The sequence below is a fragment of the Allobosea sp. P4_C6 genome (assembly GCF_056402015.1).
This window is the reverse complement of sequence record NZ_JBFUIF010000020.1, coordinates 1-98745: the sequence shown is the minus strand read 5'-3', so window position 1 is coordinate 98745 and position 98745 is coordinate 1. Positions and strand designations below refer to the sequence as shown.

Genomic DNA, 98745 nt, shown 5'->3' with positions numbered 1-98745 from the left:
CGCTTCGAACGTCGAGGTCTACTTCTGCGATCCCAGGTCACCCTGGCAACGTGGCTCGAACGAGAACACCAACCGGCTCCTGCGCCAGTATCTTCCCCACGGAACCGACCTGTCCCTGCAAAGCCAGGCCCAGCTCAGCGCCATCGCCCGTCAGCTCAACGAACGGCCCAGAAAGACCTTGCTCTATCAAACCCCAGCCGAGAGGTTCGCCGAGTGTGTTGCGGCGATCAGTTGAGCCCGCCGCCAGCTCCGGAAGCTCAGGTTCCCAGAAATGAACGTGCTCATCGCTGCTCGCCCGGCCATTGAGAGCGGTAGATTGGTCGTCGCAACTGTCGGAGTTCCGCTCGCGAAGCCGATAGACGGGACGCGGGGAGGGGCGCGGGCACCGGGCAATCAACAATAGTTCGACAGGAGGCCACTCGATTTTCGAACGAGCTTTGCCGAAGTGGCGCCCTTGCAGAGGGCGGACTGGATTGCCAGCTGGCAGGAAAACCGAGCTTCTTGGCCTGTTTGAAAACGAAGTGACGCCCGGCAGGGCCGGGCGTCAAAAATCAGATTGCGGAACTTCTCCTACAATCGCGGCAACACTATGCCTCGTTTTTCAATTGTCAAAAAGGCGAACTGTGGTTCCACTCACACTCGTATCCCCGCACCTCCCACGACTCAAACAGGTGCCAATACGCAGCAGTGCCAATCTTTGTGCGTATCGGTGCCATGTTTACGCTTCGCGGTGCCAATCTTTGTGCGCCTGAGAACCGGGCACCCCGGAATAATCAACTACAGCCTGTCGTGGATCCGCAGGTGTTGCATTTCAGGCAGGTGCCGTTGCGGACCAGGGTGAAGTTGCCGCATTCGCCGCAGCTGTCGCCGACATAGCCCTTCATGATCGCCTCGGCCCGGCGCTCGGACTGCGACGGCTGGGCGGCCGGGGCCGCGAAGCCGAGCTTGGCGATCTCCGCCTCGCCATAGGCTTCCGGTTCTTCCTTCAGCGCGGTAGCGCCGGCTGTGGCGAGCGCCGTCACCGATGAAACCGACCGGGCGACCGCATCGTTGGCGGCGCCGCCGCCCTGGATGGCGAGCAGGTTGATCGGCTTGCCGCGGCGGAACCCGGTGGAGGCCAGCGGGGTCGAGGTGATCGGAGCCGTTGCGTCCGGCGCCTTGTCCTGGCCGACGCCGCCGCCGATCACGTCATGGCCGATCTCGGAGGGATCGACATGGGCGAGGTCGTTGCGGCCGAGATAGGAGATCGCGAGCTCGCGGAAGACGTAGTCGAGGATCGAGGTCGCGTTCTTGATCGACTGGTTGCCGGCGACGAAGCCCGAGGGCTCGAAGCGGGTGAAGGTGAAGGCCTCGACATACTCTTCCAGCGGCACGCCGTATTGCAGGCCGAGCGAAACCGCGATGGCGAAGTTGTTCATCATCGCCCGGAAGGCAGCGCCCTCTTTGTGCATGTCGATGAAGATCTCGCCGAGGCGCCCGTCCGAATATTCGCCGGTATGGACATAGACCTTGTGGCCGCCGACCACCGCCTTCTGGATGTAGCCGGTGCGGCGGTCGGGCAGCTTTTCGCGCTCGCGCTTGCGCTCGATACGCTCGACGATGCGCTCGACGATCTTCTCCGAAATCTGGGTGGCGCGCGCCGCCATCGGCGCCGCGACCAGTGCCTCGATGGCGTCGTCGGCGTCCTCGTCCTCATCCGAGATCAGCGCCGAGTTCAGCGGCTGCGAGAGCTTGGAGCCGTCGCGATAGAGGGCGTTCGCCTTCAGCGCCAGCTTCCACGAGAGCATATAGGCGCTCTTGCAGTCCTCGACCGTGGCTTCGTTGGGCATGTTGATAGTCTTGGAGATCGCGCCCGAGATGAAGGGCTGCGCCGCCGCCATCATGCGGATATGGCTCTCGACCGAGAGATAGCGCTTGCCGATGCGGCCGCAGGGATTGGCGCAGTCGAACACGTTGTAGTGCTCGGTCTTTAGGTGCGGGGCGCCTTCCAGCGTCATCGCGCCGCAGACATGGACGTTCGCCGCCTCGATCTCGGCCTTGGTGAAGCCGAGGAAGGGCAGGAGCTCGAACGACATGTCGTTGAGCTTCTCGGCCGGGACCTTGAGCGTGCCGGTGAGGAAATCCTCGCCCAGCGTCCACTTGTTGAAGACGAACTTGATGTCGAAGGCGCTCTTCAGCCCCTTCTCGATCGCCTCGATCTTCTCGTCGGTGAAGCCCTTGGAGCGCAGCGTCGAGGGATTGACGCCCGGCGCCTGCTTCATCGAGCCGTGGCCGACGGCATAGGCCTCGATCTCGGCGATATCAGCCTCGCGGTAGCCCAGCGCCCTGAGCGCGTCCGGCACGGCGCGGTTGATGATCTTGAAGTAGCCGCCGCCGGCGAGCTTCTTGAACTTCACCAGGGCGAAGTCGGGCTCGATGCCGGTGGTGTCGCAATCCATGACGAGGCCGATCGTGCCGGTCGGCGCGATCACGGTCGATTGGGCGTTGCGGTAGCCGTAGCGCTTGCCCTGCTCGAGCGCCTGGTCCCAGACGGCCCGCGAGCGCTCCGCCATGGTGACGGCCGAGCCGCCGAGGCGGGCGAGGGTCGCATGGTCGAGCGGAACCGGGGTGACGCTCAGGCCCTCATAGCCATCGGCAAGGCCGTGGGCCGCGGTGCGATGGTTGCGGATGACGCGCAGCATGTGGCTGGCGTTCTTCTTGTAGCCGGGGAAGGGGCCGAGTTCGCCCGCCATTTCGGCCGAGGTCGCATAGGCGACGCCGGTCATGATCGCGGTGAGAGCGCCGGCGAGCGCACGGCCTTCGTCGGAGTCGTAGCCGAGACCCATGGTCATCAGCAGGCCGCCGATATTGGCGTAGCCGAGGCCGAGCGTGCGGTACTCGTAGGAGAGCTCGGCGATCTCGCGGGACGGGAACTGCGCCATCGTCACCGAGATCTCGAGCACGACCGTCCAGAGCCGGCAGAGATGCTCATAGGCCGCGACGTCGAAGCTTTTGGTCTCGTTGTCGTAGAACTGCAGCAGGTTGGCCGAGGCCAGGTTGCAGGCCGTGTCGTCGAGGAACATGTACTCGGAGCACGGGTTGGACGCCCGGATCCGGCCCGAGGCCGGGCAGGTGTGCCAGTCGTTCATCGTCGAGTTGAAGTGCAGGCCCGGATCGGCCGAGGCCCAGGCGGCGTAGCCGATCTTCTCCCAGAGGTCGCGCGCCTTCAGCGTCTTTCCGACCTTGCCGTCGGTGCGGCGGATCAGGTTCCAATCCGCATCCGTCTCGACGGCGCGCAGGAAATCGTCGGTCAGCGAGACCGAGTTGTTCGAGTTCTGGCCGGAGACGGTGAGGTAGGCGTCGGAATCCCAATCGGTGTCGTAGGTGTCGAAGGAGATGTCCTTGTAGCCCTGCTTCGCGAACTGGATGACGCGCTTGATGTAGTTGTCCGGCACCAGCGCCTTGCGGGCGAGCTTCACCTCGCGCTTGAGGGCCGGGTTCTTCTCGGGATCGAAGCAGGAATCGCCTTCGCCCTCGCAGTTGATGCAGGCCTTGAGCACGGCCTTCATGTGCTTCTTGACGGTCTTGGAGCCGGTGACGAGGGCGGCGACCTTCTGCTCCTCCTTCACCTTCCAGTCGATATAGGCCTCGATGTCCGGGTGGTCGGCGTCGACCACGACCATCTTGGCGGCGCGGCGCGTCGTGCCGCCCGACTTGATGGCGCCGGCCGCGCGGTCGCCGATCTTGAGGAAGGACATCAGGCCCGAGGACTTGCCGCCGCCGGCGAGCTTCTCGCCTTCGCCGCGCAGCATCGAGAAGTTCGAGCCGGTGCCGGAGCCGTATTTGAACAGGCGAGCCTCACGAACCCACAGGTCCATGATGCCGCCCTCGTTGACGAGGTCGTCCTGCACGCCCTGGATGAAGCAGGCATGCGGCTGCGGATGTTCGTAGCTCGACTTCGACTTCACCAGTTTGCCGGTCTTGAAGTCGACGTAGAAATGGCCCTGGCTGGGGCCGTCGATGCCATAGGCCCAGTGCAGGCCGGTGTTGAACCATTGCGGCGAGTTCGGCGCGACGCGCTGGGTGGCGAGCATGAAGCGCAGCTCGTCATGGAAGGCCTGCGCATCCTCTTCCGAAGAGAAATAGCCGCCCTTCCAGCCCCAATAGGTCCAGCAGCCGGCGAGGCGATCGAAGACCTGCTTCGACGAGATCTCGGAGCCGTAATGCTCGCCTTCCGGCAGCTCGGCGAGAGCGGCCTCGTCGGCGACGGAGCGCCAGAGGAAGGAGGGAACGTCGTTCTCCTCGAACTTCTTCAGGCGGGCGGGGACGCCGGCCTTGCGGAAATACTTCTGGGCGAGCACGTCGCTCGCGACCTGGGACCAGGCCTCGGGAACCTCTATGCCCTCCAGCCGGAAGACGACGGAGCCGTCCGGGTTCTTGATCTCGCTGACGGCCGATCGGAACGGGATCGCGGCGTAGGGCGACTGTCCGGCGGTGGTGTAGCGGCGCTCGATGCGCATGATCTTCGTCCCTTGATCTGCCGCGGGCTCGCCTTGAAGCCTCGCGCGGCCGGTTGATCACCGGCTCCTGATGTCAGCCCAAACTCGGTTCGACGCCCTGTGGGTCCTCGGCGGTGTCGCCCCGCTTGCAGGCCCGGTCACGCCTAAAATGCCCGCGCAATCCCGTTCGCTTCCACGTTAGGCGCGGATGCGGCGGCAGGCCCGGAACACTCTGGAAAACTAGGGTTCCGCAGTCATCCAGAGGGGTTGCCACCGGCTGTCATGCGATGGTCAAAATCTAGCGCCGATCGCTACCGTTCGTCAAGGAATAGTGCTCTGCCATCCCTGTGGACACGACATCTGGTAGGTATGTGTGAGTTATGGGGATAAGTTTCAAGGCGCCGGCTAAGCCTTGGAAATAGCGACGAGAATCGCCGGCCCGCGGCAAGATTGCCACAGAGCCGAGCGAAGCGCAGTCCGTAAAATCCCCACTATTCATGGTTGACGAGGCGTGAATCCTGGCGTGTCGCAAGCGTGCCACATAGGGCGGTTTCGAGGAGCGGGCCAAGTGCTTGAAGTCGGTGCGCTTCGGCCCGCGCATCATGGCGGCGGGCAGGCCGAATCACGGCGAAAATCCGGCAAAGCGTTCCTGACAGAATCWGGCATTGGCGCGACGAGATTGGATGGAGATCGCTCTTCCTTATATGGGCCGCCATGATTCAAGTCGCATCGAAGGCGAGTTCGCTTGCCGCCGCGGATACCGTTTTCGAACTCAGGCGCTACCTGCTGAAACGAGGGCAGCGTGAGACGCTGATCGCCCTGTTCGATGCGGAATTCGTCGAGACGCAGGAAGATGTCGGCATGAGCGTCGTCGGACAGTTCCGCGATTCCGGCCAGCCCGATCATTTTGTCTGGTTCCGCGGTTTTGCCGATCAGGCGGTGCGCAGTGCTTCGCTGCCGCGATTCTATGGCGGGCCGGTCTGGGCCAAGCATGGCCCTGCCGCCAACAAGACCATGATCGATTCCGACGATGTGCTGATGCTGAAGCCGGCGGGGAGCGAGTCGGCTTTCGCCGGTCTGCCGGAGCGGCCGACCGGCATCTTCCCGGATGCAGGGAGGCTGATCCTCGTTTCGACCCATCACGTCCCCGCGATCTCAGCCGAAGACGAGCTGCGGCAGGAGGCGGCTCGGATCGCGGATACGGCTCTCGCCGCGGGCGCGACCGTTCTGGCAAGCCTGATCAGCGATCACAGCCCGAACGGCTTCCCCCGATTGCCGGTGCGGGCGGAAGCGAATGTCGTGGTGACGGTCGTTCGGCCGCCAGAGGGCGGGAGCCCTGCCGTCGCCGCGGCGCTGGGCACGATTGGCGCTGGAGCGGCCGCGACCTCAGTCGAGGTGGCGGAGCTGATACCGACGGGGCGCTCGCGCCTGCGTTAGCGCGGCGTGACGCTAGGCCGCCTTGCTCCGGGCTGGACAGGGCAGGGCGCTGCCGCCATAAGTCAGGCCGAGACGCGCCCGCATATCTGCGCGGCGCCGCAACTGCACGGACTGACGACGATGAAGGACTGGCTGCTGCAGATCTTCACCTGGTGGAACGGCCAGACCATCGGCACGCGCTTCCACACCTGGCGCTTCGGCGAAAAGGTGGGCGAGGACGAGTTCGGCAATGTCTATTACCGCACCGCAGGCGGGGTGAAGGACAAGGCGCTCGGCTTCCAGCGCCGCTGGGTGATCTACAAGGGCGAGGCCGAGGCTTCCAAGGTCCCGCCCGGCTGGAACGGCTGGCTGCACCACACCGTCGACGTCGCGCCGTCCGAGGAAAGCTATCAGCCGCGCGAATGGCAGGAGCCGCACCAGCAGAACTGGACCGGCACGGCCCTGGCCTATCGCCCGCAGGGTTCGACCCTGGCCGAAGGCGAGCGCCCGGCCGCGACCGGCGACTACCAGGCCTGGACGCCCGGCCGCTGAGGCGAAGGCTCCGAGACACAGGGCCGCTCGATTCGGGGCGGCCTTTTTCATGGTCGGTGGGGCAAGATACCCGGCGGACCGGTTTCTTCAGGCGGGCGGGAAACAGAACCGGCTCGGCTGTTATTCGGCGTGCTCAGCGTTCCATGTCGCCGCATATTCGGCGCACATGCGGTAGACCGCATCGCGATCCGTACAGCCCGCTGGTTTTAAGCGCGTTGGCAGAGCGGTCTGAAACGGCACGTAACCCTGATGGGCAAGCCGCCAGAGGCGACGAAGCTCTTTCAGCGGCTCGGGATGGTCATCGACCCGCAGATCGAAGCTTGGAAACGGAGCCTCGGTCCATATGCGGATGGCGCAGGACTGGCGGCCCCTCTTGTCGCCTCCTGCGCGTTCGCCGGCTTCCATTGCGACGATGAGGCGCTCGTCAAAACTCAAGGCGGAGGCCGAGATATAGGCATTCAGGCTTTCATCGACGACCTGCTGCCCCGTCAGCATATTTCCCGCGACGGAGACTTGTGGGCCTTCGACGTTCCCGCTCCAGCCGATACACGCCGAACCCGTATAGGCGGACACCCCGCCTTCGCGGTCGACCAGATGGATTTGTCGGTGGTCGCGACCTTCGTCCAAGGCTGACAGTGCAGCCACGACGTCACGCGCGGAGCAGCCTTCCTGCAGCAGCCTCACCCCGTCGACGCCGAAAAACGGGTTGGCGAGGGCTTGGGTCGCTATCGCACCGGTGCGGCCGGCTCCATACGGAACCACAGCTCCGACAGCCAGCGCCTTCGATGCGCACAAGATGCCAAACGCGCCGGTTTGCGCATCTCTTGCGACAATCGACCAGGTCATGGAGCGTTCCTCGTCTCGGCAGTGAGGGGCAATAGGCGCCCATTCGACTTTTTGCAAAGCGCGCTCTATCGCGAGACGTGAACCGGCGGTCCTGGCAGACCGCACCAGCCATCGATGTCTGTGCAGCTTAGGTTGCTGGCGGCATTTCAGGCGCGATGCCCTTTTTCCGCTGCGTTTGCCGTGTTACTGCGCCTCGTCGCGGTCCTTCCGCGCTGTCGAAGAGATTCGCGCCAGCATGCCGTCGTTGTTCCGTTTTCCGATCCTGGCAGGCCTCGCCACGAGCGCCGTCGCGATGCTGGCCGCGATGGGGCCGGCACAGGCCGACCGCATCCGCAACCCGACCGCCGTCTTCGCCGGGCTCGACAAGATCACCGGCCGCATCATCTCCTTCGAGGTCGCGGTCGACGAGACCGTGCAGTTCGGCGCCCTCCAGCTGACGCCGCGCGTCTGCTGGACCCGGCCGCCGACCGAGGCACCGCAGACCGACTCCTTCGTCGAGGTCGACGAGGTCACCTTCAAGAACGAATACCGGCGCATCTTCACCGGCTGGATGTACGCGGCGAGCCCCGGCCTGCATGGCGTCGAGCACGCGATCTATGACGTGTGGCTGACCGACTGCAAGGGCGGCACCGAGCTCGTCGTCGATCCGAAGGAAGCCGAGCCTCCGCCGGCGCCGGAAGACCCGCGCCGGCCGCGCACCCCGCCGCGCGATCCCAACCAGCCGCCATCGCTGCAGCAGCCGGCGCCGCTGCCCGGCGGGCGCATCGATGTCGAACCGCCGCGCGGCGTGCCGGTGCAGCCGCAGCGCCCGAGCCAGCGCTTCTTCCCGACCAACCCCGGGCAGGGTCGCGACCCGACCGGCGGCGGCTGATCCGTGTCGCCCGACGGCGCCGATAAAGGGGCCGGGCGCGAGACGACTCGCATCAGGCGCCTGCGCCGGCGCCTCTCAGAACTGCGCAAGCGGCTCTCGGCCGGGCAGCGCTTTCGGGACGGTCTCGAACACGCATTGATGTCCAGCGCAGCGGCACTCGCCGCCTATCTCCCGACGCAGGCGCTGGGGCTGCGCGAGGGCTTCTGGGCGGCGATCACGGCCATCGCGGTGGTGCAGACCGAATTCGGGGCGACGCGGACGACGGCGCGCGACCAGTTCGTCGGCGCGGCCATCGGCGGCGGGATCGGCGTCGCGGTGGTGCTGGTCACCGGGCAGAACATTCTGAGCTACCTGCTGGCCGCGGCGCTCTCGGTGCTTGCCGCGTGGATGCTGAACGTCGCCAGCGCCGCGCGGCTGGCCGGTATCACCGCCACCATCATCCTGCTCGTTCCCCATCCCGGCACAAGCGCCCAGCAGATGATGCTCTCGCGCGTCGTCGAGGTGGGCTGGGGCGTCAGCGTCGCGATCGCCGTGGTCTGGCTGGCCGAGCGCCTCGATCCGCGCCGGCCGGCCTGACAGCGGCTGCTCAGAGTTCGGCGAGCGCCTGGCTGCCGCTCAAGATCGCCCGCGCCGGCCAGGCATGCCAGTTGCCCCGGTGGCGCAGCGCATCGTCGAGCCTGGGCCTGTAGGCGTCGCGCGGAATCTCGATCGTGCCGAACTGTGCGAGGTGTCCGGTCTGGAACTGGGTGTCGAGCAGCCGATAGCCGCCGCGCCTGAGCCGCGCGACGAGATGGACGAGTGCGACCTTGGAGGCGTCGGTCTCGCGGTGGAACATGCTCTCGCCGAAGAAGGCGCCGCCGAGCGACAACCCGTAGAGACCGCCGACGAGGCGCCCTTCGCGCCAGCATTCCACCGTATGGACATGGCCGAGCGCGAAAAGCTCGCTGAAGATCGCGCGGATGCGGCCGTTGATCCAGGTCTCGGGACGGTCCGGGCGGGCTTCGCCGCAGGCGGCGATCACCGCGTCGAAATCGCTGTCGATCCTGATCTCGAAACGGTCCGAGCGGACGGTGCGCGCCAGCCGGCTGGACAGATGGAATCCGTCGAGCGGGATGATGCCGCGCAGTTCCGGCTCCACCCAGAACAGGCTCGGATCGTCGGCGCTCTCCGCCATCGGAAAAATGCCGGCGGCATAGGCGCGCAGCATGATCTCCGGCGTGATCGCGGGCGAGCGGACGGGCACGGAACGGGCCTTCATGCGTGGATGGGAGCGCGGCGTGGGCGGGGAGTCAAACAGAAGCTGCCGTGCTCGCAAAGGAGCTGATCGTCACGTCAGGCGGTCGCCGGTCTCCGCATCGGAGTAGCGGAATGGCAAGCGTCATTCTCGGGCGGAGCGAAGCGCAGGCCCGAGAATCTCAGGACCGGAGGGAACTGGTTTCCGAGATGCTCGGGTCAAGCCCGAGCATGACGAGATTGATCATGCATGGCTCCTGCAGGCAGGACGGGCGGTGGCCTCAGAAACGACCTGAAAACACCGCCGCAACACGCTGAAAGATCAGCTTTCCGCAGCTTCCTCGCCGGGTGCGCTGTCCTCGACTTCGGCATCGCCCTCGCCATCGTCGTTGATGCACTCCACCGAGACGACCTTCTCGTCCTTGGCGGTGTTGAACACCGTCACGCCTTGCGTCGAGCGGCCGGCGATGCGGATGCGGTTGTCCGGGCCGGCATCCACCGGCACGCGGATGACCTGGCCGCCATCGGTGACGAGCATCAGCTGGTCGCTGTCCACCGCCGGGAAGGAGGCGACGAGCTTGCCGTTGCGCTCGTTGACCACCATGGCGACGATGCCCTTGCCGCCGCGTCCGGTCACCCGGTACTCGAAGGACGAAGTGCGCTTGCCGTAGCCTCGCTCCGAGATGGTCAGGATGAACTGCTCGGCAGCCCCCATCGCCGTGTACTTCTCGAGCCCGAGCTCGATATCCCCGGCGCTCTCCTCGGCATCGGCCTCGACGGCGGGTGCTGCGTCCGCTCCCTCGTCGGCCTCGCCATTGAGGGCGCGGCGGTTCGCGGCGGCGCGCTTGAGATAGGCGGCGCGCTCGTCCGGCGTGGCATCGAGATGGCGCAGGATCGCGAGCGAGATGACCTCGTCGCCCTTGGCCAGGTTGATGCCGCGCACGCCGGTCGAATCGCGGCCCTTGAAGACGCGCACCTCCGGCACCGCGAAGCGGATGCACTGGCCGTCCGCCGTGGTCAGCAGCACGTCGTCGTTCTCGGTGCAGATCTGCACGTCGACGATATGGTCGCCCTCGTCGAGCTTCATCGCGATCTTGCCGGCGCGATTGACGTTGACGAAGTCGGAGAGCTTGTTGCGGCGCACCCCGCCCGAGGCGGTGGCGAACATCACGTCGAGCGTTTCCCAGCTCGCCTCGTCCTCAGGCAGCGGCATGATCGTGGTGATGCGCTCGCCGGTTTCGAGCGGCAGCATGTTGACCAGCGCCTTGCCGCGCGCGTTCGGCGCCGCCAGCGGCAGCCGCCAGACCTTCTCCTTGTAGACCTGGCCTTCCGAGGAGAAGAACAGCACGGGCGTGTGCGTGTTGGCCACGAACAGCCGCGCGACGAAATCCTCGTCCTTGGTCGCCATGCCGGAGCGGCCCTTGCCGCCGCGCCGCTGCGCCCGATAGGTCGAGAGCGGCACGCGCTTGATGTAGCCGCCATGCGAGACGGTAACGACCATGTCCTCGCGGGCGATCAGGTCCTCGTCGTCGAGATCGGAGCCCCAGTCCTGGATGACCGTGCGGCGCGGCGTCGCGAAGGCGTTCTTGACCTCGGCGAGCTCGCTCTTGACGATCTCCTGGATGCGGGCACGCGAGCGCAGGATGTCGAGATAATCCGCGATCTCCTTGGCGAGCTTCTCCAGCTCGTCGCCGATCTCGTCGCGGCCCAGAGCCGTGAGGCGGGCGAGGCGCAGCTCGAGGATCGCCTTGGCCTGCGCATCCGACAGGCGATAGGTGCCGTCCGGATTGATCGGGTGCCGCGGATCGTCGACCAGCGCGATCAGCGGGGCGATGTCTTCGGCCGGCCAGTCGCGCGCCATCAGCGATTCATGCGCCGCCGCCGGGGTCGGCGCGGTGCGGATCAGGCGGATGACCTCGTCGATATTCGCGACTGCTGTAGCGAGACCGCAGAGCACATGGGCGCGTTCGCGGGCCTTGTTGAGCAGGTAGCGCGTGCGCCGCGAGACCACTTCCTCGCGGAACTCGACGAAGGCCGAGATGAAGTCCTTGAGGTTCAGCACCTCCGGCCGCCCGCCGGTCAACGCGACCATGTTGGCGCCGAACGAGGTCTGCAGCTGGGTGAAGCGGTAGAGCTGGTTCAGCACGACATCGGCCAGCGCGTCGCGCTTGATCTCGATGACGACGCGGACGCCCTCGCGGCTGGATTCGTCGCGCAGGTCGGAGATGCCCTCGATACGCTTCTCGCGCACCATCTCGGCGATCTTCTCGACCATCGACGCCTTGTTCACCTGGTAGGGAACCTCGGTGACGATGATCGCCTCGCGCTCCTTGCGCAGCTCCTCGATATGCGTCTTCGAGCGCATCACGATCGAGCCGCGGCCGGTGTGATAGGCCGAATGGATGCCGCTGCGGCCCATGATCGAGGCGCCGGTCGGGAAATCCGGGCCGGGCACGATCTCGATCAGCTCGTCGATGGAGATCTCGGGGTTGTCGATGAAGGCGACGCAGGCATCGATGACCTCGCCGAGATTATGCGGCGGGATGTTGGTCGCCATGCCCACGGCGATGCCGCCGGCGCCGTTGACCAGCAGGTTCGGATAGCGCGCCGGCAGGACGGTCGGCTCGTGCTCCTTGCCGTCGTAGTTCGGCTGGAAATCGACCGTATCGAGATCGAGGTCTTCCAGCAGCGGCATCGCCGCCTTGTCGAGGCGCGCCTCGGTGTAACGGTCGGCGGCGGGGCTGTCGCCGTCCATCGAGCCGAAATTGCCCTGGCCGTCGATCAGCGGCAGGCGCAGCGAGAAGTCCTGCGCCATGCGCACCAGCGCGTCGTAGACCGCGAGATTGCCGTGCGGATGGTACTTACCCATCGTGTCGCCGACGATGCGGGCGCATTTGGTGTAGGGCCGCTCGGGCAGGTTCTTGTTCTCGTGCATCGAGAACAGGATGCGGCGGTGGACCGGCTTCAGGCCGTCGCGGACATCGGGCAGAGCGCGGCTCACGATCACGCTCATCGCGTAATCGAGATAGCTCTTCTTCATCTCGTCGGTGATCGCGATCGGCTTGATGTCGCCGCCGAATTCCGGGGCGCCGTCGCGCTTGTCGTCGGTGTCGTCGCTCAAAGGGAAATGTCCCGATTCCTGCTAGTTTTTCAGGCTTCTGGCTACCCGATTCCGGCCTTTGGCGCCAGCAAAAGCGGGCTCTGTCCCGGCAAAAATAAAGCCTGCGATATCAATCGCTTGCAGGGGGTTTTCTGAGCCGTCCACAAGCGCTGCCACAATCCCGCCTTTCTTGACGGGTGACGGCGGGCAAAAGCCGTGGTCAAGTCGGCGCCGCATGTTCATCGAATTCGCCACTTCCGCGCTCGTCACCATGCTGGTGACGCTCGATCCGCCCGGCCTTGCGCCGATCTTCCTGTCGCTGACCCGTGGCATGTCGTCGGGCGAGCGTCGGCAGGTCGCCGTGCGCGCCTGCATCATTGCCTTCGGCATCATGGCCTTCTTCGGCGTGGCGGGAGACGTCGTGCTGAAGGCGCTCGGAGTCTCGCTGCCGGCCTTCCGCATCGCCGGCGGGCTTCTGCTGTTCTGGATCGCCTTCGAGATGGTGTTCGAACGCCGCAACGAGCGCAAGCAGCAGACGGCCGAGACGGCGATCACGCAGGACCATATCCGCAACGTCGCGGCCTTCCCGCTGGCGATCCCGCTGATGGCCGGGCCTGGCGCGCTGACGGCGATGATCCTGCTCGCCGGCCGCGCCGGCGGCGACCCGCTTCTGCTGGTGACGCTGGCGCTGATCTGCGGGCTGGTGATCCTGTCCTGCCTCGCCGTGTTCCTGACCGCGACGCCGATCGCGAAGCTGCTCGGCGTCACCGGCAATGTCGTGTTGACGCGCCTGCTCGGCGTGATCCTGGCGGCGCTCGCCGTTCAGTTCGTCATCGACGGGATAAGGGCGGCGATGCTGGCGGGGTAGGGGGCGAGGCGGAGTGTTCCGCTTCCGACCCTTTCCGGACTCACACGCCTAAACTGCGAGGGCAGGGATTTGCTCCGGCTTGCAAGCGGCTCTAACACTTGCGGCCCTAACACTCGGGCGCAGTCGACAATGCAGCTGCGCGACGAGCACAGGAGCAGGATTTGACGGGGTTCGCGAGGGCCGTACAGGTGTCGATCGTCTGCACGGTCCTGCTGTCTGCACGCCCGTGGCCGCTCGGAGCCTTCTGGGTTGTTTCGCTCGGACTTATGATGCCGCCCATCTTCACCTGCATCTTGACCAGCAGGTTCAGCGCCTATGGCTTCGCGTCGAAAAGTCCCGCTACGATCCGGGCAAGATCGATTTCGGCATGAATCTCTGGATCAGAGGACGGCAACAGATCTGGCGCGCAGGCGGCCGCTGCGAACAGAGCGCCGAAGGATTGAGCTGCCAGCCCGACACGGACGGCGCCTCCGGACTTCTACTATCGCTGGAGGGTCGCAACCTCAGACTCACGAACCCCGGCAAGCTGAAGATCTTCGACGATGAGACCGGGCCCGATTTGAACGAAAAGCTCATCGGCGGTCCCAACGACTCGACTTTCTTGCTCAGGCCGGCGAGGGGCGCTGTCTGCAACGCCTCCCGCTGACGAGCGCTCCGTTGCAGGTCGCCTGACCTCGACGGCGCGATGCCGGGACGCAGGCTTTGCATCCCGGTATCGCGAAGACGTTCATGCCTTACGGCACGGCAGTGCTCAGAACTCCGACCAGCCGCTCTCGTTGACCGCGCGGCCGCGCACCGGTGCGGACGGTGCCATGGCACGGCCGATCCTGCGCAGGTCGCGGGCCTGTTGCGCCGCGGCGTCGTGCACGATCACGGGCTTGGCCGCAAAGCCAGAGTCGCCTCCGCCGGTGCGGAAGGTCGAGACCAGCCCGTTGAGCTGGGCGATCTTGTCGGAGAGCGAGGCGGCGGAGGCCGCGCTCTCTTCCGCAAGCGCTGCGTTCTGCTGGGTCATCTCGTCGAGATGCGCCACTGCCTGGCTCATCTCGTCGATGCCGTTGGCCTGCTCGCTGGCGGCTGACGAGATGTCCGAGATCGTTGAGGACACCCGCTGCGACGCCTCCAGGATACGCTGCAGGGCGTCGCCGGCCTGGCGCACCAGCTTCACGCCCTCGCCGACCTCGATGTTCGAGGACGAGATCAGCCCGGAGATGTCTTTGGCCGCCTCGCCGGAGCGTTGTGCCAAAGTGCGCACCTCGGAAGCGACGACCGCAAAGCCCTTGCCGGCATCGCCGGCGCGGGCCGCCTCGACCGCCGCGTTCAGCGCCAGCAGATTGGTCTGGAAGGCGATATCGTCGATCACGCGGATGATGTCGGAGATCTTCTGCGAGGCGGTCTCGATGCGAGCCATGGCATCGACCGCCTGGCCGGCGATGGTGCCGCCGCTTTGCGCCGCTGACATCGCCTCCTCGGCGATCTGGGTCGCCTGGCGCGACGCCTGGGCCGACGCCTTGACCGAGGCCGCCAGCTGCTCGGTGGTTGCCGCCGTCTCTTCCAGCGATGAGGCCTGCTCTTCCGTGCGCTTCGAGAGGTCGTTGGCGCCCATGTTGATCTCGCGGGCGGCCAGGCCGACATCCGACGAGGTCACCTGGATCGTGCGCACCGTCGCCGAGAGGCGCTCGACAGTGTCGTTGATCGCGCCCTTCAGGTCGGCGAAGCGGCCGCGATAGGCCGTCGCGATAGTCTGGGTCAGGTCGCCGGCCGCGACGGCGGACAGCGTGCCGGCGAATTCGGTCGTCGCCGAATCGACCACGGCATTGATCTCGTTGATGCCGGCGACGAGCTGCTGCATCTGCTCGTCGGCCTGCTCGATCTCGAGCCTGGCCGAGAAGTCACCGGCGGCGGCGGAGGCGACGACCTCGCCGATGTCGCTGACGATGCGGGCCATCGAGTCGGCGCGTTCGAGCCTGGCCTTGGCCTCGGTGCGCTCCTGCTCCTCGAGAGCGCGGATCTTCTGCAGGTTGCCCTGGAAGATCTGCAGCGCCGCCGCCATCGCGCCGACCTCGTCCTTGCGGTCGGCATGCGGCACGGCGGGCTGAAGATCGCCCTCGGCGAAGCGCGTCATGATGCCGGTCAGTTCGCGCAGCGGGCTGATCGCCTTGAGCGACCACCAGGCGATCGTACCGCCGACCAGCAGGCCGACACCGCACAGGATCATCGTGAGCAGCGTGAAGCTCTGTGCCACGCCGCGCACGTCGTGTCCGAGCGCCTGATTCTTCGCCTCTTCCAGATCGATGAACTGGTTGATGCGGCCGAGCCATTCGGTGAAGAGCGGCTTCGCCTGCGTCATCAGCGCGGTCTTGGCCTGCTCGCCATCGCCAGCGCGCTGCAGATCGATCACCTTGGCGATCAGCGGCATCGTCTTGGCCTCGGTCTCCTTGATGCTGGCCAGGATGCGCTGCTCGTCGGAATTGCCCGCCGCGCTGCCGGCATAGAGCGCATCGAGCGCGACCGCCGACTTGCGGTAATTCTCGGCCAGCCTGGCGATGTCGTCGACATTAGCCTGAAGATCGCGCGCACCGCCGAGGCTGACGTCGCGCAGGCTGATCGCACGGTCGTGCACGCTGCCGCGGAAGTTGATCGCGAAGCGCTGCTTCACGGAATTGACGTCGTTGATGGTCGTCAGGCCGTCATTGATGACACCGACACGGTCGACGCTGACGACCGCGAGCGCGATCAGCATGACGAGAATGATGCCGAAGCCGACGACGAGGCGTTGGCCGATCTTGAGCTTCTTGATCATATCCGTCTTGCTCTTCTGCGTGGGGCTTAGGCCGGGGAGGGCTTGGCAGGGATAGTCGGCTCGACATCTCGGGGAGCGACGCCGACCACGCCGGGTTCGGGAGAGAACGAACGACCCTGGGCCGCCGTCAGCTGCGCACGCGGGTAACCCCTGCCTGCAACCGGGCCCATATCATTCCCCCTCCGCTCGGATCGCGATACGGCGCCTGCCGACCTCCGATCCGCTTCTTGCGCGGTCGGGTTCACCATGGTCATTTGTGGTAAATATTCGGTGAAACGCTGGGGCATGCGGCCGATGATGGCGCGTCGCCAAAGATGCACCCGACGACTTCTGATGCGTTTTACAATTAATCTAAAACGACGCTCGGTCGAAATTAAGTATTATCGAAGACATAACTCTGGGGCACCACGATCTGCCCAGATCAAGCAGCGGTTGCCGCGGCGCAGGGTGCCGGCGCGTTCGCATGGTCACGCGCGGCGGGCGGCTCTCGGCCCGCCGGGGAATCGGGCTGGCCTGTGAGGCGAATGCCGCGAATCGATGCGGCGTTCGCCTCGTCGCACCAGCGTTCGCGGGTCACTTCGCCAGAAACGCCCGGATCGCGCCTTCGGCCTGCTTCATCGACATCACGCCGTCGAGATGGCCACGCGAGCCGTCGATGGTGACATGGGTGATGTCGCGGCCGGCATCCTTGGCCACCTTCACCGTGCGCTCGACCGCGTCCGGCGTGAAGACGAGGTCCTTCGGCTGGGTGATGTAGAGCATCGGCGCCCTGATCTTCGCCATGCCATCCGCGAGCGAGGTGCCGCCGGCGGTGAAGAGCTGGTTTGCCTTGATCAGGTAGAGGAAGTGATTGGCGTCCGAGACCTTTGCGCGGGCGGCGCCGGCATTGTCGAGCACGCTCTGGAACTGGAACCTGTTGAGCAGCGCCTTGGCCGGATCGTCGCCCTCCTTGGCCGGCCTGCGGCCGAAGGTGGCGTTGGCCCAGTCCTGATGGTTGGCCTGTAGCGTCACGGCCGCCAGCGCCTTGGCGAGCCCGGCTAGCGGCGGCGCCTTGCCGTAGTAGTTCCCGCCGTTCCAGTTGGCGTCGACCAGGATCGGAGCGGCCCAGACGTCGAGCCAGCCGATCAGCATGGCGTCGGCTTCGGCCGCGCCGATCACCGGCATCGCCTTGGCAACCATCTCGGGGTGGCTCGCTGCCCATTCGAAGGTCTGGAGCGAGCCCATCGAGGGGCCGGCGACCAGTGCAAGCTTCTTGATTCCAAGGCTTTCGACCAGAGCTTTCTGAACCTCGACGAAGTCGCGGATGCCGACGATCGGGAAATCCAGCGCATAGGGCTTGCCGGTAGCGGGGTCGATCGAGGCCGGGCCCGTCGTGGTTGTCTTCGGGTCGCCGGTGTTGAGGTTCACCAGTGTGTCGGAGGCGATGACGAAATACTTGTCGGTGTCGATCGCCTTGCCGGGGCCGATGATGGCATCCCAGTATCCGGGCGCAGCGTCCGAGGCCGCGTATTTGCCCGCAGCGTGCGAATTGCCCGAGAAGAAATGGCAGATCAGCACCGCATTGGATTTGTCGGCGTTGAGGGTGCCGTAGCTCTCCCAGCCGACGCGGACCTGCTTCAGCGTGCGGCCGGACTGGGTCGTGAAGCTCGGCAGCTCGAAGACCTTCTTCTCGACCATCAGATCCTGTGCGCCGGCCATTCCCGCTGCAACCCATCCCGCAAGGGCGAGAACGCCCGTGATCCAAATCCGCATCGCCGCTTCCTCCCTCGGCCGTCATGCGGCCGTTGCCGCATCAGAGCGGATTTCCGCGCCCTGTGGAAGCGGCTTCGCTCAGCGGGTGAGGAGGGCCGGAAAGGCCGTGCCGCTGGCAGGGCTTACGAAGGCCTCGGTCTCCAGCTCGAAGAGCGGGGAAGCCACCGGCCCCTTGAGACTGAAGGGCAGCTTCAGCGCGCTGCTGGTCGAGGCGAGCGAAGCGACCATGTCGAGAGTGCGGCTGCGCAGCGAGGCATTGCCGCTCAGGTTGAAGCGATAGGTTTGGCCGTTCATCTGGGCTTCGGTCAGAACCAGCAGCCCGCCGGCGATGCCTGCATTGGCGGTCAGGCTCTCGAAGGGCGTCTTGCCCTGGCGCCAGTCGCGCAGGGCCTGTGCGGGGTTGCGCTCGGCGCGGCGCAGCAGATCGGAGAAAGCGGCTCCGGCGAGCTCGCCCTGCTTCACGGAGAGGTTGGCACGCCCGGTCAGCGACCCCAGCATCTCGTCGAAGGTGCGGCCGGCACCGTCGAGCGCCAGCTGGAACGTGCCGTTGCCGCTCAGGCGCCCAAGCTGCGGAATATCGCTGCTGGCCTGCCCGATATTCACCTTCTCGAGCCCGGCCTGGAGCTTGATGTCGACGCCGGCAGGGGCGCTGACCGCCAGCAACCGCGTCTTGACGCTGCCGCCATAGGCGCCGGCGCGCAGCAGGCCGGTTTCGAAACGCCCCTTCTTGATCAGGAGGTAGGTCGCGACGTCGTTGAGGCGGGCGCCATTCAGCCTGGCGGCATCGACGGAGATCCTGAGATCGATCTCGCGCGCCGTCCAGGCGTCGAGATCGAGCGGGCCGGTGTCGGCGGCATCGATGGCCGGGATCGGCAGGCGGTTGACGAGACGGCCGATGTCGAGGGTCGCGCCTGCGAGAGTTCCGGAGAGCGCGGCGCGCCCGCCCGCGCCCTCAGACAGCTTGATGACGCCGTCGAGGCGTTCGCCGTCGAGGCTGGCGATGGCGTTGTTGAACGAGGCTTCGTGCGGCTTGAGCTGCAGATCGGCCGAAAGCGTGAGCGCGCCGAGGGCCGAGGCCAGTCGCGAATCCTCGCCGAACCAGCGCAGCAGCTCGGGAACCGACGGCGAGGAGAGGGCGAGAAGACCGTTGACGACAGGCTCCTCCGGCCCCGAGCGCGTGCCGTCGAACCGCAGCTTCAGCAGCGGCGAGGTGACCGAAAGCGCCGCCTTGGCGCTCCCGCCGACCATCGGCCAGCGCAGGTTCACTTCGGTCGGGACGCCGCGCCAGGTGAGGGAGCCGGCCAGGTCGAGCGGCTCGTTCAGGCTGCGCTCGTCGATGACGAGGCTGAGATCGCGCACCACGCTCTGGATGACGCCATTGGCACGCAGGAAGATCGAGCCACCCTGGACGACGATCTTGCTCTGGCTGCGCAGCCTTTCGAGCTCGGCCAGCGGCGCCGCGAGCCATTCGGTCACACCGTCGCTGCCGGGTGCGACCGAGACGTCGATCTGCGGCGCGACGAGGTCGATCCTGTCGAAGCTCAATCGGCCGGTCAGCAGGGGCAGGAGACGCAGATGGGCGCGCACACGGACAGCCTCGCCCGAGAGCGCGCTATCCCGCTGGCTGAAGCCGACGCGGGACAGGCTGATGCGCGGGAACGGCAGGAGCGCGATCTCGGCGCGCTCGATACCTTTGACGACGAAGCCCGTCTTCTCCTCGACCGCGGCGATGGCGCTACGCTCCACCCGGCCGAGCGCGAGATCCCAGGACTGCAATCCGAGCAGCAGGCCGATGACGACGGCAAGGCTGAAGGCGAGGATCGCTGTGCGTCTGGTCATGGACTTCCGAATCGGACGGGCCGAAAGTCAGCCAGCCCCCTGGCGGCGCTTGGTTTAGGCCGATGCGGGCGGGTTGTCGAGGCCGGGAAACCAGCTATCCCACACGATTTGCACCGGTTTTGGCCAGAACGATGGCCGGATAGAGGCCAGCGAGGATGATCAGCAGGGCAGCGAGCGCGCCATCCTCGAAGACCCCGCGCGAGGCGTGGCCGTAGACCACCGTCGCCAGCGTATCGAGGTTGAGGGGGCGCAGCAGCAGCGTCGCCGGCAATTCCTTCAGGCAATCGACGAAGACGAGCAGCGCCGCGCCGGCGATGGCCGGGCGCATCAATGGCCAATGGATGCGGCGCAGAATCTCGGGCTGGCCGGCGCCGAGCGCACGGGCTGCGTCGTCGATCCGCGGCGAGACGCGGCTGAGGCCGCTCTCCACGCCGGAAACGCCGATGGCGAGGAAGCGCACGACATAGGCGATCACCAGCGCCGCGCCGGAGCCGATCAGCAGCAGGCCCGCCTTGATGCCGAACAGGGCCGTGACGGCATTCGCCAGCACATTGTCGAAGGCGGCGATCGGGATCAGGAGGCCGAGCGCGAGCACGGTGCCCGGCACGGCATAGCCGAGCGAGGCAAGGCGGGCGAGGGGCCTCAGCCAGGATTCGCGGCCGGCGCGGCTGGCGGTGGCGATACCGAGCCCGAGCAGCAGCACGATGGCGGATGCAATGCCCGCGAGCAGCACGGCATTGCCGAGGAGCCGCAGCAGCGCGATGTCGAATTGCGCGAGCAATCCGCGCTGCAGGATCTCGCTGGCGAGGTAGCCGATCGGCAGGATGGCGCCGAACAGGACGGGCAGGGCACAGGCGCCGGTCGCAATGACGGCGGCGCGGCCGCGCAGCGGCTTGCGGCCGGCGGGGCGCGGCTGGCGCACCGGCAGAGCGAAGCGGCGCTGGCCGCGCAGGCGGGCCTCCGTCAGGATCAGCAGGAAGACGACGAGCAGCATCACGCAGGCGATCTGGGCCGCGCCCGGCAGCGAGCCGCGATTGACCCAGGTGGTGTAGATCGAGAGCGTTAGCGAGCGGACGCCGAGATATTCGGTCGCGCCGATATCGTTGAGCGTCTCGAGCAGGACGAGCGTCAGCCCGGCGGCGAGCGCCGGCCGCGCGAGCGGCAGCCCGATGCGCCAGAACAGCCGGCTCGGCGTCGCGCCGAGGCTGCGCGCCGCCTCGACGATCGTCGCACCCTGAATGCTGAAGAGCGCGCGGGTGGTGAGATAGACATAGGGGTAGAGGACGATCGCCATGATCGCGATGGCGCCGGGCAGGTTGCGCGGATCGGGGAACCAGTAGTCGCGCAGCGTGCGCCAGCCGGTGACGGCTCTCAGCCCGCTCTGCAGCGGCCCCTGAAAGCCGAGGAACTCCACATAGATGTAGGCCGTCAGATAGGTCGGCAGGGCCAGCGGCAGCACGAGCAGCCATTCGAAATGGCGCCGGCCGGCGAACTCATACTGTGTCACCAGCCAGGCGGTCCCGATGCCCAGAACGGCGCTGACGACGCCGACGCCGCCGAGCAGCAGCGCGGTCTGGACAAGCGCCGTCGGCAGCACGTTGGCCGCGAGGTGCGGCCAGATTTCCACCGCCTGCGACGATGACAGGGCCGTCGCGACGAGGGCCAGCAGGGGCGTCAGGACAAGGGCGGCGCCCAGCAGCGAGGCCAGGGCAAAACGCGTCGACGGCCGCCACGCGAATGGCGACCGTCCGGAGATTGCGAGCGACGTGCTCGGGCTCAACTGTCGAAGCCGACCTTGTCGACGAGATTGGCGGCGGGCTTGCGCTGCTTGGCGACCTCGGAGAGCGGCAGCTTGTCGGGCGTGATCGTGCCGAGCAGCTTCACCGCGTCGGATTCGGTGACGGCGGGGTTGACCGGAAACTCGAAGTTGCCGTTGGCATAGAGGGCCTGCGCCTTCTCGCCGAGCATATACTCGACCAGCTTGACGGCGTTGTCCTTGTTCGGAGCGTTCTTGGCCAGCGCCGCGGCCGAGACGTTCACATGGGTGCCGCCATTGGCGAAGGTCGTCTTGAGCGGCTTGATCGCGTCGAACCAGCCCTTCTGCTCGTTCTTCGCCTGGCTCATCAGCCCGATATAGTAGGTGTTGATCACGGCGACGTCGCAGAGGCCGGACTGGATGTCGCGGGCCACGTCGCGGTCGCCGCCGCCGGGCTTGCGGGCGGCGTTGGCGCGCAGAGCCTTGAGATAGGTTTCCGCCTTCTCCGGGCCGTTATGCGCGATGAAGGCCGCGAAGAACGCATTGTTGTAGGGGTGCTGGCCGGCGCGGATGCAGAACTTGCCCTTCCACTTGGGATCGGCGAGCTCCTCATAGGTGATGGCATCCTGGGCCACGCGGTCCTTCGAGGCGACGACGATGCGGGCGCGCTTGGTCAGCGTGACCCAGTTGTTGTCCGGGCGAAGCTGCGCGGGGACGATCTTGTCGACCGTCGCCGATTGGATCGGCTGGGTGATGCCGGCCTCGACCGCGGCGTTGATCTCACCGACATCGACCACCAGCATGACATCGGCGGGGCTGTTGGCGCCCTCGGCGCGGATGCGCTCCTGCAGGCCGTCCTTCAGGAAGACGGCATTGACCTTGATCCCGGTATCCTTGGTGAAGGCTTCGAGCGCGGGGTTGAGCAGGGCCGGCTCGCGGGTGGTGTAGAGATTGACCTCCTGGGCGAGGGCCGGCGCGGCCAGCAAGCAGGACGACAGCGCCAGGGCGTGGAGATGGGCTTTTCTGATCATTTTTACGCTCCGTCGGTGAAGGCGCCAAACGCGCGACGACCGAGCGTTAATGCGCCCCCGGCGAGGCTGTCAACGAAATCGTCCTTTTAAATCAGCGTGTTATAAGAATGTGAGCATAGTCTTTATTTGGACTAATTATAATAACACCGCCATGACCTTGGAAAGGCGAGAAGATTTCTCGATGAACCAGGTCGTACGCCTTTAGTCCAAGCCCTCTCTCAGCGTCAGCGTGACGCAGTCGTGATGGGGATCAGGCGCACTGGCGCATGCGAAGTCGGATCGAGAGACCCGCGCAGCACGGCATCGCTGACAACGTCGTCGTCCTGAAGCCTGGCCTCGCGAACCCGCATCTGCCGACGAAGGCTGCTGGCATCGGCCTCCATGCGCGAAATGCCGACCCGTTCGTCGATCTGCTGGCGCTGGCCCTTGGTCAGCTCGGAAGCTGTACGGAAGTCGCGGAAGTCGCGCCGGCTATAGGGCCAGCTCGATCCGCCGGCGAAAGTCGACACCTTGCCGTCGAGGACGACGCTGTCGCCCGGCCGCAAGGTGATGTCCCGCAGCAGCGAGATGCGGCGCTCCCCGGCCTGCACGATGGCGGGGCGGCAGGCGCGATCGGCCGCCTTCTCATGGCTGTAGGCCATGGGCAGCGCAGCATAGCGCTGCCCATCCGCGGCGACCGCATTGTCGATGCTGGTCGAGCCGGCGGCGGCCCGAAACACCTTGACCGGAATGCCGGGGTTCATCGCCTTGCACAGGGCGTCGTGGGCGCCGATGTCGCTCGCCGAACGCAGAAGGCCGAGCGGGGCATGGAAGCCGTCGCAGAGCCGCACGCAGAAGGTCTGCGCGTTGTTGGCGGAAACCAGGGCGGCTCCGGCATCGGCAGGCTTATGCTGCCGGTTCGCGACCTTCTTCGGAGCCTGCCGGAATGGGTTGATCTGGATCGGCGGGTGAGCGATGCGTCCGTTCGGCTGCATCTGCAGCAGGGGGAGGCGCCAGCCATTGCCGGCGGGAGCATAGGCAGTCGGGCGGGCCGATGCGTAGGAAGCGCTCTGCGCCGGGGCGCGTGCCGCCTTGCGCGCGGCTTCTTCCAGAAAGAAGGAGCGGATGCCGGCGTCGTCGTCGGCCTGGACCAGCGAGGCCGTCAGCACCATGCCGCCGGAGCCGATCGCGATGCCGAGCACGGTTACCGCGGCCCAGCGGCCGGCTCGCGACCGAGCGGACCTTGCCCTCTTGGCCGAGCCGACAGGGACAGCCTCGCCGTCACGGGGCAAAGCCCGCACGGGGACCTCACGGACTCGCAACATCGCGTCACTCCAACCTACGCTTGTTCCACCGTCCGCCGCCTTTTGGATGTAGTTTACTTTTCGTTAAGCTTCAACGCTTCCGCCCCGCTGGCGGGGGGAAACCCGCAGGATGATTAACGCCGGGCTGGGGTCTGCTGGTGGTCGCGCTCGCGATCAGAGTATGGCGAGCAGGACGCCGATCCACATCCCGAACAGGGCGATGACGCCGACGCCGTAGATCGCTCCGCGCAGCGGAAGCTTGTTGGGGCCGATATGGATGAGCGTGTGGACGACGCGGGTCGCGACGAAGAGCCAGGCCAGCGCGGCCATGACATAGCTCGTCGCATTGACCTCCATCGCCAGCATGATCAGCGCGAAGAAGACGACGGGCGTTTCGAACTGGTTCGAGAAGTTCGCGGAGGCGAGGCGGGCCGGGACGGGATAGCGCTCGGTCGAAACGTCGACGTCACCCGGGCGCACGGCGCCCGAGGTGAAGGCATCCTTCCGGCGCATGGCGAGGATGAGGCCGACCACGAAGATCCAGAGGATCATGGCCAGCGCCGGATAGACCAGCTTCAGTGTCATGTGTCGTGCTCCGCCCCGGCCGTCCGGCCCGCTTGTCGGGGCCAGACTGCACAAAGGCGCGAAAGGCTCAAGACCGGGTCGGGTAGTTCGGGCTCTCGCGCACGATCGTCACGTCATGGACATGGCTCTCGCGCAGGCCGGCGCTGGTGATGCGGATGAAGCGGGCCTTGTTGCGGTAATCCTCGAGGGTGCCGCCGCCGACATAGCCCATGGCGGCGCGCAGGCCGCCGGCGAGCTGGTGCAGCACGTTCGAGACCGGGCCCTTATAGGCAACCTGGCCCTCGATGCCCTCGGGCACGAGCTTCAGCGCGTCCTTGATGTCCTGCTGGAAGTAGCGATCGGCCGAGCCGCGCGCCATCGCACCGACCGAGCCCATGCCGCGATAGGCCTTGTAGGAGCGGCCCTGGTACAGGAAGGTTTCGCCCGGCGTCTCGTCCGTGCCCGCCAGCAGCGAGCCGACCATGGCGCAGGAGGCGCCGGCGGCGAGCGCCTTGGCGAGGTCGCCCGAATACTTGATGCCGCCATCTGCTATGACCGGAACGCCCGCCTTGCTGGCGGCCGAGGCGGCATCCATGATCGCGGTCAGCTGCGGCACGCCGACACCCGCGACGATGCGGGTGGTGCAGATCGAACCCGGGCCGATGCCGACCTTGACCGCATCCGCGCCGGCATCGATCAGGGCCTGCGCCCCGCCGGCGGTGGCGACGTTACCGGCGATGACCTGCACCGAATTCGAAAGCTTCTTCACCCGGCTGACCGCGTCGAGAACCTTCGACGAATGGCCATGCGCCGTGTCGACGACGATGAGGTCGACGCCGGCATCGATCAGCATCTCCGAGCGCTCGAAGCCCAGATCGCCGGTCGTGGTCGCGGCGGCGACAAGGAGGCGCCCCTGCGAGTCCTTGGCCGCGTTCGGATGGGCGACCTGCTTCTCCATGTCCTTGACGGTGATCAGGCCGATGCAGCGATAGTGATCGTCGACGACGAGCAGCTTCTCGATGCGGAACTGGTGGAGCAGGCGGCGGGCTTCTTCGGGATTCACGCCCTCGCGCACCGTGATCAGGCGCTCCTTGGTCATCAGCTCGGAGACGGGCTGGGCCGGGTTGGCGGCGAAGCGCACATCGCGGTTGGTGACGATGCCGACGAGCTTGCCCTTATGGCCCTGCGGCCCGCGCTCCACCACCGGAATGCCGGAGATGCCGTTGTTCTTCATCAGCGCCAGCGCGTCGGCCAGCGTCTCGTCCGGGTGGATGGTGATCGGGTTGGCGATCATGCCCGACTCGAACTTCTTGACGAGGCGCACCTGCGCCGCCTGCTGATCGGCTTCGAGATTGCGATGGATCACGCCGAGGCCGCCGGCCTGCGCCATGGCGATCGCCATGCGGGCTTCCGTCACCGTATCCATCGCCGAGGCGATGATCGGCAGGTTGAGCGAGATCGACTTGGTGAGCTTGGTGCGGATGTCGACATCGGCCGGCATGACCTCGGACGGGCCGGGCTCAAGCAGCACGTCGTCGAAGGTGAAACCGTCGCGAATCAGACCGTCGAGGGAAAGCGTCATCGTCAACTCCGACGCCGGGCGAAACCGGCTTTTCAAAGGGGCAGGGCGAAAGGCCCAATGCCGAGTTGACGAGGCCCGTTAGCATGCGCGCGTTGCCTCGGCTAGTGCGCGGGGCGGGATTCTTTTGCAGTGCAGAAACGACGCCGGCTCATGGCGGCGCCGTTTCGGTGTCTTTGCCCCGGTTCAGCGGGAAGGGCGCTGCGTGATCGGGGCAGCCGGCGCGTCCGGGGCAGCGCCGAAACAACCCGCCGAGTACATCGTGGTGCCTGCGGCATTGGCCATGCGCTGGCAGTCGGACTGATGCATGCAGTTGTTGTAACGGATGCTGTCGCCATAGCCCTGAGGGGCCGCCTTGTAGTCGCAGCCCGCGCGCCAATCGTTCGAGGCTGCGGACGCCGGACCCGTCATGGCTGCGCCGTAGGTAAGGCCGGCGAGTAGGGCGAGAGCTGCCATCCGGACGCTCATGGGCACCCGGCGCGAAAGGGTGGAAACACTTGAAACAGGGGTCATGTCAGCTTCTCCGGAAAGTTACGCCGCGCGCCCCTCGCGACGATCCGGACAAGGCCGGATGTCCGGAAAATGGGGCTTCCCGAGTGCGTCTAGGAGTGAGGCAAACGCATGGCAGATTTGTGCCATCCGACGGGCCATAAGCTCAGCGCATGACGGAAGCGCGTGACGAGCCGGCGAAACCGCCGGAAAATGCGACTCCGCCTCTCGTCAGACCGTAACCATCGCATTAATAGCCGAGCTTATGATTTCCACGCGCGCTCGCTTCACCGCGAGCGCGAAAGGTCACAGCCTTGCAACGCGCCAAACTGCTCCCCCTCATCGTCGCCTGCGCGTTGTTCATGGAGAACACGGACTCCACCGTGATCGCGACCTCGCTGCCGGTGATCGCGAAGTCGCTGGGCGAGGACCCGATCGCGCTCAAGCTCGCGCTGACCTCATATCTCGTCAGCCTCGCCGTCTTCATCCCGATCTCCGGCTGGATGGCCGACCGCTTCGGCGCGCGCACGATCTTCCGCTCGGCGCTCTGCGTCTTCATGCTCGGCTCGATCCTCTGCGCGATGTCGAATTCGCTCGGCGCCTTCGTCGGCGCGCGCTTCGTCCAGGGCATGGGCGGCGCGATGATGGTCCCGGTCGGGCGCCTCGTGATCCTGCGCAGCGTCAGCAAATCCGAGATCGTCGGCGCGCTCGCCTATCTGACGGTTCCCGCGCTCGTCGGCCCGGTAGTCGGGCCGCCGCTCGGCGGCTTCATCACCACCTATTTCGACTGGCGCTGGATCTTCTTCATCAACATCCCGATCGGCCTTATCGGCATCGTGCTGTCGACCCTGTTCTTCGAGGATATCCGGGAGGAGGATGTCGCGCCGCTCGACGTCAAGGGCTTCATCCTGTCGTCCTTCGGCTTCGCCAGCCTGATGCTCGGCCTCGCCACGGGCGGGCGGCATCTGGTGCCGCAATTCGTGTCCTATGGCTGCGTATTGGCCGGCGCGGCAGCGCTGCTGGCCTACTGGTTCCATGCCCGGCGCGTGCCTTACCCCGTGCTCAACCTGTCGCTGTTCCGGATTCCGACGTTCCGGATCGGCGTGATCGGCGGCTCGATCTTCCGCACCGGCATCGGCGCGATTCCCTTCCTGCTGCCGCTGATGCTGCAGCTCGGATTCGGGCTCGATGCGCTGCAATCGGGCCTGATTACCTTCGTCTCGGCGGCGGGCGCGCTGATCATGAAGACGTTGGCGAAGACGATTCTGGCGCGCTACGGCTTCCGCCGCGTGCTGACGTTCAATGCGGTGATCGGCGCGGCCTTCCTCGCGGCATCCGGCCTGTTCACGCCGACGACGCCGCACGCGATCATGCTGTCCGTGCTGCTGATCGGCGGCTGCTTCCGCTCGCTGCAGTTCACCGGCATCAACGCGCTGAGCTATGCCGACGTCTCCAACCGGGACATGTCGAGCGCGACCAGCCTGTCGAGCGTGGCCCAGCAGCTCTCGCTCAGCATGGGTGTGACGATCGGCGCCTTCGCGCTGGAGAGCGTCAACGCCTTCCACGGCGGCCAGGCCTTGGGAGCCGGGGATTTCTGGCCGGCCTTTGCGCTGGTGGGGCTCGTCTCGGCCTCTTCGGTGCTGTGGATGGTGCAACTCGCGCCAGATGCCGGCGCCGAGGTCTCGGGCCATGTCCCGGTCAGCGCCCGCAAGGTCACCGCCGAGGCGATCGCCGATCAGAAGCCGCTCGAATAGCACTTGGATCAAGTCCGTTGCTGGCTTCGATTGTCGGCAAGCCTTTGATCATGAACGTTCTAACGACGCGCGGCAGTCAGGTGTGTGCCACGGGCGCCTTGCTTTGGCGGCCGAATACAATCAGCCAGAACACAGCGCCGCCTAGCGCGCCTGCCGAAAATTTTTCCACGTAGGATCTGATTTTGTAGATTCGGCCGGCGGCAGTCAGAACCCCGTCTTTTACCAGCCAGACATTGTCGAACTTGGCACTGAAGCCGTCTGACGATGACAAAAGCTCTAGGAGCAGCCAAGGTAAGATTGCGGCGAGGCCAGCCGTCGTGCAGACGAAAGCAAGGCTGAGACGCCCGCAATCTCTTACGACCAAGTAGATAGGCAGCGCCAAGAACAGCGTCGCCGGGTAGGCGCCCACCGTCAACACAACCATAAATCTTCGGAAAAAACGGTCGTCGAGGCCGAACGCGTAAACGGCATACAGCGCACTTGCCGCAAGTGGTCCCAGCGCCATCGCGAACAAAACGCGCTTTAGTGAGGGCAAGTCCACCCCTTTCAAGCCCCGGTCTCAGCGCCAAGACCGGGCTCATCCGCCTTGCGCCTATACCCCGTGGCCAACACGTAGAGCTCCGACGAGTCGGAGCGGCTCGCAGCCGGCTTGACGTTGCGCACCGTGGTGAAGTCGCGCTTGAGCTGGGCCAGCAGCTCGGCGCTCTCGCCACCCTGGAAGAGCTTGGCGAGGAAGAAGCCGCCGGGCGACAGCACGCTGTGCGCGAATTCGACTGCCGCCTCGGCCAGCGCGATGATCTTGAGATGGTCGGTCTTCTTGTGGCCGGTGGTGTTGGCTGCCATGTCGGACATCACGCCATCGGCCGGTCCGCCGAGACGCTCGGTCAGCAGGGCCGGGGCTTCCTCGGCCATGAAGTCCATCTCGATCAGGTCGACGCCGGGGATCGGGTCGACCGGCAGCAGGTCGATGCCGACGATGCGCCCCTTGCCGTTCTCCAGCCCGATGCGCTTGGCCGCGACCTGGCACCAGCCGCCCGGAGCGCAGCCGAGATCGAGCAGGCGCTGCCCGGGCTTCAGAAACTTGTAGCGGTCGTCCATCTCCTCGAGCTTGAACGCGGCGCGGGAGCGATAGCCCATTTCCCTGGCGCGCTTCACATAGGGGTCGTTGAGCTGGCGCTCGAGCCAGAGCTGCGAGGAATGCTTGAGCTTGCCGGCCTTCTTCACCTTGACGCGCATGTCGCGCGCGCCGGCGGATTTTCCGCCGCCGGTCTTGCCGCCCGATTTTCCGGTACTCATGGTCTCAACCTATTTCCGCCGCCACCAGGCGCGGTCCTCGTGCATCATGCGCAGCAGCATGCCTTCGCGCAGTCCGCGATCGGCGATGCGCACGCGCTCGCTCGGAAAGGCACGGCGGATAGCCTCGAAGATCGCGCAGCCGGCCAGCACCAGATCCGCGCGCTCGCGGCCGATGCAGGCATTGGCCGCCCGGGCGGCATAGTCCATCTCGATCAACCGGTCGATGACGGCGAGGATGTCGCGCTGCTGCATCCACAGCCCGTCCACCTCGCGGCGGTCATAGCGCGGCAGGTCGAGATGGATGCCGGCGACGGTCGTCACAGTCCCTGAGGTACCGAGCAGGTGGAAGCCCTTGGCGCTACGCGCCGCTGCGGCCTTTTTCGCAAAGGGCTCAAGCGCCTGCGCGCTGTCCTGCACCATCCGCTCGAAGAGTTCGCGGCTCACCTGGATGCCGCCATAGCGTTCCGCGACGGTGACCACGCCGATCGGCAGCGAGGCCCATTCGCGGATGCGGGCGGCCGGGTCGCGCGCCTCGCTGCGCCCGCCGAGCCAGACGATCTCGGTCGAGCCGCCGCCGATGTCGAAGACGATGACGCTTTCCGCCGCAGGGTCCGTCAATGCCGCGCAGCCGGAGACGGCGAGAGAGGCCTCGGTGCGCTGGTCGATGATCTCGAGCGAGAGCTCGGCCTCCGCCGCGACGCGGCGGATGAAGTCGAGCCCGTTGGTCGCAGCGCGGCACGCTTCGGTGGTGACGAGCCGGGCGCGGGTAACCCCGCGATTCGCCATCTTGCCGCGGCAGATCTTCAGCGCCTCGACCGCGCGGTCCATGGCGGCATCGGCCAGCTTGCTGCTGGCGGCCAGGCCTTCGCCGAGGCGAACGATACGGGAGAAGGCATCGACGACGCGGAAGCCGTGCTGCGCTGGGCGCGCGATCAGAAGCCGGCAGTTATTGGTGCCGAGATCGAGCGCCGCGTAGGTCGCGATGGTCCGCGGATCGATCGAAGCCGGATCATAGGTCTTGAAAGCCGCGCTAACCGAAGCGGCGCCGGCCCGTTGCGGATCGGCGTTAGGTCTACGCGGCGGCGTCACATGCGTGACGTCCCGTTGCTGCCGGTCCTCGACCGCCACCTTTTCAATCCCTTGACCTGCCGGGCGCATCGGTCCGGCAGGGGCCGCGACGCAGCGCAGCCCGTTGCTTCGATGTTGAGCTAACTACAGCGCAAGCCCCATGCCAAGCGGAACCTTGCCGCGGCACCCTGCCGGCCTTGCGCGAGCGGGGGCTGATCGGCAGTGTCCGCCGGCCGGCATGCCGGCCAATCCAGATGAGGGCAGGGAATCGCCATGGCCGCCAGACACATCCTCGCCATCGATCAGGGCACGACTTCGTCGCGCGCGATCCTGTTCAACGCGTCCCTTTCGGTCGTCGCCACCGCCCAGCAGGAGTTTCCGCAGTATTTCCCCGCTTCGGGCTGGGTCGAGCATGAGCCGGAGGATATCTGGGACAGCGTGCTGGCGACGGCCCGCGAAGCGATGTCCAAAGGCCGGCTGGGCGCGAGCGACATCGCCGCCATCGGAATCACCAACCAGCGCGAGACGACGCTGATCTGGGACCGGCGGACGGGCCGGGCCATCCACCGCGCCATCGTCTGGCAGGACCGGCGCACGGCGCAGACCTGCGCGAATCTCGTCGCCGCCGGCCATGAGGAGTTGGTAGCTGCGCGCACCGGCTTGCGCATCGACCCCTATTTCTCCGCCACCAAGATCGCCTGGCTGCTCGACAATGTTCCCGGAGCCAGGCGCCGTGCGGAGGCCGGCGAACTCGCTTTCGGCACGGTCGACGCCTTCCTGCTCTGGCGTTTGACCGGCGGTGCCGTCCACGCGACGGACGCGACCAACGCCGCGCGCACCATGCTGTTCGATATCGGCCGCGGCGTCTGGGACGCCGAACTCCTCGCTCTCTTCGGAATCCCCGCCGCTATCCTGCCTGAGGTGCGCGATTGCGCCGCCCATTTCGGCGACACGGTGCCGGAGCTCTTCGGCTCGCCGATCCCTGTGCGCGGCATTGCGGGGGACCAGCAGGCGGCGACGATCGGGCAGGCCTGCTTCACGCCGGGAATGGTGAAATCGACCTACGGCACCGGCTGCTTCGCGCTGCTCAACACCGGCGACAAGCCGGTTCGCTCGAAACACCGCCTGCTCAGCACCGTGGCCTATCAGCTCGGCGGCAAGCGCACCTATGCGCTCGAAGGCTCGATCTTCATCGCCGGCGCGGCCGTGCAGTGGCTGCGCGACGGGCTCGGCATCATCGAGAAGGCGAGCGAGACCGGCCCGCTCGCCGAGGCGGCCGATCCCGAACAGGACGTCTATCTGGTGCCGGCCTTCGTCGGCCTGGGCGCACCGCATTGGGATGCGCATGCCCGCGGCGCGATGTTCGGCCTGACCCGCAATTCCGGGCCGCGCGAGTTCGCCCGCGCGACGCTGGAAAGCGTCTGCTACCAGACGCTCGACCTGATCGAGGCGATGCACGCCGATTGGCCGGAGGCCGGGCAGGGCGGGCGCTCGGTGCTCAGGGTCGATGGCGGCATGGTCGCCTCCGACTGGACGATGCAGCGCCTCGCCGACATCCTCGACCTGCCGGTCGACCGGCCGACGGTGCTCGAGACGACGGCGCTCGGCGCGGCCTATCTCGCCGGTCTCGATGCGGGGTTGCTGCCGGAGCCGGAGCGCTTCGCCGATCAGTGGCGGCTGGAACGGCGCTTCTCGCCGGCCATGGCTGCGAGCCAGCGCGAGCACAAGGTCCGGGGCTGGCATGACAGCGTAAGGCGGACGCTGAGCGCAAGGTGACCGAAACGCCAGCGCAGATCAGTAAGGCTCGGGAGACCATCGCCGACACTGTGGGCCGGGGCGAACTGCTCCAGCACGGAACCACGCCGTCATCCCGGGCCTGACCCGGGATCCATGCCGGAGCGTTTGCGAGGGATGGTCCGGCGGCCATAACCGTCGTCTTCTCGCCGGCGTTTGCCTCTCCGAAACGACTATCGGCGCATGTTCGGGAAGACTGTCGGCGAGGTGCGATGTGGAAACGTCTCTTTATGGACCCGTCAAGCGCTTCCTCGAAGGCTTGGGTTATACCGTCAAGGGAGAAATAGGCTCCTGCGATCTCGTCGGGCTTCGGGACAATGACCCGTCCGTGGTGGTGATCGGCGAGCTGAAGCTGACGTTCAATCTCGAACTCGTTCTGCAGGGCGTCGACCGACTGAGTCTCGGCGACGAGATCTGGCTGGCCGCCGAACTCTCCGCCAAGGGCAGGGGCCGCGAAAGCGATCCGCGATATCGCAATCTCTGCCGGCGGCTCGGCTTTGGAATGCTGGGCGTTTCCAAATCCGGCCGCGTCGACATCCTCGTGTCTCCGACCGCGCCGATACCGCGAAAGGATTCGCGCCGGCGTTCGAGATTGGTGGAGGAGCACAAGCGGCGTCAGGGCGACCCCGTCGCTGGCGGAGGTACGCGCAAGCCGATCATGACGGCCTATCGCCAGCAGGCGCTCGCCTGCGCCGCGGCGATGTCATCGGGGCCGCAGCGGCCGCGCGACCTCAAGCCATCCTTTCCCGACGCCCAGAAAATCCTGCGCCGCAATGTCTATGGCTGGTTCGAACGCTCCGGTCGCGGCGTCTACGCGCTAACCGAGACGGGCCGCAGCGCATTGGCAACGTGGCTGCCCCAGCCTTCGCCGCGGCAGGAGGAAAGCGTGGTATCCGCTTAGGTACTGACGATCAGCGCGCGAAAGGCGTGGGCTGGCGCAATTGTCAGTCTCAGAGATCTCTTGTGCGATCGGTCAGCGAGTCGATCGCCTCGTCCGCACCCTGATCCGTTTTCAGCACGCCCTCGCGCAGCACCTTCGTCGCCGCGTCGGCCTTCTTCGCCGGGTCGTCCGGTAGCGGCTTCGTTTCGGCGGTCGCTTCGAGCCCGATATCGTCGGGCTTCTTGCCATCCTTGCGTGCCGCTGCGGCGAAGGTTGCGAGAGCTTCCGGTTGCTTGGCCATATCAGCCTCCTGACTGCATCGGGAGCAACTCAGGCGCCGGATACGAAGTTCCGGAAACATTTAGGCTTCGTGCAGGAACGGATCGGCAAATGAGGGGTTGGGCTTCCACGAACCCCTCATTCTGGAGATGCGCCATGGCTATGACACCGAAGCCGCTGGACGAGATGTTTCTCGACATGCTCAAGGACGTCTACTACGCCGAAAAACAGATCCTGAAGGCGCTGCCCAAGATGGCCAAGGCCGCGACGGCACCCGAACTGAAGAAGGCCTTCGAGACCCATCGCGAGGAAACGGAAGGGCAGGTCGAGCGGCTTGGCCAGGTCTTCGAGATCATCGGCAAGGCGCCCCGTGCCAAGACCTGCGACGCCATTCTCGGGATTCTCGAGGAAGGCAAGGCGGTCATGGAGGATTACGCCGACAGCCCGGCTCTCGACGCCGGCCTCGTCGCCTCCGCCCAGGCGGTTGAGCATTACGAGATGGCGCGATACGGCACACTGAAAGCCTGGGCCAAGCAGCTCGGCCACAACGACGCTGTCACGCTCCTCGACGCCACGCTTGCCGAGGAAACCAAGACCGACAAGGCCCTGACGCAACTCGGCACGCCTGCAAATACCGCCGCCGTCGCCAAGGCCGCTTGAGGAATCGATCGCTCCGGCAACGGAGCCAGAGCGATCACCATCTCCGCGATCCCGGATCCTGCACCGCGCCAGTGCTTACCTCATAGCGGGCATCAGAATCAGATAGCGCGCACGCGGTGCTCGCCGCTCCGCCGTGAAGCAAGCCGTAGGTTCCCTTCGAGAGGCCGAGACGTAGGCGACCGCCCTACGGTCGGACCGAAATTTACAGGGTTTGGCCGCAAACCGGCGATAGCGCGGCGTGTGCGAATTTACCCCCACAATCGCGGCACGCACCGCAACGGCAGAAGCTCTAGCGATGTATCGACGATTTATCAGGCTGTGCGTCGCCACTGGATGAGTGGCTGGGGGACTAGGATTCGAACCTAGACAACCAGAGTCAGAGTCTGGGGTCCTACCGTTAGACGATCCCCCAACGACGAGGGCGCTGCAGTGGTGCGCCGCGTTGGTGAGCCGGGGTCTAATCAATGCGATCCGGCTTGGCAAGAGGCGAATTCACGACAAGTGTGAAACACGTCGCGGCATGATGACGATCACTCCGCGCGTCGGGACTGAGCAGGGCTCGGCAGGAGTGGCGTCGCGCTGTTTCGACCGTGGAGGCGGCAGAGGCGGCTATGGCGGGCCACCCTGCCGGGAAGCCAGGCACCCGGCCACACGCTCTGCCGGCCTGTGCCCAGCGCATGGAAACCGCCTTGCGCGGCGAGGGCCTCTTCGGAGAACATCGCGCCATGAATCAGAACGATGCCGCCGCCGCGCTCTCCGTTTGGGTTGCGCTTGAAAGCCCCACCAGCCATGCCGCCGGGCTGAACGGCATGATGGACCTTGTGCAGAAGGAGGTCGACGGACTTCCGATATCGGTCGAGCGCATTCCGGGACGTGACGGCCTCGGCGACATGGTCGTGCTGCGCGCCGGGCTCGACAACGGCCAGCCGACCGTCGCGCTGATGTCGCATCTCGATACGGTCCATCCGGTCGGCACCAGCGCCAAGGACCTGCCGGTGCGGATCGAGGGCGACAGGCTCTATGGCCCCGGCGTCTACGACATGAAGGGCGGTGCCTGGCTGGCCCTGCAGGCCTTCAAGCAGGTCGCCGTCGCCGGCAGCGCCAGGCGGCCCATGGTCTTCCTGTTCACGCCGGACGAGGAGATCGGCTCGCCGACCAGCCGCGGCGTGATCGAGGAGCTTGGCCGGGGATCGGCGGCGGTCCTCGTCACCGAGCCGGCGCGGCAGGGCGGCAAGATCGTCACCGCCCGCAAGGGCGTCGGCCGCTTCGATGTCAGGCTGGAAGGGCGGCCTGCCCATGCCGGCTCGCGCCATGCCGACGGCCGCAGCGCGATCCGCGAGGCCGCTCACCAGATCCTCACCGTCGAGGCGATGACAGACTATGCGCGCGGCATCACCACCAGCGTCGCGCTCGTCGGCGGCGGGACGGCGGCGAATGTGATCCCGCAGCACGCCTGGTTCAGCGTCGATTGCCGCGTCACTACGCTGGCCGATGGCGTGACGATGGAGAACCGCATCCTCAGCCTGACACCGCGAGATCCGGACGTTCAGCTCAAGATCACCGGCGGCATGAACCGCCCGCCCTATGAGAAGTCGGCGCCGGTGGCGGAGCTGTTCGAGACGGCGCGCCAGGTCGCCGCCAGGGTCGGATTAGATTTGCAGGACTGCCCGATGACGGGGGGTGGCTCGGATGGCAACTTCACGGCCGCACTCGGCGTGCCGACCCTCGATGGGCTCGGCATTGATGGCGACGGCGCGCATACGCTCCAGGAATATGCGCTGATATCCTCGATCGCGCCGCGTCAGGCGCTGATCAAGGGATTGCTGGATGCGATTTGAGGCGTTCCGGGTCGCGTCATTCTCGCGCGCCAGAGCCTGGGTCCTTTCCTTCTCCCCTTGCGGGAGAAGGTGGCAGCGCGTCAGCGCTGACGGATGAGGGGTCTCGGCGACGTGGTCGGTGAGGGCGGCGCGACCCCTCACCCCAGCCCTCTCCCGCAAGGGGAGAGGGGGCAGGGCGGGTTTCAGGCGCTCACCTGTCTCGGTCAGGCATCAAGTCGGATTTGAGAGTATGCCGGCCTTGTTCACGCTTCCGGTTCGGCCATGCCGCCGGCGGCGAGGAATTTCTCGAGCCAGTGGATGTTGTAATCGCCGTTCAGGATGTCCGGGTTGCGGACGAGCGTGCGAAACAGCGGCAGCGTGGTGTCGACGCCGTCGACGACGAACTCGTCGAGCGAGCGGCGCAGGCGCATCAGGCATTCGTCGCGGTTGCGGCCGTGGACGATCAGCTTGCCGACCAGCGAGTCGTAATGCGGCGGGATCGTGTAGCCCTGGTAGGCCGCGGAATCGACGCGCACGCCGAGGCCGCCCGGCGTATGGAACGAGGCGATCTTGCCGGGCGAGGGGCGGAAGGTCGCGGGATGCTCGGCATTGACCCGGCACTCGATGGCATGGCCCTCGATGACGATGTCGGACTGCTTGAGCGAGAGCGGCGCGCCGGCCGCGATCCGGATCTGCTCGTTGACGAGGTCGATCCCGGTGATCATCTCGGTGACCGGATGCTCGACCTGGATGCGGGTGTTCATCTCGATGAAGTAGAACTCGCCGTCCTCGTAGAGGAACTCGATCGTGCCGGCGCCGAGATAGCCGAGCTTGGCCATCGCCTGGGCGCAGACCTCGCCGATCCGGTCGCGCTCGCCGGCGTTGAGCGCGGGCGAGGGGCCTTCTTCCCAGACCTTCTGGTGGCGGCGCTGCAGAGAGCAGTCGCGCTCGCCGAGATGGATGGCATGGCCGCGGCCATCGCCGAGAACCTGGATCTCGATATGGCGGGGCTTCTCGAGATATTTCTCGATATAGACGGCGTCGTCGCCGAAATTGGCCTTGGCCTCGGTGCGCGCCGTCGAGAGCGCGACCGACATCTCCTCGACGCTGCGCACGACCTTCATGCCCTTGCCGCCGCCGCCCGATGCCGCCTTGATGATCACGGGGAAGCCGATCTCGGCGGCGATGCGCAGCGCTTCGTCGTCGTCGCTGACGCCGCCCTCGGAGCCGGGCACGCAGGGGATGCCGAGGCGCTTGGCGGTGCGCTTGGCCTCGATCTTGTCGCCCATGCTGCGGATATGCTCGGCCTTGGGGCCGATGAAGGTGATGTTGTGCCGCTCCAGGATCTCGGCGAAGCGGGCGTTCTCGGAGAGGAAGCCGTAGCCGGGATGGACCGCATCGGCGCCCGTGATCTCGCAGGCGGCGATCAGGGCGGGGATGTTGAGATAGCTCTCGCGGGCCGGCGGCGGGCCGATGCAGACGCTCTCGTCGGCGAGGCGCACATGCATGGCGTTGGCGTCGGCCGTGGAATGGACCGCGACGGTGGCGATGCCGAGCTCCTTGGCGGCGCGCAGCACGCGCAGCGCGATCTCTCCACGGTTGGCGATCAGGATCTTGTCGAACATCTTGAAACCCAGCCCGGCCCCAGCAGCGCCTTGCGCCCCGCTCACTCGATCACCAGCAGCGGCTCGCCGTATTCGACGGGCTGGCCGTCTTCGACGAAGATCGCGGTCACCTTGCCGGCGCGCGGGGCGACGATGTCGTTGAAGGTCTTCATCGCCTCGACCAGCAGGATGCGCTCGCCCTGCTTCACGACGCTGCCGATCTCGACGAAGGGCTTGGCCTCGGGCGAGGGGCGGCGATAGGCGGTGCCGACCATCGGCGAGGTGACGGCGCCGGGATGGGCGGCGGCCGGCGTCGGAGCTGCCGCTGCGATGGCCGGGGCGATGGCGGCCACCGGCAGCGGCGCTGCGGTCGGGACCTGCACGGTCGCGGTGATGCTGCGGGCGACGCGTACGCGCAGATCGCCCTTCTCGACCTCGATCTCGGTGAGATCGGTCTGGTTCAGGAGCTCGGCCAGCTCGCGGACAAGTTCGGGATCGATCGGGCTCTTGGTCGCCATGGCGGATATCACCGTCTTCTTCGGATTCTCGGATGGGCCGGCCGCAGCGCCGCCGCCCCGTTCATTTCGGTTTCAAGCGGCCTTCGCCGCCCGCTTTTCCAGCAGCGGCACGATGGCGTCGAAGGCCAGCTCGTAGCTCGCGACGCCAAAGCCGCAGATCACGCCGACGCAGACCGGCGCCATGTAGGAATGGTGCCGGAATTCCTCGCGCGCATGCACATTCGAGATATGGACCTCGATCGTCAGCGCATCGACGCCCTTGATCGCATCGCGCAGCGCCACGGACGTATGGGTATACGCCCCGGCATTGATGACGACGCCGGCGCCGGCCTGCCCGGCCTCCTGGATGAAGGTGACGAGCTCGCCCTCGAAATTGGTCTGGCGGAAGGTGAGGTCGACGCCCGCGGCCTCGGCCCGGCGCCGCAACCTTTCCTCGACGCCGGCCAGCGTGACCGCGCCATAGGTTCCCGGTTCGCGGGTTCCGAGAAGGTTGAGATTGGGTCCGTTCAGGACGTGGACGGCGACCATGGAAGGCGTTGATTCCGGCGCCGCGCCCGGGCGGCAGGTGCCGCCCTCATAAACGTTGCGGGGCGGCAGGGGAAGCCTGAACGGCGCCTGCCGGCCCGGCGTGTCTCGTCTCGCGGCAGCCCTGGGGCGATCAGCCGGCGCAGTCGGTCTTGCCGCAGCGGCGCACGGAGTCGATCTTCTGCTTCAGCGCGGCCTGGCCGACGGCACCGAACACGATCTCCTCGCCGACGATGAAGGCGGGCGTGCCGGTCAGGCCGAGACGGTCGCCGAGCGCGACGGTGTCCTCGATCGCGGCCTTGGTCGCAGGCGCTTCCATGTCCTTCTTCAGCAAGGCGACATCGGCACCGGCTTCCTTGGCGATCTCGAGCGCCTTGGCCGCGTTGACCTTGCCCTTCACGGCCATCAGCTTGTTGTGGAAATCGAAGTACTTCTGGCCCTGGAGCTGGTTCTTCGCGGCGACGGCGACGCGGCTGGCCTCGACCGAATCGGGTCCGAGGATCGGGAAGTCCTTCAGCACCACGCGCAGCTTCGGATCGGCCTTGGTGAGCGCGGTCACGTCCTCCATCGCCCTTTTGCAGAAGCCGCAATTGTAATCCATGAACTCGACGAGGGTGATGTCGCCCTCGGGGTTGCCGATGATCACGGAGGTCGCGGGATCGGTGATCCGGGCCTTCTCGGCGGCGACGGCGCTGCGCTGCGCCTCGGCCTGGGCCACCGTGTTGCGGCGCTCCAGCTCGACCAGCGCGTCCTGGATGATCTCGGGATTCTTCAGGATCGTCTCGCGGATCAGATCGGTCACCGCCTTGCGCTGCTCGGGTGAGAGAGGCTGGCCCTGCGCCATGGCCGGCGCGGCGGAGGCCGCGAGCCACAGGCCGAGCACGAGGCCGGCTGGCCGCAAGCAGGCTCGCGCCAGGCTGGTGAGGGTGCGGAAAGCCATCTCATCTTCCTTTCAAGGCCGCCGGCGGGAAAGCGGCGACGGAACAAAGCATTTCTGAGCGCGAGCTTGTGTGCCTTCGCCCCTTCAAGGTCAAATCACAGCTCTGACAGCAGCTTGCGGCAGCCATGTGGCTTTTGGACGCGCTGGTCGCGTTCTTGCTGCGGTCTAACAGGCCGGTGTGGCGCCCCTGTGATGCGATCGGGCTTGAAAGCCGCGCGTTTCGCGGCCAAACACGCCGCCGACCCCGACGCTCTTCAGCGAAAGCCTGCCATGATCGACCTCAAGACTCCGATCATTCCCGCGCTGGCGGCGCGGGCCGAACGTGTCGCGCCCTTCATCGTCATGGACGTGATGAACCAGGCGGCTGCGATCGAGCGGCGCGGCGGCTCGGTGGTGCATATGGAAGTGGGCCAGCCCTCGGCGCCGACCCCGGCCTCCATCCGTGCCGCGACCGCCCGCGCCCTGGAGCATGGCCGCATCGGCTACACGCAGGCGCTCGGGACGGATTCGCTGCGGGCCCGGATCGCACGTCACTATCGCGAAGCTTATGGCGTCGAAGTGCCGGCCGAGCGCGTCGTGGTCACGACCGGCTCGTCGGGCGGCTTCATCCTCGCCTTCCTCGCCTGCTTCCAGCCCGGCGCGCGGGTCGCGATCACGGCGCCGGGCTATCCGGCCTATCGCAACATCCTGATCGCGCTCGGCCTCGAGCCGGTCGCGATCGAAGTCGGCCCGGAGACGCGCTTCGCTTTGACGCCGGAGCTGATCGAGCGCGCTCATCGCGAGAAGCCGCTCGCCGGCGTGCTGACGATGAGCCCGGCCAACCCGACCGGGGTCGTGATGGCGCCCGAGGCGATCGCCGACGTCGCCGCCTGCTGCCGCAAGCTCGGGCTCTGGTACATCTCCGACGAGATCTACCACGGCCTGACCTATGAGACGCCCGCGACGACCGCGCTCGCGGCCGATCCGGACGCGATCATCGTCAACTCCTTCTCCAAATACTACTGCATGACCGGCTGGCGCGTCGGCTGGCTGGTGGTGCCGGAGCGGCTGGTGCGCACCATCGAGCGCCTGCAGCAGAATTTCTCGATCTCGGTGCCCTATCTCAGCCAGGTGGCGGGCGAGGCGGCCTTCGACGCGACGCAGGAATGCGAGGCGATCAAGGCCGGCTACGCCGAGAATCGCTCCTTCCTGCTGAAGGCCTTGCCGGAGATCGGGCTGGGGGACTTCCTGCCGGTCGACGGCGCCTTCTACATCTATCTCGACATCGGCCGATATTCGAATGATTCCATGAGCTTCTGCCGAAGCGTTCTGGAGGAGGCCGGGGTCGCGATCACGCCGGGGCTCGACTTCGACGAGGCGCGGGGTGCGCGCACGGTGCGTCTCTCCTTCGCGGGCTCGCTCGCCGAATGCGAGGATGCTGTCTCCCGCATCGGCGGCTGGCTCAAGAAGCGCTGAGGCTACAGCCCGGCACGCCACTTGCCAGAATCCGCGGAAGCTCCGCATTCTGCATCGTCGAGGACGAGCCGGAGGTAGGCCATGGACGTCGCAGCAGCTGGCGGGGCTTCTCCGAAGCGGGCTTCAGCCCGTCTCATCGGCGCTGTTGTCTTCGCCACGACCCTTCTGGCCAGTGCTTTTCTCGGCATCTCCAGCCCGGCGCGGGCCGAGACGCAGGCGCCCGTCGTGCTCAACCTGCGCGGCGACGAGACTCCCGAGACGATCCGCAAGATGGTCGATGCGCTGTCTGCTCCGGGCCGGCAGGTCGAAATCCGAGTTGGCGGGGTAGCCTCCACGGTCGAGCCCGCTGCCGCTCCGCAGGAGCCCGCCGCAAAGGCGAAGGCAAAGCCAAAGGCCGCCGCGCCCGCGCCCTCGATGGCGGACGAGGAGGAGAGCTTCCAGGCCGAGGTCAATGTGCTGGTCGACCGTTTCGTCGACGGCGTCGAATACAGCGCGACCTCGATCCCGACCGTCACCCAGCTGCCGGGGGATTGGGGCCAGGCCTGGCAACGCAACCTGAACGGCCGCAGCGGCCCGACGCCCGGATGGCGGGTTTTCGGGATCATCTGCCTTGCGCTCGCCATCGCCCTCGCATTCAGGATGGCGACCGCACGATGGTTCGCCCGCAAGCTGCGGCCCGCGGGGCCCGAATTCACACCCCGACTCATCGCCTCATCCTGGGGGTTGCTCCAGGACGTCGCGACGATCCTGCTGGCGCTGGCCGTGGCGCGGATCGCCCGCAACGCCTGGCTGCCGGAAAGCGATCTTGCGAATATCGCTCTCTCGACCGGTGCCAACGGCGCGGCGATCGGCGCGCTCTATATCGCCGTCGGTCGGTTCCTGGGGTCGCCCGGCGTACCGGAGCGGCGCATCATGCCGTTGCCGCGTGCCGAGCGGCATTTCCGGCGGCTCGTCGTCTATGCGACCCTGACGCCGATGATCGTGACTGGAATCCTGCTTGCACACCATGTCAGCTCCGGTCCCCGGCCGGTGACGGGGCTGATCGCGCTGACCGGGCTTGCCATCACGCTGTTCAAGATCTGGTGGTTCTACGACGGGCGGCACGATCTCGCGGTGCTGGTCCTGTCCGGATCGTCCGAACCCGGCCCGATCCGGCGCTTCATCGCGGCCGGAACGGCCTGGTTCTATATCGCCACGACGGCTGTGCTGTGGATGGTCAGCAGTGCCGCCGCGATGATGTCGAATGGCGGGCGCTGGGCCGAGGCTTCGGCCCTGACGCAGGTGGCCATCGTCATCATTCCGATCCTCGCCGTGGGAATTGCCAGCCTGCTTCGCTGCCATGCGATGCGGCAGGAGGCGGAACATGGCGCCACCCCGATGAGGCGCGCCGGCGGCGCGGCGCTGCGGGCCGCAGCGGTCGGATTGTTGTGGGCCGTCGGTTTCTTCATTCTGGCGCGGCTCTGGGCCGGGCTCCTCCTCGGCGTGAGCTCGGGACAGTTCGCCGCCGTCATGCGGCAGATCGCCGGTGTCGCCGTGTTCGCCTTCGTCGGCTGGGTCGCTCTGGTTTTCCTGCATGCCTTCTTCGAGGCCTACAAGCCGCAGCACCGGGTAGTCGGCCCTGGCGACGAGGATGTGGCGCATGAGGAGGGCGTGCCGAGCCGGCTGGCGACGGTGCTGCCGGTGCTGCGCGGCGTCGTGCTGGGCGCCGTGCTGGGCCTGACGATTCTCGTGGTGCTGTCGCGGCTCGGCGTCGACATCGGCCCGCTGCTCGCCGGTTTCGGCATTCTCGGCCTCGCGATCTCGTTTGGTTCGCAGGCCCTGGTGCGCGACATCGTCTCGGGCGTGTTCTTCATGCTGGAGGACGCTTTCCGCGTCGGCGAATATGTCGATACCGGCCGGCTAAAGGGCACGGTCGAGAAGATCTCGTTGCGCTCCATGCAGCTGCGTCACCAGAGCGGCCAGATCCACACCGTGCCCTTCGGCCAGGTCCAGTCGCTGACCAATGCCAGCCGCGACTGGGCGACGGTGAAGTTCAATGTCCGCCTCGACCATTCGGCCGATATCGAGCAGGCGCGCAAGGCCATCAAGAAGGTCGGGCTCGCCTTGCTGGAGGATGCGGAGTACGGGCCGCACTTCATCGCCCCCCTCAAGATGCAGGGCGTCGCGGATATCACCGACCAGGCGATCGTGATCCGGCTCAAGTTCACCGGAAAGCCCAACCAGGCCTCGATGCTGCAGCGCGAGGCGCTGAAACGGGTCTATCGTGCGCTGAACGAGGCCCACATCCCCTTCGCGTCCAACGCCGTCACGGTGCGCGGCGGCGAGGGCGGGTCGCAGAGCGGCGCGGCAGCAGCGATCGCGGCGGTGCCGCCACCGACCCCTCTCGCGCCGGCCGCGAGCTGAGCGACTACAGCAGGAAGAACAGGCCGAAACCGGCGACCGCCAGCCCGCCGCCGAACAGGCTGGCGAGGCGGGCGGCGCTGGCGATGCCGCCGCGCTCGGCCGTGCGGCCCGCACGTTCGGCATGGCCATGGGCCGCCTCGCTGCGGTACTGGCTCGCGTGGAGATCGGCCGTCATCGGCGGGCCGATTGGCCGATTGCCTTCGAGATCGATCCGAACCGCGATGAACAGGACCAGCAATCCGAGAAGCCCCACGCCGAACCAGCCGACGGCACGCCAGGCGAGATAGGCCGAAACGAGCAGCGCGACGGCGCACACGGCAATCAGAACGTCGCGCTCCCTGTTGCGAGGCGGCGGCATGGCTTCCTTTCCCGAGAGGCGACGAAGGCGGCGGTCATCATGGCCCGCCTTCCGAAAACTGCCAATGGGGCCGCCAGCCGATAGCACAAATGAAAAAGCCCGCTGCGGATCGCAGCGGGCTTCGTCTCTATGGTTTTGGTGCCTGGTGTTCAGGAGCGGCCGGCAAGCTTGTTCCACCAGCCGCCGCGCTTGGGCCGGCTCGGATCGGCCGGGGTCAGCACGACCGCGACGGGCTCCTCGACCGGGGCCGGGGCAGGCGCGGGTTCCGGCGCTGCCGTAGGCTCGGCCAGTGCCGCCGGTTCCTCGGCAGGCTGAGCCGCCGCAGCGGGCCTTGCCTCGGCGGGAGCGGCCTCGGCAGCAGCTTCCCCACCTTCGGTGATCGGCACCACCTTCTTGCGCGAACGGCTGCGCTTGGGCTTCTCGCCCTCCGCCGGGGCGGCTTCGGCGACGACCGCCTCGGCCTTCACCTGGGCTTCCTTGGCCTCGGTTTCCTTGGCGGCTTCCGCCTTCGGCTTGCGGGCGCGGCTGCGCTTCGGCTTGGCGGTCTCGACGGGGGCGGCCTCTTCCGCGGCCGGCTCCGTCGCGTCGATGGCAACGGCCTCGATCACGGTCTCGGCGACCACCTGATTGTCGTTGGACTCGGCAGCGTCCTCGCCGTCCTCGCCCTCGTCACCTTCGGCATCGTCGTCCGACTGGCTTCCGTCGAGCTGCTGGCCCTGGCCGTCACGCTCGCCGCCGCGCCGCCGACGACGCCGGCGCCGGCGCCGGCGGTTGCCGTCACGATCGCTTTCGCCGCGCTCGCCTTCACTGCGCTCGCCTTCGCCGCGTTCTTCCTGGGCTTCGGCGGCCGTCGTCTCGTTGCCGCCGGTCTCGGCGTCGAGCGCGGCTGCCTCGGCCGCCGCATCGAGCGCCTCGTCATCGACGTCGGAGGCGATTGCCTCGGCCTTGAAGCTCGTCGGAACGACGCGGGCTTCATTGCCGACGAACTCGCCGCGCTCGACCTCGAAGTAGCGCGTGCCGATCAGGTTGCCGTCGGTCGCGATCGTGATCGCGATGGCGAAGCGTGCCTCGAGATCGGCGAGATGGGCGCGCTTCTGGTTGAGGACATAGAGCGCGACTTCCGGCCGGGTGCGGACGGTCAGGTTGTGCGAGGCGCTCTTGATCAGCGTCTCCTCCAGCGCGCGCAGGATCTGCAGCGCGACGGACGGCGTCGAGCGGATCATGCCGGCGCCGGCGCAGTGCGGGCAGGGGACCGAGGAGCTCTCCAGCACGCCGGTGCGGATGCGCTGGCGCGACATCTCGAGCAGGCCGAAGGCGGAGATGCGGCCGACCTGGATGCGGGCGCGATCGTCCTTGAGGCACTCCTTCAGCTTCTTCTCGACCGCGCGGTTGTTCCGGTTCTCCTCCATGTCGATGAAATCGATCACGATCAGGCCGGCAAGGTCGCGCAGGCGGAGCTGGCGGGAGATTTCCTCCGCAGCTTCGAGATTGGTCTTGAGGGCGGTGTCCTCGATATTGTGCTCGCGGGTCGAGCGCCCGGAGTTGATGTCGATCGCGACCAGGGCCTCCGTCTGATTGATGACGATGTAGCCGCCGGACTTCAGCGTCACCGTGTTGGAGAACATCGCGTCGAGCTGGCTCTCGACGCCGAAGGCGGCGAAGAGCGGGGTCTGGTCGCGATAGGGCTTCACGCTCTTGGCATGGCTCGGCATGAGCATGCGCATGAAGTCCTTGGCCTCGCGATAGGCCTCGTCGCCGGCGACGTGAACCTCGTCGATGTCCTTGTTGTAGAGATCGCGGATCGAGCGCTTGACGAGGTTGCCCTCCTCATAGACCAGCGCCGGAGCGACGGAGGCCAGCGTCAGCTCGCGCACGCTCTCCCACATCCGCATCAGGTATTCGTAATCGCGCCGGATCTCGACCTTGGTGCGCGAGGCACCGGCCGTGCGCAGGATCAGGCCCATCCCATCCGGAACCTCGAGCTCCTGGGCGATCTCCTTGAGGCGCTTGCGGTCCTCGGCATTGGTGATCTTGCGCGAGATGCCGCCGCCCTTGCCGGTGTTCGGCATCAGCACCGAATAGCGGCCGGCGAGCGAGAGATAGGTGGTCAGCGCCGCGCCCTTGTTGCCGCGCTCTTCCTTGACGACCTGGACCAGGATGATCTGGCGGCGCTTGATCACCTCCTGGATCTTGTACTGGCGGCGCGACTGGCGGTGCGGACGCTCCGGCATGTCGTCGAGGGCGTCGCCGCCGCCGAGCTGCTCGGGCTGCTCCTCGGCATCCTCGCCATGATCTTCGTCGTCGCCATCCTCGGATGGCTTGCGGGCCTGTGTCTCGGTCTGCTCCTCGGAGACGGCCTCCGTCGACGACTCGTCCGGCGTGCCGGCTTCCGTGGTCTCGAAGGTCAGCGGGGCCGCGTTCTCGGCGACGTCCTCGCTCGTCGATTCCGCGACGTCCGGAGCAAAGAACTCACCGAAGGCGGGCGCGCCCTCATTGACCATGGCGGCTTCCTTGCCGTCGGTCTCGACGCGCTCCCCGGCATCCTCGCCATTGGTCTCGACCTCGGCCGAGACGGTCTCGTCGGCCACGGCCTTCTTGGCGCGGTTGTCGCGGTCGCCACGGCGACCGCGGTCGCGGCGGCCGCGCTTTTCGCGGCGCTCCTCGTCGCGTTCCTCGTCACGCTCGGCACGCGCCTCGTCGTCGATGAGCGCCTGCCGGTCGGCGACCGGAATCTGGTAATAGTCGGGATGGATCTCGGAGAAGGCGAGGAACCCGTGGCGGTTGCCGCCATACTCGACGAAGGCCGCCTGAAGCGAGGGCTCCACGCGCGTCACCTTGGCGAGATAGATATTGCCCCGGAGTGGCTTTCGGCTGGCGGATTCGAAATCAAATTCCTCGACGCGCGATCCGCGGACCACCACGACCCGGGTCTCTTCCGGGTGGGTGGCATCGATAAGCATCTTGTTGGCCATATGAAACTTCCATTGGCGCGGCTGCCGGAAGCCTCGCGGCTACGGATGGGAGTCCGCTGCCGCGGGCAGGGGCGCCGCGTTGAGGCCGGCACGTGCCGGCATGTTGCAGGAGGAGGAAAGCGGTCTGGACAGAAATGCGGCTCGGGACGGCCACTCGGGCTGAAAGCCCGGCGCGGTCCCGCAGGTTCGGACGGTTCACCGTTGGTGCTAGCGGCGTCGTAAGCCCCGTCATCTGTCCTGACCTGCAATGCACCCGCCTCACGGCCGGGCCCATCGCGTTTGCACGCTCGCGAGACAGGGCGGGGCGCAGAAAACTCGCAATCCCCATACCAACCGTCTGCGGACGATCCGTTGCGGCCGTCCCGCCGCTGCCGCTCCCGGAGGAGAAGGCAGCACGACCTGCTCCGGACGCCGACGGATATCTCGATCCGGGTGTGTCCCATGGGCAGGCTGACAGGCAGCCAATTCCATTACAGACAGGTGATGGTGATTTGCAAGTCACATGACGGCTGCATTTCGCCGACCACCGCTCCGAGGCGGTTCACGCCCTGTGGAGGAGATGGTAACCGCCTCTTAAGATTTCACCCCCGTTATGGTTAAGCCTTGGTGACGACAGACGGGATTTTACAGCTGTTTTCGCGCATCAGCCACGCCGCTCGGGGTCGCCGCGATAGCTTGCCGCGCGGTTTCGCATGGCGGGCCGCCATCGTTGCGGCCGCCTGCGGTCTCGCGATCGTCACATCGCGTGCATGGGCCGAGGGCAAGCCGCAGAGCGAATATCCGGTCGCAACCGACGCCCGCATCGAGCAGAGCGGCGAGAGCGTGCGCTTGACCATGATGCTCTCGTCCATCGTGGAGGTCGATGCCTGGGTGCAGGCCTCTCCCGATCGCGTCATCGTCGAGATGCCCTCGACCAATTTCCAGATTCAGCCCAGTGCCAGGAAGGCGGCCGGTTTCGTCAGCGGCTATCGCTACGGCTTGTTCACGGCCGACAAGGCGCGAATCATCATCGACCTGGCCCAGCCCGCGACGATCGCCAGGACCGAGATGAAAACCGTGCGTGGCGGCTTCGGCGAGCTGACGATCGAGCTCAGGAAAGCGGCGCGGGCCGAATTCCTGGCCGAAGCGGGCAAGGCGAAGAAGCCCCAGGAAGCCGCGGCGCTCCCCGTCATGCCGGCCATGCCTTCCAAGCCTGCCGGCGAGTCGCGCCGCACCATCGTCATCGATCCCGGCCATGGCGGCATCGATCCGGGTACGCTGGTCGCCTCCATCGCCGAGAAATCGGTCGTGCTCGCCTTCGGCAAGGCGCTCAAGGAACAGCTCGAGGCCAGCGGTCGCTACCGCATCGTGATGACGCGCGACGACGACCGGTTCGTCGCGCTGTCCGAGCGGGTGCAGGTCGGGCGTGCCGAGCAGGCGGATCTCTTCATCTCGATCCATGCCGATTCGCTGGTGCAGGCGCAGGATGTGCGCGGCGCCACGGTCTATACGCGCTCCGAACGGGCGACCGACGCCGACGCGGCCAGGCTCGCCGCAAAGGAAAATGAGGCCGACTCTGCCGCCGGCCTGGAAACGAGCGAGGAGGTCCAGGACGTCGCCGGCATCCTGATGGACCTCGCCCGCAGGGAGACGCGGACCTTCTCCGGCGTCTTCGCCCGCAATCTCGTCGACAAGCTCGGCGGCTCGATCAAGATGCACAAGATCCCGCTGCGCTCCGCGCGATTCTGGGTTCTGAGCGCGCCGGATGTGCCGTCGGTGCTGATCGAGCTCGGCTATATGTCGAGCCCGAAGGACGCCGAACTGCTGAACTCGCCGGAATGGCGGGGCAAGGCCGTGACGGCGGTTTCCGGTGCGATCGACAATTATTTCGCACGCGAACGCGCCTCTGTCGGGCGGGCGGCGGAGAACCGGAACTAGCGCAGGCCGAGCGGGCGCTTCCGTTACTGTGTCGGATCCTGCGAAATGTGGTCTCAAGGCCACGGTTCCGCCATCTACGTCATGTTATAGCTGTGGTTTGCGAAGCGCCCCGATTTGGCGCCGCCGGTTGGCAGATATGGGGTCCAGGGCCTGAGATGCGGTTCATTCTGCGAATCTTCGGATGGTTTTTCGCCGCCGGTGCTATCGCCTTCGTGATCGGTGCTGCCGTGGCCGGCGGCCTGATCTGGCATTACTCTCAGGATCTGCCGGACTACGCCCAGCTCCGGAACTACGAGCCGCCGGTGATGACCCGCGTCCATGCGGGCGACGGCAGCCTGATCGCGGAATACGCCCGCGAACGCCGGCTTTATTTGCCGATCCAGGCCGTGCCGAAGCTCGTCGTCGACGCCTATATCTCGGCCGAGGACAAGAATTTCTACAAGCATATGGGCGTCGACCCCGAAGGCCTGGTCCGCGCCGCGATCTCCAATTACCGCAACCGCAGCGCCAATCGCCGGCCCCAGGGCGCCTCGACCATCACCCAGCAGGTGGCGAAGAACTTCTTCCTGAGCCCCGAGCAGTCGATCGAACGTAAGATCCGCGAGGCGCTCGTCGCGCTGAAGCTCGAAGCGACCTACTCCAAGGACAAGATCCTCGAGCTCTACGTGAACGAGATCTATCTCGGTGCGCCGGCGCCGGGGCAGGGCAGTTACGGCATCGCCGCGGCCGCGCTGAACTATTTCGGCAAGTCGGTGCATGAGCTCAACCTGCAGGAGGCGGCCTATCTCGCCGCGCTCCCGAAGGCGCCGTCCGACCTGCACCCCTTCCGCAACCGCGACCGCGCGATCGAGCGCCGCAACTACGTCATCGATCGCATGGTCGAGAACGGCTACGTCAAGCGCGAGGTCGCCGAGGACGCGAAGAAGCAGCCGCTCGGCGTCAATCCGCGCACCGTTTCGCCGAACCAGATCGCCGCCGGCTATTTCGCCGAGGAAATTCGCCGCGAGCTGCAGGACCGCTACGGCGAGAAGAAGCTGCTCGAGGGCGGCCTCTCCGTGCGCGCCACCGTCGATCCCAAGACCCAGCTGATGGCGCGCAAGGCGCTCGTCGACGGTCTCGTGCGCTTCGACGAGGCGCGTGGCTGGCGCGGCGCGATCCAGAAGCTCGATGTCGGCCGCGACTGGGGCGCCGCGATCGGCGAACTGCCGGTGCTCGGCGACGTCTCGCCCTGGCGGCTCGCCGTCGTGCTCGATGTGAACGGCGACAGCGCCAAGCTCGGGCTGCATCCGCTGCGCGACAATGCGGGCCACCTCAACAAGGAACGCCAGACCGTCACGCTGGCTGCCGAAGGTATCAAATGGACCCGCCGGGCGCGGGTGTCCCAGGCGGTTTCGGTCGGCGATGTCGTCTATATCGAGCCGATGGACACGCGGCCGGGCTTCGCGCGCCTGCGCCAGCTGCCCGAGGTCAACGGCGCAATCGTGGTCATGGATCCGTTCTCGGGCCGCGTGCTCGCCATGGTCGGCGGCTTCTCGCACGACCAGTCTGAGTTCAACCGCGCGACGCAGGCGCTGCGCCAGCCCGGCTCCTCCTTCAAGCCCTTCGTCTACGCCACGGCGCTCGACAACGGCTACACGCCGTCGAGCATCATCCTCGACGCGCCGATCGAGATCGATCAGGGGCCGGGGCTGGGGATGTGGCGGCCGGAGAACTACGACGGCAAGTCGACCGGTCCGCGCACGCTGCGCTACGGCATCCAGTTCTCTAAGAACCTGATGACCGTGCGGCTCGCCAAGGATGTCGGCATGCCGCTGATCGCGGAATATGCCCGCCGCTTCGGCGTCTATGACGATCTCCAGCCCGTGCTGTCGATGTCGCTCGGCGCCGGCGAGACGACGGTCATGCGCATGACCGCGGCCTATTCGATGCTGGTCAATGGCGGCAAGCGCATCCGCCCGACCCTGATCGACCGCATCCAGGACCGTTCGGGCTCGACCATCTTCCGTCACGACCAGCGCGTCTGCGAAGGCTGCAACGCCGATAAATGGGCGAACCAGTCCGAGCCGCGCCTGATCGACAACCGCGAGCAGGTTCTCGATCCGCTGACTGCCTACCAGATGGTCTCGATCCTCGAAGGCGTGGTCAATGCCGGCACGGCGACGGTCGTCAAGTCGGTCGGCAAGCCGCTCGCCGGCAAGACCGGCACGACCAACGACGCCAAGGACGTCTGGTTCGTCGGCTTCTCGCCGGACCTCGCGGTCGGCGTCTATATGGGCTTCGACAAGCCCAAGTCCCTCGGCACCTCCGCCACGGCCGGCCAGTATGCCGCGCCGATTTTCCGGGATTTCATGACGGTCGCGCTGAAGGAAAAGCCGGCGACGCCGTTCCGCGTGCCGGCCGGCATCAAGCTGATCCGCGTCGATCCTCGCAGCGGCATGCGCGCCGGCGGTGAGGGCGGCATCCTCGAGGCTTTCAAGCCGGGCACGGCGCCGCCGGACAGCTATTCGGTGATCGGCGCCGCGGGCGACGGCAGCGCGCCGCTGTCCGTCGGCCCCAGCGGCGGCCGCGCCGTCGGCTCGGGAACCGGCGGCCTCTACTGAGCCAGCCCAGCGTCTTCTCGATGCCCGGAGCACTGCTCCGGGCATTTCGCTTTTTCGAGCCAAGCTTCGCTGCAATGGCGGGCTCAGGTCGAGGGGGCGTTTACAGCCGCGGCTTTCACCCCTATCTCAACGCTCGCACAGAGCTCACAAGGACGTTTCGACGGAATCATGCGCCCCGAAATCCAGACGCAACTCGATAACGCCAAGCAGTCGATCGGACTGCTGAGGAGGCATCTTTGACTGGGATCAAGCCCAGCGCCGCCTAGCGGAACTCAACGCCCTCTCGGAGGGGCCCGATTTCTGGAACGATGCCGAAGCTGCGCAGAAGCTGATGCGCGAGCGGACCGGGCTGGAAACCCAGATCGAGGGCATCACCAAGCTTGAACGCGAACTCGATGACGCGTTGACGCTGATCGAGCTCGGCGAGATGGAAGATGACGCGGCGACCGTCACCGAGGGCGAGCAGGCGATCAAGGCCGTGCAGGACGAGGCCGCGCGCCTCCAGGTCGAGACGCTGCTCTCCGGCGAAGCCGACATGCTCGACACCTATATCGAGATCCATCCCGGCGCCGGCGGCACCGAGAGCCAGGATTGGGCCGAGATGCTGCTGCGCATGTATCGGCGTTGGGGCGAGCGGCGGAAGTTCAAGGTCGAGACGCTCGAATATCAGGACGGCGACACGGCCGGCATCAAGTCGGCGACGCTCCAGTTCAAGGGCCACAATGCCTATGGCTGGCTGAAGACCGAATCCGGCGTGCACCGTCTCGTCCGAATCTCGCCCTTCGATTCGAACGCGCGGCGTCAGACCTCCTTCGCGTCGGTCTGGGTCTATCCCGTCGTCGACGACCGCATCATCATCGATGTGAAGGAGTCGGACTGCCGGATCGACACCTACCGCGCCCAGGGCGCCGGCGGGCAGCACATCAACACCACCGATTCGGCGGTGCGCATCACTCACCTGCCGACGGGGATCGCGGTCTCCTGCCAGCAGGAGCGTTCGCAGCACAAGAACCGGGCCAAGGCCTGGGACATGCTGCGCGCCCGGCTCTACGAGGTCGAGCTGAAGAAGCGCGAAGAGAAGGCCAATGCCGAGCAGGCGTCGAAGACCGATATCGGCTGGGGGCACCAGATCCGCTCCTATGTGCTGCAGCCCTATCAGCTCGTGAAGGACCTGCGCACCGGAGTGGCCTCGACGGACCCTTCCGAGGTGCTTGACGGTGCTCTCGACCCGTTCATGGAGGCGTCGCTGGCCCAGCGCGTCTACGGGACCGAGGTCGAAGTCGAGGATATCGACTAGAAGGCTGCCCGCTTCCTAGCCGGGCCCGCGCCGTCATCCCGGGCTTGACCCGGGATCCATGCCGGAGCGGTGCCCGTCAAGGTTCAGGCGGGGATACCGGCTCTCCGCTTCGCTCCGCCGGGATGACAGCGTTCCCCTGAAACAGAAAAAGCCGCGCGGGTTGCGCGGCTTTTTTGTTGCGGCCTGAACTCAGAGAGCGTTCGCGAGAAGCTTGCTGCCGGCACGCAGGAAGCGCGTCGGATCCACCGGCTCGTCGTTGATGCGGGTCTCGTAGTGCAGGTGCGGACCGGTGGAACGGCCGGTCGAGCCGACCCGGCCGACCACTGAGCCGGCCTTGACCATCTGGCCGACCGAGACCGAGATCGCCGACATATGGGCGTAGCGCGTGCTCAGGCCGTTGGCGTGCTCGACCTCGACCATGTTGCCGTAGCCGCCATTGTACTCCGCGGCGACGACCTTGCCCGGCGCCGTGGCGACGATCGAGGAACCGGTTTCGGCCCGGAAATCGACGCCGGTATGCATGGCGAGCCCGCGGGTGAAGGGGTCGGTCCTGTAGCCGAAATTGGAGGTGAAGTCGTGGTCGCCGGCCATCGGCCGGCCGAGGGGCAATTGCTCGATCGCGCCGCGCAGGCGCATGACCGAGGCCATGCGCGGCTGGAGCGCGGTCAGCGTCGCCTCGAACGGACCGGCCGAGGCGTCGAGCTTGACCGGGACGAAGGGGCCGCCCATGCCGCCGGCCGCATTGCCGGGCGCCGCCAGTCGTTCGACATCGAGCCCGGTCTCGGCAAGGCTGCTGCGCAGCCGCTTCTGGGTTGCCGCCAGCGTCTCGTCCATCTCCTTCAGCGCCGATATCTGGGCGTCGGAGGTGCTGGCGATAGCCTGGTCGAGTTTGGTCAGGGTCGCTTCGACGCGCTTGGCGGGCGGCTCGGCCGGAGCCTCGCCCGACTGCCAGCCGCCCGACGGATTGGTTTCGGCGCCGCGCAGCGGCGGCGTATCCGGGGCCGGCATCGGCTTGCCCGGCATGATCGGCGCGAAGCTGGTGACGCCAGAGGCACGGATCGGCTCGTCGGGCTTGATGACCCGCGAGCGCAGCGGCAGCTTCGCAGCCGGCAGCAGCCCGCTCGACTGCAGCGTGTCGGTGAGCGCGGTGACGAGCGACTGGCGCGATTCCAGTTCGGCCTGGCGGATCGCGAGTTCATCGACGCGGGATTCCACGCCGTCCTGATCGAGCAGGGCGCGGCTGGCATAGCGATCGATATCGGCGCGCAGGCCGGCGATCCGATCTTCGTAAGCGTATTGGCGTGTCGTCTCGCGGGCGATCAGCCGCGCAGCGAGATCGTCGCGGCTCAGGATGTACCACCCCGCGGCGCCCGTGCAGGCTGTCGTCAGGGTCAGCCATGCCAGCCCGGCGAGCATCGTCGAGCGGCGGATCGTGTAAGTCTTGTGGGTGACCAGGCCGACGGTCGAGAGGACAGGGCCCGTTTGTGGCTGATTATGCATACGCGGAACCGGAAAGAACGCTGCCGATACCGTCATTAGAGATTGTTAGGGTTAATCTTTCGCAAATCCGGCCGGTGCCGGCTCACAATTCCTGAGCGGCAGCCAGCACCTCGTCGGCATGGCCGGTGACCTTGACCTTGCGCCAGATACGGGCGAGGCGGCCGTCGGCGTCGATCAGGAAGGTCGAACGTTCGATGCCCATATATGTACGGCCATACATGCTCTTCTCGACCCAGATGCCGTAGGCGGAAGCGAGCTTCTGCTCCTCATCCGCCAGCAGCGCGAAGTCCAGCTCATATTTGCGCTTGAAATTGCCGTGACGTTGCACGGAATCCGGCGAGACGCCGATGATCTCGGTGCCGCGTGCGGCGAAGGCCTGGCGCAGGTGGTTGAAGGCGATCGCCTCCTCGGTGCAGCCCGGTGTGTTGTCCTTTGGATAGGCGTAGAGCACGATTTTCCGGCCGCGCAGCGCGGAAAGGCTGATTTCTCCGCCGCCGTCGCGGGGCAATGTGAAATCCGGCGCGGGATCACCTTCCTGCAGTGGCATCGCTTCTGCCTTCCTTTCGTCGCCTTCTCGCTGCATGGACCGCGGCACTGTAAGCAGGCCAGCGACGTCATCGGTCAGCGAAGGATGTGGCAATCCCTTCCGGATTGCCGAATCGCTTCATCTGCCCGCATCGACATGGATGACGTCTCCCGGGATTGCGGCAAGGGGCGAACGGACGCACCCTGTGCAGACCGATACCGGCGCCGAGAAGGACCACGCGGATTTTGTCGGACCAGGACGTTCAGGCCGCGGCTTCGGGGCAGGCAAAGACGCAGCCCGCAGGCGAAGATTGCGACATCGAGATCGTGAAGCGCGGCGCAAAGGCCGGGCTCGCGACGATCTGCGTCGCTGTCACGGTCGCCGTCCTGGTTCTGGCTGCGGCGGGAATCACGCTCCTGGTGACGGGGATCGTTCCGCTGTCGGGCCTCGAGGGTCGGATCTCGTCCGCGATCGAGGAGCGTCTGGGGCCGGGTTGGGAGGTCGAGGCCGCCGCCGCCGAGCTCAGCCGCATCGACGGCCACTCCCAGCTCAGGGTTCGGCAGGTTTCGTTCCGCCATAGCAGCGGCGCCGTCATCCGCGCGCCCGAGGCGGTTCTGGGCTATGAGCCTCTCGCCCTGCTCAAGGGCGATATCCGGCTCGTGTCGGTCGACCTGCGCGGCGTCAATGTCCGCCTCGGGGTGAATAAGGACGGGGCTCTCGTCATCAATGCCGATTCGGCGCCGGTCGAAGCCCCGCCGCAGCCGACCTTGCCCGACGCGGCGCAATGGAACGCCTTCACCGGCATCATGGGCGCGATCTCGACCCTGGCTCGCGGCGACGGGCTGCTCGGTGCGCTCGAAACCGCCGGCATGAATGGCGCGCGCCTGTCGCTGGTCGATCCCGATGGCCGCCAGAAGGCGGGGCTCGAGGATGTCGAGATCCGCCTGACCCGCAACGGCGAGCGCGGCACCCGTCTGTGGATGAAGGGGCGCACCGGCCAGCGCTGGAAGGAGCTGGCGGTCGACATGTCGACGGAGGCCGACGGCACCCAGCGCGCCGATATCGACATCCTGCGCTTCGAACCGGCCGAGGCGGTCGCGCTCGCCTTCGGCACTGGCGGGCTGATCGTCGAAGGCATGCCCATGCAGGGCAAGGCGACGCTCCGCCAGACGCCGGACGGCCGCAAGTCGATCACCGCGCAGATCGACGTCCACTCGGGCACGCTGAAGTTCCCGGAAAGCCCGATGCCGCCAGTGGTTGTCGATTCGGCACGTTTCGAGCTGGCGAGCGGGGCCGACCTGACGCAGCTCGACATCCGCAGCGCGGAACTCAAGGCCGGAGCGACGCAGCTCAAGGCCAAGGGCTCGCTGCGCGAGGACGATGGCGGCTGGCGGCTGGCCCTCGACGCAGGCGGACAACTCGCCGGGCTCGATGCCGACCCCGCCGTTCAGATCGACAGCCTCAGGGCAGCGCTGAAGATCGATCCCGCCAATGGCGCTCTGACGATCGAGGAGGCCGCGATCCGCGGACCGGCCGCGACCGTCGACATGACGGCCTTCATCCAGAAGGTCGGCGATTCCCCGCTGCAACGCTTCGCGATCAAGGCCGCCAACTCGGATGCGCGCGCGCTCCTGGCGATCTGGCCCGAATTCACCTCGCATGATGTTCATCGGACGTTGCGGCGCCAGCTCGCTGCCGGCCGGATGAAGTCGCTCTCCGTCGATCTCGATCTGGCGCCGGAGGATCATGCCCGCCTGATCCGTGGCCACGGCCTGCCGGACGGCGCCCTGTCGGTCGTCATCGATGCCGATCAGGTTCGCTACCTGCCCGATCCGGGCCTGCCGCCGCTCGCCGATGCCACAGTCACCGGCAAGGTGACGGGCCGGACCGTTCAGCTCGCGGTCGGCAAGGCGACGGCCGAGCTGGGAAATGGCCGGCAGTTGCAGCTCAGCGAAGGCAGCTTCGCGATGCCCGATTACGCGGTGCGGCGGGCGCAGGCGCGCATCGGCTTCCGCTCGCTGGGCTCGATGGACGGGCTGGCCGCGCTGTTCGCCTTCCCGGCGCTCAAGGATTTCAACCTCGGGCAGATCGATCCGAGCGCCGTCAAGGGAAGCAGCGACATGAAGGTCGTGATCACCTTGCCGCTGGCGGACGATTTGCGGCCGGACGAGGTCGCGGTGACCGGGTCGGGCACACTGTCGAACGTCAGCTCCGATACGCTTCTCGGCACGGAGAAGCTTGAGGGCGGTAACCTGTCCGTCAATGTCGATCGCAATGGCCTTGTCCTGCGCGGCGATGCGCGCATCGGTGGCGACAAGGGAACCATCGAGTTCAGGCAGAACGGCAAGGGGCAGGGCGAGGCCATCCTGCAGCTCAATCTCGATGCAGCCGCCCGGCAGAGGCGCGGCTTCGGCACGGATTCGGGCGTCTTGGGCACGCTTCCCGTGAAGGTCGCGAAAACCTTCGGCAAGGGCGGCGATGGGCCGCCGCGCGTCGAGATCGACTTGACCAAGGTGGCGTTGGACGGCGTCATTCCGGGCCTGAACAAGCCGGCCGGGCGCGCCGGAAAGATCAGCTTTCTCTATGTAGCCGATCCCGACGGCCCGGATCTCGATGACTTCACGTTCGATGCCGGATCGGCCCTGATCAAGGGGCGCGTGGAGCTGAACAAGCAGAACGGCCTGGATGTGGCGAGCTTCTCGCAGTTTCGGTTGTCGCCCGGCGATAACCTGAAGCTCGACGCGCGGCGGGACGGCAACGTCACGAAGCTCACGGTGCGCGGCGCCGTCGCGGATCTGCGCCCCTTCATCAAGGATATCCAGGGCGCGGCGCCGTCGGGCAAAGGCGGCGACAAGTCCGGGACGAAGGGTGCGGATTACGATGTCGACCTCGACGTGCCGATCCTGACCGGTTTCAACAACGAGGCCATCACAAACGGTACGCTCAAGCTTGCCAAGCGTGGCGGGGACCTGCGCTCCATCAATTTCCACGGGCGGATCGGCAAGGCCGAGGTGACGGCGAAACAGGGGCGCCAGAACAACCAGCTCGTCGTCCAGTCAGAGAATGGCGGTTCGTTCCTGCGCTTCCTCGATCTCTACAACAAGGCCTATGGCGGCGACCTCATCCTGACCATGGGCGCCGGCGAGAACCAGAGCGGCGACCTGCTGTTCCGGAACTTCATCGTGCGCGACGAGCCGGCCCTGCGCCGCGTGGTCGGCGCCCAATCCGCGAATGCCTTTTCCGGCGATCGCCCCGAAGAGCAGCGCATCGATACCACCGAGGTGGCGTTCACCAAGCTCAAGGCCGAGTTCACGCGCTCGGCCAGCCGCCTCGACGTCTCCGACATGGTGATCTGGGGCCACCAGGTCGGCTTCACCCTGCAGGGGCATGTCGACTACGGCCGCGACCGGGTCGATATCGGCGGCACGTTCGTGCCCGGCTATGCCTTCAACAACGCCTTCGCGCAGGTGCCGGTGGTCGGTGCACTGCTCGGCGGCGGCAGCCAGTATGGCGGGCTGTTCGCGGTGAATTTCCGCGTCTCCGGCCCGGCGAGCGCGCCGACCATGTCGATCAACCCGCTATCGGCGATCGCACCCGGCATCCTGCGCCGCTTCGTCGACCCGCTCGGCGGCGCGCCGGCGCAGCGCCCGGTCCAGCCCGGCCAGGCGCCGCTGCGTTGAGAGGTTCCGCCGCGGCTTATTCCGGCCGCAGCAGTATGTGCTTCTTCTTGCCGAAGGAGAGCTTGATCACGCCGTCGGACGACAGGTCGGCGAGGCCGAGCGCGGCGCGCTCGTCGGTGACGACGGCATCGTTGACGCGCAGGCCCCCGGCCTTGACCTGACGGCGGGCCTCGCCGGTCGAGGGCACCAGCCCCGCTTTGACGAAAGCCGTGAGCACGCCGAGGCCCGGCTCGATCTCGCCCCGTGCTATCGTGACACTCGGCAGGTCGACCGCCAGCGCACCTTCCTCGAAGGTCTTGCGCGCGGTCTCGGCGGCCGCTTCCGCGGCCTCGCGGCCGTGGACGATCGCCGTGATCTCGGTGGCGAGGATCTTCTTCGCCTCGTTGAGCTCGGCACCGCCCAGCGCGGCGAGCCGGGCGATCTCGTCCAGCGGCAGGCGCGTGAATACCTTGAGGAAGCGGCCGACATCGGCATCCTCGGTGTTGCGGAAATACTGCCAGAAATCATAGGGGCTGAAGACGTCGGCATTGAGCCAGACCGCGCCATTTGCGGTCTTGCCCATCTTGGCGCCCGACGAGGTCGTCAGCAGCGGCGTCGTCACGCAGTAGAGCTGCGGGCCGCCCATCCGGTGCGAGAGATCGACGCCGTTGATGATGTTGCCCCACTGGTCGGAGCCACCCATCTGCAAACGGCAGCCATAGCGGCGGTTGAGCTCGACGAAGTCGTAGCCCTGCATGATCATGTAGTTGAATTCGAGGAAGGACAGCGACTGCTCGCGATCGAGCCGGAGCTTCACCGAATCGAAGGACAGCATGCGGTTGACCGAGAAATGCCGGCCGACATCGCGCAGGAACTCGACATAGTTCAGCTTCAGCAGCCAATCGGCATTGTTGGCCATCATCGCGTCGGTCTGCCCGTCGCCATAGCGCAGGATGCGGCCGAAGACCCGCTTGATGCTCTCGATATTGCTCGCGATCTCCTCGACGGTGAGCAGCTTGCGCTGGTCGTCGCGGAAGGAGGGGTCGCCGACCATCGAGGTGCCGCCGCCCATCAGCGTGATCGGGCGGTGGCCGGTCTCCTGGAACCAGTAGAGCATCGTAAGGGAAATGAGGTTTCCGATATGGATGCTGGTCGCCGTCGCGTCGTAGCCGACATAGGCCGTCTGGGTTCCCTGACGGCACAGAGCATCCAGGCCTGCCGGATCGGAGACCTGATGGATGAGGCCGCGCTCGTCGAGCACGCGCAGGAAATCGGACTTGTAGGTGGTCATGGCGGCTTGCGATCTGATGGGTGTCGTTCCGCCGTCGTCTAGAGCATCGGACCGCAAAGTGGAAACCACTTTTCGGAAAATCCGATGCCGAACAAAGAGCTGGATCGCCACTTTGCGTCCGACAGGACGCCGGGCGACCCAGCATGTTCCAGCCAAAGTGGAAACCGCTTCTGGGGCCGGGGCTGTCCCTGAATACCCTCGGCGTGTTCAGACAGGTGGCGGCTGCTGCTGCCACAGCTCGGCCGACTCTCGCGGGCCGGGCGGCGCCACCAAATCGCGCTGGAGCCCGAGGTCGCGCAGGGCGCGCTCGTCGAGCGAGGCGAGATAGCGCCCCGTCCGCCACGCGCCTCTCCAGCGATCCCATATCGCCAGCCAGGGATGATTGAGGGGCAAACGGCTTGGCGCACGCAGGAGCGCCGTCTCGGAGAGACATGTCATGATCCGAACCTCGGCATCGCGGGCACAGGCGCCCGCCGGTATGGGTCGAAACTGAGCGAAATGCCGTGGCACGACAAAGCGGAAGATTGTCACCTGCCATAAGGAGAGCTTATGCTTCGGCATGCCCGCTCACCTTCCGCCGCCGAAGCTGCCACCGCTTGCCGCCGTCCGTGTCTTCGAGGCGGCGGCACGCCACCAGAACTTCACCCGCGCCGCCGAGGAACTCGGCATGACGCAGGCCGCCGTGAGCTATCAGGTCCGGCTGCTGGAGGATCGCGTCGGCGCTGCCCTGTTCGTGCGCCGGCCGCGACAGGTGGAACTGACGCCGCTCGGGCAGCGGCTCGCAAAACCGGTCGCGAAGGCGCTTGCCGATATCGGCATGGTGTTCCGGGAAATCTGCGAGGAGAACCAGACGGTCCTGACGATCTCCTCGCTACAGACGATGGCCATCACCTGGCTGTCGCCGCGACTGGCGCAGTTCCAGATGGAGAACCCGCAATTCGCCGTGCGCGTTCGAACCTCGCAGCATCTGGTCGACTTCTCCACCGAGGCCGTCGATCTCGCCGTGCGCTATGGGCCGGGCTCATGGCCGGGCGTCACGGCGGAGAAGCTGTTCGATTGCCACTACGCGCCGCTCTGCGCGCCCGAACTGCGCGAGCGGCTGCAACTGCGCGAGGCGGCCGACCTGTTGCGGGCGCCGCTGCTCAGCGCCGACGAGGCGTCCTGGAAGGTCTGGTTCGCCGATCTCGGCCTCGACATGCCACAGCAGGCCGGGCGGACGATGTCGCTGGAGATGCAGGCGATGAATGTCCAGGCCGCGATGCGCGGGCACGGCGTCACGATGGCAGTGCCCGAGCTCTTCGCCTACGACATCGCGGCCGGGCGGCTCGTCTATGCGGTCGAGCACGCCGTACGCGACGAATGGGCCTATTGGATCGTCTATCCGCAGGAGCGCCAGCGCGAGCGCAAGATCAGGCTGTTCCGCGACTGGATCCTGGCGGAAGCGCGGGCAGCGGCCATGGCGCTGCCCGTCATGGCATCGAGCCGGGGGCTGACCCGCCCGGCGCCATGAGCCGGCCCGCTCAGGCCTGTTCCTGCTCGCTCTTCAGGATCTCGGGGCCGACCTTGCGGTCGAGATACACGCCGACCTGCTCCATCAGCACGTCGACCTTGCCGTCGAAGAAGTGGTTGGCGCCCTCGACGACCGTGTGCTCGATCTGGATGCCCTTCTGGGTCTTCACCTTCTCGATCACCGCCATCACCTCCTTGACCGGCGCGACGCGGTCTTCCGAGCCGTGCACGAACAGGCCGGAGGACGGGCAGGGCGCCAGGAACGAGAAGTCGTAGCGATTGGCCATCGCCGCGATCGAGAGGAAGCCCTCGATCTCGGGGCGGCGCATCAGCAGCTGCATGCCGATCCAGGCGCCGAAGGAGACGCCGGCGATCCAGCAGCTCTTGGCCTCCGGGTTGAGCGCCTGCATCCAGTCGAGCGCGGCGGCGGCGTCCGAGAGCTCGCCCGCGCCATGGTCGAAATGGCCCTGGCTGCGGCCGACGCCGCGGAAGTTGAAGCGCAGCGCCGAGAAGCCGCGGTTCACATAGGTGTAGAACAGGTTGTAGACGATCTGGTTGTTCATCGTCCCGCCGAACTGCGGGTGCGGGTGCAGGATGATCGCCAGCGGCGCGCCCCGCTTCTTAGCGGGCTGATAGCGGCCCTCGATCCGGCCTGCCGGCCCGTTGAAAATCACCTCTGGCATCGTCTCACCGCTTCTTGCGGCAGTGCCGGCGCGGGCGGGCAGAAAGCGGGCGCATGCCTGCTCGAAACCCGGCCACCCTTGACGGCGCCACCATGCGCGCCCTAGATGAAGAGCGCTTAGAATAGTTCTAACAGCCGTGAACAAGTCAGGAACAAAACGGTGGATCGCTCATGCGAACCGCGTTTCGACCGTTCCGGCCGGTTGTGATGGGCGGCTATAGCACGGCGCACTGGTGCGATTTCAAGCATTTCGTGTTGGTAGCTGCATGATGATGACGATGGAGCAGGAAGGATCGTGACGGCGGGACGCGCCTATCTCGACCACAACGCCACGACCCCGGCCCGGCCGGAGGTGGTGGAGGCGGTCGCGCATGCGCTGGCACTGCCGGGCAATCCGTCCTCCGTCCATGGCGAGGGTCGGGCCGCGCGCGGCGCGATGGAGCGGGCACGCGAGCAGGTCGCGACGCTCGTTGGCGCCAAGGCGTCGAACGTCGTCTTCACCAGCGGCGGCACCGAAGCGAACGTCACGGTGCTCTCGCCGGGCCTGATGGATTGCGATGGCGGGCGCGACTGCGTGCGCACCCCGGCCTCCCTGCTGCTTCACAGCGCGACCGAGCATGCCTGCGTGCGCGAGGGGCATCGTTTCCCCGCCGGCGCCGTCGAGGCGATCCCGGTCGACGAGAATGGCGTGGTCGATCTGGGCTGGCTCGACGAGCGGCTTGCACGCTTCGTCACGGAAAACCCGGGCGCGCGCGCGCTGGTCTCGATCCATCTGGCCAACAACGAGACCGGCGTGATCCAGCCGGTGGCGGAGGCCGCAGCGATCGCTCATCGCCATGGCGCCCTGCTTCACAGCGATGCCGTGCAGGCTGCCGGCAAGATCGACATCGACATCATGACTCTCGGCGCCGACGTGCTGACGCTCTCGGCGCACAAGATCGGTGGTCCCAAGGGCATCGGCGCCATCGTCTTCCGCACCGGCGCTCTCGAACTCGCCGACAAACCCATGCGCGGCGGCGGGCAGGAGCGCGGCTGGCGAGCCGGAACCGAAAACCTTGCGGGAATCATCGGCTTCGGTGCCGCGGCTGAAATCGCGCGCGAAGCTCTGGCAACGGAGGCCGGCCGGCTGGGCGGATTGCGGGAGCGGCTGGAGGCCGGCCTGCTGGCGCTCTCGCCCGAGACGGCGATCTTCGGCAGCAGCGTTCCGCGCCTGCCCAATACCAGCGCCTTCGCGACGCCGGGCCTCAAGGCCGAGACCCTTCTGATCAGGCTCGATCTCGCCGGCGCGGCGCTTTCCTCCGGCTCGGCCTGCTCCTCGGGCAAGGTCAAGCGCTCGCATGTTCTCGATGCGATGAAAATCGACCCCGCCATGAGCGCAGGGGCCTTGCGGGCGTCGCTCGGATGGACCACCTGCGAAGCAGATATCGATCTCTTTCTCGCGGCCTACGGCAAGCTCGTGGTCGCGAGCACCGATCGGGGCGCCCGGGCTGCCGCCTGAGCGTTCCGCAAAACGAAGACCAAACCGGCGGGCCTTGAACCCGCGACTGGAGACTGAACATGGCAGCGGTCCAGGAGACCATCGATCAGGTCAAGTCGATCGACGTGACCGAGTACAAATACGGCTTCGTCACCGAGATCGAGGTCGACAAGCCGGCCAAGGGGCTGACTGAAGACACCGTCCGCTACATCTCGGCCCGCAAGAACGAGCCGGAATGGATGCTGGAATGGCGGCTCGACGCTTTCCGCCGCTGGAAGACGATGACCGAGCCGGTCTGGTCGCGCGTGCAGTACCCGCCGATCGACTATCAGGCCCTCTACTACTACGCCGCGCCGAAGAAGGGCGCCTCGCCGAAGTCGCTGGACGAGGTCGATCCAGCGATTCTCGAAACCTACAAGAAGCTCGGCATCCCCTTGCGCGAGCAGGAAATCCTGGCCGGCGTCGCGCCGGAGAACCGCGTCGCGGTCGATGCCGTGTTCGACTCCGTCTCGGTGGTCACCACCTTCAAGAAGGAGCTGGCGCAGGCCGGCGTGATCTTCTGCTCGATCTCGGAGGCGATCCAGGAGCATCCCGAACTGGTGAAGAAGTATCTCGCCACCGTCGTGCCGGTGACGGACAACTACTTCGCGACGCTCAACAGCGCGGTCTTCACCGACGGCTCCTTCGTCTATGTGCCGAAGGGCGTGCGCTGCCCGATGGAGCTCTCGACCTATTTCCGCATCAACGAGCAGAACACCGGCCAGTTCGAACGCACGCTGATCATCGCCGACGAGGGCGCCTATGTCAGCTATCTCGAAGGCTGCACGGCGCCCAAGCGCGACGAGAACCAGCTCCACGCCGCGGTGGTCGAGCTGATCGCTCTCGACGATGCCGAGATCAAGTACTCGACCGTCCAGAACTGGTATCCGGGCGATTCCGAGGGCAAGGGCGGCATCTACAACTTCGTGACCAAGCGCGGCGACTGCCGCGGCAAGAACTCGAAGATCTCGTGGACGCAGGTCGAGACCGGCTCGGCCATCACCTGGAAGTACCCGTCCTGCATCCTGCGCGGCGACGGCTCGCGCGGCGAGTTCTACTCGATCGCGGTGTCGAACGGTGCGCAGCAGGTCGATAGCGGCACCAAGATGCTGCATCTCGGCAAGAACACCACCTCCAAGATCATCGCCAAGGGCATCGCTGCCGGCAAATCGGACTCGACCTATCGCGGCATCGTCTCGGCGCATCGCAAGGCGACGGGCGCGCGCAACTTCACCAACTGCGACTCGCTGCTGATCGGCGACCAGTGCGGCGCGCACACCATCCCCTATATCGAGGCCAAGACCGCGACCGCGATCTTCGAGCACGAGGCCACCACCTCGAAGATCGGCGAGGACCAGCTCTTCTACTGCCAGCAGCGCGGCCTCTCCGAGGAGGAGGCGGTGGCGCTGATCGTCAACGGCTTCGTCAAGGAGGTGCTGCAGCAGCTCCCGATGGAGTTCGCCGTCGAGGCGCAGAAGCTGATCACCATCTCACTCGAAGGCTCGGTTGGATAAGGGCGGTCATCCCGCACGCGCTGCGGCACGAAGTGCTGCTGCGCAGATGCGGGACCGTCATCAGGACCATCACTGGACAAAACGATCCCGGGTCTGCGGCGCACCGCTTCGCGCTGCACCGCGCACGGGATGACACAGGAACGAAACGATGCTCGAAATTCGCAATCTGGTCGTCAAGATCGCCGACGAGGACAAGCAGATCCTCAATGGCCTCAACCTCACCGTGAACGATGGCGAGGTCGCCGCGATCATGGGGCCGAACGGCTCCGGCAAGTCGACCCTCTCCTATGTCATCGCAGGCAAGGAGGACTATGAGGTCCTCGATGGCGAGATCCTGCTCGACGGCGAGAACGTGCTGGAGATGGAGGCCGACGCCCGCGCCGCCGCCGGCATCTTCCTTGCCTTCCAGTACCCGCTGGAAATCCCCGGCGTCGCCACCATGACCTTCCTGAAGGCGGCGATGAACGCGCAGCGCAAGGCGCGCGGCGAGGCCGAGCTGCTGACGCCGGACTTCATCAAGCTGGTCAACGGGGCCGCCGACAAGCTCGGCATCGCCAAGGACATGCTGCGCCGGCCGCTCAATGTCGGCTTCTCCGGCGGTGAGAAGAAGCGCATGGAAATCCTTCAGATGGCTCTGCTTTCGCCGTCCATGTGCATCCTCGACGAGACCGATTCCGGCCTCGACATCGACGCGCTGCGCATCGTCGCCGAGGGCGTCAACGCGCTGCGCGACAAGAGCCGCGGCTTCCTGGTCATCACCCACTATCAGCGCCTGCTCGATCACATCGTGCCGGACACCGTCCACGTCATGTCGAAGGGCCGCATCGTGAAGACCGGCGGCCCGGAGCTGGCGCTGGAGCTCGAGAAGTCGGGCTATGCGGCCTATGCGGAGGCGGCGTGATGGCCATCGTCACCCCGCTGAAGACGGCGGCCGAGCAGCAGCTCGCGCAGCAATACGCCGACAGCAAGGCCGAGCTGCCGGGCGGCCCGGCCGTGCGCAAGCTGCGCGAGGACGCCTTTGCCGGCTTCGAGGCCAAGGGCCTGCCGCATCGCCGGCTCGAATCCTGGCGCTATACCGACCTGCGCAGCATCCTGCGCGAGGCGCGCCCGCTCGCTGACGCCGCCGATGTGACCGCCAGGGTCAAGGCCCGGCTCGGCGAGATCGAGCTCGCGGGTCTGCGGCTGGTGCTGGTCGACGGCGCCTTCGCGCCGGAGCTATCGGCGCTCGATGCGATCCCTGAGGGCGTCTCGGTGCACTCGCTCGCCGACGCGCTGGTGTCGCCGCGCGAGGATCTGACCCGCATCCTGGCCGGCCCCTCGGTCGGCGCCGACGACACCGGGTTGATGCTCAACACGGCGCTGATGCGCGACGGCGTCTTCGTCGAGATCGCCGAGGGTGTGGAGCTCGAGGAGCCCGTCGTGATCGTCTCGCTCGTCTCGGGCGAGGAGGAGCGGGCGGTGTTCCATCGCTCGGTCGTTCTGGCCGGCAAGGGCGCCAAGGGCACGATCGTCGAGGTCAGCGAGGCCGCGGGTTCCGCCGCCCAGCAGATCAACGGCGCCATCGTCTTCGAAACCGGCGACGAGAGCGAGATCCAGCATGTCCGGTTCGTGACCCGCCAGCAGCCCGCGACCGTGCAGGTGCAGAGCCTGCTCGCGACGGTCGGTGCCCACGCGAAGTTCGACTCCTTCGCTCTGGTCTGCAAGGCCGGCACCGTGCGCCAGCAGCATTTCGTCCGCTATGCCGGCGAGCACAGCGAGATCGGCCTGCGCGGCGTCAACCTGCTCCGTGCCTCCGAGCATTCGGACGTTACGCTGATCGTCGACCATGAAGTGCCGCACGGCACCAGCCGCGAGCTGTTCAAGTCGATCATCGGCGGCGAGGGTACTGGTGTGTTCCAGGGCAAGGTCGTCGTGCGTCCCCACGCGCAGAAGACCGATGGCAGCATGAAGAGCAACGCGCTGCTGCTCAACGACGGCGCCTCGATGTACAACAAGCCGGAGCTCGAGATATTCGCCGACGACGTCGTCTGCGGCCATGGCGCGACCGTCGCGCAGATCGATGGCGACCAGCTCTTCTACCTGATGGCGCGCGGCCTGCCGCGTGCCCAGGCCGAAGCTCTGGTGCTGCAGGCCTTCGCCGGCGAGGCGGTCGAGTTCATTGCCGACGAGAACGTGCGCGAGATCGTCATGGGCGAGGTCGTGGCCTGGCTCCAGGCCCGCGAGGCCGCTTCCGAGGTGAGCACCGTCTGATGCCCTACATCAATCTCCAGATCACCAAGGGCGCGACGCGCGAGCAGAAGGCCCAGATCGTCAAGGAATTCACCGAGACGCTGGTGAAGGTGCTCGGCAAGAACCCGCAGAACACCCATATCGTGATCCAGGAGATCGAACGGGAGGATTGGGGGCATGCCGGGGCGCTCGTCGCCGACCGGCAGCCCGGTTCCGGAAAGGCGTGAGCATGAACGCGGTCACCGGCCAGCCCGTGCTGAAGCCCTACGACGTCGAGGCGATCAGGCGGGATTTTCCGATCCTGTCGCGCGAGGTCTACGGCAAGCCGCTTGTCTATCTCGACAACGCCGCCTCGGCCCAGAAGCCGAATGCGGTGATCGACGCGATGACGAAGCTGATGCGCGAGGACTATTCCAACGTCCATCGCGGGCTCCACTATCTCGCGAACGCCTCGACCGAAGCCTATGAGGCTGCACGCGAAAGCGCGCGGCGCTTCCTCAACGCAGCGCATCTGGAGGAGGTCGTCTTCACACGCTCCTCGACGGGCGCGCTCAACACCGTGGCGTCCTCGCTCGGGCGGTATCTGAACCTCGGCGAGGGCGACGAGATCATCGTTTCGATCCTCGAGCACCACTCCAACATCGTGCCCTGGCACTACTGGCGCGAGCGCCACGGCGCCGTGCTGAAATGGGCTCCTATCGACGAGGATGGCAATTTCCTCGTCGAGGAATTCGAGAAGCTGATCTCAGCCCGCACCAAGGTCGTGTCGCTCACGCATATGTCGAACGCCACGGGCACGATCGTGCCGATCGCCGAGGTCGCGAAGATCTGCCGGGCGCATGGCATCCCGCTCGTCGTCGACGGCAGCCAGGGCGCGGTGCACCTGCCGGTCGACGTGCAGGCGCTGGGCTGCGATTTCTACGCCTTCACCGGCCACAAGACCTATGGGCCGACCGGCTCCGGCATTCTGTGGGGCCGCAAGGAATGGCTGGACAAGCTGCCGCCCTACGAAGGTGGTGGCGAGATGATCGTCACCGTCACCGAAGACACCGTGACCTATAACGACCCGCCGCACCGCTTCGAGGCCGGCACGCCGGCCATCATCGAGACGGTGGGGCTCGGCGCGGCGCTCGAATACATGATGGCGCTGGGCCGCGAGAACATCGCCGCGCATGAGGCGAAGCTCGGCGCCTATGCGATGGAGCGGCTCGGCGAGATGAACTCGATCCGCATCTTCGGCAAGGCGAAGGAGAAGGGCGCGATCGTCGCCTTCGAGATGAAGGGCGCCCATGCGCACGACGTCGCGACGGTGATCGACCGCGCCGGTGTCGCGGTTCGCGCCGGCACCCATTGCGCAATGCCGCTTTTGGCACGATATGGAGTGACATCGACCTGCCGCGCTTCCTTCGGCCTCTACAACACGCTGGAGGAGGTCGACAGCCTGGTGGAAGCGCTGAGGAAGGCCGAGAACCTGTTCGCATGATTTCTTCGAGGATCCCAGCCTTGGCTACATCCGAACCCATCGAGCTGAAGGAAGACAGCTACAAGCCCAACGAGCCGCAGGTCGGCTCGAGCTCGTCGCTGCCGCCCGAGGAGATCGACCGGCTGACCGACGACATCGTCGCGGCGCTGAAGACGGTCTACGACCCCGAGATTCCGGCCGATATCTACGAGCTCGGCCTGATCTATCGCGTCGACATCGCCGACGACCGGCAGGTCTCGATCGACATGACGCTGACGGCGCCGGGCTGCCCGGTCGCCGGCGAGATGCCGGGCTGGGTCGAGAACGCGGTCAGCACCGTCAACGGGATCGCCGGCGTCACGGTCAACATGACCTTCGATCCGCCCTGGGATCAGTCGCGCATGTCCGACGAGGCTCGCGTCGCCCTCGATATGTGGTGAATGCCGCCGGCCCCATGCCGGCGTGATGAATCGCATTCCATCGCTTCATTGGCGTTCGGTCGGCTTCGCTGGCAGGAAAGGCTGAGCCCGATCCGCCCCGGAGCCTGCGATGCCGCGCTTCCCCTACGAAACCGTCGACGTCTTCACCGACCGCCCGTTCGGCGGCAATCCGCTCGCGGTCTTCACCGACGCGCGCGGGCTCTCCGATGCGCAGATGCAGGCGCTCGCGGCGGAGATGAACTACAGCGAGACGACCTTCGTCCTGCCGGCTGACGACCCGGCCAATGATGCGCGGGTCCGCATCTTCCACCGTACGGCCGAGATGCCCTTCGCCGGCCATCCCAATGTCGGCACCGCCTGCGTGCTCGCGCGCCATGGCCGCGACCGCGATGGCGTGCTGCGTTTCGAGCAGATGGCGGGCCTTGTCGAAATCGCGATCGAGCGTAATGGGGCAGGCGAGGTGACTGGCGCCGTGATCGCCGCTCCGCAGGCGCTCTCGCTTGGCATCGAGCTGCCGGCCGAGGGCATCGCCGCCTGCGCGAGCCTCGCGCCCAGGGATATCGTCACGGCAGCCCACCAGCCGGTCCAGGCCTCGCTCGGGGTCAAGTTCGTGCTGGCGCAGGTCGCGCCCGAGGCCTTGGCCACGGCCACCCCCGATCTCGCAGCCTTCCGGAGCCTCGAAGGTCAGTATGCCGAACTGGCCGGGCGGCTATCGCTGTTTCTCTATGCGCGCGACGGCAACAGCATCCGGGCGCGGATGTTCGCGCCGCTGGCCGGCACCTGGGAAGATCCGGCAACCGGCAGCGCCAGCGCCACGCTCGGTGCGCTCCTGCTCTCGCTCGATGGCGGCGACGAGGCCGCCTATACCATCACCCAGGGCGTCGAGATGGGCCGGCCCAGCTTGCTGAACGTGACATCCCGGCGCGTCGCGGACGGCTTCCGCTCCCGCGTCGGAGGCGGCAGTGTGCCGATGTTCCGCGGCGAGGCGCTGCTCTAGCCGGTGTTGACACTTGGCCGCGCCGGCTTAGAGCCCCGCCGCCGTCATTCCGGGGCGCCGCGAAGCGGCGAGCCTGGAACCCATGAACACGACGTATTAGAGAGGGCTGAGCCGGTCTGCAGCGCAACTTGTCCGGCCCGGTGTTTGTGGGTTCCGGGCTCTTCGCCAAGGCGAAGCCCCGGAATGACGGCGTCGTTCCGTCAGAACCCAGCAGGCTCTAGGCGAGCCCCAATTCGGCCCGCGCGCGCTTCGTCATTCCCGCAGCGGCGAGGCGGTGGCTCTCGCGCAGATAATCCTGCAGGGCATCATCCGGCATGCTTTCGCCGGACTGCCACTGGATCCATTTCATGCCGCGCGAGGCGAGATAGGGCGCGGGTCTCAGGCCTGGCAGCTCGCTGAGGATATCGAAGGCCATCGGCGAGCATTTGAAGCTGATGGCCATCTCCCCGTCATCCTGCTGGCGGCCGATGGCGAAGACCTTCTCTCCGACCTTCCAGACATCGGCACCGCCCCATTGCACGACATGGCATGTGGCCGGCAGGGTGGCGCAGAATCTGTTGTAGGCCTCGGGCGACATGGCCGCCTCAATAGCTCTCGGCGTCGATGCCATGGCGCGCGGCCGCGGCCTTGATCTGCGACCAGGTCTCGTCGTCCAGCGGAATACCGGCCGCGCCACGCTCGGCCCGGACCGTCCGCTCCTTGTCGCCCGGCGCCAGCACCGGATTGGCCTGGTCCTGCGGCTTCGCCGCCCGCACGAAGGCCAGATAGCTCTCGATGCGGCTCTTACGCAGCTCGGCATCCGGTTCAAGCCGGGCGGGGTCGATGATGACGCCGAAGAGCGAGTTGATGATCCAGGTCTTTCGCGGCTTTTCGTCGATGCGGGCAGCGCCCATCAGCCCGGCCGACAGCAGCTCGGCGATCAGCGAGAGGCCGGCACCCTTGTGGTCGCCGAAGGGCAGGAGGGCTCCGAGCGGATGGTCCGGGCTGGCGAACACATGCGCCGGGTCCGTCGTCGGCCGGCCTTCGCCGTCGATGATGTAGCCGGGCGGCACCTGCTCGCCCTTGTTCAGGGCCACGCGGGCCTTGCCATGCGCCATGCGGCTCGTCGCGAAGTCGAGGATGAGCGACTCGCCGCCGGGGACAGGGATGCCGATCGCATGCGGATTGGTGCCGAAGCGCGCTTCCTTGGCCGCATAGGGCGCGACGATCGGCGGGCGGCCGGCGACATTGACCCAGAAGAACGAGATCAGCCCGGCTTCCGCCGCGACCTCGGCGTAGTGGCCGATGCGGCCGATATGATGCGAATCGAGCAAGTTGACGATGGCGACGCCGCCGGTCCTGGCCATTTCGACCGCGTGGTCGACGGCATTGCGCGCATTCGGCTGGCCCAGAGCGACCGCGCCGTCGATGATCAGGAAGGGCGCAGCATCGACCCGCGTCTGCGGTTGCGATTGCGGGCTGAGATTGCCGTCGGCCAGCGACTGGAAATAGAGCGGAATCATCCCGACGCCGTGGCTGTCATGCCCGCTCAGATTGGCGAGCACGAGATGGTCGGCGGTCTCCTGCGCCTCCGCGTCCGTCCAGCCGGCTTTCGCGACCATGTCCCTGACGAGGGCGCGCAGCGATTCGGGGCGGTGGAGGCGATGAGGCATGGGCTTTCCGGCTGTTGGTCTGGTATCGAGGGCGATCGCGCCAGAGTGCATGCCTCGGCTCGATCCGCAATGCGTCTGGAGGGCGGGCGACGGAGCCGCGATGCATGGCCACGCCATCGGCATCTCGACGTAGGGCAGCGCAATCCCTATGTTAGGCAGACAATCTTGCTTCACCGGGCCTTGACCCCGGTCGAGGAGGGACAACGATGTTTTCGATACCGGGCCTCAAGGTCATCTCTCTGACCGACGCCGCGGCCACCCGCATCCGTGAGATCATGGCTCAGTCGGCCGGCGGAGACATGCCGGCGCTCGGCCTGCGCGTGGGCGTCAAGAAGGGCGGCTGCGCCGGGATGGAGTATACCTTCGAGATCGCCCGCACGGTCGACAAGGGTGACGAGGTCGTGAGCGAAAAGGATGCGACGGTGATCGTCGACGCCAAGGCCGTGCTGTTCCTGCTCGGCACCGAGCTCGACTTCAAGACCGACCGCTTCTCCTCGACCTTCGTGTTCAACAATCCCAATCAGGTTTCGGCCTGCGGCTGCGGCGAGTCGGTCGAGATCAAGCCGCGCAGCGAAAGCGCACTCGCAGCATCCTGAGCGGCCAAGCGGGCGCGTCCGGAAAAGCTCAGGCGACGCGGCTCGTCGTCTCCAGCGCATCCTCGGTGACGGTGCGGTTCCGCCCGTCGCGCTTGGCCTGCATCATCGCCTGATCCGCGCGGTCCACCAGCGAGCCGGCGGTGTCGCCGCGCCGATAGCTCGATACGCCGAGCGAGATGGTGATGCGGCCGAGGTTTTCATTGGTCGAGCGCTTGATGAGCTCGCGGGTCAGCAGGGCCTGGCGCACGGTTTCCGCGCCGAACTTGCCTGCGATCAGATCGGCATCCGGCAGGATGATCGCGAATTCCTCGCCGCCGAAGCGGGTGATGACCGCCTTGTCCTTGAACTTGTCCTTCATGGTGCGCGCGACGAGGCGCAGCACCTGGTCGCCGGTCAGATGGCCGTGGGCGTCGTTGAAGCGCTTGAAGAAGTCGATATCGGCCATCACCAGCGCGAAGGGCTCGCGCCGGAGCGTCGCCTGATCGATCGACTTCTGCAGCATCTCCTCGAAATGGCGGCGGTTGGCGAGGCCGGTCAGCGGATCAGTGAGCGCCTCGGCGCGGGTCGATTCCAGTGCCTCGCGCAGGTTGCGGATTTCGTTGGCGCTGTTGCGCAGCTCGGCCTCGAGCTGGGCCTTGCGGACAACTTCCTCGCGGGTCGACATCACCAGCGCCTCGACCCATTCGCGCAGCTGGTGTCGGTCGGTCGGCGGCGGAACCTCCTCCGACATCGCGGTGAGGCGGCCATGATAAAGCTCGCTGGAACCGAGCGCCCTGTCGACCAGCGACATCATCGCATCGATCTCGCCGAGGACCTGCATGCTGGTGCGCTCGGCCTGGCGGGAGAAGCGCTCCGAGCTGATGAAGCGCTCGTAGAGGCTGTCGATATCGGCGGCGTTCACCTGCCCGTCGCTGCCGGCGATGATCGCGTTCATCGCCATGCTGACGGCCGGCATCTCGCCGCTCAGATGGGCGTACCAGACCTCGAAGGCGCGGGGATAGCTCGGCGAGCCGTGCTGTCGCATGGCGGCGACGACGCGCTCGGCGAGATCGTTGGTGCGGGCGGAAACCGAAGCTTCGTCGTCCATGCCTTCGCCATTCCGGTATGAAGCCGGATCGTGGCCTTCGGCCACGTCAGCTTCGATTGATCCAATCGAAGCGGGACATCCTGTCCGTCTATACGGCGGCATGCGCCCGTCCGCTGCTGCGATGATCTCGCTGCAGCGAAGGCCAATCTAGGAAGCTGGCGTTAAAATCAGGTTGATGTCGTAAGGTCAGCCGACACGGACCGGACGCAGCAGGAAGGCCGGCACGTGATCGCCGAGCCCCTTCACCTGTGGGCCGTCATCGTCGTCGCGCGTGCGGGGCGCGCGGGAGCGCCGGGGCTCTTCCTGACTCCGCGCGACGGGCGGTGGCGGCGTCGTCTCGGAATCGGGCCGGATCGGGACACGGCGTGGTTTGCGCTGCGTATCCGCCGCGTTCTCGTCGCTGCCCGACCGCGAGGCCCCTGCCTCGGAGCGCGAGCTGCGCTCGGGCCGCCCGCGACCGCCCCGCGAAGAGCTGCGCTTCTCGTCCCGACGGCCGCCACGACGCTCGTCCCGCGGCTCGCCCGGCGGCAGCGCGTCGAGACCGCCGCCCTCATAGGCGATGGCCTGGCCGGTCAGCTTCTCGATCGCGCTGACGAGCTTTTCGTCATGGCGCGTGACGATGGTGAACGAGGCGCCTTCGCGCCCGGCGCGGCCGGTGCGGCCGATGCGGTGGACATAATCCTCGGCATGGGTCGGCACGTCGAAGTTGAAGACATGGCTGACGGCCGGAATGTCGAGGCCGCGAGCCGCCACGTCGGACGCGACGAGGATCGGGTTCTCGCCTGTACGGAACGATTCCAGCGCCGCCATGCGGGCGTACTGGTCCATGTCGCCATGCAGGGCGACGGCCGGGAAGCCGTGGCGCAGCAGCGATTTATGCAGCGTCGCGACATCGCGCTTGCGGTTGCAGAAGACGATCGCGTTCTGCAGGTCGGTCGCGCCCTTGATGAGCTTGCGCAGCGTCTCGCGCTTTTCGAAGTCCTGGCCGTTGGAGGCGATCAGCCGCTGGGTGATCGTCGTCGCGGCCGTCGCGGGGCGAGAGACTTCCACGCGCACCGGATTGTGCAGGAACTGCTCGGAGATGCGGGTGATCTCCGGCGGCATGGTCGCCGTGAAGAACAGCGTCTGCCGGGTGAAGGGGACGAGCTTGCAGACGCGCTCGATGTCCGGGATGAAGCCCATGTCGAGCATGCGGTCGGCCTCGTCGATGACGAGGAGCTCGACGCCGGTCAGCAGCAGCTTGCCGCGCTCGACATGGTCGAGCAGGCGGCCGGGCGTCGCGATCAGCACGTCGACGCCGCGCGTGATCTTCGCGTCCTGATCGCCGAAGGAGACGCCGCCGATCAGCAGCGCCACCGAGAGCTTCTGGTTGACGCCGTAGCGCGTGAAGTTCTCCTCGACCTGCGCGGCAAGCTCGCGCGTCGGCTCTAGGATCAGCGTTCGGGGCATCCGGGCGCGGGCGCGCCCGGTTTCCAGGATGGTGAGCATCGGCAGCGTGAAGGCTGCGGTCTTGCCCGTGCCGGTCTGGGCGATGCCCAGGACGTCCTTGCGTGCAAGGACATGCGGAATGGCCTGGGCCTGGATGGGTGTCGGCGTGCTATAGCCTGCGGTCGTGACGGCCGTCAGAACCTTTTCGCTCAAGCCGAGTTCGGCAAATGACATCGCGTATGGCGCTTCTTCAGGGTCGGTGAAACGCGGCGGGATGACCTGCTCGACCACCGCGTTGGCGCGACAACACTTCCTGCGCGCCTTCGGACCCGTGTGGAATGCAAAGAAAACGCGGCAAAGTCAATCATCTAGCCTTGAAAGGACGTTTTTCACCTCATGAAGGAGCCGCTCATTCTCGTTCCGGGGCTCAGTTGCAACGCTGCGCTCTATGCCGGGCAGTGGCCCGCGCTAGCCGATGGACGCCCCATTCTGGTCGCCGAACACAGTCTCGACGACAATTTGGCCGCCATTGCACGCCGTCTGCTCGATAGCGCTCCGGAACGCTTCGCGCTCTGCGGCCTGTCGATGGGCGGTTATGTCACGTTCGAGATCCTGCGGCAGGCGCCGGAGCGTGTCACGCGTCTCGCCCTGCTCGACACCAGCGCCAAGCCGGCGACGCCGGAGACGAATGTGCCGCGCGAGCAGATGATCACGCTGGCGGAGAAGGGCGCCTTCGACAATGTCACCACGCTGCTCTGGCAGAAGCTCGTCGCCCCCGCGCGCTTGACCGACGAGCCGCTGCGACTCCTGGTGCGTCAGATGGCGGATGATGTCGGGGCGGAGGGCTTCATCCGGCAGCAGCAGGCGATCATGCGGCGCCCGGATTCGCGGCCCACGCTCGCCAGTTCGACCTGCCCGACGCTGGTTCTCGTCGGCGAGGAGGATGAGATCACGCCTGTCGCCGAAGCGCGGGAAATGGCGGGGATCGTCGGCGAACGTGGGCGGCTTGAGATCGTTCCGCAGTGCGGCCATCTCTCGACGCTGGAGGCGCCCGATGCCGTGACCCGCGAACTACTGCGCTGGCTCGGCTGAGATCAGCGCGGCAGGACGCAGGGGTCGAGGCGCGTCTCGTTCGCGGCCTTTGTGATCGAACCCGTGGTCAGCGGATCGACCGGTTGCCGCTTGGAGGCAGCGAGGCTGACGGCTGCCATCCGGTCCTTGTCCAGCGGCGGCGTGCGGCTCGACATGAAGTTGGCGGCGATCACCGAAAGGAAGGCGATGGCCGCGCCGGCCTTGGCGACATCGGCGGCCATGGTGCCCCGGTCATTCTTCCAGAACAGTTCGATCAGGCGCATGGCGCACTCTCCGCGTCTCGTAACGTCACGAGCACTGGAGGCGACGTTACGCGAGAGCCGTAAAAGCTTGGTTAGCCGGTTCTTGCCGGGATACGCGCAATTCTACCGACCGGGCTCCGCTTCGACGGCGCCTCCCGCAAGGCGGGATCGCTGCTCGCGGAAGAGCCTGCGCAGCGCGGTCAGCACGGCGATCACGCTCGGCCGCCCGCGCGAGACATCGTGCGAAATCAGATAGATGTCATCGCCGGTCTGCTCCGGCGGTGGCTCGAGGCGGACCAGACCCGGATCGGCGTCGCCCATGAAGCACGGCGCCATCGACAGGGCGCCGGCCGAGCGGATGCTTTCGTAACGCGCCGAGGAATCGCCGACGCGCGCCGCGATGGGGCGGCCGGCCGCATAGGCCATGATGTAGTCGTCGATTCGCGAGGAGGTTTCGCGGTTGACCGAGATGACGGGGGCGCTCGCAGGATCGATGTCGCGCCGCACATAGAGCGCCTGCATCAGCCGGCCGACCTTCTGTGCGTAGTACCCGGGCTCCGTCGGCACCTTGCTCATGCGCAGCGCGATGTCGGCCTCGCCGCGCGAAAGATCGAGGCGGCTGCGCGTGCTGAGGATGACGATCTCCACGCCGCCGGCCGCGGCCGAGATGGCGGTCGCATGCATCGTCAGCAGCAGGCTGATCGAGGTCGTCGCCGTAATGCGGACCGGCGCGTTGGCGAGCGGCCGTGCGACATCGGCTCGGATGGTGAAGCGATGAGTAGCGGCCTCGATCTGCCGGGCCTCGGCGGCGAGTTCCAGCCCGATCGCCGTCGGGGCGAGCCGGTTGGCCTCCCGCGTGAAGAGCTGCAGCCCGAGATCGCGTTCGAGCGCCTTCAGCCGGCGCGCGACGGTGGCTTCACTCAATCCGAGCTGCGCCGCCGCCACGGCCATCGACCCGCCGATGGCGATCGCGTTGAAGATGCGGATGTCGTCCCAGGAGACGTCCCAGCCGGGCGATGCCATATCGCCGTCGCGTCGAGATGGAGGTGGAGCAGGCTCGGCCATGTGGTCAGCGGCCAGTCGCGACGTGCGGCGTGGTGCTTGCGGTCATGGCGGTCCGTTGGGAGGGGCAGGTTCGGCATGCGCGAACCCTGCCCGTAACCGCATCTCCCGGCAGCCCGGCGGGCATGAGGTCCAGCCCCTCAGGATTGCGGGGCTCGACCCTCACAGATCGATCAGTTCGCCGGCGAAGGCGGCGCGCTCCTGGATGAAGGTGAAACGCGCCTCCGGCTTGTTGCCCATCAGTCGTTCCACGGTATCGGAGGTCTCCTCCTTCGCCTCATGGTCCACCATGACCTTGAGCAGGATCCGCTTGCTCGGGTCCATGGTGGTTTCCTTGAGCTGGGCCGGCATCATTTCGCCGAGGCCCTTGAAGCGCGAGATTTCCGGCTTCCTGCCCTTGAAGACGGTCTCGATCAGCTCGTCCTTATGGGCGTCGTTGCGGGCATAGACGCTCTTGCCGCCGTACTGCAGCCGGTAGAGCGGCGGCACGGCGAGGTAGAGGTGGCCCTTCTCGATCAGCCGCGGCATCTGGCGCCAGAAGAAGGTGACGAGCAGCGAGGCGATATGCGCGCCGTCGACATCGGCGTCGGTCATCACGATGACCTTCTCGTAGCGGAGATCGTCCTCGCGGAACTGCGTGCCGATGCCGCAGCCCAGCGCCAGGATCAGGTCGGCGAGCTGCTGGTTGGCGTTGAGCTTTTCGCGCGTCGCATTGGCGACGTTCAGGATCTTGCCGCGCAAGGGCAGGATCGCCTGGTTGGCGCGGTTGCGCGCCTGCTTGGCCGAGCCGCCGGCCGAATCGCCCTCGACGATGAAGAGTTCGGAGCCGGCCGCGCCCGCATTGGAGCAGTCCGCGAGCTTGCCGGGCAGGCGCAGCTTGCGCGTCGCGGTCTTGCGCGAGACCTCTTTTTCAAGGCGCCGGCGCTGGCGCTCCTCGGCACGGTCGACCGACCAGTCGAGCAGGCGCAGCGCCTGCTGCGGCGCAGCGGCGAGCCAGTGGTCGAAGGCGTCGCGGATCGCATTCTCGACGATGCGATGCGCTTCCTGCGTCGCGAGCTTGTCCTTGGTCTGGCCCTGGAATTCCGGCTCGCGGATGAAGACCGAGAGCATGGCGGCGCAGGTCGCCATCACGTCGTCGGATGTGACCTGCGCCATGCGCTTCGACTGGCCGATGCGCTCGGCATGGTCGCGCAGGCCGCGCAGCAGGGCGATGCGCAGGCCCTGCTCATGCGTGCCGCCTTCGGGCGTCGGAATGGTGTTGCAGTAGGAGGAGGAGAAGCCGTCCTCGCCGGTCGCGAGCCAGGCGACAGCCCATTCGAGCGAGCCGTGGCTGCCTTCCTTGGTGATCTTGCCGGAGAAGATCGGCTCGGCGACGAGGTCCTTGCCCTCGATCTCGCGGCCGAGATAGTCGCGCAGGCCGCCGGGGAAGCGGAACACGGCCTCCGCCGCGACATCGCCTTCCGGTTTCAGCAGCGACGGCGCACAGGTCCACCGGATCTCGACGCCGCCGAAGAGATAGGCTTTCGAGCGCGCCATGCGGAACAGGCGGGCAGGGGAGAAATGCGCACCCTCGCCGAAAATCTGCGCATCGGGATGAAAGCGCACTTTGGTGCCGCGCCGGTTGGCGACGGGGCCGACCGTCTGCAACGGTCCCTGCGGCAGGCCGCGCGAGAAGATCTGGCGATAGAGCGTCTTGCCGCGCGCGACCTCGACTTCCAGCCGGTCCGAGAGCGCATTGACCACGGAGACGCCGACGCCGTGCAGGCCGCCAGAGGTCTCATAAGCCTTGGAGTCGAACTTTCCGCCGGCATGCAGCGTCGTCATGATGACTTCGAGCGCGGACTTGCCGGGGAATTTCGGGTGAGGATCGACCGGGATGCCACGGCCGTTGTCGTTCACGGCGAGCGAGCCGTCCTCGAACAGTTCGACCTCGATGAAGCTGGCATGGCCCGCGACGGCCTCGTCCATCGCGTTGTCGATCACCTCGGCGAAGAGATGATGCAGGGCGCGCTCGTCGGTCCCGCCGATATACATGCCGGGCCGGCGCCGCACCGGCTCCAGCCCTTCCAGCACCTCGATCGCGGACGCGTCGTAGCCGGCCTCGGACAGCGTGCCGTTGCGCGGCGCATTGCCCGCATTGGCCGGAGCGCGGGGCACAGGAGCCGGTGAACGCGCTTCCGGCGCGGGGTCGGCCGCGCGGGGCCGCTCCGGTTCCGAGCCGAAAAGATCGCCGTTATCCGCCATCACTGCCAAACGCTTCCTGATTCGCGACTTTAAATTGTAGCGCATCGCCGCGCGGAAAGCCCGGCCAAGCTGCTTATAGACAGCTCCCCATCACATCGAAACTCTCTCGCCGGCGGCTATGCACCGGCCGTCATACCGCTGTGACGATCCAGGCTTAAGACCAATGCGGAACCGGGCGCGTTCAGCCTGCGTTAACCACGGCCGCAGAGGATGCAAGCTGCGGTCAGGGCTTATGCGGATAGTCGCATTGCGCTATGATCGGCCTAAGGGGGACAAGACCGTGGCTTCGCGTCAATCAGTGCCGGTTACGGGTATCGCGGGTCTGCAGCGCGCGGCGCGCCTTGCAGGCGAATCCTTCGGGCATGAGGATGTCGTCAGCGCCTCGTTGAACGCCGAGAATGCCTCGTCTCGCTGGCTGTGGTGGATCGCGGCGATCGCCGCCTCGGCCGGGCTGGCGGCCCTGCATTTCTACTGAGCCGGTCGCTCCGACAACACGGAAATATCAACCTTTCTGCCCTAGGCCTGTGGCCGGAGGGCAATTCGATGTGCTGCGCCATCGCTGGAGATTTCAAGCCGGCCGATAGCGGCGCGCGGCTGCGTGCTGCGCCTGGCATGGCCTGAGCGGAGCATCGCGCCGGTGGGCCAGATCGCTGCTCTCGGAGCCTATGTCTATCAGGCCGTGCTGGCGCTCGGGCTGCTGCTCCTTGTCTCGCGCATCCTGGCGCCGCAGCAGTTCACCCATTATTCGCTCTTCATCACGATCAGCCAGTTCGCCAGCATCACCGTCTTCGAATGGATTCGGTTCTCCTGCAGCCGGTTCTATCCCGGCGCAGACGAGACGGCCCAGCGCTCGGTCATCCTGTACGCTTTCGCCGTCTGTGCCGCGCTGTGCCTGCTGGTGGGAGGAGGCGTTCTCGCGTCGGGCGCGGCGTCGGCAGGCATCGCCATCGGCGGAGTCTTCTTTGCGGTGTTCCAGGGCGGCACGGAGCTGCATCTGACGATGCTGCGCTTCCGGCAGAATTTTCGGCTGTTCTCGATCCTGCAGGCTGCTCGGGCGTCGCTCGTGGCGATCGGGACGCTCGGCGGCGCCATGCTTGCCCCGACGCTTTCAGGCGCGGTAGCAGGCATGCTGGCTGGAAGCCTCGTCTATATCGTGCTGGCGCGGCTTGCCGGTGGCCCGCTGGCGCACGGGTTCCACCGCCCGCAGCGCCATCTGTTGAAGAAGTACCTGGCCTATGGCGGCGTTTCGGCCGGAGCATCCGTGGCCAGCCTTCTGGCGCCACTCGGGCTCAAGACGCTGCTGACGGCCGTGATCGGCAGCCAGGGGGCGGCCGGCGCGCTGCTGGCGCTCGACCTCCTGCAGCGACCCTTCATCCTGGTCGTCTCGGCGCTACATGCGATCCGCTATCCCGAACTGGTCGCTAGCTATGACCGCGAGCCGGATTCGCCGGCGTTCCGGACGCGCCTCGGCCGCTACTACGGGCAACTGGCGAACAGCTCGCTCGTGACGGCGGCCTTGATTTTGTGCCTGTTGGCGCCGGCCGCGGCCTGGCTGGTCAAGGCCGAGCTGCGCGAATCCTTCCTGCTCGCCGCCCCGGCCGTGACGATTCTCGCGCTGTTGCGCGCCTGGGTCCAGAACCTGCTGCCGACGCCTGCCCATCTGACGCAGCGGCTGAAGCCGATCATAGGACTTGCCGTCATCGACGCCATCCTTCTCAACCTGAGCTCGCTCGCCGGCTGGAGCCTGTCCGGCGGCTCGCTGAGCGGGTTGCTTTACAGCGGTGCCGCCGGGGCGGCGGTGGCGGTCATCCTGGGGACGCCGCTGTTCCTGTCGATGCCGTTCCGCTGGCCCAGACTGACACTGGCCAGCGCGCTCGCGGCACTCGCCATCGCCGGGCTCGCCAATGCCGGCACGCCGCAGACCTCGTTGCCGGTGTCGCTGGCTGTCTTCCTGCTGTGCATCCCGCCGGCGACGGCAACCGTCGCGTCGCTGCTCCGGCGCCAGGATGCGGCGTCCGAGATTTCGTGAAGAGCGCGGTCAGCGCCGTGGCGCAGCCATGTCCGACAGGGTCGACAGGAGGGTCTCGGCACTCTTGTTCCAGGAAAAGCGCGCGAGATTGGCACGGCCTTTCTCGACCAGCCCGGCCGCATCGCCATCGGCACCCATGATCCGGCGCATCGCGCTTTCCAGGTCGGCACGATCGCGGGGATCGAAATAGAGCGCCGCGTCTCCGCAGGCTTCGCGAACGGCAGGAATATCCGCAGCCAATACCGGGCAGCCCTGCGTCATCGCTTCGAGCGGCGGAATGCCGAAGCCTTCATAGAGGCTCGGAAAGACGAAGGCGCGGGCGCGGCGTTCGAGCGCGACGATCTCCGGATCGGTCAGGCGCCCGGTGAAGATGAGGTTGTCGGCGATCGCCGGGGTATCGGCCTTGAACACCCCGCTTCGGTCGAGCGCCCCTGCGATGACGAGTTTCCAGCCGGTGTCGCCGAGTGCGTCGAAGGCGCGGATGGCGAAATCGACATTCTTGTTGGGCTTCAAGGTTCCCAGCATGAAGAAGAATTTCGCGCCTTCCAGGCCCAGGCGTTGCAGCACGGTTTCGTCCGGGACGATCCCGGAGAAATGATCGGTAGCGTTGTAGAGGACCGGGATCGTCTCAGGCGCGACGCCGAAGACCGCGCCGAGCTCGCCACGGGAGAAGCGGGAGACGGTCGCGACGCGCGCCGTGCGCGTCAGCCCGAAGCCGAGGAGCTTGTGCGTGGCGCGATAGGAGGTGCTGAATGCCTCCGCGTGGCGGAAGATGGTGACGTCGTGGATCACGACGATCTGCCTGCGATGCAGCAGCGGCCCGCTGCCGCCGAAGCCGACGAGGATGTCTCCCGCAGCCCGGCGTGCGAGCGCGGTTTGCTCCCAGAGATGGCCGGAGAACGGGCCGAAGCGTTCCAGGGCGATATGCCGGAATTCATGGGTCTCGGGGGCATCCCGCGGAGCGAGGAGGCGCCAGCGCGCAGCCTTGAGCGATTCCGGAACCGCGCCTGCGCCGATCCGCCGGTCAAGCGCCCTGGTCAATTCCAGCGCAAAGCGCTGCACGCCGGTCAGCGGCTGGCCGAGAAAACGCCCATTGATCGAGATGGTCTGCAAGTCTTGCGCGCCGCCGTCCGGAAACTGTCTCCTGAACCTGCCGGATCACGCGTGAAGGTGACGTTACCTCGGCCTGGGAATGACAGCGGTCAAGCAAAAAGGCCGGGGGTTGCGTCGTAGGAATATATACCCATTATGTTCTTTGTTCGTTCTTGTCTTCTCTTGCTAACGATGAGGCGAGCAAATCCTCGGCGGTCCGCGTCAATGGGGGCTCGCGGGTTCTCATTCAGGGCAACTCCTGCTGGAACATCCGCGAGGCCTGCCTCTACTACGAAGCCCCGGGCGCGGGACGGAACGGAACGGGCGCGACCATCGTGAACAACCGGGTCGACACGGCCGGCGACGGCATCAACATCGCCAATTCCGGCTATTTCAACGATGGCGTCGCCCGCCGCTCGATCGTGGCCGGCAACCAGATCAGCAACCTGACCGTCGCCGCGATTCCGGGTTCAGGTGGGGTTGGAAACTACAACACCACCGCCATCGGCATCACCGTGGAGCAGGATTCCGCGGTGAACGGGAACATCATCGAAGGCGCGGCCGGCGGCATCAAGCTGGGCGCGGCGCAGGGCGCGCGCGATCTCGCCTGCGACGGAAACCTGGTCCGCGATTGCGGCGTCGGCATCGCGTTCTCGTCGAGCGCCCAGACCGGAAAGATCGTCGTGAGCAACAACATCATTTCGGGGGCGGGCGCCAATGCGATCGTCTCGGCGTCGACGGTCGGGCTCGTCCCGCCGCTGACGAGCTACAATGCCAATCTCGCTTCCCAGACGGCGGGGAGCTCCGGGCAAATCCTCATCGTCGACAACCGCGCATCCTGACGAGGCAGGTGGGGGGCGCACAAAAAAGCCGGGGCGCATAAGCGCCCCGGCATCCTGGGCCGGTGCGGCTGAGCCGCATCCGGCGAGGTTTGCCCGGTGGGCGCCAGGAGGCGCCCACCGAGATCCCTCAGTAGGAGTAGTACATCGCGAACTCGACCGGGTGCGGCGTCATCTCGAAACGCGCCACATCCTGCATCTTGAGCTCGATATAGCTCTCGATGAAGTCGTCGTTGAAGACGCCGCCGGCCTTGAGGTAGGCGTTGTCCTTCTTGAGCGACTCCAGCGCCTCGCGCAGCGAGCCGCAGACGGTCGGGATCTTCTTCAGTTCGCGCGGCGGCAGGTCGTAGAGATCCTTGTCCATCGCCGGGCCCGGATCGATCTTGTTCACGATGCCGTCGAGGCCGGCCATCAGCATGGCGGCGAAGGCGAGATAGGGGTTCGCCATCGGATCGGGGAAGCGGACCTCGACGCGCTTGGCCTTCGGCGAGGTCGTCCACGGAATACGGCAGGAGGCCGAGCGGTTGCGCGCCGAATAGGCGAGCAGCACCGGAGCCTCATAGCCCGGGACGAGACGCTTGTAGGAGTTGGTCGAGGGGTTCGTGAAGGCGTTCAGCGACTTGGCGTGCTTGATGATGCCGCCGATGTACCAGAGGCACTCCTGCGACAGGTCGGCGTACTTGTTGCCGGCGAAGACCGGCTTGCCGTTCTTCCAGATCGACTGATGGACATGCATGCCCGAGCCGTTGTCGCCATAGATCGGCTTCGGCATGAAGGTCGCGGTCTTGCCGTAGCTCTGGGCCACGTTGTGGATCGCGTACTTGTAGATCTGCATCAGGTCGGCAGTGTGCGTCAGCGTGTCGAACTTCATGCCGAGCTCGTGCTGGGCAGAAGCGACCTCGTGATGGTGCTTCTCGACGACCACGCCCATGGACTGCATCGCAGCCAGCATCTCGCCGCGCATGTCCTGCGCCGAATCCTGCGGCGGGACGGGGAAGTAGCCGCCCTTGGTGGCGACGCGGTGGCCGAGATTACCGCCCTCGTAATCGGCATAGCCGTTGATCGGCAGCTCGACGTTATCGAGCTTGAAGCCGGTGTGGTACGGGTCGGCAGCGATCTTGACGTCGTCGAAGACGAAGAACTCGGCCTCGGGACCGACATAGACCGTGTCGCCGATGCCGGTCGACTTCAGATAGGCCTCGGCCTTCTTCGCGATGCCGCGGGGATCGCGGCCATAGGGCTCGCCGGTGGCCGGCTCGAGCACGTCGCAGTTGATGACCATGGTGGCGGCCGAGAAGAACGGGTCCATCGTCGCGGTCGTCGGATCCGGCATCAGCAGCATGTCGGACTCGTTGATGGCCTTCCAGCCGGYGATCGATGAGCCGTCGAACATCGTGCCCTCGGCGAAGATGTCCTCGTCGATCATGCCGACATCGAAGGTCACATGCTGCCACTTGCCGCGCGGGTCGGTGAAGCGGAAGTCGACATATTTGACGTCGTTGTCCTTGATCGCCTTGAGGACATCCTTGGCGCTCTTCATTTCAGCATTCCTCTTGCCAATAGTTTCTCAAACTCGTGGGCCGTCGCCGGCTCCAATCCAGCCGCGGCCTTTGATTCCGAATGATGGGGAGAGAGTCCTCAGATCGCGTCTGCGCCGGTCTCGCCGGTGCGGATGCGGATCGCCCCCTCGATGGTCGATACAAAAATCTTGCCATCGCCGATCCGGCCCGTCTGGGCGGCCTTGACGATCGCCTCGATGGCGCGGTCCACCATGTCGTCAGCCAGTACGATCTCGATCTTCACCTTCGGCAGGAAATCGACCACGTACTCGGCCCCGCGATAGAGCTCGGTATGCCCCTTCTGGCGGCCGAAGCCCTTGGCTTCGAGGACCGTGATACCCTGAAGCCCCACCTCCTGAAGCGCCTCCTTCACCTCGTCCAGCTTGAAGGGCTTGATGATCGCTTCGATCTTCTTCATGCGCCGATCGACCTCCACTGCGCTTCGAGGACCCGGCTCGCGCCGGAATGGAACCACAACGACCCGCCGTCTCGGGCAGATGGGCCCTCGGCTTCGGACGGTTGCGACCGTTCTTCTGCTCATAGCATCGGCGCGAACGCCCCGCCATGCGGCAGGGGCGGTCGGACAGCCTGCCTATGAGGCAAAAAACAGCACAAAAAATGATCATATGCTTATTTCTAGATCAATCAGCCAGGCGAGCCTTCTCTTGAAGTGCCTGGTGACGCAATCCAATGTTGGCATATGACCACCGCCGAAACCGACGCGATGAAGCCATCGGAACTCGTCCTGCTTTCGACGGAGCAGATGCGCCGCGCGGACGGCATCGCGATCGCTGCTGGAACCGCGGGAATAGTCCTGATGGAACGGGCCGGACGTGCGGTCGCGGAGGCGGTGCTGCGCCGCGTCGGGGAGGGCGCGTCCATCGCGGTCGCCTGCGGGCCGGGCAATAACGGCGGCGACGGTTTTGTCGCTGCCCGCCTGCTGCAGGAACAGGGGCTGAAGGTCCATGTGGCGCTGCTCGGCGCGTCAGAGGTTCTCCGAGGCGATGCTGCGATCGCCTTCTCCCGTTGGAACGGGCCGGCTCTGCCGCTGGCTTCGCTTGGAGATGCGAAACCCGATCTCTTTGTCGATGCGCTGTTCGGCGCCGGGTTGAGGCGCCCGCTTTCAGGCGAGGCTGCGGGGGCCGTGGCCATCATGAACGCTTCCGGCCGGCCGGTGATCGCGGTGGACATTCCCAGCGGTTTGTCAGGCGATACCGGGCAAGCCGAAGGCCCCGCCGTACAGGCGACGGAGACCGTCACCTTCTTTCGGTTGAAGCCAGGTCATCTGCTGCTGCCGGGCCGCTCGCTTTGCGGCGAAACCATCGTCGCCGATATCGGAATTCCAGCCCAAGAGGCGCTGCGGGAGATCGCACCGACCGCCTTTCGCAACGAACCTGCGCTTTGGCTGGGAGCTTGGCCGCATCACGGCCTCGATACGCACAAATTCCGCCGCGGAGCCGTCGCGGTTGCCGCGGGCGGCATCGCCAGTGTCGGTGCGCCGCGGTTGAGCGCGCGGGCCGCCCTGCGCATCGGCGCCGGGCTCGCGACTATCCTCTGTGCACCCGAAGCTCTGGCAGCGCATGCGTCGCGCGGCCCCGATGCCCTGATGCAGCGGCCGATTGCGGATGGTGAGGGCTTTTCCGAGTTCCTTCGCGATCGGCGGGTTTCGGCCGTGTTGGCCGGCCCGGCGCTGGGATTGGACGAGCGGGCTTCAGGCCTCGTCCGTGCCGCCCTCGCCAGCGACAAGCCGGTCGTGGTCGACGCCGATGCGTTGACCTTGCTCGCGACCTCTCTGCGAGGAGAGGCCCTCACTCCACGACGCGACGCCCCTCGCGTCCTCACCCCGCACGAAGGCGAATTCCAGCGCCTGTTCGGCAACGAGCCTACGATTGCGGCGGAGGGTTCGAAGTTGGAGCGCGCCCGAAGGGCGGCGGCCCTGTGCGGAGCCATCGTCGTCTACAAGGGGGCGGATACCGTCATCGCCGCGCCGGACGGGCGGGCTGCGATCAATGCCACCGGCTCGGCGGCGTTGGCGACGGCGGGCTCCGGCGATGTCCTGGCGGGGCTGATCGCCGGCCTGCTGGCGCAGGGGATGAGCGCTTTCGAGGCGGCCTGCGCGGCCGTCTGGCTGCACGGCCGAGCCGGGGAGGCGCTCGGGTTCGGACTGATCGCGGATGATCTCCCGGAGGCGATCCCGCCGCTGATGCGCGGCCTGCCTTTCGGCTGAACTTTCCAGACGGCAAGAAGCCCGCCCTCGCGGGCGGGCTCCAGTGCGTCCTAGGAACAGCTCGGGCTTAGCTGCCCGAATACGTCACGGCGGGCGCCGAATGGAGCTGGTCCTTGGTCAGCGTGATCTTGCCGTGATCCGGATACATCGCCGGTGCCCTAGGCGCCGCGGCGACCGGAGGCGTGGCGGGCATCGTCGCGCTGCCGCCGGCGGTGCCGCCGCTACCCGAAGCGGCCGGAGCCGGAGCCGGCGCGGGCGGCGTGATCGGCTGGTCGCTCCAGCTGACCTGTTCGAACGGGATCGCGACATCCTTCGCGCCGATGCCGAGGAAGCCGCCGACGCCGACGGTCACCATCTCGATCTTGCCCATCTTGTCGACGATCACCTCGGTGACGTCGCCGACCTTCTTGTCGTCGGGGCCGTAGATATCGACGCCGATCAGCTTGCTCGTGCGCCACTTGCCCTGGCCGGCGAGATTGGTCGGCGCCGGCGTGGCCTTCTCGGCCGAGGTCGAGGCGCTCGGCGCCGAGGAGGGCGGAGACGGCGAAGTCGTCTGGGCGATGGCTGTAGCCGTGAGCAGGCCCGCGGCGACGGAAGCTAACACCATACGTTTGATCATTTGCTGTCCTCCTGAATGTTTCCGCAGCGATGCGGGTTGTCCTAACAACAAACGAGAGGCAAATTTGTTCAGACCGTAATGTATCGAAGCTCAGAGGATGTGTTCCGACAAAGATAACCTGTCCGAAGACATCCGATTCGCTTCGGTTCTGAAAGAATTTGCTCGCGGAACGAGGCCGTGCTCGTATGCCGCACTGGGAAAACGCCGCAGGCGCGGCGCTGTTCCCTGGAAATGACGATGGAGGCTTCGATGTCGCTGGCTACAGTTGCGGTTGCGCTCGGCGACGAGACGCTGGCGGCGCTCGATCGCTATATCGAGAAGCAGGCTCCCGGCCGCTCGAGGGCCGATCTCGTCGCGGAGATCGTGACGAAATGGGCGGCGCGGCAGGCCGGGCCGCCGGATGAGGGGATGCGCCCCGAGGAGCTCAACGCCAGCAACGATTCATAAGGCGCCGCCCGGCTGAGACGGCCCGCGCGCCTCAGTCCTCGGCGTCGTCGCGGCGCAGCTCGAAGGCGAGCATGGCTTCGGCCAGCGCATGCAGCTCCTTCTCCTTGTCGGAACTCTCCGGCAACCTGTTCAGCTCGGCCACGCGCTGCTGCGCGCGGTCGTAATCCTCGTCGGTATGGATGGCGATGGGCAGCTTCACGTCGGGTCTCCTGTGCTCGGCCGGGTCGCCATGCCGCCGCGTCCGATCGGCGCGCGCCGGTTCGGACGCCCCCTTAAGCGTTCGGCAAGGGCCTGCCGGCCATCATAGGGCTCCAACCCCGAACGGGAAGAGGCGATGAACAGGATGTTCCTCCTGGCGCTGCTGGCCGGCGCCGCCGTGCCGGCCGCGTCGCAGCCGGCCGCAGCCTTCTGGCAGCGCTCGCAGGTTTCCCGCTGTAACGACGCCACCACCGAGTCCGAGCGCCAGAAGCTGCGCTGCTGGGAGCTCAACGCCTATGCCGATCCCGGCTGGCCGGCGCTCGGTGTCGGCTTGGGCGCAGGCGGCGGCGCCTATTATCTCGGCCCTCCCGCCCCCCATGGCCGCGTGCAGAAGGGCGGCGTGACGCGCCGCCTCGGCTGAGCGCAAGGCGCGCCATCACGGCAAGCATGTGTCCGCACGCGGCGAAGGCTGGCTTCGCCGCGTCGATACGGGGCTGGCGGAGCGCCGCGAGGCGCGTTGGTCGAGTGATCCGCGTCCACTGCCAGGATGCGGCGCGGATGGATTGAGCCACCATCCGCACGCCCCGTGGCGCTCCGCCTTCGGCGATTTCAGTCTCCGGGCCGCGCTTCTACGGTCTCCGGTTCCGGCTCCACGCGCCTCGACGCCAGTTCGGCACGGACCGCGAGGCGGCCCGTTTTGTCTCGTGCATCGGATGGTTCCGAAACAGGGAGCCCCCGGTTTCGGCCCGATGCCGGCCTTGTCGCGTCTCCGCTTGCGGAGCCTTCCCCTTCGATCCTCCCAGCGAGCTCCTCGCGCAGGGATCGTAATGTCCCCAGAGCGGTGCCCCGAAGCCTCCCGGGAGCGGGGCGTGACCCCCGCCCGCAGGCGCCGACCCTCACCCAACCTCCAGCACACCTCCGGACGGCCGCCCCGCTTGGGTGATGGGCGAGGGCAGGTTAGGGCGGGCGATAAGGGGCGGGGATAAGGGCGGCGCGCTATCCCCGCGCTACGCGGTCATGGTTGAGCTTGCGCCCTCTGTCATTCCGGGGCTCGCGAAGCGAGAATCCGGAACCCCCGACCAGACGCCAACCCGAGCCACGTTTCCGGGCGTTCCTCTCGCCGGAGCGGCGGGGAGCGCTCACCCGGCCGTGGGTTCCGGGTTCGGCCCTTGGCCGCCCCGGAATGACCGAAGGCGAGGGAGCCGCGACGCCTCTTTCCTTCGCCCACCCATTTCGGGCCTTCCCGAGATGCTCAGCCTGGGATGTTGAGGTCGGCAACAGCCGACTTCCAGGGGGAGAAGGCGGCGCGGAGCGCCGGATGAAGGCCTGCCGCTGCAGTCGAGGGCAAGGCGGCGCCGTTGCGCTCGGGCGATCAGCGGCGGCCCCGCACCCTGCCGGAGCCCTGCACGGGGAACCTCAGCGCCGAAAGCCCGTAGTTCTCGACGGAGATGAGATGGAGAGGATGATGAAGCTGCGCAAACTTGCGATCACCGACGCGACGCTGGAACGCTCGCCCGGCCAGGACGGCGATATCTATGTCGGCAACCTCGTCGACGAGCGGCATGGCGGGCCGGTCACCATCGGCTATGGGCGCTGGGGCGCCGGATCGAGCCTGACCGAGACGATGGCGGTCGACGACATCATGATCGTGCTGAAAGGCCGGCTCTCCGTCACGACGGAGGACGGAACGGTGACCGCCGGCCCCGGCGAGATCGTCTACATGCCCAAGGGCGAGACGGTGACGATCCGCGCCGATGAGGAGGACGTCGTGACCGCCTATGTCACCTATCCGCATTGGCGCGAGGCGCAGGGCTAGGCGAGGGAACAGCGACGCTCTTTCCTTCTCCCGGAGGGGAGAAGGTGGCCCGGAGGGCCGGATGAGGGTGTGCTGCTGTAGCGGGAGTGACCCCCGCCCGCAGGCGCCGACGCTCATCTAGCCTCCAGCATACCTCCGGACGGCCGCCCCGTTTGGGTGATGGGTGAGGGCAGGTTACGGCGGGTGAGGAGGGGTGAGGATAAGTTTGCTGGCTACATCCGCGCCATCATGACCGCCCACTACCGTCATGGTCGCCCTTGTGGCGACCATGACGGTAGAGCCCTTGCTGCCTCGTCCGCGCAATCGCATCCTGCTCGCATGAAGCAGAAGGGCGGCTGGGTCTACATCATGACGAACCGGCCCAACGGCACGCTTTATATCGGCGTGACGAGCGATCTCGGCCGGCGCGTTCACGAACATCGCGAGGGCCTGATCGCCGGCTTCACTAAGGCATATGGGTTGAAATGCCTCGTCTGGTACGAATGGCACGACGAGATCGAGGCCGCGATCCAGCGCGAAACCTCGATGAAGCGCTGGTACCGCGCCTACAAGACCCGCACGATCATGGCCCACAATCCCGACTGGAACGATCTTTACGAGGAACTGGTCTGATCGGCTGAGGTTCTAGCCGTTATGCCCGGCTGCCGCCGTCATGGTCGCCCTTGTGGCGACCATCCACGCCTTTGCGCGGGATCGACGAGGCGAGCGCTTCGCCACTCGCCGCCCCCGCCACCAGCGTCGCAAGACGTGGATGCTCGGGACAAGCCCGAGCATGACGGCGCGGCAAGGGAGCCGCATCACTCCCTGAAAGTAGTCATCCCGATCGGAGCCGTCGAAACGGCCGCTCGGCATGCAGCACTTCTTGAAATCTGCGCCCGGAGCCGCAGACGCAGAGATCGTTGCGGCCGAGCTTTTCATGCAGTTCGACATCGCCATGGACGATGCGGACGCCGCGCTTCACGCTGGTTTCGGACGGGTAGGACTTCCGACGCTTGCTCGTGACCTCAAAGGACGGCTGGTCGGTGAAGTCGTGCTTGTTCTTGGTCATGGCACCCTCCATCGGTTCTGTGGGGGCGCTCTCCTAACCCATAGAAGGCGCTTCCGCCAAGGCGGAAGGTGAGGGAACCGCGCCACCTCTTTCCTTCTCCAAATGGAAGAAGGTGGCGCAGAGCATGCTATCCGCGTGCAGGCCCTAACTCCCGCCCAACCACTGGCATACCTCCATGCGGCCGCGGTGTTCGAGTGATGAGTGTCGACTAATGTCAATGCCGTTAGGATTTAAGGCAGATTACCACATAATCAGCTAATGTAGCCCAGATCATCTTCAGATGAGCAGGAGATACATTGAAATTGGGGGAGTGCACGTAGCGGTTAAGAGTATCGATAGAGAGAATCGCATCTCCTTGCTGCAATTTATTGATTGCGCCGAGATATTTTTTATCGATCTTACTATGTGCATGTAGCTCGGCGGCCACCTTGGCGACCTTGTTGGCTAATTTGTCGTTAGCATGGATTCCAGCTGGATTTAATCGGATAATGTAGTTGTCCGTGGATAATTCTAGCAAAACTCGCAAAAATACAGAGATTGCGTTCGGGTGAACACCCAATTCCAACTTGAACTGGAGTTCCTCCCAAATCTCTCGATGGCGGTGCAAGTGCGCTGGCCAGACGATGCCGTAGTCGACGTGAGGAATAAGGTGAGGCCACACGATCGGCCTCGGTGGTCTTGGATTAGGCTTAGAGACAGAGTCTATCGGGTCAGAACTCGCCGCTGGCAGTGTGGTCTTTGATTTAGGAGTAATTTTTGGCAGCGCGCCCTCGTTGTCGAGTCGATCAATGTATTCTATTTTTGATTCGGTATCCCACACATCATCCAGCGTAATAATGCGGGTTGCCATGTCCGTTGCTACTCGTTGAAGTGCGCGTAGTGTATCTGCCTCATCTCGAATAAATTCGAGCTTGCCTTTGCGCACAGAGATGCCGAGGCGATTACGTAACGACTCTGCGGACAACAATCGATTGAGATTGGAGCGCGGAATCTTGCGCGAAGGCGCCATTTTGGCCGCCCGCAAACGTTTCTCAATTTCGTCAGCAACATTCAGCCCCGCACTCTTCCCCGTGCGGATGACGAAATTGTTCTTCATCCGGTCGGTCCACGTGCTTTGGCCGATACCGCCKTGAACACCTGTGTGGCGCCGATAAAGAATATCGTCGACGCGATCACGATCCGATTCGACGCGACATTCGATCTTGTCTGGGAATTTACCGATCCATTGCTGACGAAGTTCAGCAAAAAATTGTTGCAATTCAATCGTGGGAGCTCGTCGAGGAGAGGCAAGCAACTTCAGGCAGGTGGTTCGACGATTTCCATCAGCAACAATAAATACGTCGTCGCTCGGATACACGAGCGGTGGTTCAAAAACTTCACCTTTAGCAACAAGATCTTTTGCAAGAGCCCGCATATGCGTCTCCTGCGTAGCAAACAATTGAGCGATAGCTGCGGTTTCGTTCTCCAGCTCTACATGCCTGTCGTTCGCTGGATTAACGATCAGCGACTCTAGCGGCAACTGCCGATAAGCCATTATGCTGCTTCTCCGCCCCCGAGAAACGCATGATAGCGTTCGCTATACAGGTTGCAAATGCGCGGGCCCAAGAGAACTGCACTATCCAAACGTCTCAAGCGTCATGAGTTCGCGTGTCGCCGCAATTCGAGTAATGCGAACGCGCTTCAGGACTGCTTGCTAAATTGGATTGGCAGTACAGACTGCGTCTACTCCGCCGCCTGCCGCTGCACCTTGCCCTTCTTGATCGGCCGCCGGTCGAGCACTTCCTTCAAAAACCGCGCGGTGTGGCCCTTGCCGATGCGCACGATGTCCTCCGGCGTGCCTTCGGCCACCACCTTGCCGCCGCCGTCGCCGCCTTCGGGGCCCATGTCGATCACCCAGTCGGCGGTTTTCACCACCTCGAGGTTGTGCTCGATCACCACCACCGAATTGCCCTGGTCGACCAGCTCGTGCAGCACCTCCATGAGCTTGGCGACGTCGTGGAAATGCAGGCCGGTGGTCGGCTCGTCGAGGATGTAGAGCGTGCGGCCGGTGGCGCGCTTCGACAGTTCCTTGGAGAGCTTGACGCGCTGCGCCTCGCCGCCCGAGAGCGTCGTCGCCTGCTGGCCGACCTTGACATAGTCCAGCCCGACGCGCGCCAGCGTCTCCATCTTGTCGCGGATCGAGGGCACCGCCTTGAACAGGCCCTTGGCCTCCTCGACCGACATGTCGAGCACGTCGGCGATCGACTTGTCGCGGTACTTCACTTCGAGGGTTTCGCGGTCGTAGCGCTTGCCCTTGCAGACGTCGCAGGTGACGTAGACATCCGGCAGGAAGTGCATCTCGATCTTGATGACGCCGTCGCCCTGGCAGGCCTCGCAGCGGCCGCCCTTGACGTTGAAGGAGAAGCGCCCGGCCTGGTAGCCGCGCGCCTTCGCCTCCGGCAGGCCGGCGAACCATTCGCGGATCGGCGTGAAGGCGCCGGTATAGGTCGCCGGGTTCGAGCGCGGCGTGCGGCCGATCGGCGACTGGTCGATGTCGATGACCTTGTCGAGATGCTCCATGCCCTCGATGCGGTCATGCGGGGCAGGGTGCTCGATCGAGCCGTTCAGCTTGCGCGCCACCGCCTTGTAGAGCGTGTCGATGACCAGCGTCGACTTGCCGCCGCCGGAGACGCCGGTGATGCAGGTGAACATCCCCAGGGGGATCTCGACTTCGACATTCTTCAGGTTGTTGCCGCGCGCGCCGACGATCTTGAGGCTGCGGCCCTTCTGCGCCTTGCGGCGCGCCTTCGGCACCGCGACCGACATCTCGCCGGTGAGATATTTGCCTGTGAGCGAATTGGGATCGTCGAGGATGTCCTGCGGCGTGCCCTTGGCGACGATCTCGCCGCCATGGATGCCGGCGCCGGGGCCGACATCGACGACATAATCCGCCGTCAGGATCGCGTCCTCGTCATGCTCGACCACGATCACCGTGTTGCCGAGGTCCCTTAGCCGGCGCAGCGTGCCGAGCAGGCGCTCGTTGTCGCGCTGGTGCAGGCCGATCGAGGGCTCGTCCAGCACATAGAGCACGCCGGTCAGGCCCGAGCCGATCTGGCTTGCCAAGCGGATGCGCTGGCTCTCGCCGCCGGACAGCGTGCCGGAGGCGCGGGCCAGCGTCAGATATTCCAGCCCGACATCGAGCAGGAAGGTCAGCCGGTCGCGGATTTCCTTGAGGATGCGCGGGGCGATCTCGTTCTGCTTCCTGGAGAGGCGCGCGGGCAGGGCGGTGACCCAGTCCAGCGCGTCCTTGACCGAGAGCTTCGAGACCTCGCCGATATGGCGCATGTCGATCTTCACCGCCAGCGCCTCGGGCTTGAGGCGATAGCCGTCGCAGGCGGCGCAGGGCGTCTCGGACATGAAGCGGCCGATCTCCTCGCGCGCCCAGTCCGACTCCGTCTCCTTCCAGCGCCGCTCCATATTGGTGATGACGCCCTCGAAGGGCTTCTTCACCTCGTAGCTGCGCAGGCCGTCATTATAGGCCATGCGCACGGGCTCGGTGCCAGTGCCGAACAGGATCGCCTTCTGCGCGCTCTCCGGCAGCTCGGACCAGGGCTTGGTCATGGAGAAGCCGAAATGCCGGGCGAGCGCCTCAAGCGTTTGGCCGTAATAGGGCGAGGTCGACTTGGCCCAGGGCGCGATCGCGCCCTTCTTCAGCGTCAGCGAATGATCGGGGACGATCATGTCCGGATCGATCCGCATCTCGTGGCCGAGGCCGTCGCAGACCGGGCAGGCGCCAAACGGGTTGTTGAACGAGAACAGCCGGGGCTCGATCTCGGGAATGGTGAAGCCGGAAACCGGGCAGGCGAACTTGGACGAGAAGGTGACGCGGCGGGCCTCGCCATTCTCCTGCTTCTCGTCGGCATATTCGAAGACGGCGATGCCGTCGGTGAGCTCCAGCGCCTGCTCCAGCGAGTCGGCGAGGCGCGCGCCAAGATCGGGCCGGATCACGATGCGGTCCACGACCACGTCGATGTCGTGCTTGAACTTCTTGTCCAGCGCCGGAGCGTCCGGGATCTCGTAGAACTCGCCATTGACCTTGACGCGTTGGAAGCCGCGCTTCAGCCAATCCGCCATCTCCTTGCGGAACTCGCCCTTGCGGCCGCGCACCACGGGCGCGAGCAGGTAGCCGCGCGTCTTCTCCGGCAGCTCGACCAGCCGGTCGACCATCTGCTGCACGGTCTGGCTCTCGATCGGCAGGCCGGTCGCGGGCGAATAGGGCACGCCGGTGCGCGCCCAGAGCAGGCGCATATAATCGTGGATCTCGGTAACGGTGCCGACGGTCGAGCGCGGGTTCTTCGAGGTCGTCTTCTGCTCGATCGAGATCGCCGGCGAGAGCCCGTCGATCTGGTCGACATCGGGCTTCTGCATCATCTCGAGGAACTGGCGGGCATAGGCCGAGAGGCTCTCGACATAGCGGCGCTGGCCCTCGGCATAGATCGTATCGAAGGCGAGCGAGGACTTGCCCGAGCCCGAAAGCCCGGTGAACACCACGAGCTTGTCGCGCGGGATGGCGAGGTCGACGTTCTTGAGATTGTGCTCGCGCGCGCCGCGCACGCTGATGACGCGGCTGTTCGGATCGGCCGCTCGGTTGCGGTCGAACATGTCCTCAAGCGCGGCAGCTTGCTGGGCAGCCGTTTGGGCGGCGGCGATATCGGTCTTGCGGGCCATCGGGGCGTCCGTATCGGAGAAGGCCTAGAGATAGGGCATATGCCGGGCCATACCAGCCTCGCGACAGTCTGCCCGGCATGAATAGCATGCAGCCGCGCCGGCTGCTGCCGTCGTCCTGACAGAAAACGTCAGCAGCGACGAATTGTTCGGGAGCGATTTTCGCGCCGCGATCGATCGACCTGCGCTCAGCCAGTCGACTCTGGGCGCCGGCCAATTTATCTATAAATCATGACGAAGCCTGCTGAAGACACCATCGCCGTCCGCATCGCCCGAACCCTTGCCGAGCGGATCATCGCCGGAGAGATCGAGCCGGGCGCCCGCCTGCGCCAGGATCATGTAGCCGAGGAATTCCAGACCAGCCATGTGCCGGTGCGCGAAGCCTTCCGCCGCCTGGAGGCGCAGGGCCTCGCCATCAGCGAACCGCGTCGCGGCGTCCGCGTCGCCTCCTTCGATCTGTCGGAGGTGAGGGAGGTGGCCGAGATGCGCGCCGCGCTCGAGGTACTCGCGCTGCGCCATGCCGCGCCGCATCTCACGGCCGCTATCCTCGACAAGGCCGAGCAGGCCCGACGCGATTGCGATGCCGCGACCGATGTCCGCGCCTGGGAGGAGGCGAATCGCCGCTTCCACCGCACCATCGTCGCGCCCTGTGGCATGAAGCGGCTGCTCGCGACGATCGACGACCTTCATGCCGCCAGCGCCCGTTTCCTGTTCTCGGCCTGGCGTTCCGAATGGGAAACGCCAACCGATCACGACCATCGCGCCATCCTGACGGCGCTGCGCAATGGCGACATCGAAACCGCGCTCGTGACGCTCGCCCGGCATGCCCAATGGATTGGCGAGCGACGGGTCCGGACGGCGTCGGGCGCAACGCGCGGCGCCTTCGCCATCGTCGGGTGATGGCTTGGCACGGCTGGTCCACGCGGGCGAGGAGGAGGGTGGCKTGCCTTTTGAGCGGAGATATGGACTCCATCATAGATCAAAGATCAAAATTATAGATAATTTGATCCCGCCGAAGGAGTGACCATGACCGATATTGCCCTCAGCCGTCCCTTCAGCCCGCTGCGGCTGGAAAGCCGTTCGCTTGCCTGGCAGGCCGGTGCCGTGATCATCGGCAGCCTGCTGCTGGCGCTGTCCTCGCAGATCAAGGTGCCGATGTACCCGGTGCCGATGACCATGCAGACCTTCGCGGTGACGCTGATCGGCGCGCTCTATGGCTGGCGCCTCGGCGCGGTCACGGTGATCGCCTGGCTGGCGCAGGGCGCCATGGGCTTGCCCGTCTTCGCCGGCGCGGTAGGTGGCGCAGCCTATTTCGCGGGCCCGACCGGCGGCTATCTGCTGGCCTTCCCCTTCGCCGCAGCCTTGACCGGCTGGCTGGCACAGCGCGGCTGGAACGGCAGCCGTGTCGGCTTCGCCTTTGCGTCGATGCTGGCCGGCAATGCGCTCTGCCTGGTGATCGGCGTGGCCTGGCTGAGCCTGCTGATCGGCGTGTCCAAGGCGATCGCCGTCGGCGCTCTGCCCTTCCTCCTCGGAGCGATCCTGAAGTCGGCGCTGGCCGCGGCGACGCTCAAGGCCTTCGCACGCCGCGGCTGACGCTGCGAACAATCCTCGGATTGCGACCCGGCGGGCCTCTCCTGCCGGGYTTCTTCCATCTAGGTCGTTTGCCGAGCCGACCTCCCGATGCGGAGGACTGCTATGGTGCCGCAGAATAGGGGTAGCCCTCGATACGCATCGGAGGTTCAGCCAAGACGCCGATGATCTCATCCCGAAGGACGTCACCAAGCGGGCCGTTTTCGTATGCGTCTTTCGCCGCCACTGATCGAAAGACCTCGATGTTCCACAGAACATCGGGGTCTTGCTTCTCGCGGAAGATGATGAACCTGTCGGAAGCACCGGACCTCGCCATGCCGGCGGTGGCAAGTTCAAACAGCTTGTCACCCATTCCGGGCTTGGCTCTCATTTTGATGAGGTAGGCGGGTTGATCCGATAGAGCCATATCGTTCCTCTACAGTTCACAACGCAGATGCGCATATTGACCTAGGATAGGTTCAGTGTCCGCAACGGGTCGGGAGCGGACCGCACCGAGAGGCACCTCAGGAAGGCGCACATGGAAGACAAGCTGGCCTACTCGTTCTTTACCGCCGTCCTCGCATCGCCGCTTCTCATCGCTGCTTTCAGCGCGAACTTGTTAGTACGAGGCGTTGGCATTGTGGGGACCGCCGCCGTTACGCTTTGGATCGCGGCAATCCTCTTCTTATAGCAGCGCGCCCGTCCGGCGAAGAATATGCAGGCGGCCTTGGCGATAATGGCCCGCAACGGGTGGAAGCAGGCGCCTGACCCCCATCCATCTCAAGGCAATGGGTTTCACGGCAGCATTACGCCCGCCACCGCGAAACCACGACGCGGCAGATCAAATGCCAAGTAGCGGCGCGGTTGCCGCTTTAGCAGTGCCCCCCGTCATTTCATCAGGAGATCGGCTGTCCGAGCAGATAGAGATACGGCGCAAACAGCACTTTGAGATAAGGGATGTTGCGGCCGCCCATTGTGCTCGCGACATCGCCCCAGCGCGCAAGGCCGAAGGCGCAGCCGATCCAAATGATCGCTGAGAACTGCCAGAGCTCGAGCATGCGCCCGGTGCCCAGCGAGAGACCTAGCCGATTGAAGCAGGCGGCTAACAGGAGCAGAGGCGGCGCGAAATTCGCGACGATACCGATTGCCCCGAAGACGAGTATAGGGAAGACCACCATCGACGACACAAACGTCACGAACGGAATTGCAAGAATGACCGAAAACACGGTCGCTCCGATCAACTGGCGGTGCGTCAGGACCATATCGGCTCCAGCAG

Annotated in this window: 85 protein-coding genes and 1 tRNA gene; 40 read left to right on the top strand and 46 right to left on the bottom strand. The window is 66.2% G+C overall.

Features of this window, described 5'->3' with window-relative positions; translation table 11 throughout:
• Positions 1-235 (top strand): IS30 family transposase (locus AC1DVA_RS16120; protein ID WP_476806525.1); only part of this gene is annotated, 235 nt, incomplete at its 5' end.
• Between the two features lie 538 nt (positions 236-773).
• Here AC1DVA_RS16120 and AC1DVA_RS16115 read toward each other — a convergent pair.
• Positions 774-4499 carry a vitamin B12-dependent ribonucleotide reductase gene (locus AC1DVA_RS16115; protein ID WP_476806524.1) on the bottom strand — a complete coding sequence of 1242 codons (3726 nt, stop codon included), beginning with the start codon at positions 4497-4499 and terminating at the stop codon, positions 774-776.
• Positions 4500-5192: 693 nt separating this feature from the next.
• On the opposite strand from AC1DVA_RS16115, the gene AC1DVA_RS16110 reads away from it, so the two are divergent.
• Together AC1DVA_RS16110 and AC1DVA_RS16105 are read left to right on the top strand one after the other, a co-directional pair.
• On the top strand, positions 5193-5915 hold the full coding sequence (locus AC1DVA_RS16110; RefSeq protein WP_265053186.1) for an NIPSNAP family protein: 723 nt from the start codon (positions 5193-5195) through the stop codon (positions 5913-5915).
• 120 nt (positions 5916-6035) lie between these two features.
• The gene (locus tag AC1DVA_RS16105; RefSeq protein WP_265054815.1) at positions 6036-6446 is read left to right on the top strand and encodes an NADH:ubiquinone oxidoreductase subunit NDUFA12; all 411 of its coding nucleotides are present in this window, start codon (positions 6036-6038) and stop codon (positions 6444-6446) included.
• 120 nt (positions 6447-6566) lie between these two features.
• Here the strand turns inward: AC1DVA_RS16105 and AC1DVA_RS16100 are convergent, their stop codons facing one another.
• Positions 6567-7292, bottom strand: a complete 726-nt coding sequence (locus AC1DVA_RS16100) for a DUF1028 domain-containing protein (protein ID WP_476806523.1) — start codon at positions 7290-7292, stop codon at positions 6567-6569.
• Positions 7293-7536: 244 nt separating this feature from the next.
• On the opposite strand from AC1DVA_RS16100, the gene AC1DVA_RS16095 reads away from it, so the two are divergent.
• Together AC1DVA_RS16095 and AC1DVA_RS16090 are read left to right on the top strand one after the other, a co-directional pair.
• A complete protein-coding gene (locus AC1DVA_RS16095; RefSeq protein WP_442865016.1) occupies positions 7537-8163 on the top strand; it encodes a DUF2155 domain-containing protein in 627 nt (208 codons plus the stop codon).
• 3 nt (positions 8164-8166) lie between these two features.
• Complete coding sequence (locus tag AC1DVA_RS16090) at positions 8167-8739, top strand: FUSC family protein (RefSeq protein ID WP_265053188.1); 573 nt, start codon at positions 8167-8169, stop codon at positions 8737-8739.
• A gap of 10 nt (positions 8740-8749) precedes the next feature.
• On the opposite strand, the gene aat is transcribed toward AC1DVA_RS16090, so the two are convergent.
• Both aat and gyrA read right to left on the bottom strand, forming a co-directional pair.
• Positions 8750-9421 carry a leucyl/phenylalanyl-tRNA--protein transferase gene (gene aat / locus AC1DVA_RS16085; protein WP_476806522.1) on the bottom strand — a complete coding sequence of 224 codons (672 nt, stop codon included), beginning with the start codon at positions 9419-9421 and terminating at the stop codon, positions 8750-8752.
• 297 nt (positions 9422-9718) lie between these two features.
• Entirely contained in the window at positions 9719-12517 is a 2799-nt protein-coding gene (gyrA, locus tag AC1DVA_RS16080; protein WP_265053190.1) for a DNA gyrase subunit A, read from the bottom strand.
• Positions 12518-12731: 214 nt separating this feature from the next.
• Here gyrA and AC1DVA_RS16075 point away from each other — a divergent pair, with 214 nt between their 5' ends.
• Positions 12732-13364 (top strand): MarC family protein, encoded by a 633-nt coding sequence (locus AC1DVA_RS16075; RefSeq protein WP_265053192.1) that lies wholly within the window; start codon positions 12732-12734, stop codon positions 13362-13364.
• Positions 13365-13731: 367 nt separating this feature from the next.
• Complete coding sequence (locus tag AC1DVA_RS16070; RefSeq protein WP_476806521.1) at positions 13732-14010, top strand: hypothetical protein; 279 nt, start codon at positions 13732-13734, stop codon at positions 14008-14010.
• A gap of 105 nt (positions 14011-14115) precedes the next feature.
• Here the strand turns inward: AC1DVA_RS16070 and AC1DVA_RS16065 are convergent, their stop codons facing one another.
• From AC1DVA_RS16065 to AC1DVA_RS16025, 9 genes are all read right to left on the bottom strand, one after another.
• Positions 14116-16164: a methyl-accepting chemotaxis protein gene (locus AC1DVA_RS16065; RefSeq protein ID WP_476806520.1), complete on the bottom strand. Its 2049-nt coding sequence runs from the start codon at positions 16162-16164 to the stop codon at positions 14116-14118.
• 573 nt (positions 16165-16737) lie between these two features.
• Positions 16738-17916 (bottom strand): E22 family MetX-like putative esterase, encoded by a 1179-nt coding sequence (locus AC1DVA_RS16060; protein ID WP_476806519.1) that lies wholly within the window; start codon positions 17914-17916, stop codon positions 16738-16740.
• A 78-nt stretch (positions 17917-17994) separates the two neighbouring features.
• The gene (locus AC1DVA_RS16055; RefSeq protein WP_265053196.1) at positions 17995-19755 is read right to left on the bottom strand and encodes an AsmA family protein; all 1761 of its coding nucleotides are present in this window, start codon (positions 19753-19755) and stop codon (positions 17995-17997) included.
• Positions 19756-19849: 94 nt separating this feature from the next.
• Positions 19850-21535 carry an ABC transporter permease gene (locus AC1DVA_RS16050; protein ID WP_476806518.1) on the bottom strand — a complete coding sequence of 562 codons (1686 nt, stop codon included), beginning with the start codon at positions 21533-21535 and terminating at the stop codon, positions 19850-19852.
• Positions 21532-22542, bottom strand: coding sequence for an extracellular solute-binding protein (locus AC1DVA_RS16045; RefSeq protein WP_265053198.1), 1011 nt, complete (start codon positions 22540-22542; stop codon positions 21532-21534). The genes AC1DVA_RS16050 and AC1DVA_RS16045 overlap by 4 nt, the downstream gene beginning before the upstream one ends.
• Before the next feature lie 224 nt (positions 22543-22766).
• Complete coding sequence (locus AC1DVA_RS16040) at positions 22767-23723, bottom strand: DUF2865 domain-containing protein (protein ID WP_476806517.1); 957 nt, start codon at positions 23721-23723, stop codon at positions 22767-22769.
• A gap of 276 nt (positions 23724-23999) precedes the next feature.
• The gene (locus tag AC1DVA_RS16035) at positions 24000-24410 is read right to left on the bottom strand and encodes an MAPEG family protein (protein WP_476806516.1); all 411 of its coding nucleotides are present in this window, start codon (positions 24408-24410) and stop codon (positions 24000-24002) included.
• A 67-nt stretch (positions 24411-24477) separates the two neighbouring features.
• Positions 24478-25971, bottom strand: a complete 1494-nt coding sequence (guaB, locus tag AC1DVA_RS16030) for an IMP dehydrogenase (protein ID WP_476806515.1) — start codon at positions 25969-25971, stop codon at positions 24478-24480.
• A gap of 183 nt (positions 25972-26154) precedes the next feature.
• A complete protein-coding gene (locus AC1DVA_RS16025) occupies positions 26155-26424 on the bottom strand; it encodes a hypothetical protein (RefSeq protein WP_476806514.1) in 270 nt (89 codons plus the stop codon).
• A gap of 347 nt (positions 26425-26771) precedes the next feature.
• Here AC1DVA_RS16025 and AC1DVA_RS16020 point away from each other — a divergent pair, with 347 nt between their 5' ends.
• Positions 26772-28211 (top strand): DHA2 family efflux MFS transporter permease subunit, encoded by a 1440-nt coding sequence (locus AC1DVA_RS16020; protein WP_476806513.1) that lies wholly within the window; start codon positions 26772-26774, stop codon positions 28209-28211.
• 76 nt (positions 28212-28287) lie between these two features.
• On the opposite strand, the gene AC1DVA_RS16015 is transcribed toward AC1DVA_RS16020, so the two are convergent.
• From AC1DVA_RS16015 to AC1DVA_RS16005, 3 genes are read right to left on the bottom strand one after another with little or no spacing between them, the layout of a single operon-like run.
• Complete coding sequence (locus tag AC1DVA_RS16015) at positions 28288-28761, bottom strand: hypothetical protein (RefSeq protein ID WP_476806512.1); 474 nt, start codon at positions 28759-28761, stop codon at positions 28288-28290.
• On the bottom strand, positions 28758-29507 hold the full coding sequence (locus AC1DVA_RS16010) for an RlmE family RNA methyltransferase (RefSeq protein ID WP_476806511.1): 750 nt from the start codon (positions 29505-29507) through the stop codon (positions 28758-28760). Before AC1DVA_RS16010 ends, AC1DVA_RS16015 begins: the two co-directional genes overlap by 4 nt.
• Before the next feature lie 9 nt (positions 29508-29516).
• Positions 29517-30665, bottom strand: coding sequence for a Ppx/GppA phosphatase family protein (locus AC1DVA_RS16005; RefSeq protein ID WP_442864956.1), 1149 nt, complete (start codon positions 30663-30665; stop codon positions 29517-29519).
• A 183-nt stretch (positions 30666-30848) separates the two neighbouring features.
• Here AC1DVA_RS16005 and glpK point away from each other — a divergent pair, with 183 nt between their 5' ends.
• Entirely contained in the window at positions 30849-32351 is a 1503-nt protein-coding gene (glpK, locus tag AC1DVA_RS16000; protein WP_476806510.1) for a glycerol kinase GlpK, read from the top strand.
• 232 nt (positions 32352-32583) lie between these two features.
• Positions 32584-33270 carry a DUF2161 domain-containing phosphodiesterase gene (locus AC1DVA_RS15995; protein WP_476806509.1) on the top strand — a complete coding sequence of 229 codons (687 nt, stop codon included), beginning with the start codon at positions 32584-32586 and terminating at the stop codon, positions 33268-33270.
• Between the two features lie 49 nt (positions 33271-33319).
• Here AC1DVA_RS15995 and AC1DVA_RS15990 read toward each other — a convergent pair whose 3' ends face one another.
• Positions 33320-33550: a hypothetical protein gene (locus tag AC1DVA_RS15990; RefSeq protein ID WP_476806508.1), complete on the bottom strand. Its 231-nt coding sequence runs from the start codon at positions 33548-33550 to the stop codon at positions 33320-33322.
• Positions 33551-33690: 140 nt separating this feature from the next.
• Between AC1DVA_RS15990 and AC1DVA_RS15985 the strand changes: the two genes are divergently transcribed.
• On the top strand, positions 33691-34188 hold the full coding sequence (locus AC1DVA_RS15985) for a YciE/YciF ferroxidase family protein (RefSeq protein ID WP_476806527.1): 498 nt from the start codon (positions 33691-33693) through the stop codon (positions 34186-34188).
• A gap of 338 nt (positions 34189-34526) precedes the next feature.
• Here AC1DVA_RS15985 and AC1DVA_RS15980 read toward each other — a convergent pair.
• Positions 34527-34600 (bottom strand) — tRNA-Gln (locus AC1DVA_RS15980).
• 313 nt (positions 34601-34913) lie between these two features.
• Here AC1DVA_RS15980 and AC1DVA_RS15975 point away from each other — a divergent pair.
• Complete coding sequence (locus tag AC1DVA_RS15975; RefSeq protein WP_476806507.1) at positions 34914-36026, top strand: M20 family metallopeptidase; 1113 nt, start codon at positions 34914-34916, stop codon at positions 36024-36026.
• A 242-nt stretch (positions 36027-36268) separates the two neighbouring features.
• On the opposite strand, the gene accC is transcribed toward AC1DVA_RS15975, so the two are convergent.
• From accC to AC1DVA_RS15955, 4 genes are all read right to left on the bottom strand, one after another.
• Positions 36269-37630, bottom strand: coding sequence for an acetyl-CoA carboxylase biotin carboxylase subunit (accC, locus tag AC1DVA_RS15970; RefSeq protein ID WP_476806506.1), 1362 nt, complete (start codon positions 37628-37630; stop codon positions 36269-36271).
• A gap of 41 nt (positions 37631-37671) precedes the next feature.
• Positions 37672-38127 carry an acetyl-CoA carboxylase biotin carboxyl carrier protein gene (gene accB, locus AC1DVA_RS15965; RefSeq protein WP_476806505.1) on the bottom strand — a complete coding sequence of 152 codons (456 nt, stop codon included), beginning with the start codon at positions 38125-38127 and terminating at the stop codon, positions 37672-37674.
• 72 nt (positions 38128-38199) lie between these two features.
• Positions 38200-38655 carry a type II 3-dehydroquinate dehydratase gene (aroQ, locus tag AC1DVA_RS15960; RefSeq protein WP_265053213.1) on the bottom strand — a complete coding sequence of 152 codons (456 nt, stop codon included), beginning with the start codon at positions 38653-38655 and terminating at the stop codon, positions 38200-38202.
• A gap of 130 nt (positions 38656-38785) precedes the next feature.
• On the bottom strand, positions 38786-39592 hold the full coding sequence (locus tag AC1DVA_RS15955; protein ID WP_476806504.1) for a DsbA family protein: 807 nt from the start codon (positions 39590-39592) through the stop codon (positions 38786-38788).
• A gap of 270 nt (positions 39593-39862) precedes the next feature.
• Between AC1DVA_RS15955 and AC1DVA_RS15950 the strand changes: the two genes are divergently transcribed.
• The gene (locus AC1DVA_RS15950; protein ID WP_476806503.1) at positions 39863-41047 is read left to right on the top strand and encodes a pyridoxal phosphate-dependent aminotransferase; all 1185 of its coding nucleotides are present in this window, start codon (positions 39863-39865) and stop codon (positions 41045-41047) included.
• Between the two features lie 81 nt (positions 41048-41128).
• Entirely contained in the window at positions 41129-43450 is a 2322-nt protein-coding gene (locus tag AC1DVA_RS15945; protein WP_476806502.1) for a mechanosensitive ion channel family protein, read from the top strand.
• 4 nt (positions 43451-43454) lie between these two features.
• On the opposite strand, the gene AC1DVA_RS15940 is transcribed toward AC1DVA_RS15945, so the two are convergent.
• Positions 43455-43808, bottom strand: a complete 354-nt coding sequence (locus AC1DVA_RS15940; RefSeq protein ID WP_265053217.1) for a hypothetical protein — start codon at positions 43806-43808, stop codon at positions 43455-43457.
• Between the two features lie 149 nt (positions 43809-43957).
• A complete protein-coding gene (locus AC1DVA_RS15935; protein WP_476806501.1) occupies positions 43958-46780 on the bottom strand; it encodes an Rne/Rng family ribonuclease in 2823 nt (940 codons plus the stop codon).
• Positions 46781-47455: 675 nt separating this feature from the next.
• Between AC1DVA_RS15935 and AC1DVA_RS15930 the strand changes: the two genes are divergently transcribed.
• The 3 genes from AC1DVA_RS15930 (at position 47456) to prfB (ending at position 52594) form a co-directional block, all read left to right on the top strand.
• Entirely contained in the window at positions 47456-48697 is a 1242-nt protein-coding gene (locus AC1DVA_RS15930; protein WP_476806500.1) for an N-acetylmuramoyl-L-alanine amidase, read from the top strand.
• 155 nt (positions 48698-48852) lie between these two features.
• Entirely contained in the window at positions 48853-51297 is a 2445-nt protein-coding gene (locus AC1DVA_RS15925; protein ID WP_265053220.1) for a penicillin-binding protein 1A, read from the top strand.
• A gap of 168 nt (positions 51298-51465) precedes the next feature.
• Positions 51466-52594 (top strand): peptide chain release factor 2 gene (gene prfB, locus AC1DVA_RS15920; RefSeq protein WP_265053221.1). Its coding sequence is split into 2 segments (ribosomal slippage): positions 51466-51534 and positions 51536-52594, totalling 1128 coding nucleotides; the frame shifts between segments, so codons are not numbered across the junction.
• Between the two features lie 189 nt (positions 52595-52783).
• On the opposite strand, the gene AC1DVA_RS15915 is transcribed toward prfB, so the two are convergent.
• Together AC1DVA_RS15915 and bcp are read right to left on the bottom strand one after the other, a co-directional pair.
• Positions 52784-54094 (bottom strand): M23 family metallopeptidase, encoded by a 1311-nt coding sequence (locus tag AC1DVA_RS15915; RefSeq protein ID WP_476806499.1) that lies wholly within the window; start codon positions 54092-54094, stop codon positions 52784-52786.
• A gap of 82 nt (positions 54095-54176) precedes the next feature.
• A complete protein-coding gene (gene bcp, locus AC1DVA_RS15910) occupies positions 54177-54641 on the bottom strand; it encodes a thioredoxin-dependent thiol peroxidase (protein ID WP_476806498.1) in 465 nt (154 codons plus the stop codon).
• Positions 54642-54865: 224 nt separating this feature from the next.
• On the opposite strand from bcp, the gene AC1DVA_RS15905 reads away from it, so the two are divergent.
• Positions 54866-58300, top strand: a complete 3435-nt coding sequence (locus tag AC1DVA_RS15905; RefSeq protein ID WP_476806497.1) for a hypothetical protein — start codon at positions 54866-54868, stop codon at positions 58298-58300.
• A gap of 16 nt (positions 58301-58316) precedes the next feature.
• Here AC1DVA_RS15905 and tyrS read toward each other — a convergent pair whose 3' ends face one another.
• A complete protein-coding gene (gene tyrS / locus AC1DVA_RS15900) occupies positions 58317-59570 on the bottom strand; it encodes a tyrosine--tRNA ligase (RefSeq protein WP_476806496.1) in 1254 nt (417 codons plus the stop codon).
• 207 nt (positions 59571-59777) lie between these two features.
• Positions 59778-60131 (bottom strand): DUF1127 domain-containing protein, encoded by a 354-nt coding sequence (locus AC1DVA_RS15895; protein WP_476806495.1) that lies wholly within the window; start codon positions 60129-60131, stop codon positions 59778-59780.
• Here AC1DVA_RS15895 and gcvA point away from each other — a divergent pair.
• Complete coding sequence (gene gcvA, locus AC1DVA_RS15890) at positions 60130-61080, top strand: transcriptional regulator GcvA (protein ID WP_476806494.1); 951 nt, start codon at positions 60130-60132, stop codon at positions 61078-61080. The two genes, AC1DVA_RS15895 and gcvA, sit on opposite strands and share 2 nt — an antisense overlap.
• Before the next feature lie 10 nt (positions 61081-61090).
• On the opposite strand, the gene AC1DVA_RS15885 is transcribed toward gcvA, so the two are convergent.
• A complete protein-coding gene (locus tag AC1DVA_RS15885; RefSeq protein WP_265053228.1) occupies positions 61091-61762 on the bottom strand; it encodes an alpha/beta hydrolase in 672 nt (223 codons plus the stop codon).
• A gap of 291 nt (positions 61763-62053) precedes the next feature.
• On the opposite strand from AC1DVA_RS15885, the gene AC1DVA_RS15880 reads away from it, so the two are divergent.
• From AC1DVA_RS15880 to AC1DVA_RS15845, 8 genes are all read left to right on the top strand, one after another.
• Complete coding sequence (locus AC1DVA_RS15880) at positions 62054-63259, top strand: cysteine desulfurase family protein (RefSeq protein ID WP_476806526.1); 1206 nt, start codon at positions 62054-62056, stop codon at positions 63257-63259.
• A 59-nt stretch (positions 63260-63318) separates the two neighbouring features.
• The gene (sufB, locus tag AC1DVA_RS15875) at positions 63319-64791 is read left to right on the top strand and encodes a Fe-S cluster assembly protein SufB (RefSeq protein WP_265053229.1); all 1473 of its coding nucleotides are present in this window, start codon (positions 63319-63321) and stop codon (positions 64789-64791) included.
• 148 nt (positions 64792-64939) lie between these two features.
• Positions 64940-65692 carry a Fe-S cluster assembly ATPase SufC gene (gene sufC, locus AC1DVA_RS15870; protein WP_476806493.1) on the top strand — a complete coding sequence of 251 codons (753 nt, stop codon included), beginning with the start codon at positions 64940-64942 and terminating at the stop codon, positions 65690-65692.
• Positions 65692-67041 carry a Fe-S cluster assembly protein SufD gene (gene sufD, locus AC1DVA_RS15865; protein ID WP_265053231.1) on the top strand — a complete coding sequence of 450 codons (1350 nt, stop codon included), beginning with the start codon at positions 65692-65694 and terminating at the stop codon, positions 67039-67041. The genes sufC and sufD overlap by 1 nt, the downstream gene beginning before the upstream one ends.
• Positions 67041-67247, top strand: coding sequence for a tautomerase family protein (locus AC1DVA_RS15860; RefSeq protein ID WP_400506761.1), 207 nt, complete (start codon positions 67041-67043; stop codon positions 67245-67247). Before sufD ends, AC1DVA_RS15860 begins: the two co-directional genes overlap by 1 nt.
• Before the next feature lie 2 nt (positions 67248-67249).
• On the top strand, positions 67250-68503 hold the full coding sequence (locus AC1DVA_RS15855) for an aminotransferase class V-fold PLP-dependent enzyme (RefSeq protein WP_476806492.1): 1254 nt from the start codon (positions 67250-67252) through the stop codon (positions 68501-68503).
• An 11-nt stretch (positions 68504-68514) separates the two neighbouring features.
• Positions 68515-68922, top strand: a complete 408-nt coding sequence (locus AC1DVA_RS15850) for an SUF system Fe-S cluster assembly protein (RefSeq protein ID WP_265054819.1) — start codon at positions 68515-68517, stop codon at positions 68920-68922.
• Between the two features lie 109 nt (positions 68923-69031).
• A complete protein-coding gene (locus AC1DVA_RS15845) occupies positions 69032-69919 on the top strand; it encodes a PhzF family phenazine biosynthesis protein (protein WP_265053234.1) in 888 nt (295 codons plus the stop codon).
• Positions 69920-70136: 217 nt separating this feature from the next.
• Here AC1DVA_RS15845 and AC1DVA_RS15840 read toward each other — a convergent pair whose 3' ends face one another.
• Together AC1DVA_RS15840 and AC1DVA_RS15835 are read right to left on the bottom strand one after the other, a co-directional pair.
• Positions 70137-70496, bottom strand: a complete 360-nt coding sequence (locus AC1DVA_RS15840; RefSeq protein WP_476806491.1) for an MmcQ/YjbR family DNA-binding protein — start codon at positions 70494-70496, stop codon at positions 70137-70139.
• 7 nt (positions 70497-70503) lie between these two features.
• The gene (locus tag AC1DVA_RS15835) at positions 70504-71571 is read right to left on the bottom strand and encodes a malate/lactate/ureidoglycolate dehydrogenase (RefSeq protein ID WP_476806490.1); all 1068 of its coding nucleotides are present in this window, start codon (positions 71569-71571) and stop codon (positions 70504-70506) included.
• A gap of 206 nt (positions 71572-71777) precedes the next feature.
• Here AC1DVA_RS15835 and AC1DVA_RS15830 point away from each other — a divergent pair, with 206 nt between their 5' ends.
• Positions 71778-72167, top strand: coding sequence for a HesB/IscA family protein (locus tag AC1DVA_RS15830; protein WP_265053237.1), 390 nt, complete (start codon positions 71778-71780; stop codon positions 72165-72167).
• Positions 72168-72195: 28 nt separating this feature from the next.
• On the opposite strand, the gene AC1DVA_RS15825 is transcribed toward AC1DVA_RS15830, so the two are convergent.
• Positions 72196-73254: a GGDEF domain-containing protein gene (locus tag AC1DVA_RS15825; RefSeq protein ID WP_476806489.1), complete on the bottom strand. Its 1059-nt coding sequence runs from the start codon at positions 73252-73254 to the stop codon at positions 72196-72198.
• 186 nt (positions 73255-73440) lie between these two features.
• Positions 73441-74916, bottom strand: a complete 1476-nt coding sequence (locus AC1DVA_RS15820) for a DEAD/DEAH box helicase (RefSeq protein WP_476806488.1) — start codon at positions 74914-74916, stop codon at positions 73441-73443.
• A 162-nt stretch (positions 74917-75078) separates the two neighbouring features.
• Between AC1DVA_RS15820 and AC1DVA_RS15815 the strand changes: the two genes are divergently transcribed.
• A complete protein-coding gene (locus AC1DVA_RS15815; RefSeq protein WP_476806487.1) occupies positions 75079-75774 on the top strand; it encodes an alpha/beta fold hydrolase in 696 nt (231 codons plus the stop codon).
• 2 nt (positions 75775-75776) lie between these two features.
• Here the strand turns inward: AC1DVA_RS15815 and AC1DVA_RS15810 are convergent, their stop codons facing one another.
• The 3 genes from AC1DVA_RS15810 to parE form a co-directional block, all read right to left on the bottom strand.
• Positions 75777-76037, bottom strand: a complete 261-nt coding sequence (locus AC1DVA_RS15810; protein WP_265053241.1) for a hypothetical protein — start codon at positions 76035-76037, stop codon at positions 75777-75779.
• 102 nt (positions 76038-76139) lie between these two features.
• Positions 76140-77039 (bottom strand): LysR family transcriptional regulator, encoded by a 900-nt coding sequence (locus tag AC1DVA_RS15805; RefSeq protein WP_476806486.1) that lies wholly within the window; start codon positions 77037-77039, stop codon positions 76140-76142.
• 201 nt (positions 77040-77240) lie between these two features.
• Complete coding sequence (gene parE / locus AC1DVA_RS15800; RefSeq protein WP_476806485.1) at positions 77241-79322, bottom strand: DNA topoisomerase IV subunit B; 2082 nt, start codon at positions 79320-79322, stop codon at positions 77241-77243.
• Positions 79323-79602: 280 nt separating this feature from the next.
• Here parE and AC1DVA_RS15795 point away from each other — a divergent pair, with 280 nt between their 5' ends.
• Both AC1DVA_RS15795 and AC1DVA_RS15790 read left to right on the top strand, forming a co-directional pair.
• Positions 79603-79797 carry a hypothetical protein gene (locus AC1DVA_RS15795; RefSeq protein ID WP_476806484.1) on the top strand — a complete coding sequence of 65 codons (195 nt, stop codon included), beginning with the start codon at positions 79603-79605 and terminating at the stop codon, positions 79795-79797.
• Positions 79798-79959: 162 nt separating this feature from the next.
• Complete coding sequence (locus tag AC1DVA_RS15790; RefSeq protein WP_476806483.1) at positions 79960-81351, top strand: hypothetical protein; 1392 nt, start codon at positions 79960-79962, stop codon at positions 81349-81351.
• 9 nt (positions 81352-81360) lie between these two features.
• Here the strand turns inward: AC1DVA_RS15790 and AC1DVA_RS15785 are convergent, their stop codons facing one another.
• Positions 81361-82464: a glycosyltransferase family 4 protein gene (locus AC1DVA_RS15785; protein WP_476806482.1), complete on the bottom strand. Its 1104-nt coding sequence runs from the start codon at positions 82462-82464 to the stop codon at positions 81361-81363.
• 152 nt (positions 82465-82616) lie between these two features.
• On the opposite strand from AC1DVA_RS15785, the gene AC1DVA_RS15780 reads away from it, so the two are divergent.
• Positions 82617-83285, top strand: coding sequence for a hypothetical protein (locus tag AC1DVA_RS15780; protein ID WP_476806481.1), 669 nt, complete (start codon positions 82617-82619; stop codon positions 83283-83285).
• A gap of 127 nt (positions 83286-83412) precedes the next feature.
• On the opposite strand, the gene glnA is transcribed toward AC1DVA_RS15780, so the two are convergent.
• Both glnA and AC1DVA_RS15770 read right to left on the bottom strand, forming a co-directional pair.
• Entirely contained in the window at positions 83413-84822 is a 1410-nt protein-coding gene (glnA, locus tag AC1DVA_RS15775; RefSeq protein ID WP_476806480.1) for a type I glutamate--ammonia ligase, read from the bottom strand.
• A gap of 98 nt (positions 84823-84920) precedes the next feature.
• Entirely contained in the window at positions 84921-85259 is a 339-nt protein-coding gene (locus tag AC1DVA_RS15770; protein ID WP_265053250.1) for a P-II family nitrogen regulator, read from the bottom strand.
• 282 nt (positions 85260-85541) lie between these two features.
• Here AC1DVA_RS15770 and AC1DVA_RS15765 point away from each other — a divergent pair, with 282 nt between their 5' ends.
• Positions 85542-87068 (top strand): NAD(P)H-hydrate dehydratase, encoded by a 1527-nt coding sequence (locus AC1DVA_RS15765; protein ID WP_476806479.1) that lies wholly within the window; start codon positions 85542-85544, stop codon positions 87066-87068.
• 67 nt (positions 87069-87135) lie between these two features.
• Here the strand turns inward: AC1DVA_RS15765 and AC1DVA_RS15760 are convergent, their stop codons facing one another.
• Positions 87136-87687, bottom strand: coding sequence for a PRC-barrel domain-containing protein (locus tag AC1DVA_RS15760; RefSeq protein WP_476806478.1), 552 nt, complete (start codon positions 87685-87687; stop codon positions 87136-87138).
• A 249-nt stretch (positions 87688-87936) separates the two neighbouring features.
• Between AC1DVA_RS15760 and AC1DVA_RS15755 the strand changes: the two genes are divergently transcribed.
• Positions 87937-88134, top strand: a complete 198-nt coding sequence (locus tag AC1DVA_RS15755) for a hypothetical protein (RefSeq protein ID WP_265053252.1) — start codon at positions 87937-87939, stop codon at positions 88132-88134.
• Positions 88135-88165: 31 nt separating this feature from the next.
• Here the strand turns inward: AC1DVA_RS15755 and AC1DVA_RS15750 are convergent, their stop codons facing one another.
• Complete coding sequence (locus tag AC1DVA_RS15750; protein WP_265053253.1) at positions 88166-88333, bottom strand: hypothetical protein; 168 nt, start codon at positions 88331-88333, stop codon at positions 88166-88168.
• A 135-nt stretch (positions 88334-88468) separates the two neighbouring features.
• Here AC1DVA_RS15750 and AC1DVA_RS15745 point away from each other — a divergent pair, with 135 nt between their 5' ends.
• From AC1DVA_RS15745 to AC1DVA_RS15735, 3 genes are all read left to right on the top strand, one after another.
• Entirely contained in the window at positions 88469-88753 is a 285-nt protein-coding gene (locus AC1DVA_RS15745) for a hypothetical protein (RefSeq protein WP_476806477.1), read from the top strand.
• Positions 88754-89797: 1044 nt separating this feature from the next.
• Positions 89798-90148, top strand: coding sequence for an AraC family ligand binding domain-containing protein (locus tag AC1DVA_RS15740; RefSeq protein WP_476806476.1), 351 nt, complete (start codon positions 89798-89800; stop codon positions 90146-90148).
• Positions 90149-90466: 318 nt separating this feature from the next.
• Positions 90467-90760 carry a GIY-YIG nuclease family protein gene (locus AC1DVA_RS15735; protein WP_476806475.1) on the top strand — a complete coding sequence of 98 codons (294 nt, stop codon included), beginning with the start codon at positions 90467-90469 and terminating at the stop codon, positions 90758-90760.
• A gap of 202 nt (positions 90761-90962) precedes the next feature.
• Here AC1DVA_RS15735 and AC1DVA_RS15730 read toward each other — a convergent pair whose 3' ends face one another.
• From AC1DVA_RS15730 to uvrA, 3 genes are all read right to left on the bottom strand, one after another.
• Positions 90963-91196, bottom strand: a complete 234-nt coding sequence (locus AC1DVA_RS15730; RefSeq protein WP_476806474.1) for an SEC-C metal-binding domain-containing protein — start codon at positions 91194-91196, stop codon at positions 90963-90965.
• Between the two features lie 223 nt (positions 91197-91419).
• Positions 91420-92730, bottom strand: a complete 1311-nt coding sequence (locus tag AC1DVA_RS15725; protein WP_476806473.1) for a hypothetical protein — start codon at positions 92728-92730, stop codon at positions 91420-91422.
• 188 nt (positions 92731-92918) lie between these two features.
• Positions 92919-95903 (bottom strand): excinuclease ABC subunit UvrA, encoded by a 2985-nt coding sequence (gene uvrA / locus AC1DVA_RS15720; RefSeq protein WP_476806472.1) that lies wholly within the window; start codon positions 95901-95903, stop codon positions 92919-92921.
• A 228-nt stretch (positions 95904-96131) separates the two neighbouring features.
• Here uvrA and AC1DVA_RS15715 point away from each other — a divergent pair, with 228 nt between their 5' ends.
• A complete protein-coding gene (locus AC1DVA_RS15715) occupies positions 96132-96800 on the top strand; it encodes a GntR family transcriptional regulator (RefSeq protein ID WP_476806471.1) in 669 nt (222 codons plus the stop codon).
• Between the two features lie 126 nt (positions 96801-96926).
• Positions 96927-97493, top strand: a complete 567-nt coding sequence (locus AC1DVA_RS15710; protein WP_476806470.1) for a biotin transporter BioY — start codon at positions 96927-96929, stop codon at positions 97491-97493.
• Positions 97494-97593: 100 nt separating this feature from the next.
• On the opposite strand, the gene AC1DVA_RS15705 is transcribed toward AC1DVA_RS15710, so the two are convergent.
• A complete protein-coding gene (locus AC1DVA_RS15705) occupies positions 97594-97896 on the bottom strand; it encodes a putative quinol monooxygenase (RefSeq protein ID WP_476806469.1) in 303 nt (100 codons plus the stop codon).
• A 111-nt stretch (positions 97897-98007) separates the two neighbouring features.
• On the opposite strand from AC1DVA_RS15705, the gene AC1DVA_RS15700 reads away from it, so the two are divergent.
• Positions 98008-98160, top strand: coding sequence for a hypothetical protein (locus tag AC1DVA_RS15700; RefSeq protein ID WP_476806468.1), 153 nt, complete (start codon positions 98008-98010; stop codon positions 98158-98160).
• Between the two features lie 205 nt (positions 98161-98365).
• Here AC1DVA_RS15700 and AC1DVA_RS15695 read toward each other — a convergent pair.
• A partial coding sequence (locus tag AC1DVA_RS15695) for a hypothetical protein (RefSeq protein ID WP_476806467.1) occupies positions 98366-98745 on the bottom strand: 380 nt, incomplete at its 5' end.

Coding starts and splice junctions, on each gene's coding strand:
- AC1DVA_RS15730 (WP_476806474.1), bottom strand. CDS start 91,196: ATGACCAAGAACAAGCACGACTTCACCGACCAGCCGTCCTTTGAGGTC.
- aat (WP_476806522.1), bottom strand. CDS start 9,421: ATGAAGGCCCGTTCCGTGCCCGTCCGCTCGCCCGCGATCACGCCGGAG.
- AC1DVA_RS15915 (WP_476806499.1), bottom strand. CDS start 54,094: ATGCATAATCAGCCACAAACGGGCCCTGTCCTCTCGACCGTCGGCCTG.
- AC1DVA_RS15990 (WP_476806508.1), bottom strand. CDS start 33,550: ATGGCCAAGCAACCGGAAGCTCTCGCAACCTTCGCCGCAGCGGCACGC.
- AC1DVA_RS15740 (WP_476806476.1), top strand. CDS start 89,798: ATGAAGCTGCGCAAACTTGCGATCACCGACGCGACGCTGGAACGCTCG.
- AC1DVA_RS15760 (WP_476806478.1), bottom strand. CDS start 87,687: ATGATCAAACGTATGGTGTTAGCTTCCGTCGCCGCGGGCCTGCTCACG.
- AC1DVA_RS16100 (WP_476806523.1), bottom strand. CDS start 7,292: ATGACCTGGTCGATTGTCGCAAGAGATGCGCAAACCGGCGCGTTTGGC.
- gcvA (WP_476806494.1), top strand. CDS start 60,130: ATGCCCGCTCACCTTCCGCCGCCGAAGCTGCCACCGCTTGCCGCCGTC.
- AC1DVA_RS15845 (WP_265053234.1), top strand. CDS start 69,032: ATGCCGCGCTTCCCCTACGAAACCGTCGACGTCTTCACCGACCGCCCG.
- AC1DVA_RS15715 (WP_476806471.1), top strand. CDS start 96,132: ATGACGAAGCCTGCTGAAGACACCATCGCCGTCCGCATCGCCCGAACC.
- AC1DVA_RS15975 (WP_476806507.1), top strand. CDS start 34,914: ATGAATCAGAACGATGCCGCCGCCGCGCTCTCCGTTTGGGTTGCGCTT.
- AC1DVA_RS15855 (WP_476806492.1), top strand. CDS start 67,250: ATGAACGCGGTCACCGGCCAGCCCGTGCTGAAGCCCTACGACGTCGAG.
- AC1DVA_RS15860 (WP_400506761.1), top strand. CDS start 67,041: ATGCCCTACATCAATCTCCAGATCACCAAGGGCGCGACGCGCGAGCAG.
- AC1DVA_RS16060 (WP_476806519.1), bottom strand. CDS start 17,916: ATGCGGATTTGGATCACGGGCGTTCTCGCCCTTGCGGGATGGGTTGCA.
- parE (WP_476806485.1), bottom strand. CDS start 79,322: ATGGCGGATAACGGCGATCTTTTCGGCTCGGAACCGGAGCGGCCCCGC.
- AC1DVA_RS15710 (WP_476806470.1), top strand. CDS start 96,927: ATGACCGATATTGCCCTCAGCCGTCCCTTCAGCCCGCTGCGGCTGGAA.
- AC1DVA_RS15805 (WP_476806486.1), bottom strand. CDS start 77,039: ATGGCATCGCCCGGCTGGGACGTCTCCTGGGACGACATCCGCATCTTC.
- AC1DVA_RS16065 (WP_476806520.1), bottom strand. CDS start 16,164: ATGATCAAGAAGCTCAAGATCGGCCAACGCCTCGTCGTCGGCTTCGGC.
- AC1DVA_RS15770 (WP_265053250.1), bottom strand. CDS start 85,259: ATGAAGAAGATCGAAGCGATCATCAAGCCCTTCAAGCTGGACGAGGTG.
- AC1DVA_RS16115 (WP_476806524.1), bottom strand. CDS start 4,499: ATGCGCATCGAGCGCCGCTACACCACCGCCGGACAGTCGCCCTACGCC.
- accB (WP_476806505.1), bottom strand. CDS start 38,127: ATGGCGACCAAGAGCCCGATCGATCCCGAACTTGTCCGCGAGCTGGCC.
- AC1DVA_RS15835 (WP_476806490.1), bottom strand. CDS start 71,571: ATGCCTCATCGCCTCCACCGCCCCGAATCGCTGCGCGCCCTCGTCAGG.
- AC1DVA_RS15955 (WP_476806504.1), bottom strand. CDS start 39,592: ATGGCTTTCCGCACCCTCACCAGCCTGGCGCGAGCCTGCTTGCGGCCA.
- AC1DVA_RS15745 (WP_476806477.1), top strand. CDS start 88,469: ATGAACAGGATGTTCCTCCTGGCGCTGCTGGCCGGCGCCGCCGTGCCG.
- AC1DVA_RS15945 (WP_476806502.1), top strand. CDS start 41,129: ATGGACGTCGCAGCAGCTGGCGGGGCTTCTCCGAAGCGGGCTTCAGCC.
- sufB (WP_265053229.1), top strand. CDS start 63,319: ATGGCAGCGGTCCAGGAGACCATCGATCAGGTCAAGTCGATCGACGTG.
- AC1DVA_RS15925 (WP_265053220.1), top strand. CDS start 48,853: ATGCGGTTCATTCTGCGAATCTTCGGATGGTTTTTCGCCGCCGGTGCT.
- AC1DVA_RS16035 (WP_476806516.1), bottom strand. CDS start 24,410: ATGACACTGAAGCTGGTCTATCCGGCGCTGGCCATGATCCTCTGGATC.
- bcp (WP_476806498.1), bottom strand. CDS start 54,641: ATGCCACTGCAGGAAGGTGATCCCGCGCCGGATTTCACATTGCCCCGC.
- accC (WP_476806506.1), bottom strand. CDS start 37,630: ATGTTCGACAAGATCCTGATCGCCAACCGTGGAGAGATCGCGCTGCGC.
- AC1DVA_RS15820 (WP_476806488.1), bottom strand. CDS start 74,916: ATGTCATTTGCCGAACTCGGCTTGAGCGAAAAGGTTCTGACGGCCGTC.
- AC1DVA_RS16105 (WP_265054815.1), top strand. CDS start 6,036: ATGAAGGACTGGCTGCTGCAGATCTTCACCTGGTGGAACGGCCAGACC.
- AC1DVA_RS15810 (WP_265053241.1), bottom strand. CDS start 76,037: ATGCGCCTGATCGAACTGTTCTGGAAGAATGACCGGGGCACCATGGCC.
- AC1DVA_RS15840 (WP_476806491.1), bottom strand. CDS start 70,496: ATGTCGCCCGAGGCCTACAACAGATTCTGCGCCACCCTGCCGGCCACA.
- sufC (WP_476806493.1), top strand. CDS start 64,940: ATGCTCGAAATTCGCAATCTGGTCGTCAAGATCGCCGACGAGGACAAG.
- AC1DVA_RS16055 (WP_265053196.1), bottom strand. CDS start 19,755: ATGACCAGACGCACAGCGATCCTCGCCTTCAGCCTTGCCGTCGTCATC.
- AC1DVA_RS15700 (WP_476806468.1), top strand. CDS start 98,008: ATGGAAGACAAGCTGGCCTACTCGTTCTTTACCGCCGTCCTCGCATCG.
- AC1DVA_RS16025 (WP_476806514.1), bottom strand. CDS start 26,424: ATGGCAGCTCTCGCCCTACTCGCCGGCCTTACCTACGGCGCAGCCATG.
- AC1DVA_RS15755 (WP_265053252.1), top strand. CDS start 87,937: ATGTCGCTGGCTACAGTTGCGGTTGCGCTCGGCGACGAGACGCTGGCG.
- glpK (WP_476806510.1), top strand. CDS start 30,849: ATGGCCGCCAGACACATCCTCGCCATCGATCAGGGCACGACTTCGTCG.
- AC1DVA_RS15985 (WP_476806527.1), top strand. CDS start 33,691: ATGACACCGAAGCCGCTGGACGAGATGTTTCTCGACATGCTCAAGGAC.
- AC1DVA_RS15765 (WP_476806479.1), top strand. CDS start 85,542: ATGACCACCGCCGAAACCGACGCGATGAAGCCATCGGAACTCGTCCTG.
- AC1DVA_RS16075 (WP_265053192.1), top strand. CDS start 12,732: ATGTTCATCGAATTCGCCACTTCCGCGCTCGTCACCATGCTGGTGACG.
- AC1DVA_RS15825 (WP_476806489.1), bottom strand. CDS start 73,254: ATGGACGACGAAGCTTCGGTTTCCGCCCGCACCAACGATCTCGCCGAG.
- sufD (WP_265053231.1), top strand. CDS start 65,692: ATGGCCATCGTCACCCCGCTGAAGACGGCGGCCGAGCAGCAGCTCGCG.
- aroQ (WP_265053213.1), bottom strand. CDS start 38,655: ATGGTCGCCGTCCACGTCCTGAACGGACCCAATCTCAACCTTCTCGGA.
- AC1DVA_RS16110 (WP_265053186.1), top strand. CDS start 5,193: ATGATTCAAGTCGCATCGAAGGCGAGTTCGCTTGCCGCCGCGGATACC.
- AC1DVA_RS15950 (WP_476806503.1), top strand. CDS start 39,863: ATGATCGACCTCAAGACTCCGATCATTCCCGCGCTGGCGGCGCGGGCC.
- tyrS (WP_476806496.1), bottom strand. CDS start 59,570: ATGACCACCTACAAGTCCGATTTCCTGCGCGTGCTCGACGAGCGCGGC.
- AC1DVA_RS16005 (WP_442864956.1), bottom strand. CDS start 30,665: ATGCGCCCGGCAGGTCAAGGGATTGAAAAGGTGGCGGTCGAGGACCGG.
- uvrA (WP_476806472.1), bottom strand. CDS start 95,903: ATGGCCCGCAAGACCGATATCGCCGCCGCCCAAACGGCTGCCCAGCAA.
- AC1DVA_RS15885 (WP_265053228.1), bottom strand. CDS start 61,762: ATGCCAGAGGTGATTTTCAACGGGCCGGCAGGCCGGATCGAGGGCCGC.
- AC1DVA_RS16045 (WP_265053198.1), bottom strand. CDS start 22,542: ATGATCAGAAAAGCCCATCTCCACGCCCTGGCGCTGTCGTCCTGCTTG.
- AC1DVA_RS15935 (WP_476806501.1), bottom strand. CDS start 46,780: ATGGCCAACAAGATGCTTATCGATGCCACCCACCCGGAAGAGACCCGG.
- AC1DVA_RS16010 (WP_476806511.1), bottom strand. CDS start 29,507: ATGAGTACCGGAAAATCGGGCGGCAAGACCGGCGGCGGAAAATCCGCC.
- AC1DVA_RS15940 (WP_265053217.1), bottom strand. CDS start 43,808: ATGCCGCCGCCTCGCAACAGGGAGCGCGACGTTCTGATTGCCGTGTGC.
- AC1DVA_RS15830 (WP_265053237.1), top strand. CDS start 71,778: ATGTTTTCGATACCGGGCCTCAAGGTCATCTCTCTGACCGACGCCGCG.
- AC1DVA_RS15705 (WP_476806469.1), bottom strand. CDS start 97,896: ATGGCTCTATCGGATCAACCCGCCTACCTCATCAAAATGAGAGCCAAG.
- AC1DVA_RS15815 (WP_476806487.1), top strand. CDS start 75,079: ATGAAGGAGCCGCTCATTCTCGTTCCGGGGCTCAGTTGCAACGCTGCG.
- AC1DVA_RS16070 (WP_476806521.1), top strand. CDS start 13,732: ATGAATCTCTGGATCAGAGGACGGCAACAGATCTGGCGCGCAGGCGGC.
- guaB (WP_476806515.1), bottom strand. CDS start 25,971: ATGACGCTTTCCCTCGACGGTCTGATTCGCGACGGTTTCACCTTCGAC.
- AC1DVA_RS15735 (WP_476806475.1), top strand. CDS start 90,467: ATGAAGCAGAAGGGCGGCTGGGTCTACATCATGACGAACCGGCCCAAC.
- AC1DVA_RS15895 (WP_476806495.1), bottom strand. CDS start 60,131: ATGCCGAAGCATAAGCTCTCCTTATGGCAGGTGACAATCTTCCGCTTT.